The organism is Streptomyces xanthochromogenes, assembly GCF_014650455.1.
In the GTDB taxonomy this organism is placed as follows: Bacteria; Actinomycetota; Actinomycetes; order Streptomycetales; family Streptomycetaceae; genus Streptomyces; species Streptomyces xanthochromogenes.
The window spans coordinates 171,013-283,694 of sequence record NZ_BMUZ01000010.1 but is presented as its reverse complement, the minus strand read 5'-3'; the positions used below and the strand labels follow the sequence as shown (position 1 = coordinate 283,694).

At 70.9% G+C, this 112,682-nt stretch carries 105 protein-coding genes, 5 tRNA genes and 1 pseudogene (1 of these 111 running past the window's edge); 65 read left to right on the top strand and 46 right to left on the bottom strand.

Annotated elements, in window-relative coordinates; genetic code table 11:
* Window positions 1-1,343, bottom strand: the 5' portion of a protein-coding gene (locus tag IE267_RS26150; protein ID WP_189764904.1) for a helicase HerA-like domain-containing protein. It extends 361 nt beyond the left edge of the window; the window shows 1,343 of its 1,704 coding nt (coding positions 1-1,343); the start codon lies at window positions 1,341-1,343; its stop codon lies off the left edge, out of view.
* Between the two features lie 96 nt (window positions 1,344-1,439).
* On the opposite strand from IE267_RS26150, the gene IE267_RS26145 reads away from it, so the two are divergent.
* Entirely contained in the window at window positions 1,440-1,736 is a 297-nt protein-coding gene (locus IE267_RS26145) for a type II toxin-antitoxin system VapB family antitoxin (RefSeq protein WP_053725882.1), read from the top strand.
* A 113-nt stretch (window positions 1,737-1,849) separates the two neighbouring features.
* Window positions 1,850-2,479, top strand: coding sequence for a LytR C-terminal domain-containing protein (locus IE267_RS26140; RefSeq protein WP_161244421.1), 630 nt, complete (start codon window positions 1,850-1,852; stop codon window positions 2,477-2,479).
* A gap of 17 nt (window positions 2,480-2,496) precedes the next feature.
* On the opposite strand, the gene upp is transcribed toward IE267_RS26140, so the two are convergent.
* On the bottom strand, window positions 2,497-3,132 hold the full coding sequence (gene upp, locus IE267_RS26135; RefSeq protein ID WP_100575818.1) for a uracil phosphoribosyltransferase: 636 nt from the start codon (window positions 3,130-3,132) through the stop codon (window positions 2,497-2,499).
* A gap of 123 nt (window positions 3,133-3,255) precedes the next feature.
* On the opposite strand from upp, the gene IE267_RS26130 reads away from it, so the two are divergent.
* From IE267_RS26130 to IE267_RS26080, 11 genes are all read left to right on the top strand, one after another.
* The gene (locus tag IE267_RS26130) at window positions 3,256-3,435 is read left to right on the top strand and encodes a hypothetical protein (RefSeq protein WP_161244420.1); all 180 of its coding nucleotides are present in this window, start codon (window positions 3,256-3,258) and stop codon (window positions 3,433-3,435) included.
* Between the two features lie 228 nt (window positions 3,436-3,663).
* Complete coding sequence (locus IE267_RS26125) at window positions 3,664-4,212, top strand: tRNA adenosine deaminase-associated protein (RefSeq protein ID WP_161244422.1); 549 nt, start codon at window positions 3,664-3,666, stop codon at window positions 4,210-4,212.
* On the top strand, window positions 4,212-4,685 hold the full coding sequence (tadA, locus tag IE267_RS26120; RefSeq protein WP_373304591.1) for a tRNA adenosine(34) deaminase TadA: 474 nt from the start codon (window positions 4,212-4,214) through the stop codon (window positions 4,683-4,685). Before IE267_RS26125 ends, tadA begins: the two co-directional genes overlap by 1 nt.
* 58 nt (window positions 4,686-4,743) lie before the next feature.
* Window positions 4,744-4,831, top strand: a tRNA-Ser gene (locus tag IE267_RS26115).
* A 450-nt stretch (window positions 4,832-5,281) separates the two neighbouring features.
* On the top strand, window positions 5,282-6,022 hold the full coding sequence (locus IE267_RS26110; RefSeq protein WP_189764902.1) for an ANTAR domain-containing protein: 741 nt from the start codon (window positions 5,282-5,284) through the stop codon (window positions 6,020-6,022).
* Window positions 6,019-6,768: a GAF and ANTAR domain-containing protein gene (locus tag IE267_RS26105; protein WP_189764901.1), complete on the top strand. Its 750-nt coding sequence runs from the start codon at window positions 6,019-6,021 to the stop codon at window positions 6,766-6,768. The genes IE267_RS26110 and IE267_RS26105 overlap by 4 nt, the downstream gene beginning before the upstream one ends.
* Window positions 6,769-7,647: 879 nt before the next feature.
* The gene (locus tag IE267_RS26100; protein WP_167158291.1) at window positions 7,648-7,809 is read left to right on the top strand and encodes a hypothetical protein; all 162 of its coding nucleotides are present in this window, start codon (window positions 7,648-7,650) and stop codon (window positions 7,807-7,809) included.
* A gap of 98 nt (window positions 7,810-7,907) precedes the next feature.
* Complete coding sequence (locus IE267_RS26095) at window positions 7,908-8,201, top strand: Dabb family protein (protein ID WP_167158293.1); 294 nt, start codon at window positions 7,908-7,910, stop codon at window positions 8,199-8,201.
* Between the two features lie 222 nt (window positions 8,202-8,423).
* Entirely contained in the window at window positions 8,424-9,299 is an 876-nt protein-coding gene (locus IE267_RS26090; protein WP_161245380.1) for an RNA polymerase sigma factor SigF, read from the top strand.
* Window positions 9,300-9,545: 246 nt separating this feature from the next.
* Window positions 9,546-10,397, top strand: coding sequence for an RNA polymerase sigma factor SigF (locus tag IE267_RS26085; protein ID WP_100575756.1), 852 nt, complete (start codon window positions 9,546-9,548; stop codon window positions 10,395-10,397).
* Between the two features lie 68 nt (window positions 10,398-10,465).
* Complete coding sequence (locus IE267_RS26080) at window positions 10,466-11,269, top strand: hypothetical protein (protein ID WP_189764900.1); 804 nt, start codon at window positions 10,466-10,468, stop codon at window positions 11,267-11,269.
* A 206-nt stretch (window positions 11,270-11,475) separates the two neighbouring features.
* On the opposite strand, the gene IE267_RS26075 is transcribed toward IE267_RS26080, so the two are convergent.
* Window positions 11,476-11,694, bottom strand: coding sequence for a hypothetical protein (locus IE267_RS26075; RefSeq protein ID WP_189764899.1), 219 nt, complete (start codon window positions 11,692-11,694; stop codon window positions 11,476-11,478).
* Window positions 11,695-11,999: 305 nt separating this feature from the next.
* On the opposite strand from IE267_RS26075, the gene IE267_RS26070 reads away from it, so the two are divergent.
* From IE267_RS26070 to IE267_RS26060, 3 genes are all read left to right on the top strand, one after another.
* The gene (locus IE267_RS26070; protein WP_167158300.1) at window positions 12,000-12,482 is read left to right on the top strand and encodes a MarR family winged helix-turn-helix transcriptional regulator; all 483 of its coding nucleotides are present in this window, start codon (window positions 12,000-12,002) and stop codon (window positions 12,480-12,482) included.
* Window positions 12,483-12,648: 166 nt separating this feature from the next.
* On the top strand, window positions 12,649-15,033 hold the full coding sequence (locus IE267_RS26065) for an MFS transporter (protein WP_462476677.1): 2,385 nt from the start codon (window positions 12,649-12,651) through the stop codon (window positions 15,031-15,033).
* A 165-nt stretch (window positions 15,034-15,198) separates the two neighbouring features.
* A complete protein-coding gene (locus IE267_RS26060; protein WP_161248755.1) occupies window positions 15,199-16,017 on the top strand; it encodes a YceI family protein in 819 nt (272 codons plus the stop codon).
* 233 nt (window positions 16,018-16,250) lie between these two features.
* On the opposite strand, the gene IE267_RS26055 is transcribed toward IE267_RS26060, so the two are convergent.
* From IE267_RS26055 to IE267_RS26020, 8 genes are all read right to left on the bottom strand, one after another.
* The gene (locus IE267_RS26055; RefSeq protein ID WP_167158302.1) at window positions 16,251-17,027 is read right to left on the bottom strand and encodes a TetR/AcrR family transcriptional regulator; all 777 of its coding nucleotides are present in this window, start codon (window positions 17,025-17,027) and stop codon (window positions 16,251-16,253) included.
* 185 nt (window positions 17,028-17,212) lie between these two features.
* The gene (locus IE267_RS26050; protein ID WP_189764897.1) at window positions 17,213-18,724 is read right to left on the bottom strand and encodes an MFS transporter; all 1,512 of its coding nucleotides are present in this window, start codon (window positions 18,722-18,724) and stop codon (window positions 17,213-17,215) included.
* Between the two features lie 777 nt (window positions 18,725-19,501).
* Complete coding sequence (locus IE267_RS26045; protein ID WP_189764896.1) at window positions 19,502-21,736, bottom strand: glycosyltransferase family 39 protein; 2,235 nt, start codon at window positions 21,734-21,736, stop codon at window positions 19,502-19,504.
* Window positions 21,733-23,223, bottom strand: coding sequence for a bifunctional glycosyltransferase family 2/GtrA family protein (locus IE267_RS26040; protein ID WP_189764895.1), 1,491 nt, complete (start codon window positions 23,221-23,223; stop codon window positions 21,733-21,735). Before IE267_RS26040 ends, IE267_RS26045 begins: the two co-directional genes overlap by 4 nt.
* 50 nt (window positions 23,224-23,273) lie before the next feature.
* Window positions 23,274-24,881: a HAMP domain-containing sensor histidine kinase gene (locus tag IE267_RS26035; protein ID WP_229861419.1), complete on the bottom strand. Its 1,608-nt coding sequence runs from the start codon at window positions 24,879-24,881 to the stop codon at window positions 23,274-23,276.
* Between the two features lie 6 nt (window positions 24,882-24,887).
* Complete coding sequence (locus tag IE267_RS26030; RefSeq protein WP_161244914.1) at window positions 24,888-25,628, bottom strand: response regulator transcription factor; 741 nt, start codon at window positions 25,626-25,628, stop codon at window positions 24,888-24,890.
* 200 nt (window positions 25,629-25,828) lie between these two features.
* Window positions 25,829-26,869, bottom strand: coding sequence for an amidohydrolase family protein (locus IE267_RS26025; RefSeq protein ID WP_189764894.1), 1,041 nt, complete (start codon window positions 26,867-26,869; stop codon window positions 25,829-25,831).
* 175 nt (window positions 26,870-27,044) lie between these two features.
* Window positions 27,045-27,923 (bottom strand): DUF2797 domain-containing protein, encoded by an 879-nt coding sequence (locus tag IE267_RS26020; RefSeq protein ID WP_189764893.1) that lies wholly within the window; start codon window positions 27,921-27,923, stop codon window positions 27,045-27,047.
* A 310-nt stretch (window positions 27,924-28,233) separates the two neighbouring features.
* Between IE267_RS26020 and IE267_RS26015 the strand changes: the two genes are divergently transcribed.
* Window positions 28,234-28,674, top strand: a complete 441-nt coding sequence (locus IE267_RS26015; RefSeq protein ID WP_189764892.1) for a VOC family protein — start codon at window positions 28,234-28,236, stop codon at window positions 28,672-28,674.
* Between the two features lie 155 nt (window positions 28,675-28,829).
* Here IE267_RS26015 and IE267_RS26010 read toward each other — a convergent pair whose 3' ends face one another.
* The gene (locus tag IE267_RS26010; protein WP_189764891.1) at window positions 28,830-29,024 is read right to left on the bottom strand and encodes a hypothetical protein; all 195 of its coding nucleotides are present in this window, start codon (window positions 29,022-29,024) and stop codon (window positions 28,830-28,832) included.
* Window positions 29,025-29,573: 549 nt separating this feature from the next.
* Between IE267_RS26010 and IE267_RS26005 the strand changes: the two genes are divergently transcribed.
* A tRNA-Trp gene (locus IE267_RS26005) sits at window positions 29,574-29,648 on the top strand.
* A gap of 890 nt (window positions 29,649-30,538) precedes the next feature.
* The gene (locus IE267_RS39740; protein WP_229861418.1) at window positions 30,539-31,105 is read left to right on the top strand and encodes a nuclease-related domain-containing protein; all 567 of its coding nucleotides are present in this window, start codon (window positions 30,539-30,541) and stop codon (window positions 31,103-31,105) included.
* Here IE267_RS39740 and IE267_RS25995 read toward each other — a convergent pair.
* Both IE267_RS25995 and IE267_RS25990 read right to left on the bottom strand, forming a co-directional pair.
* Window positions 31,078-31,761 (bottom strand): YdcF family protein, encoded by a 684-nt coding sequence (locus IE267_RS25995; protein WP_189764889.1) that lies wholly within the window; start codon window positions 31,759-31,761, stop codon window positions 31,078-31,080. The genes IE267_RS39740 and IE267_RS25995 overlap by 28 nt on opposite strands.
* A complete protein-coding gene (locus tag IE267_RS25990; RefSeq protein ID WP_189764888.1) occupies window positions 31,761-32,552 on the bottom strand; it encodes a GntR family transcriptional regulator in 792 nt (263 codons plus the stop codon). The genes IE267_RS25995 and IE267_RS25990 overlap by 1 nt, the downstream gene beginning before the upstream one ends.
* A gap of 161 nt (window positions 32,553-32,713) precedes the next feature.
* Between IE267_RS25990 and IE267_RS25985 the strand changes: the two genes are divergently transcribed.
* The 13 genes from IE267_RS25985 (at window position 32,714) to IE267_RS25925 (ending at window position 39,647) form a co-directional block, all read left to right on the top strand.
* On the top strand, window positions 32,714-33,043 hold the full coding sequence (locus tag IE267_RS25985) for an SCO3933 family regulatory protein (protein ID WP_189764887.1): 330 nt from the start codon (window positions 32,714-32,716) through the stop codon (window positions 33,041-33,043).
* Window positions 33,044-33,045: 2 nt separating this feature from the next.
* Window positions 33,046-34,392, top strand: coding sequence for an FtsK/SpoIIIE domain-containing protein (locus IE267_RS25980; RefSeq protein WP_189764886.1), 1,347 nt, complete (start codon window positions 33,046-33,048; stop codon window positions 34,390-34,392).
* A gap of 93 nt (window positions 34,393-34,485) precedes the next feature.
* A complete protein-coding gene (locus tag IE267_RS25975; protein WP_189764885.1) occupies window positions 34,486-34,683 on the top strand; it encodes a hypothetical protein in 198 nt (65 codons plus the stop codon).
* 1 nt (window position 34,684) lies between these two features.
* Window positions 34,685-34,864 (top strand): hypothetical protein, encoded by a 180-nt coding sequence (locus IE267_RS25970; RefSeq protein WP_189764884.1) that lies wholly within the window; start codon window positions 34,685-34,687, stop codon window positions 34,862-34,864.
* Window positions 34,865-34,939: 75 nt separating this feature from the next.
* Window positions 34,940-35,590: a DUF2637 domain-containing protein gene (locus tag IE267_RS25965; RefSeq protein WP_189764883.1), complete on the top strand. Its 651-nt coding sequence runs from the start codon at window positions 34,940-34,942 to the stop codon at window positions 35,588-35,590.
* A gap of 19 nt (window positions 35,591-35,609) precedes the next feature.
* Entirely contained in the window at window positions 35,610-35,798 is a 189-nt protein-coding gene (locus IE267_RS25960) for a mobile element transfer protein (RefSeq protein ID WP_189764882.1), read from the top strand.
* 13 nt (window positions 35,799-35,811) lie between these two features.
* Window positions 35,812-35,970 carry a hypothetical protein gene (locus tag IE267_RS25955; protein WP_189764881.1) on the top strand — a complete coding sequence of 53 codons (159 nt, stop codon included), beginning with the start codon at window positions 35,812-35,814 and terminating at the stop codon, window positions 35,968-35,970.
* Window positions 35,971-35,993: 23 nt separating this feature from the next.
* Window positions 35,994-36,302: a hypothetical protein gene (locus IE267_RS25950; RefSeq protein WP_189764880.1), complete on the top strand. Its 309-nt coding sequence runs from the start codon at window positions 35,994-35,996 to the stop codon at window positions 36,300-36,302.
* Window positions 36,303-36,313: 11 nt separating this feature from the next.
* The gene (locus IE267_RS25945) at window positions 36,314-36,541 is read left to right on the top strand and encodes a hypothetical protein (protein ID WP_189764879.1); all 228 of its coding nucleotides are present in this window, start codon (window positions 36,314-36,316) and stop codon (window positions 36,539-36,541) included.
* A 92-nt stretch (window positions 36,542-36,633) separates the two neighbouring features.
* The gene (locus IE267_RS25940) at window positions 36,634-36,816 is read left to right on the top strand and encodes a hypothetical protein (protein WP_189764878.1); all 183 of its coding nucleotides are present in this window, start codon (window positions 36,634-36,636) and stop codon (window positions 36,814-36,816) included.
* Between the two features lie 7 nt (window positions 36,817-36,823).
* The gene (gene repSA, locus IE267_RS25935) at window positions 36,824-38,218 is read left to right on the top strand and encodes a replication initiator protein RepSA (protein ID WP_189764877.1); all 1,395 of its coding nucleotides are present in this window, start codon (window positions 36,824-36,826) and stop codon (window positions 38,216-38,218) included.
* Window positions 38,215-38,424, top strand: coding sequence for an excisionase family DNA-binding protein (locus tag IE267_RS25930; protein WP_189764876.1), 210 nt, complete (start codon window positions 38,215-38,217; stop codon window positions 38,422-38,424). Before repSA ends, IE267_RS25930 begins: the two co-directional genes overlap by 4 nt.
* Window positions 38,421-39,647, top strand: a complete 1,227-nt coding sequence (locus IE267_RS25925; RefSeq protein ID WP_373304590.1) for a tyrosine-type recombinase/integrase — start codon at window positions 38,421-38,423, stop codon at window positions 39,645-39,647. Before IE267_RS25930 ends, IE267_RS25925 begins: the two co-directional genes overlap by 4 nt.
* Before the next feature lie 100 nt (window positions 39,648-39,747).
* On the opposite strand, the gene IE267_RS25920 is transcribed toward IE267_RS25925, so the two are convergent.
* Window positions 39,748-39,820: transfer RNA gene (locus tag IE267_RS25920), tRNA-Arg, on the bottom strand.
* Between the two features lie 345 nt (window positions 39,821-40,165).
* Window positions 40,166-40,259: transfer RNA gene (locus IE267_RS25915), tRNA-Ser, on the bottom strand.
* 317 nt (window positions 40,260-40,576) lie between these two features.
* Here IE267_RS25915 and IE267_RS25910 point away from each other — a divergent pair.
* The 3 genes from IE267_RS25910 (at window position 40,577) to IE267_RS25900 (ending at window position 46,150) form a co-directional block, all read left to right on the top strand.
* A complete protein-coding gene (locus IE267_RS25910; protein ID WP_167158312.1) occupies window positions 40,577-41,014 on the top strand; it encodes an SSI family serine proteinase inhibitor in 438 nt (145 codons plus the stop codon).
* A gap of 151 nt (window positions 41,015-41,165) precedes the next feature.
* A complete protein-coding gene (locus tag IE267_RS25905; RefSeq protein WP_189764874.1) occupies window positions 41,166-45,434 on the top strand; it encodes a PAS domain-containing protein in 4,269 nt (1,422 codons plus the stop codon).
* A gap of 131 nt (window positions 45,435-45,565) precedes the next feature.
* Window positions 45,566-46,150, top strand: coding sequence for an antibiotic biosynthesis monooxygenase (locus IE267_RS25900; protein ID WP_189764873.1), 585 nt, complete (start codon window positions 45,566-45,568; stop codon window positions 46,148-46,150).
* On the opposite strand, the gene IE267_RS25895 is transcribed toward IE267_RS25900, so the two are convergent.
* The 9 genes and pseudogenes from IE267_RS25895 to IE267_RS25855 all read right to left on the bottom strand — a co-directional run bounded on the left by IE267_RS25895 (window position 46,147) and on the right by IE267_RS25855 (window position 55,342).
* Entirely contained in the window at window positions 46,147-47,802 is a 1,656-nt protein-coding gene (locus tag IE267_RS25895) for a long-chain fatty acid--CoA ligase (protein WP_189764872.1), read from the bottom strand. The two genes, IE267_RS25900 and IE267_RS25895, sit on opposite strands and share 4 nt — an antisense overlap.
* Before the next feature lie 175 nt (window positions 47,803-47,977).
* Entirely contained in the window at window positions 47,978-48,523 is a 546-nt protein-coding gene (locus tag IE267_RS25890; RefSeq protein WP_161248602.1) for a SigE family RNA polymerase sigma factor, read from the bottom strand.
* 273 nt (window positions 48,524-48,796) lie between these two features.
* The gene (locus IE267_RS25885; RefSeq protein ID WP_189764871.1) at window positions 48,797-49,630 is read right to left on the bottom strand and encodes a DUF1906 domain-containing protein; all 834 of its coding nucleotides are present in this window, start codon (window positions 49,628-49,630) and stop codon (window positions 48,797-48,799) included.
* A 173-nt stretch (window positions 49,631-49,803) separates the two neighbouring features.
* Window positions 49,804-50,970, bottom strand: coding sequence for a lipid-transfer protein (locus IE267_RS25880; RefSeq protein WP_161248598.1), 1,167 nt, complete (start codon window positions 50,968-50,970; stop codon window positions 49,804-49,806).
* Entirely contained in the window at window positions 50,967-51,374 is a 408-nt protein-coding gene (locus IE267_RS25875; RefSeq protein ID WP_167158320.1) for a MaoC family dehydratase, read from the bottom strand. Before IE267_RS25875 ends, IE267_RS25880 begins: the two co-directional genes overlap by 4 nt.
* 182 nt (window positions 51,375-51,556) lie before the next feature.
* Window positions 51,557-52,579: pseudogene (locus tag IE267_RS25870) on the bottom strand (acyl-CoA dehydrogenase family protein); the annotation flags it as partial.
* A complete protein-coding gene (locus IE267_RS25865; protein WP_373304589.1) occupies window positions 52,579-53,553 on the bottom strand; it encodes a bifunctional MaoC family dehydratase N-terminal/OB-fold nucleic acid binding domain-containing protein in 975 nt (324 codons plus the stop codon). The gene IE267_RS25865 and the pseudogene IE267_RS25870, both read right to left, overlap by 1 nt.
* Before the next feature lie 5 nt (window positions 53,554-53,558).
* The gene (locus IE267_RS25860) at window positions 53,559-54,722 is read right to left on the bottom strand and encodes an acyl-CoA dehydrogenase family protein (RefSeq protein ID WP_189764869.1); all 1,164 of its coding nucleotides are present in this window, start codon (window positions 54,720-54,722) and stop codon (window positions 53,559-53,561) included.
* Between the two features lie 308 nt (window positions 54,723-55,030).
* On the bottom strand, window positions 55,031-55,342 hold the full coding sequence (locus IE267_RS25855; RefSeq protein WP_161245335.1) for a hypothetical protein: 312 nt from the start codon (window positions 55,340-55,342) through the stop codon (window positions 55,031-55,033).
* Window positions 55,343-55,883: 541 nt separating this feature from the next.
* Here IE267_RS25855 and IE267_RS25850 point away from each other — a divergent pair.
* Window positions 55,884-56,747 carry a bifunctional DNA primase/polymerase gene (locus IE267_RS25850; protein ID WP_189764868.1) on the top strand — a complete coding sequence of 288 codons (864 nt, stop codon included), beginning with the start codon at window positions 55,884-55,886 and terminating at the stop codon, window positions 56,745-56,747.
* A gap of 140 nt (window positions 56,748-56,887) precedes the next feature.
* Here the strand turns inward: IE267_RS25850 and IE267_RS25845 are convergent.
* From IE267_RS25845 to IE267_RS25835, 3 genes are all read right to left on the bottom strand, one after another.
* Window positions 56,888-56,974 (bottom strand) — tRNA-Ser (locus IE267_RS25845).
* Between the two features lie 50 nt (window positions 56,975-57,024).
* Window positions 57,025-58,593 (bottom strand): S1C family serine protease, encoded by a 1,569-nt coding sequence (locus IE267_RS25840; RefSeq protein ID WP_189764867.1) that lies wholly within the window; start codon window positions 58,591-58,593, stop codon window positions 57,025-57,027.
* Window positions 58,590-58,730: a hypothetical protein gene (locus IE267_RS25835; protein WP_189764866.1), complete on the bottom strand. Its 141-nt coding sequence runs from the start codon at window positions 58,728-58,730 to the stop codon at window positions 58,590-58,592. Before IE267_RS25835 ends, IE267_RS25840 begins: the two co-directional genes overlap by 4 nt.
* 119 nt (window positions 58,731-58,849) lie before the next feature.
* Between IE267_RS25835 and IE267_RS25830 the strand changes: the two genes are divergently transcribed.
* From IE267_RS25830 to IE267_RS25820, 3 genes are all read left to right on the top strand, one after another.
* Window positions 58,850-59,677, top strand: coding sequence for a glycerophosphodiester phosphodiesterase (locus IE267_RS25830; RefSeq protein WP_167158334.1), 828 nt, complete (start codon window positions 58,850-58,852; stop codon window positions 59,675-59,677).
* A gap of 53 nt (window positions 59,678-59,730) precedes the next feature.
* Window positions 59,731-60,336 (top strand): ATP-binding protein, encoded by a 606-nt coding sequence (locus IE267_RS25825; protein ID WP_167158336.1) that lies wholly within the window; start codon window positions 59,731-59,733, stop codon window positions 60,334-60,336.
* Between the two features lie 197 nt (window positions 60,337-60,533).
* Window positions 60,534-61,499: a DUF5926 family protein gene (locus tag IE267_RS25820; protein WP_189764865.1), complete on the top strand. Its 966-nt coding sequence runs from the start codon at window positions 60,534-60,536 to the stop codon at window positions 61,497-61,499.
* Window positions 61,500-61,693: 194 nt separating this feature from the next.
* On the opposite strand, the gene IE267_RS25815 is transcribed toward IE267_RS25820, so the two are convergent.
* Together IE267_RS25815 and IE267_RS25810 are read right to left on the bottom strand one after the other, a co-directional pair.
* Window positions 61,694-62,236 carry a hypothetical protein gene (locus IE267_RS25815; RefSeq protein ID WP_161248707.1) on the bottom strand — a complete coding sequence of 181 codons (543 nt, stop codon included), beginning with the start codon at window positions 62,234-62,236 and terminating at the stop codon, window positions 61,694-61,696.
* A gap of 203 nt (window positions 62,237-62,439) precedes the next feature.
* Window positions 62,440-63,102, bottom strand: coding sequence for a bifunctional DNA primase/polymerase (locus IE267_RS25810; RefSeq protein ID WP_189764864.1), 663 nt, complete (start codon window positions 63,100-63,102; stop codon window positions 62,440-62,442).
* Between the two features lie 440 nt (window positions 63,103-63,542).
* On the opposite strand from IE267_RS25810, the gene IE267_RS25805 reads away from it, so the two are divergent.
* Both IE267_RS25805 and IE267_RS25800 read left to right on the top strand, forming a co-directional pair.
* Window positions 63,543-65,024 carry a PP2C family protein-serine/threonine phosphatase gene (locus IE267_RS25805; RefSeq protein ID WP_189764952.1) on the top strand — a complete coding sequence of 494 codons (1,482 nt, stop codon included), beginning with the start codon at window positions 63,543-63,545 and terminating at the stop codon, window positions 65,022-65,024.
* 99 nt (window positions 65,025-65,123) lie between these two features.
* Window positions 65,124-66,593, top strand: a complete 1,470-nt coding sequence (locus tag IE267_RS25800; RefSeq protein ID WP_189764863.1) for an aminopeptidase P family protein — start codon at window positions 65,124-65,126, stop codon at window positions 66,591-66,593.
* Between the two features lie 61 nt (window positions 66,594-66,654).
* Here the strand turns inward: IE267_RS25800 and IE267_RS25795 are convergent, their stop codons facing one another.
* Complete coding sequence (locus IE267_RS25795) at window positions 66,655-67,113, bottom strand: ATP-binding protein (protein ID WP_167158346.1); 459 nt, start codon at window positions 67,111-67,113, stop codon at window positions 66,655-66,657.
* A gap of 249 nt (window positions 67,114-67,362) precedes the next feature.
* On the opposite strand from IE267_RS25795, the gene IE267_RS25790 reads away from it, so the two are divergent.
* From IE267_RS25790 to IE267_RS25750, 9 genes are all read left to right on the top strand, one after another.
* On the top strand, window positions 67,363-68,205 hold the full coding sequence (locus tag IE267_RS25790) for a hypothetical protein (RefSeq protein ID WP_189764862.1): 843 nt from the start codon (window positions 67,363-67,365) through the stop codon (window positions 68,203-68,205).
* A 106-nt stretch (window positions 68,206-68,311) separates the two neighbouring features.
* Window positions 68,312-69,043, top strand: a complete 732-nt coding sequence (locus tag IE267_RS25785) for a YcnI family copper-binding membrane protein (RefSeq protein ID WP_189764861.1) — start codon at window positions 68,312-68,314, stop codon at window positions 69,041-69,043.
* A 53-nt stretch (window positions 69,044-69,096) separates the two neighbouring features.
* The gene (locus IE267_RS25780; RefSeq protein ID WP_167158352.1) at window positions 69,097-69,756 is read left to right on the top strand and encodes an SCO family protein; all 660 of its coding nucleotides are present in this window, start codon (window positions 69,097-69,099) and stop codon (window positions 69,754-69,756) included.
* Window positions 69,753-70,223: a copper chaperone PCu(A)C gene (locus IE267_RS25775; protein ID WP_167158354.1), complete on the top strand. Its 471-nt coding sequence runs from the start codon at window positions 69,753-69,755 to the stop codon at window positions 70,221-70,223. Before IE267_RS25780 ends, IE267_RS25775 begins: the two co-directional genes overlap by 4 nt.
* 28 nt (window positions 70,224-70,251) lie before the next feature.
* Window positions 70,252-72,174, top strand: a complete 1,923-nt coding sequence (locus tag IE267_RS25770; RefSeq protein WP_189764860.1) for a copper resistance CopC/CopD family protein — start codon at window positions 70,252-70,254, stop codon at window positions 72,172-72,174.
* Between the two features lie 32 nt (window positions 72,175-72,206).
* Entirely contained in the window at window positions 72,207-73,520 is a 1,314-nt protein-coding gene (efeB, locus tag IE267_RS25765) for an iron uptake transporter deferrochelatase/peroxidase subunit (protein ID WP_189764859.1), read from the top strand.
* A gap of 118 nt (window positions 73,521-73,638) precedes the next feature.
* Window positions 73,639-74,574: a prephenate dehydratase gene (pheA, locus tag IE267_RS25760; protein ID WP_161247862.1), complete on the top strand. Its 936-nt coding sequence runs from the start codon at window positions 73,639-73,641 to the stop codon at window positions 74,572-74,574.
* A 708-nt stretch (window positions 74,575-75,282) separates the two neighbouring features.
* A complete protein-coding gene (gene serS, locus IE267_RS25755) occupies window positions 75,283-76,572 on the top strand; it encodes a serine--tRNA ligase (protein ID WP_161247861.1) in 1,290 nt (429 codons plus the stop codon).
* Window positions 76,569-77,393, top strand: a complete 825-nt coding sequence (locus IE267_RS25750) for an HAD family hydrolase (RefSeq protein ID WP_229861417.1) — start codon at window positions 76,569-76,571, stop codon at window positions 77,391-77,393. The genes serS and IE267_RS25750 overlap by 4 nt, the downstream gene beginning before the upstream one ends.
* A gap of 250 nt (window positions 77,394-77,643) precedes the next feature.
* On the opposite strand, the gene IE267_RS25745 is transcribed toward IE267_RS25750, so the two are convergent.
* Window positions 77,644-78,330 (bottom strand): rhomboid-like protein, encoded by a 687-nt coding sequence (locus tag IE267_RS25745; protein ID WP_189764858.1) that lies wholly within the window; start codon window positions 78,328-78,330, stop codon window positions 77,644-77,646.
* Window positions 78,331-78,440: 110 nt separating this feature from the next.
* Between IE267_RS25745 and IE267_RS25740 the strand changes: the two genes are divergently transcribed.
* The 3 genes from IE267_RS25740 (at window position 78,441) to IE267_RS25730 (ending at window position 81,570) form a co-directional block, all read left to right on the top strand.
* Window positions 78,441-79,190 carry a FadR/GntR family transcriptional regulator gene (locus IE267_RS25740; protein WP_189764857.1) on the top strand — a complete coding sequence of 250 codons (750 nt, stop codon included), beginning with the start codon at window positions 78,441-78,443 and terminating at the stop codon, window positions 79,188-79,190.
* Between the two features lie 51 nt (window positions 79,191-79,241).
* A complete protein-coding gene (locus IE267_RS25735; protein ID WP_189764856.1) occupies window positions 79,242-80,525 on the top strand; it encodes a CynX/NimT family MFS transporter in 1,284 nt (427 codons plus the stop codon).
* 283 nt (window positions 80,526-80,808) lie between these two features.
* Window positions 80,809-81,570, top strand: coding sequence for a hypothetical protein (locus IE267_RS25730; RefSeq protein WP_189764855.1), 762 nt, complete (start codon window positions 80,809-80,811; stop codon window positions 81,568-81,570).
* A gap of 150 nt (window positions 81,571-81,720) precedes the next feature.
* Here the strand turns inward: IE267_RS25730 and IE267_RS25725 are convergent, their stop codons facing one another.
* Genes IE267_RS25725 through IE267_RS25710 form a run of 4 tightly spaced genes read right to left on the bottom strand, consistent with a single transcriptional unit; the run spans window position 81,721 to window position 85,275 of the window.
* Window positions 81,721-82,440: an ABC transporter permease gene (locus IE267_RS25725; RefSeq protein ID WP_189764854.1), complete on the bottom strand. Its 720-nt coding sequence runs from the start codon at window positions 82,438-82,440 to the stop codon at window positions 81,721-81,723.
* A gap of 30 nt (window positions 82,441-82,470) precedes the next feature.
* Complete coding sequence (locus IE267_RS25720; protein WP_161247855.1) at window positions 82,471-83,382, bottom strand: ABC transporter ATP-binding protein; 912 nt, start codon at window positions 83,380-83,382, stop codon at window positions 82,471-82,473.
* Window positions 83,379-84,266, bottom strand: coding sequence for an ABC transporter permease subunit (locus IE267_RS25715; protein ID WP_189764853.1), 888 nt, complete (start codon window positions 84,264-84,266; stop codon window positions 83,379-83,381). The genes IE267_RS25720 and IE267_RS25715 overlap by 4 nt, the downstream gene beginning before the upstream one ends.
* Window positions 84,256-85,275 carry an ABC transporter ATP-binding protein gene (locus IE267_RS25710; protein ID WP_229861430.1) on the bottom strand — a complete coding sequence of 340 codons (1,020 nt, stop codon included), beginning with the start codon at window positions 85,273-85,275 and terminating at the stop codon, window positions 84,256-84,258. The genes IE267_RS25715 and IE267_RS25710 overlap by 11 nt, the downstream gene beginning before the upstream one ends.
* A 256-nt stretch (window positions 85,276-85,531) precedes the next feature.
* On the opposite strand from IE267_RS25710, the gene IE267_RS25705 reads away from it, so the two are divergent.
* Genes IE267_RS25705 through IE267_RS25690 form a run of 4 tightly spaced genes read left to right on the top strand, consistent with a single transcriptional unit; the run spans window position 85,532 to window position 90,049 of the window.
* Complete coding sequence (locus tag IE267_RS25705; RefSeq protein WP_189764851.1) at window positions 85,532-86,380, top strand: M24 family metallopeptidase; 849 nt, start codon at window positions 85,532-85,534, stop codon at window positions 86,378-86,380.
* A gap of 11 nt (window positions 86,381-86,391) precedes the next feature.
* Window positions 86,392-88,152: an SDR family oxidoreductase gene (locus IE267_RS25700; protein WP_189764951.1), complete on the top strand. Its 1,761-nt coding sequence runs from the start codon at window positions 86,392-86,394 to the stop codon at window positions 88,150-88,152.
* Window positions 88,149-89,081, top strand: a complete 933-nt coding sequence (locus IE267_RS25695) for a metal-dependent hydrolase (RefSeq protein ID WP_189764850.1) — start codon at window positions 88,149-88,151, stop codon at window positions 89,079-89,081. Before IE267_RS25700 ends, IE267_RS25695 begins: the two co-directional genes overlap by 4 nt.
* An 11-nt stretch (window positions 89,082-89,092) precedes the next feature.
* Entirely contained in the window at window positions 89,093-90,049 is a 957-nt protein-coding gene (locus IE267_RS25690; protein ID WP_229861416.1) for a MerR family transcriptional regulator, read from the top strand.
* 170 nt (window positions 90,050-90,219) lie between these two features.
* Here IE267_RS25690 and IE267_RS25685 read toward each other — a convergent pair whose 3' ends face one another.
* Together IE267_RS25685 and IE267_RS25680 are read right to left on the bottom strand one after the other, a co-directional pair.
* The gene (locus IE267_RS25685) at window positions 90,220-91,650 is read right to left on the bottom strand and encodes a carotenoid oxygenase family protein (protein ID WP_189764849.1); all 1,431 of its coding nucleotides are present in this window, start codon (window positions 91,648-91,650) and stop codon (window positions 90,220-90,222) included.
* A 2-nt stretch (window positions 91,651-91,652) separates the two neighbouring features.
* Entirely contained in the window at window positions 91,653-92,210 is a 558-nt protein-coding gene (locus tag IE267_RS25680; protein ID WP_189764848.1) for a hypothetical protein, read from the bottom strand.
* Window positions 92,211-92,322: 112 nt separating this feature from the next.
* On the opposite strand from IE267_RS25680, the gene IE267_RS25675 reads away from it, so the two are divergent.
* The 3 genes from IE267_RS25675 to IE267_RS25665 all read left to right on the top strand — a co-directional run bounded on the left by IE267_RS25675 (window position 92,323) and on the right by IE267_RS25665 (window position 94,009).
* The gene (locus IE267_RS25675; RefSeq protein WP_189764847.1) at window positions 92,323-92,838 is read left to right on the top strand and encodes a PadR family transcriptional regulator; all 516 of its coding nucleotides are present in this window, start codon (window positions 92,323-92,325) and stop codon (window positions 92,836-92,838) included.
* Window positions 92,839-92,926: 88 nt separating this feature from the next.
* On the top strand, window positions 92,927-93,517 hold the full coding sequence (locus tag IE267_RS25670; protein WP_229861415.1) for an RNA 2'-phosphotransferase: 591 nt from the start codon (window positions 92,927-92,929) through the stop codon (window positions 93,515-93,517).
* A 27-nt stretch (window positions 93,518-93,544) separates the two neighbouring features.
* Window positions 93,545-94,009 (top strand): hypothetical protein, encoded by a 465-nt coding sequence (locus IE267_RS25665; protein ID WP_167158381.1) that lies wholly within the window; start codon window positions 93,545-93,547, stop codon window positions 94,007-94,009.
* Here IE267_RS25665 and IE267_RS25660 read toward each other — a convergent pair.
* Window positions 94,006-94,917, bottom strand: a complete 912-nt coding sequence (locus IE267_RS25660; protein WP_167158383.1) for an LLM class flavin-dependent oxidoreductase — start codon at window positions 94,915-94,917, stop codon at window positions 94,006-94,008. The genes IE267_RS25665 and IE267_RS25660 overlap by 4 nt on opposite strands.
* A gap of 9 nt (window positions 94,918-94,926) precedes the next feature.
* Window positions 94,927-95,799 carry a DUF72 domain-containing protein gene (locus IE267_RS25655; RefSeq protein ID WP_189764846.1) on the bottom strand — a complete coding sequence of 291 codons (873 nt, stop codon included), beginning with the start codon at window positions 95,797-95,799 and terminating at the stop codon, window positions 94,927-94,929.
* Between the two features lie 228 nt (window positions 95,800-96,027).
* Between IE267_RS25655 and IE267_RS25650 the strand changes: the two genes are divergently transcribed.
* Complete coding sequence (locus tag IE267_RS25650) at window positions 96,028-96,897, top strand: Cof-type HAD-IIB family hydrolase (RefSeq protein WP_229861414.1); 870 nt, start codon at window positions 96,028-96,030, stop codon at window positions 96,895-96,897.
* Window positions 96,898-97,043: 146 nt separating this feature from the next.
* Here IE267_RS25650 and IE267_RS25645 read toward each other — a convergent pair whose 3' ends face one another.
* The 4 genes from IE267_RS25645 to IE267_RS25630 form a co-directional block, all read right to left on the bottom strand.
* Window positions 97,044-98,831, bottom strand: a complete 1,788-nt coding sequence (locus IE267_RS25645) for a GAF domain-containing sensor histidine kinase (protein WP_161247836.1) — start codon at window positions 98,829-98,831, stop codon at window positions 97,044-97,046.
* 19 nt (window positions 98,832-98,850) lie between these two features.
* A complete protein-coding gene (gene cydD / locus IE267_RS25640; RefSeq protein ID WP_189764845.1) occupies window positions 98,851-102,363 on the bottom strand; it encodes a thiol reductant ABC exporter subunit CydD in 3,513 nt (1,170 codons plus the stop codon).
* A 92-nt stretch (window positions 102,364-102,455) separates the two neighbouring features.
* Window positions 102,456-103,457, bottom strand: coding sequence for a cytochrome d ubiquinol oxidase subunit II (cydB, locus tag IE267_RS25635; protein ID WP_189764844.1), 1,002 nt, complete (start codon window positions 103,455-103,457; stop codon window positions 102,456-102,458).
* A gap of 18 nt (window positions 103,458-103,475) precedes the next feature.
* The gene (locus IE267_RS25630) at window positions 103,476-104,984 is read right to left on the bottom strand and encodes a cytochrome ubiquinol oxidase subunit I (protein WP_189764843.1); all 1,509 of its coding nucleotides are present in this window, start codon (window positions 104,982-104,984) and stop codon (window positions 103,476-103,478) included.
* A 224-nt stretch (window positions 104,985-105,208) separates the two neighbouring features.
* Between IE267_RS25630 and IE267_RS25625 the strand changes: the two genes are divergently transcribed.
* Window positions 105,209-105,589 (top strand): cyclophilin-like fold protein, encoded by a 381-nt coding sequence (locus IE267_RS25625; RefSeq protein WP_189764842.1) that lies wholly within the window; start codon window positions 105,209-105,211, stop codon window positions 105,587-105,589.
* A 61-nt stretch (window positions 105,590-105,650) separates the two neighbouring features.
* Here the strand turns inward: IE267_RS25625 and hisC are convergent, their stop codons facing one another.
* Window positions 105,651-106,730, bottom strand: a complete 1,080-nt coding sequence (hisC, locus tag IE267_RS25620) for a histidinol-phosphate transaminase (protein ID WP_189764841.1) — start codon at window positions 106,728-106,730, stop codon at window positions 105,651-105,653.
* Window positions 106,731-107,140: 410 nt separating this feature from the next.
* On the opposite strand from hisC, the gene IE267_RS25615 reads away from it, so the two are divergent.
* From IE267_RS25615 to IE267_RS25605, 3 genes are all read left to right on the top strand, one after another.
* Window positions 107,141-108,274: a LacI family DNA-binding transcriptional regulator gene (locus tag IE267_RS25615; protein ID WP_161247824.1), complete on the top strand. Its 1,134-nt coding sequence runs from the start codon at window positions 107,141-107,143 to the stop codon at window positions 108,272-108,274.
* A 265-nt stretch (window positions 108,275-108,539) separates the two neighbouring features.
* Entirely contained in the window at window positions 108,540-109,691 is a 1,152-nt protein-coding gene (locus IE267_RS25610; RefSeq protein ID WP_189764840.1) for a metallophosphoesterase, read from the top strand.
* Window positions 109,692-109,864: 173 nt separating this feature from the next.
* Window positions 109,865-110,710, top strand: a complete 846-nt coding sequence (locus IE267_RS25605) for a hypothetical protein (RefSeq protein ID WP_167158400.1) — start codon at window positions 109,865-109,867, stop codon at window positions 110,708-110,710.
* Between the two features lie 66 nt (window positions 110,711-110,776).
* Here IE267_RS25605 and thiC read toward each other — a convergent pair whose 3' ends face one another.
* Window positions 110,777-112,555, bottom strand: coding sequence for a phosphomethylpyrimidine synthase ThiC (gene thiC / locus IE267_RS25600; protein ID WP_229861413.1), 1,779 nt, complete (start codon window positions 112,553-112,555; stop codon window positions 110,777-110,779).
* Between the last annotated feature and the right edge of the window lie 127 nt (window positions 112,556-112,682).

Sequence of the window (112,682 nt, the reverse complement as noted above, 5' to 3'; positions counted from 1 at the left end):
GTGGGGGCGCCGTTCTCGCTCAGCACGGTGATGACCGCCTCGCCGGTGCCGAGCGAGGTCAGGACCTCTTCGAGGTCGTAGGGGGAGTGCGGGAACGTCCGTACCGTCGCCTTCAACGCCTTCGCGTCGTCCGGCGTGAAGGCCCGCAGCGCGTGCTGGACGCGGTTGCCGAGCTGGGCCAGGACGTCGGCGGGGACGTCCTTCGGGGTCTGGGTCACGAAGAAGATGCCCACGCCCTTGGAGCGGATCAGCCGGACCGTCTGCGTGATCGACTCCAGGAACGCCTTGGACGCGCCGTTGAACAGGAGGTGCGCCTCGTCGAAGAAGAAGACGAGCTTGGGCCGGTCCACGTCCCCGACCTCGGGGAGTTTCTGGAAGAGGTCGGCGAGCAGCCACATCAGGAAGGTCGAGAAGAGGTGGGGCTTGTCCTGGACGGCGGGCAGTTCGAGCACCGACACCAGGCCGCGGCCGTCCGGTGCGAGCCGGAGCAGCTCGCTCGTGTCGAACTCCGGCTCCCCGAAGAACGCCTCGGCACCCTGCTGTTCGAACGCGGTGATCGCCCGCAGGATCACCCCGGCGGTGACGGACGACAGGCCGCCGATTCCCTTGAGTTCGGCCTTGCCGACGTCCGAGACCAGGAAGCCGACGACCGCCTTCAGGTCCTTCAGGTCGTAGAGCTCCAGGCCCTTCGTGTCCGCGTAGTGGAAGATCAGGCCGAGCGACTGCTCCTGGGTCTGGTTGAGCTGGAGCACCTTCGACAGGAGTACGGGTCCGAAGCTGGTGACCGTGGCGCGCAGCGGGATGCCGGGGCCGATGCCGCCGAGACCGTAGAACTCGCAGGGGAATCCGGCCGCCTCCCACTCCTGGCCGACCTGTGCGGCCCGTTCGGCCACCTTGTCGCCCGACTGGCCCGGGGCCGAGATGCCGGAGACGTCGCCCTTGACGTCCGCGAGGAACACCGGCACTCCGTTGGCGGAGAGCTGCTCGGCGATGAGCTGGAGGGTCTTGGTCTTGCCGGTGCCGGTGGCCCCGGCGACCAGGCCGTGCCGGTTGAGCATGGAGAGGGGGATGCGGATGGGCGCGTCCGGCAGGCACTGGCCGTCCCACAGCAGCGCGCCCAGTTCCATCGCGGGGCCCGTGAAGCCGTATCCGGCGGCGATCTCGGCGGCCGGCTGCGGCACGGCGGGGGCGGTCCCGGCAGGCTCGACGGGGGCGGCATCGGCGGGTACGGGGGGCGCGGGCGCGTCGGCGGGCGCGGGGGCGGGATTCCGCGCTCCGGTTTCGTCCGGCTCCGCGGCACTGATGGGCTCGCGCGCGGCCGCCGTCTGGTCGCTGTCGGTCATGACGAGCCCCCTGCGTCGGGTTTTTGGCGTTTTGCCCAGGATTGCACTCGGGCTCCATGGCTGCGCCCGGAGCCGCTCGCCCGGTAGGCTTTCCGTGTGATCTTCAAGCGCATCGGAAGCGGGCGGCCCTACCCCGACCACGGCCGGGAAAGCACCCGGCAGTGGGCGGATGTCGCGCCGCGCCCGGTCCGGCTCGATCAGCTCGTGACCACCAAGGGCCAGCTCGACCTCGAGACCCTCCTCGCCGAGGACTCCACGTTCTACGGCGACCTCTTCGCGCACGTCGTGAAGTGGCAGGGCGACCTCTACCTGGAGGACGGGCTCCACCGTGCGGTACGCGCCGCGCTCCAGCAGCGCCAGGTTCTGCACGCGCGCGTACTCGAAATGGACTGAACCCGACAGCCGGGTGAGCCTTTCGGACCTTTTGCGGCGCATACGGGCGCACACGCGCGCCAGCGGTTGATCATTTAGTAGGCATCGTCCCGGGTCGGCACTACCCTGCGCCTATGAGCATGCTCACTCCCCCCGGCATGGGCGGAAAGTACCGCATCAAGGGTGACGCCTACCCGCGGATGCGACGTCCCCGCAAGCGCGGCCGGCTGGTCCTCGCGCTGGTCGGCGCGGTCGTGGCCCTCGGCCTGATCGGCTGGGGGACAGTCCAGCTCATCGACGTGTTCGGCGGCGGTGGCGGCAAGGCCAAGGCCGCCGCACACGCCAAGAACTGCCCGGCGCCCGCCGCGTCCGGCTCCGGTGCGCCCCAGGCGCTGCCGAAGCCCGCGCAGATCACCGTCAACGTCTACAACGCGACCCCGCGCGGCGGCCTCGCCAAGTCGGTCGCCGACGAGCTGAAGAAGCGCGGCTTCGCGATCGGCAAGGTCGGCAACGCGCCCACCGAGTACGACAAGAAGGTCGCCAACAACGGCGTGCTGCTCGGCGCGCCGACGGCGGCCCGCGGCCCCTTCTCCGTACTCGGCACCCAGCTCGCGGGCACCACGCAGAAGACCGACACGCGCGACACGCCGGACGTCGACCTCATCCTGGGGAACACGTTCGCGAACCTGAACACGCCGAAGGACGCGGACACGGCCCTGGCCGCCCTGGCCAAGCCCGCACCCGCGCCCTCCGGGAAGTGCTGAGAAACCTTCGACAAGCCCTAGTCGACGGTGCCGTACATCCGGTCGCCCGCGTCGCCCAGGCCCGGCACGATGTAGCCGTGCTCGTTGAGGCGCTCGTCGACCGAGGCGGTCACCACGGTCACCGGCGTGCCCGCCAGCTCGCGCTCCATGACCTCGACGCCCTCGGGGGCGGCGAGCAGCACCACGGCCGTGACGTCGTCGGCGCCGCGCTTGATCAGCTCGCGGATCGCCGCGACGAGCGTGCCGCCGGTCGCCAGCATGGGGTCGAGGACGTACACCTGACGGCCCGAGAGGTCCTCGGGCATCCGCGTCGCGTAGGTGGAGGCCTCCAGGGTCTCCTCGTTGCGGATCATGCCGAGGAAGCCCACCTCGGCGGTCGGCAGCAGGCGCACCATGCCGTCGAGCATGCCGAGACCGGCCCGCAGGATCGGGACCACCAGGGGACGCGGGTACGAGAGCTTCACGCCCGTCGTCGGCGTCACCGGGGTCTCGATGTCCACCTGCTCGGTGCGCACGTCCCGGGTGGCTTCGTAGGCGAGCAGGGTGACCAGCTCGTCGGCGAGCCGCCGAAAGGTCGGGGAGTCGGTGCGCTTGTCGCGCAGCGTGGTGAGCTTGTGCGCCACGAGAGGGTGGTCGACGACATGGATCCGCATGACGTCCACAGTAACCGGGGCGTAGGGGACCCGCGTCCCACCTGCTGTTGGTTCAGGCTGGCGTCAAGCGCCCGAACGGGGGGAAGGTGGAAGACACGAACCGACCCGGGGCGGTGTGAGCCAATGCCGGACGAGCGCGACCGAGCGCAACAACCGGAGAGCGATGCGGACCGGCGGCGACGGCGCGCCCAGTTCCTGCGCGAACTGCACGAGGCGAAGGCGTTGCGCGACCGGGTCCAGCCCCGGCGCGCCCGCGCGGCCCGTATGCGCCAGGCCATGCGCATGCGAACCTTCCGCTGGTGACCCGCGAACCCGGCGCCCCGAAGCCCGTGCTCACGGCCATCGGGAGCCTCTGACGGGGTGGCCCGGAGCCCGCGATCATGACGCGTCGGAAGCCGTGATCGGGGCGACCGGAAAAACGCAACCGCGGAAGAACTCTCGCAACCGCGGTGTTTTCTGCCACGATTCCGAATGAAGCCACAGCCGGGGGGACCCCCAACCGGCACGCCTATGACCAGTGGGAGAGTCACGGTGTACTTCGCCGCACTGCTCGCGCGCACCGAAGACGGGTGGGAAGCGAGCGACACAGAGCTCGACGATGTGGAGACGCTGTCCGATCTGGCCGACCTGGCCCGTGAAGCAGCCGCCGACGGGGCCGACGACACGGTGCTCGTCTTCATCGAGCAGGAGGACGCCTGGTTCGGCGTCGTCCGCGTCGACGGCGAGGAGGACCCGCGCGTCTTCGTCTCCAACGCCGCCGTCGCAGCCCGCTCCTCGTACGGGGCCATGCTCACCGACGAACTGCTCGGCCACGACCAGGACGACGAGGAGGACGAGCTGGACACCCTTGACCTCGACGGCACGGAGGACGGCTACGAGGACGAGGCGGCGACGGCCGTGGACGGGCCGGACGGTGACGAACCGTCGGACGGCGCCGTGCCGGCCGGGCCGCTCGGCGAGAGCGCGATCCTCGCCGACCTCGGCGTGAGCGAGGGCCGGCTGCTCGCGCTCGACGGGGACGCCCTCGTGACGATCGCGGACGCGCTGGGCGCGGCCGAGGTCCTGGAGGCCGTCCGCTAGTGCCCCACCCGCACGACCCCGTACGCGAACGGTGGGCGGAGCCGATGCGCTCCGCCCTTGCCGGGGCCGCACAGGCCGAATCGGCCGGCGATGTGCCGGTCGGCGCGGTCGTGCTGGCCCCGGACGGCACGTTCCTGGCGTCCGGGCACAACGAACGCGAGGCGACCGGCGATCCGACCGCGCACGCGGAGGTCCTCGCCATCCGGCGCGCGGCCCGGGAGACCGGTGGGTGGCGGCTGACCGGCTGCACGCTCGTCGTCACCCTGGAGCCGTGCGTGATGTGCGCGGGCGCGATCGTCCAGTCCCGCATCGACCGGGTCGTGTACGGGGCCCGCGACGAGAAGGCGGGCGCCGCCGGTTCGCTGTGGGACCTGGTCCGCGACCAGCGCCTCAACCACCGCCCCGAAGTGGTCGCGGGCGTGCTGGAAGAGGAGTGTTCGGCGCAGCTCACGGCGTTCTTCCGGCAACGGTGACCCAGCTCTCGCCGAACCGATTTCAAACCACGGCCCACCTTGGGCTAAGCTCTCTCTCGGTAGCGTGTCCGAGCGGCCGAAGGAGCTCGCCTCGAAAGCGAGTGTGGGGAAACTCACCGAGGGTTCAAATCCCTCCGCTACCGCCAGCAGTACGAAGGGCCCGGTTCATTTCGAACCGGGCCCTTCGTGCTGTTCCGCCCCGGCGCGGGCCGCGACCCCGGCGCCGAGTCGTCGCCGTGTTGCCCGGAACCACCGGATTGCGCCAAAAGAGCAGGGCCACCGGGTACGCCGGGCGGCCGGAGCGCCCGGCATTCCGACCTCCCCGAGCCCCGACCACGCCCTTGCCGGAGCCCTCCGGGGACCATCAAGGCCCCTACGCCACACGCGACTTGCCCACCGCCCCCTTCATGCCCGCACCGGCGCCCTTCCGCGGAACGTGCCCGGAGCCGGTGGGCCGGGCCCGGCACCGACGCCGGGCCGGCACGGACGGGTATCGGCCGGACCGCTCCGGCCGACGGCGGCGTCCCACGGGCGTGGATAGGCTTCCAGGCGAGAGCCGGTGGGCAGATCGCCTCGAGCCCGACAGGTGGAGCCCAGTGATCAGCGACGGCATGGCCGACGTGCTCCGGTCGCTCCGTCACGGTGACGGCGGTGTCCTGGCTGCCGCCTGCGCGCGAGCGCTGCAGGTCGACGGTGTCGCCGTATCGCTGCTCGTCGGGGCGGGCCGGGACGCGGAGCCGGAGCCGCTGTGGCACTCGCCCGGCATCGCGGCGGACTTCGAGGAGCTGCAGTTCACGCTCGGCACGGGCCCCACTCTGGACGCCGCGCACAGCGGCACGGCCGTCGTCGTACCGGACCTGGCGGCGGTACGCGCCGACCGCTGGCCCGGTCTGCCGGCCGAGGCGCTCGGACTCGGCGTGGCCGGCGCGTACTGCTTCCCCCTGGGACTCGGCGCGATCCGGCTCGGGGTGCTCACCGCCGTGACGGGCCGGGCCGACGACACCGTCCCGGAGCAGCGGTACGCCGACGCCCTGGCCTTGGCCGCGGCACTGACCGGACTGCTCCTGGAGCACGACGGGGGCGGGGACGGACCTGCCGTTTCCGGGTCGGTCACGGGAGTGCCCCGGGAGTTGCACCGGGCGGTGGTGCACCAGGCGACCGGCATGGTCAGCGTGCAGCTGGACGTCTCCTTGGCCGACGCCCTGCTGCGGCTGCGGGCGTTCGCCTACGCCCGGGACCTGCCGCTCGGCGACGTAGCCGAGGACGTGGTGGCCGGACGGCTGCGGTTCAACGACGATAGGGACGGGCCGCCCGAGCTCGGCGGCCGAAAGGGATGATCGACATGATCCGCGAACAACGTCTGGCGGAGATCTTCATGGAGGTCGCCGACTCCCTGACGGACGACTTCGACGTGCTGGACCTGCTCCAGCGCCTGTCGACCCGGTGCGTCGAGCTCCTCGACGTGTCCGCCGCGGGCATCCTGCTCGCCGACGCGGTCGGCGAACTGCAGATGGTGGCCGCCTCGGACGAGCACACCCGGCTTCTGGAGCTGTTCGCCCTCCAGCACGACCAGGGCCCGTGCGTGGAGTGCTACCGCAGCGGCACCGCCCGGACGAACATCGACCTCAACAGCCGTGGGGCGACGGCGAGTTGGCCCCGATTCGCGGCCCGGGCCCGCGAGACCGGGTACGTGGCCACGCACGCGATCCCGCTACGGCTGCGCGACCGCAACATCGGTGCGCTCAACCTCTTCCAGAAGACCCCCCACCTCCTCGGCGAGAGCGAGATCGCCCTGGCCAAGGCCCTGGCCGGCGTCGCCACGATCACCATCCTCCAGCAGCGCACCCTGGAGCAGTCCCACATCGAGAAGACCCAGCTCCAGACCGCGCTCAACAGCCGCATCCTGGTGGAACAGGTCAAGGGCATCCTCTGTGAGCGCTGGGGAACCTCACCGGACGAGGCGTTCTCCGCCTTCCGCGGCTACGCGCGCAGCCATCACCTGCGACTGGCCGACTTCGCCGCCGCGATCATCGACGGCACCTTCGACACCGCGACGATCCCCCAGCCCCTGCCCCGGAGCTGAGCGACGGCGGCCGCTTCCGACAGCCGGTCACCGGCTGAAATCCCACGCTTGCGCCGCCCTCGGCCCGGCCTAGGATGCCCAGTGAACGCAAGGGCGGACGCCCTCGAACCGTGCACGACCGGTTCGGGCGGCTGCCCCTCGGCCCCCTGCCCCCGGGTCTGCGCTCACTGTCCGCCCCGTCGACGGGGCGGCCGGAGCCGCTCTCGGCAGAGTGCGGCTCCGGCCCTTCGTCCTCGCGGCGCGCTTCGAGCCGGGGCCAGTCTCCCGCAGGCCTCCGGGCGCCGCCGAGGACGGTTGACGCGAGGAGAGTGCGGAGGGGAGCCCACCTCCTCGCGCGGACGGCCGCCGCCACGCCCGACCGTGACCGGGCGGCGGCCGTCCCACAAAAGCAGCATCGTGATCGATGTCCCCGAGTGCCCTTTGAACCTACTCCCGGGCGCTCCCCGTGGCTCCCCCGCGGCCGACATTGGCCGGAGGCGGCCCCTCCGCGCCGGGCCCTTCCGCGGGCGGTCACCTGCGGAGGGACCGAAGAAGCCCCGGTCGGGGAAGTGACCGGGGCTTCGACGATAGGACGGGGGGAGCGGCATCGGGGGGACAAGCCGCTCCCCCCGATGAGAACAGAACCTGCAAGCCCTGCGCCGCAGTCAGGGGGGAAGCTCGCGGCGCGGACCCCGCAGTGAGGTCCTGTTCCTCACCCACCGCATTCCTGCCAGATGTGGTGGGCTCAGGAACCATCCTGCTCTCCCGTCACGTCCGTACCGTCGGGCAAAGGGCCCCGATCGTCAGGTCCTAGGTCCCTAAAGGCCTGGTGAGTACGGGACCGGGGGCGGTTAGACTCACCCGACCGCACAGGGGTGGCGCCGGGGAGGGGCTGGCACAGTGGACATCAAGAAGGTCCTGCTCTACATCGCCGTGGTCTTCGTGCTGTACACGATCATCACCTCGCCGGTGCAGGCCGCAGGGATGGTCCAGACCGGCTTCGAGGGCATATCCAGCGCGGCCAAGGGCGTCGGCGAGTTCATGACCAACCTGATTCGCTGAGCCCCCGGCCGCGTCGCCGGTCGCGTCCACGGACGCGTCCGTGGACGAGTCCTCGGCCGCGCCCGGGCCGGTTCCCGTCGTATCCGTAGGAGAGATGCATGATCCGCCACCTGGTCCTGTTCAAGCTCAACGAGGGCGTGCAGCGCGACGACGAGCGCGTGGTCGCCGGTGTGAAGGCCTTCCAGGAGCTCGACGGGCTCGTTCCCGAGATCGAGTTCTGGGAGTGCGCCTGGAACATCACCGACCGGCCGATCGCGTACGACTTCGCGATCAACTCCGCCGTCGCCGACGCGGACGCGCTGAAGCGGTACGTCGAGCACCCCGCGCACCAGGCGGCGGCCGGCCAGTGGCGCGAGTTCGCCACCTGGGTGATCGCCGACTACCCGTTCTGACCCCGCACGCGTTCCGGGCTCCCTTCCGGTACGCGGCGCCCGGCCCCGCACCCGAGAGGTGCGGGGCTTTTTCGTCCCCCGGGGCGCCTCCGAACAGGGCCATCTGCCCCAACTTGCCCTCAACACGTGGTTATACGGTGCTTGCACACAGTGGACATGTCTTGTGATGCTATGACCGCTTTTGACGGATGAGTTGACCGAAGACTAAGGGGTGGCGTGACCGTGCCGGCCAGTACTACGCCTCAAGTGCCGCCCCAGAACGAGCCCCAGGACGCCCCCGAAGTGCCCGCCCAGGACTCGTCGGAGAGCCCCAGGGGCCCCGCCAGAACCTCCACCAGGGGCGCGGACACCCGCGCCCTCACCCAGGTGCTGTTCGGCCAGCTCAAGCACCTTGAGCCGGGCACACCGGAGCACGGCCGGGTGCGCGGGGCGCTGATCGAGGCCAACCTGCCGCTGGTGCGCTACGCGGCGGCCCGCTTCCGCAGCCGCAACGAACCGATGGAGGACGTCGTCCAGGTCGGCACCATCGGTCTGATCAACGCGATCGACCGCTTCGACCCGGACCGGGGCGTGCAGTTCCCCACGTTCGCGATGCCCACCGTGGTCGGCGAGATCAAGCGCTACTTCCGCGACAACGTGCGCACCGTGCACGTCCCGCGCCGCCTGCACGAACTCTGGGTCCAGGTGAACGGCGCCACCGAGGACCTGACCACGCTGCACGGCCGCTCCCCCACCACCGGCGAGATCGCCGAGCGGCTGCGGATCGGCGAGGACGAGGTGCTCGCCTGCATCGAGGCGGGCCGCTCGTACCACGCGACCTCCCTGGAGGCGGCCCAGGAGGGCGACGGGCTGCCCGGGCTGCTGGACCGGCTCGGCTACGAGGACCCCGCGCTCGCCGGCGTCGAACACCGCGATCTGGTCCGCCATCTACTCGTACAGCTGCCCGAACGCGAACAGCGGATCTTGATGCTCCGCTATTACAGCAATCTGACGCAGTCCCAGATCAGCCAGGAATTGGGAGTGTCGCAGATGCATGTGTCAAGGCTCCTGGCCAGGAGTTTCGCCCGACTTCGATCCGCAAATCGAATCGAGGCATAACCGGTTCGAGTGAGCCGGGCCCAGGCATCGGGCCGGTAAAAAATTTCCGGCCGAAAAACCGCACACCCCCTGTTTCCTGCATGTACGCGGGCCCCACTTGTCGACATGTCACTACAGCGTGTTGCCGACATGTGACATTCTGCCGAAACCGCGTTTGCCGCAGCCCCTCCTCCGGTATTCAGGTGGAGGCTGCTTCCTCCGATGGTCGTGGCCCAACGCGACCGTCCGCGACCTCAAGGGGGTGGCATGTCCGCAGAACAGGGCAGCTCGAAGGTGCTCACGCTCACCAAGAGCGCACCGGCACCGACCGTGCACCGACACGCCGCAAACACCGCAGCCATCGACACCCGCACGCTGTCCCGCTCCCTCTTCCTGCGCCTTGCCACGCTGGACACCGACAGCCCGGAGCGTACGTACGTACGCGACACCCTCATCGAGCTCAATCTGCCGCTCGTGCGGTACGCGGCGGCCAGGTTCCGCAGCCGCAACGAGCCGATGGAGGACATCGTCCAGGTCGGAACGATCGGTCTGATCAAGGCGATCGACCGCTTCGACTGCGAACGGGGCGTGGAATTCCCCACGTTCGCGATGCCCACGGTCGTCGGCGAGATCAAGCGGTTCTTCCGTGACACCTCCTGGTCGGTGCGGGTGCCGCGCCGCCTCCAGGAGCTGCGGCTCGCCCTCACCAAGGCCAGTGACGAGCTCGCCCAGAAGCTCGACCGCTCGCCGACGGTCCCCGAACTCGCCGCGGTTCTGGGCGTGTCCGAGGAGGACGTGGTCGACGGGCTCGCGGTGGGCAATGCCTACACCGCCTCCTCGCTCGACTCGCCCGCCACCGAGGACGACGGCGGCGAGGGTTCGCTCGCGGACCGGCTCGGCTACGAGGACACGGCCCTCGAAGGCGTCGAGTACCGCGAGTCGCTGAAGCCGCTGCTCGCCAAACTCCCGCCCAGGGAACGGCAGATCATCATGCTCCGGTTCTTCGCGAACATGACGCAGTCCCAGATCGGCGAGGAGGTCGGCATCTCGCAGATGCACGTCTCGCGGCTGCTGACCCGCACGCTGGCCCAGCTCCGCGAGGGCCTGATCTCCGACTGAGCGCCATCGCGGTCGCGAACTCTCTTCGCACTCTGGTTAATTGACGCTCCGTCAGACACACTGGCGCGATGCGACGACGTGCTGCGCTGATCGGCGTATCGGCGGCGATGGTCCTGGGCCTCGGCGGCACCCTCGCCGCCGGAGACGGCGGCCGGGACGGCTACCTGGCGGTCGGCGCCGCGGGCACCGGGCCCTCGGCGCCGGACCACGCGGTGCCGCCGAGCGGCAAGGTGGAGCTGGTCCCCCTTGACGGCTCGGGCCCGGCCGCACCGCCCGGGAGCCCCGGCACCTCCGGGACGTCCGCCACGCCTTCCGTGTCCGGCACCCCTGGAACACCCGGCACTTCGCCCGGACCCGGCGGCGGTTCGGGGAGCGCGGGATCACCCAACACCCCTGCGGGGCAGGAGAGTTCGGCCTCGGGCGGCTCCGCGGGGAACCGGGACGATCCCGGCGCTCCGGGCGGGCCGGGCCCGTCCGGCGGTTCCACCGGCCCTTCGCACCCGTCCGACCCCTCCGGCACGCCCTCGGCTCCCGGTACGCCGGGCAGGCCGAGCCCGCCCGCGGGACCCGCGGTGCTGAGTGTCGGGGCGCCAAGCCGTGCGGCCGGGGACCATCGCTGGTGCGAGAACGTCACCGTGCAATTCCGGAACACGGGCGGGACGGCGGTGAAATCGGGCAGCGCCGTGTTCGCGACGCACATCATCGGGCTGCTCGGGGTGGACTGGGCGACCATGACGTCGAGCCGGCCGTTGCCGGTGCCGATCGCCGCGGGAGCGGCGGTCTCGCGGACGTACGGGGTGTGTGTGGACGCGTGGCGGGTGCCGCTTGGCATGCATGTGGAAACCCGGACGGTGACGGCCAGTTGGGGGTAGCACCCCCCTCACGGTCCGGCCGGGCGGCCAAGTGCCGGTCGACGGCAGGGCGCCCGGCGTCCGGCCGGGCGGCCGGGTGCCGGGCGAAAGCAGGGCCCCCAAGACCCGGCCGGGCGGCCGGGGGCGGGGCCGCTACGGCCCGGCCGGGCGGGTCGGTTCCGGGGGCGCCGCCCCCGGCTCCTCGCCGCTCACCGCCGGCCGGCGTCTCAGCCCAGGGCCAGCCAGGCCACTGCCGCCAGGACCACGATCACGGCGACGACACCGACGATCAGGCCTACCCGCGGACCCGCGGCGGTCGCCGCCGGGGCGGCCGGCCGGCGACCCTGGGGCGCGCCCTCGTCGACGAAGGCGCGGAACATCTGCGTGGAGCCCGCCGGGTCGTGGTTGCCCTCGGGACCCTGGGGTGCGTGGGGGTTGTGTGCCATGGGGCAGGACCCTAGCGAAGATGGGGGTCCGGCCCAACCCCCGCCCCCGCGCGAACGCGCCCGCGAGGCGGCTCCGGCGTCGCCCGGCGCACTTCCGCTCAGGACGCCCGCGCCGCCGTCACCACCCCCTCACCACCCCTTCCCGATCACTCCGCACGGGCGTCCGCAAGCCCCCGACCTGCACCTTGGGTTTTCATATGCGAATCCTTTGCTTTTCCTTTGCCGCGGAGACCCCCATTTAGTTTGCCTTCGGCAACCAACAATCTTATGGTTGCCCGAAGCAACAAGATTTCGGGAGGTGTCCAGTGGCCGCACAGAGTCTCTACGAGGAGCTGGCCCGGCAGCTCAGTGCGATCGGCGCGGTCAAGCGCGGGCTCGCGCGCATCCTGCCGCCCGAGTGCCCCGCCGGCTCGGCCGCCGTGCTGACCCTCCTGGAGCGCCACGGCGAGATGCGGATCAGCAGGCTCGCCGAACTCCTCGCGGTGGACATGTCGGTGACGAGCCGTCATGTCGCGCACGTCGCCCAGCGCGGCTGGATCGAGCGGTCCGCCGACCCCGCCGACAAGCGCTCGCGCATCCTGCGGCTCACCCCCGAGGGCCAGACCATGATCGACGATCTCGGCCTGCGCACCACGGAGATGTTCGCGCACACCCTCAAGGACTGGACCGACGACGAGGTCGGGCAGCTCAACACGATGCTGGCGCGCCTGCGCGACTCCTTCGGAGACTGCCGGGCACCCCACGTCAGGGGCCCCGAGACCCGTCCACCGACCCGTACACCCGCTTAGCACCACTCAGCACCACGCGATGCGCGCATCGCTTCGCGCACCGACCCGTACACCCGCCCAACAGACAGACAAGACAAGGAACTTCATGGCTACGACCACACCAGCCGGTGTGCGGGGCGGCCACGCCAAGCACGGAGGGCACACGCCGTCCGAGAGTGGCGCGCCGATGACTCACCGGCAGATCATGGAGGCGCTGTCCGGGCTGTTGCTCGGCATGTTCGTCGCCATCCTGTCCTCGACGATCGTCTCCAACGCCCTGCCGCACATCATCAGCGACCTGGGCGGCGGCCAGTCCGCGTACACCTGGGTCGTCACGGCCTCGCTGCTCGCGATGACCGCCACCACCCCGCTGTGGGGCAAGCTCTCCGACCTGTTCAGCAAGAAGCTGCTGGTCCAGATAGCCCTGGTCATCTACGTGTCCGGCTCGATCGTGGCCGGTCTGTCCCAGAGCTCGGGCATGCTCATCGCCTGCCGCGTGTTCCAGGGCATCGGCGTCGGCGGTCTCTCCGCGCTCGCCCAGATCATCATGGCCGCCATGATCTCGCCGCGTGAGCGTGGCCGTTACAGCGGCTACCTGGGCGCCACGTTCGCGGTCGCGACGGTCGGCGGACCGCTCCTCGGCGGTCTGATCACGGACACAAGCTGGCTCGGCTGGCGCTGGTGCTTCTACGTCGGCGTGCCGTTCGCGGTCATCGCGCTGATCGTGCTCCAGAAGACCCTGAAGCTCCCCGTCGTGAAGCGGGACGTCAAGGTCGACTGGACCGGCGCCTTCCTGATCAGCGCCGCGGTCTCGCTGCTCCTGGTCTGGGTGACCTTCGCGGGCGACAAGTACGACTGGATCTCGTGGCAGACCTACGCGATGGTCGGCGGCTCGATCCTGCTGGGCGCGCTGTTCGTACTCGTCGAGTCGAAGGCCAGCGAGCCGATCATCCCGCTGCGCCTCTTCCGCAACCGCACCATCACCCTGGCCTCGCTCGCCTCGCTCTTCGTGGGTGTCGCGATGTTCGCCGGCACGGTCTTCTTCTCCCAGTACTTCCAGCTGGCGCGCGGCAAGACGCCGACGATGTCCGGTGTCATGACGATCCCGATGATCGGCGGACTCTTCATCGCGTCCACCGTCTCCGGCCAGGTCATCACCAAGACGGGCAAGTGGAAGGCGTGGCTGGTCAGCGGCGGCGTCCTGGTGACGGCGGGCCTCGGTCTGCTCGGCACGATGCGCTACGACACCCCGTACTGGCACCTCGCCATCTACATGGCGCTGATGGGCCTCGGCATCGGCATGATGATGCAGAACCTGGTCCTGTGCACGCAGAACCAGGTCTCCCCCGCCGACCTCGGCTCGGCCTCCTCCGTCGTCGTCTTCTTCCGCTCCCTCGGTGGTGCGGTGGGCGTCTCGGCGCTCGGCGCGGTCATGGCCAACCGGGTCAGCCACTACGTCACCGACGGCCTCACCGCACTCGGCCCGCAGGGTGCCGCGGCAGCCAAGGCCAGCAGCGGCTCCGGCACCATCCCGGACCTCAGCGTGCTGCCCGCCCCGATCCGTACCGTCATCGAGAGCGCGTACGGACACGGTGTCGGCGATGTGTTCCTGTACGCGGCGCCGTGCGCGCTGCTCGCCTTCCTGATCACCCTCTTCATCAAGGAGATCCCGCTGCGCACCCGTGCGGTAGGCGCCGCCGAGTCCGAGCAGGCGCCCGCCGCCGCCCCGGCTCCCGCCCAGGTTCCCGCCCAGGCGGCGGCAGTCGAGGCCCCCGTGGCCCAGACGCTCACCGCCCCCGTCCTCGACGGCATCCCGGTCCGCGGCACGGTCCGTGCGGCCGAGGGGGCGCCCGTCGCCTCCGCCGCCGTCACGCTGATCTCGCTCGGCGGCAGCCAGCTCGGCCGCGCGGTGGCGGGCCCCGACGGCGGGTACCTGCTCGCCGCTCCGGGCGCCGGCAGCTACGTCCTGATCGCGGCCGCCGACGGCTTCCAGCCGCAGGCCTCCACCATCGTGGTGGGCGTCGAGGCACTCGCCTACGACATCCTCCTGTCCGGCACCAGCGGCCTCGCGGGTGCGGTGAAGGCCGCCGAGACCGGGGCTCCGGTCGAGGGCGCGATGGTGATCGTGACCGATGTGCGCGGCGATCTGCTGGCCACCGGGAAGTCCGGCGCGGCCGGCGAGTTCACCTTCGGTGAGCTGGTCCCGGGCCAGGTGACCGTGGCGGTCAACGCGGACGGCTTCCGCCCGCTGGCGCTGCCGGTGGAGATCTCCGGCTACGGCGTGACCCGTGTCGAGGCCGCCCTCCAGGCCGGCGCGCTGGTCCAGGGCACGATCCGCGGCGGCGGCGACCGCCGTCCGCTGGCCGACGCCCGCGTCACGCTGCTCGACGCGGCGGGCAACGTGGTCGCCAACGCCACCACGGGCGACGACGGCGCGTACGCCTTCGCCGACCTGAACTCCGGCGAGTACACGGTCATCGCGACCGGCTACCCGCCGGTGGCCGGCTCGCTGACCGTGGCCGGCCGCGGTGTCGACGGCCACGACATCGAACTCGCCCACCCGGGCGAGTAGTTGACCCCCGGGTGCGCCCTCGCTTCGAGCGGAGGCGGGGCGCGCCCGGCGTGGAAATGGGCCCCGGGAACGGGGCGGCGGGCAGGGGACGGCCGGCCGTCCCGCCCCGGGGCCCGGCCTTTTGACCTTGAGAGGCTTCTGCACTTGAAGAGGAGAGAAAACGGGATGGGACTGCGGGCACAGGTACGGACACGCGACGGCTGGGCCGTTTCGCACGCCGTGGTGACGATGACCGACATGACCGGCACGCAGGTGCTGCGCGCCTCGGCGTCGGAGGACGGCTCGGTGTCGGCGGACGTGGCTCTCGCGCCCGGCCCGTACACGGTGATCGTGACGGCCGTGGGATACGCCCCGGCCGCCTCCACGGCGCTGGTGACGGCGAGCGGGCGGGCCTCGGTCGGCACGGTGGTGCTGGCCCGGCAGGGCGGGGTCGAGCTGCCGCCGCCGGGCCCCTGGACGATCGACCCGGCGCACTCGTCGGTCGGCGCGGTCGCCCAGCACCTGGGCATCTCCAGTGTGCACGGGCGGTTCGGGGAGTTCGGCGGGCGCATCGAGATCGCGGAGGACTTGGAGAAGTCGCGGGTCGAGGCGGTCATCGGGGCGGCGTCCATCGACACGGGGAACGCCATGCGGGACGGTCACCTGAAGTCCGCGGACTTCCTCGACGTCGAGCGCTTCCCGGAGATCACCTACCGCAGCACGGACCTGGTCCCGGCCGGGCCCGACCGCTGGACGGTACGGGGAGAGCTGGCGCTGCACGGGGTGGTCCGCGAGGTCGACCTCGACCTGTCGTACCTCGGTACGGGACCCGACCCGTGGGGCGGGGTGCGGGCCGCCTACCGGGCGACGGCGGAGCTGCGCCGCGAGGACTTCGCGATGAACTACAACCAGGTGGTGCAGGCGGGGATTTCGGCGATCGGCACGACGCTGAAGGTCGAGCTGGACATCCAGACAGTCCAGGGCGAAGCCCTGCCGACCGCCTGACCGGGGGCCCGGCCCAGGGGTCCGGGGGCTCTGTGCGGCCCGTCCGCGCAGTTCCCCGCGGACCCGGGGGGCTCCGTGCGGCCCGTCCGCGCAGTTCCCCGCGCCCCCAACTCCCCACTCTCCACACGCTGTTCGGCCCCACACCGTGCGTGGCTGCTCACGCAGTGCCGCGCGCTCCGGGCCCCGGCGCCTGAACGCCCGCCCTGGTAACGGGACTCGGCCCGTCATGGGGGTCAGGGGGTGCTCAGGGCCTCGATGCCCGCGATCAGCAGGGTCAGCGCGAAGTCGAAGTCCCGCTGGCGCATGTCCTGCACCGTCTCCCCGCCCCGCGCCGCCATCAGCTCCGACGCATCGGCGAACTGCGCCCGGTACTCCGGCTGGGAGGCCAATGCTCCCATCGCCTCCGCGAAGAACTCGTCCTGCGTACGCCCCGCATCCGCACACCGCTGCACGAACGTGCCCTCGATCGTGCCGAAGCCGTAGACGAACTGGAACACCGCCGCGAGCCCGCCCATCTGCCCGTGCGCGGGCAGCCCCGTGCGGGCCAGGATGCGCTGGGCCGTGCGCGAGAAGGCCATCGAGTGCGGCCCGATGTTGAGGTAGCGGCCGATCAGCGCCGAAGCCCAGGAGTGCCGGACGAAGATCGCCCGGTACCCCACCACGACCGTGCGGAGCTGATCACGCCAATCCGCCGACTCGTCGCCCATGTCGGGCAGTTCGATCTCCGCGAACACCGCGTCGAGGGCGAGTTCGAGGAGGTCGTCCTTGTTGTCGACGTACCAGTACAGGGACATCGCGGTCACGCCGAGCTCGGCCGCCAGGCGCCGCATGGAGAACCTGACGGCGCCCTCGGCGTCGAGGAGGCGTACGGCCTCGGCGGTGATCCGGTCCCGGTCGAGCACGGGCGCGCCCTCGGGCGCCTCCGCACGGCGCACCCGGCGACTCGCCTTGCTCCCGAGCCACACGCTGGTACGCGCCGCGTCCTTCGTACGGTCCGCCGCCGACACCATCGCTGCCCTCCTCGGTCCTTGATTCCACGATTCCACCGGCCCGATGGCCGGCCCGTCGGCTCATGTGCACCAGGTCATGCCCACCGGACCATGTCGATCAGGTCATGTCCATCAGGCAGGTCGTGTCCATCAGGTCATGTCCATCAGGTCATGTCCGGAATCGGGGGCTCCCACCCCCGACGATGCTATGCCGCCGGTTCCGCCCCGGCGGGCTCGGGCACCGATCGTTCCGCGCGGTGCAGCAGGACCGCCGCGAGCAGCCCGCCCGCGAGCACCGCGACCGCGCCGACCAGCTGGCTGGTTTCGAGGCCCGAGGCGAACGCGTCGGCGATCCGGCCCCGTTCGGCGTCGTCGCGGGCGGCGGCGAGGGCCGCGGGCAGCGAGGCCGCGGCGACCGGCACGAGCGCGGCGAACCGGGAGTTGAGCACCGCACCGAGGACCGCGACGCCGAGCCCGTTGCCGAACTCGCCAAGCGTGCCGTTCACTCCCGCGCCCACGCCCGCCTTCTCCGGCGGGATCGCGCTCATGATGGCGTTGGCCATGGCCGGCATGGAGAGCGCGATCCCGGCTCCCATCACGACCAGGCCGAGCAGCGTGCCGCCGTAGCTGTGCCCGCCGAGCAGCGCGATCGAGGCGAGCCCGGCGGCGTTCGCGGTCATGCCGATGGCGATGGCGCGCGGGGTGCCGACCTTGGCGACCAGCTTGGCGCCGACGCCCGTCATGTTCAGCACGATCACGCTGAGCGCGAGCGGAGCGGTACGCAGACCCGCGTTCAACGGCCCGTACCCGAGCACGAATTGGAGGTGCTGGGTCAGCAGGAACAGTGATCCGCCCATGCCGAAGGCGACCAGGACCGCCCCCGCGACCGCGCCGACGAACCGCTGGTCGCGGAAGAAGTGCATGTCCAGCATGGGGTGTTCGATGGACAGTTCCCAGCGGACGAAGGCCGCGAGGAACACGATGCCGACGGCCGCCGAGGTCAGCACATGGCCGGAGAGCCAGCCGTGGCCGGGCCCGGAGATGATCGCGTACACGACACCGGTCATACCGACCGTGGAGAGCAGCGCCCCGAGCAGGTCGGGCCGGTCGCCCTGGGGGTTCTTCGACTCCGGTACGAGGGCGACCACGGCGACCAGGCCGAGGACCGCGACCGGGATGTTCACCAGGAAGATCGCGCCCCACCAGAAGTGGTCGAGCATGACCCCGCCGATGAGCGGTCCGGCGGCGAAGCCGAGCGAGTTGACGGTGGCCCAGATGCCGATGGCCTTGACCCGGGACTCGGCGTCGAAGATCTGCACGACGACGGCGAGCGTCGTGGTCATCAGGAGCGCTCCGCCGATGCCCATGCCCGCGCGGGCGGCGATGAGCTGGCCCGCGTTCTGCGCGAGCCCCGCCGCCAGCGAACCGAGGCCGAAGAGCGCGAGTCCCGCCACGAGCATCTTCTTGCGGCCGTAGCGGTCGGACGCGCTGCCCGCGGTGAGCAGCAGCCCGGACTGGACGAGCGAGTACGCGTTGATCATCCACTGGATGTCGGCGGTGGAGGCGCCGAGCGAGGTGGTGAGGGAGGGGATGGCGACGTTCAGGACGGTGTTGTCGAGCAGCACCGTGAGCTGGGCCACGCAGATGACGCCGAGGATCAGCCAGCGCTGCGGATGCCCGGTGGGTGCGGTGGGTTTCTCGGCTGTGGTTGCGGTCATGGTGGCCCCCCGGGTCTCTGAACAGCGCTTCTTATACGGTGTATGTCGTTAGTGCTGTTGTACACCGTAGGGCTGTTCTTCTACGCCGTAAAGTCCATTACGGGGTCGGACGCGGGGCGAGTGCCGGACGGGGACCTCGCCTGACGAGGTTTTCCAGACTCCACGGCCGGACGGCCCAACTGGCTCCGGCAACAGGATTGTTGGCAACCAAGCCGAACGATGCCCCCGGGACCGCCTTCAGCCCCCGCCCGCGCGGGCCACCGACCGCGCGCCGCCACCCCCAGCCCGCGTGGGCCACCGACCGCGCGTGGTCACCCCCAACCGGCTTTCGGCCTCGCACCGTGCGTGGCTGGTCGCGCAGTTCCCCGCGCCCCCAACCCCCGTCTTCGGCCTCGCACCGTGGTCGCTTCTCGCGCAGTTCCTCGCGCCCCTGGAAGGCTCGGTGCTGGGGCACCTTCAGCCTGTCCGGCGTTTGAGGACGAGCGCCCTTTAGGCGCGAACGGGGGTGCAGGGGGCGGAGCCCCTTGCGGGGGTTCGAGGGGCGCAGCCCCTCAGGGGGTCTGGGGCGCAGCCCCAGGGCTCAGCTCATCCAACCCGCCGCACGGGCGGGAGGGCGGGCAAACCCCCCGGGGTCTGGGGCGCAGCCCCAGGGAGCCGGGACCAACCAACCCCGGGCAACGGGATGGGGGTCCCCCCTGCTCATTAAGAGCTTGGGGGAGGGTGGGCAAACCCCCCGGGGCCGGGGAGGGTGGGCAAACCCCCCGGGCCCGGGGCGGGTCAGCTCGCGGGGGAGGTCAGGTCGTAGAAGGTGGCGGTGCCGACCGCCACCTTCTTGAAGGAGCCCTCCACCCAACTACTGATCGCACTGCCGCCGGACTTCCCACCCCCACCCACCATCCCGCCCCCACCGGAGACGAAGTAGTGGATCTTCCCCTCGGCCACGTACTTCTTGAACTGGGCCAGGGTCGGCGACGGGTCGCTGCCGTTGAACCCCCCGATCGCCATCACGGGCTTCTGCGTGGCGAGTTGGTAGCTCGCGGCGTTCTGCGAACCGATGGCGGCCGCGGCCCAGGTGTACCGGCCCGCGTCGTCCTTCAGGAGCGCCTGCGCTTCGGCACTCACCTTGGCGCCGTCCAGGAGGCCGCCCATGCCACCCCCCGTACCGCCGCGCCCACCGGCCCCGGCGCCCGCACCGGGTGAGCCCTGGCCCTGCCCGACACCCTGACCCGTACCCTGACCGGCGCCCTGACCCTGGCCCGCCCCACGGCCCGGCCATCCACCGTTCTGGCCACCGGCTTGGCCACCGGTCTGGCCACCGGCCTGACCACCGGTCTGCCCGGCACCCGGCCCGGCGCCGGGACCCGCACCAGGCCCCGCACCGGGCCCCGCACCCGGCCCGCCGCCGAACCGCATGCGTCCGCCGCCACCACCGCCACCGGGCCCGCCCATGCTCGCCCCGGCGGGGCCCGCCGTGACGATCGAGCCGGTGTGCCCGGTGCCGAGGGTGCTCACCGCGTACGCGGTGGGACCGGCCAGCGCGGCCACGAGGCCAAGACCGGCGACACCCAGCGCGGCCCCGCGGTTCAGCCGGCCCGCGAGGCCGAGGCCGATGCCCGCCGCGAGGCCGCCGATCAGCACGGCCCAGCGCAGCCACGGCAGATAGTCGGGGGTGCGCCCGAGCAGGACGTACGACCAGATCGCGGTGGCCGCCACCGTCGCCCCGAGCGCGAGCGCCGCGCCGATGCGCGAGCGCTCCTCCCACAGGACCGTGACGCCCATGCCGACGAGGGCGGCGATGTAGGGGGCCAGGGCCACCGTGTAGTACTGGTGGAAGATCCCCGCCATGAAGCTGAAGATCACGGCGGTCATGAGGAGCGCCCCGCCCCAGGCGAGGAACGCGCCGCGCGCGGTGTCGGTGCGCTTGGCCCGCCAGGTGACGACGAGGCCCGCGACCAGCAGGAGCAGGGCCGCCGGGAGCAGCCAGGAGATCTGGCTGCCGACCTCGGAGTTGAACATGCGCCCGATGCCGGTCGCACCCCAGCCACCGCCTCCGCCACCACCGCCGCCCCCGGCACGCATGCCCGCCGGAAGTTCCATGCCGCCGGGCCGCGCGCCCCCGCCGCCGACGCTGCCGGTCTCGTCGCCGCTGAGCCGGCCGAGCCCGTTGTAGCCGAAGGTGAGTTCGAGGAAGGAGTTGTGCTGCGAGCCGCCGATGTACGGGCGCGACGGCTTGGGCCACAGCTCCACGGCCGCCACCCACCAGCCGCCGGAAACGATCAACACGCCAGTGGCCAGGGCGAGTTGGCCGAGCCGTCGGCGGATCGAAGTGGGCGCGCACACCGCGTACAGGAGCGCCAGCGGCGGCAGGATCAGGAAGGCCTGCAGGGTCTTGGTCAGGAAGGCGAAGCCGATCGCGACCCCGGCCCACACCAGCCACTTGGTGCGGGCGTCCTCCAGGGCGCGCAGCACGCAGTACACGGTGACCGTCATCAGGAGCGCGAGCAGCGCGTCCGGGTTGTTGAAGCGGAACATCAGCGCCGCGACCGGCGTCAGGGCCAGCACCGCCCCGGAGATCAGCCCCGCGGCCGGACTGAACCGGCGCCGCACGGCCGCGTACAGGACGGCGACCGTGCCCGCGCCCATCAGGACCTGGGGCAGCAGGATCTGCCAGGAGCCGAGGCCGAAGAGGCGTACCGACAGGGCCATCGGCCACAGCGCGGCGGGGGGCTTGTCGACGGTGATCGCGTTGGCCGCGTCGAGCGAGCCGAAGAAGAACGCCTTCCAGCTCCGACTGCCCGCCTGGACGGCCGCCGAATAGAAGGAGTTCGCATACCCGGAGGCGCTGAGGTTCCACAGGTAGGCGGCGCAGGTGACGGCGAGCAGTGCGAGGAGCGCGGGCCGCGCCCAGGCCGGGTCGTCGGGGCGGCCGCGCCACAGCCGGTTCCGGGCGGTCCGGGGGCCGGAAGCCGCGACCCCCTCGCGCGGATCGGCCAGGGGTGAGGTCGTGGTCATCGTGCGTCGCCCTTCGGGTCGGCGTGGTGCGGGGTTTCGGCGTGGTGCGGGGTTTCGGCCTGGTACGGAGTGTCGGCCTGGTACGGAGTGTCGACGTGGTGCGGGGCGTCGTCGCTCACGGGTACGGGGCCCGCGCGGTCGGGGAAGACCCAGGCGCGGAACAGCAGGAAGCGCAGCACCGTGGCCGCGAGGTTCGCCGCGAGCAGGACGGCGACCTCGGTGGAGTGCGCGGCGTCGGCGTTGGCGGCGTCGAGCGCCGCGAGCGAGCCGCTGGTCAGGGCAAGCCCGATGGCGAACACCACCAGGCCCTGCGCCTGGTGGCGCACCGCCCGGTCGCGGCCGCGCACGCCGAACGTGAGCCGCCGGTTGGCCGACGTGTTGGCGACGGCCGACACCAACAGGGCGACACCGTTGGCTGGTTGGGGCCCCATGACGGTCCGTGAGAGCGAGTACAGGGCGAGGTAGAAGAGGGTGGAGAGCGCACCGATTACACAGAACCCGACGAGCTGCCGGGCGAGCCCGCCGGGCACCCCGCTCAGCTGCCGGTCCCGGGGGTCGTCGCCGAACGGCCGGGCAAGCCGGTCGAGCGGCAGCGCCCCGACGGCAAGGGCCCGCCCGATCCGCCACACGCCCTTCAGGTCGTCCATCGCCGTGCTGACGATGTGCACGGTGCTGGCCGGGTCGTCGACCCAGTCCACCGGCACCTCGTGGATGCGCAGCCCGGCCCGCTCGGCGAGCACCAGCAGCTCGGTGTCGAAGAACCACCCGGTGTCCTCGACCATCGGCAGCAGCCGCTGCGCCACATCGCGCCGGATCGCCTTGAACCCGCACTGGGCGTCGGAGAACCGTGCCGCGAGCGAACCGCGCAGGATCAGGTTGTACGTGCGCGAGATGAACTCCCGCTTGGCGCCGCGCACCACCCGCGAGGACCGCGCCAGGCGGGAGCCGATGGCGAGGTCGGAGTGGCCGGAGATGAGCGGCGCGACCAGCGGGAGCAGCGCGTTGAGGTCGGTGGACAGGTCCACGTCCATGTACGCGAGCACCGGCGCCTCCGACGCCGACCACACCGTCCGCAGCGCCCGCCCGCGCCCCTTCTCCTCCAGGCGGAAGGCCCGCACCTCCGGTATCTCCCGCTCAAGTCTCTTGGAAATGACGGGGGTTGCGTCGGTGCTGGCGTTGTCCGCGACCGTGATCCGGAAGCCGTACGGGAAGGTCCGCGTGAGGTGCTCGTGCAGCCGCCGCACACACCGCTCCAGGTCCTGCTCCTCGTTGTGGACGGGGATGGTCACGTCGAGGACGGGGGTGCCGGCCGGCTGGACCGGCAGGTGCCGGCGGGCCGGGAGGGCCACGGGGTGTGCCGGGTGCGCCGGGACCGTCGCGCGCGACGCGGCGTGGGACGCGGCGTGGGACGCGGCGTGGGACGCGGCGTGGGACGCGGCGTGCGGCGCGGTGTGGGACGCGGTCGCGGCAGAGGGTTCGGTTGGCATGCGCCGACCCTCGCGAGCCGCGCTGTCACGGCTGTGTGGTCGGCCTGTGCTCAGCCTGTGAGGTGCGGGGCGGTGGTGCGGGGCGGATTCGAGGGGTCCCCGTCGCAGGCCCGGGCCGGGAGGGCGCCGCGTGTGGAGCCGGGTCGCGGGTGCTGCGCCGGGAGGGCGCCGTACGAGGGGCCGACTCGCGGGTGCTGTACCGGGAGGCGGACCTCGAACACCGTGTGCCCGGGCGCACTTCGCACCCCGACCCGCCCGCCGTGCGCGGTGACGACGGCCTGCACGATGGCGAGGCCGAGCCCGGTGGAGCCGGCGTTGCGGGAGCGGGACGCGTCCCCGCGCGCGAACCGTTCGAAGACGTGCGGCAGCAGGTCGGGTGGGATGCCGGGGCCGCTGTCCTCGATCTCGACGGCGACCTCGGGCCCGCGCGGCTCGACCCGGGCCGTGACGACGGTCCCCGGCGGGGTGTGCGTACGGGCGTTGGCGAGCAGATTGACCAGGACCTGCTGGAGCCGCTCCCGGTCCGCGCGCACCGCCACCGGCTCCGGGGGGAGTTCGAGCCGCCAGGTGTGGCCCTGCCCGGCGGCGTGCGCGTCGCCGACGACGTCCACCACCAGCGCCGAGAGATCGGTGCTCTCGTACGAGAGCGGGCGTCCGGCATCGAGGCGCGCGAGCAGCAGCAGGTCCTCGACCAGACCGGTCATGCGGGTCGCCTCCGACTCGATGCGGCCGAGCGAGTGCCGGGTGTCGGGCCCGATGTCCTCGCGGCCGCGCCGGGTCAGCTCGGCGTAGCCCCGGATGGAGGCGAGCGGCGTCCTCAGCTCGTGGCTGGCGTCGGCGACGAACTGCCGCACCCGCGTCTCGCTCTCCTGCCGCGCGCTGAGCGCCTCGTGGACGTGGTCCAGCATCCGGTTGAGCGCGGCGCCCACCTGCCCGACCTCGGTCCTGGCGTCCGCCTCGGTCCCCGGTACGCGCTCGTGCAGGGCCACCTCACCGCTGTGCAGAGGGAGTTCGGAGACGCGGGTGGCGGTGGCCGCGACCCGGCGCAGCGGGCGCAGGGCCACCCCGACGATGGCCGCGCCCGCGATGCCGGCGGCGACGAGGCCCGCCCCTGTCACGCAAATGACCACCACCACAAGGGTGTTGACGGTGGCGTCGAGCCTGTCGGTGGGGAAGCCGAGCACGACGGCCCGGTCCGGGTCCCACAGGGCCCGGTAGTCCCCGAGACCGGGGAGCGTGACGGAGTGCACCCGGCCGTCCTTGGCGACGGCGGCCAGCGCCTCGGCCTGTTCCCCGGACAACGTCACGGTACGGCTCTCGCCCTCGCGTTCCGGCTGGGTGCTGCGCAGCCCGGTGAGCGAGCCGTCGGCCGCGACGGCCGCGCCGACCGTGGACAGCGGCTGTCCGGGCCGGGACACGATGAAGTCGAGCCGGTCGCCGTCCGGCGGCCGCTGGCCCTGTGCCTGCCCCTGGCCCGCGTGCCCCATCGCGCGCAGGGGCAGCCCGGCGCGCAGCTGGTTGTCCAGCTGGCCCTGGAGGTTCGCGCCCATCGCGAGGACGGTCACCGTACCGATGACGGCGCCCACCACGGCGAGCAGCACGACCGCCGACACCACGAGCCGGGTGCGCAGCGACCAGGGCCGCCGGAACCTGCCCACGCGGTCCTACTCCCCGGGCTTGATCAGGTACCCCGCGCCACGCCGGGTGTGGATCATCGGGGAGCGCCCGGCGTCGATCTTCCGCCGCAGGTAGGAGATGTAGAGCTCGACGACGTTGGCCTGGCCGCCGAAGTCGTACGACCAGACCCGGTCGAGGATCTGCGCCTTGCTGAGCACCCGGCGCGGGTTGCGCATCAGGAAGCGGAGCAGCTCGAACTCGGTCGCGGTGAGGTGGATGTTGACCCCGCCCCGGGTCACGTCGTGGCTGTCCTCGTCGAGCGTGAGGTCGCCGACGGCCAGGACGGACTCGCTGCGCAGGGCGGCCGTGCCCGAGCGGCGGATGAGGCCGCGCAGCCGGGCCACGACCTCCTCCAGGCTGAACGGCTTGGTGACGTAGTCGTCGCCGCCCGCCGTGAGCCCGGCGATCCGGTCCTCCACGGAGTCCTTGGCGGTGAGGAACAGCACCGGCACGTCGGGCAGTTCGCGGCGCAGCCGCCCGAGGACGGCGAGGCCGTCCATGTCCGGCAGCATGATGTCGAGGATCACGGCGTCCGGCCGGAAGTCCCGGGCGTCGCGCACCGCCCCGGCCCCGTCGCCGGCACTGCGCACTTCCCAGCCTTCGTAGCGCAGTGCCATGGAGAGCAGCTCGCTGAGCGGCGCCTCGTCGTCCACGACGAGCACGCGCACGGGGCTGCCGTCCGGCCGCAGCATTTCGGTCCGCCCCTGGGGCGAGGAGGTAACGGTCATGGCCCCACCCTGTGAGGGGGCCGTGAGAACCTCCTTGCCCGTTCCTGTGATTTGCCTGAGAAAGTGGGCGGCTCGGCCCGCTGCCCGGCCGGTCGGCGGGCGTCCGGTCGGTCGGCGGGCGTCCGGTCGGTCGGCATCCGGTCGGTTGGCATCCGGTCGGTCGGCATCCGGTAGGTCGGCGTCCGGTCGGTCGGCGGGCTTCAGCCGGGCAGCGGGCCCGGGTCCGGCAGCGGGCGCCGGACCGGCAGCCCGAAGAGGCGGGCGGCGTTGTCGTGGCAGACGGCCCGCAGCCACTCGTCGCCGAGACCGAGCCGCTCCAGCGCCTCCAGCTGATGGAGATAGGGGTACGGAATGTTGGGGAAGTCGGAGCCGAAGAGCACCCGGTCCCCCAGATCCCGCAGCCGGCCCAGCCCACCCGCGGGAAACGGCGCGGAGCGCTCGCTGAAGTCGGTGAACGCCATCGTCGTGTCGAGCCTGACCTCCCCGTACGTCTCGGCGAGGCCGAGGAAGTCGGCGTACTCCGGCATCCCCATGTGCGCGACGACCAGCCGCAGCCGGGGATGGCGCGCGAGCACCCGGCCGACCGGCCCCGGCCCGGTGAACTTCCCGGGCGCGGGCCCGGATCCGCAATGGATGACGACCGGCACCTCCGCCTCCGCGAGCAACCCCCAGACGGGGTCGAGCAACGGATCCCCCGGGTCGTAACCGCCCACCTGGACATGGGACTTGAAGATGCGGGCGCCCGCGTCGAGAGCGTCCCGTACATATCCGGCGGCCCCGGGTTCGGGAAAGAACGTGGAGGTGTGCAGACAGCCGGGCGTCCGGGCGGCGAACCCGACGCTCCACCCGTTGAGCCACTCGGCCATCCTGGCCTTGTGCGGATAGATCATCGAGGTGAACGCGAGCACCCCGAACTCCTCCCGGAGCAGCCGCACCCGCTCGGCCTCGTCCTCCCGGTAGGTGATGGGCCACTCGACCCCGCCCACCAGCTCCCCGGCGGAGTCGAAGTACTCCCACACCTTGTTCAGCACCCGCTCGGGCATGAAGTGCGTATGCACGTCGACGAGCCCGGGAACCCCGAGCCGCCCCCAGAACGCCCGAACCGCGAACCCGCCGTCGCCGCTGCCGCCCTCGCTTTCGCCATCGCCGCCATCGCCGCCGCTGCCGCAGCCGTCGCTGCCGTTCACCCGTGCCGCCTCTGCGGTCCTTGCAGCCGCTTGCCGCCCCACGTGATCGCTCATGTCCTTCACCCTCGGCGGCACGCCCCGCCCTGTCCACCCCCTTCCGCCCCTTCGACCCCTCGCCGCCCGGCCGCCGGCTCCCGGCCACCGGGCCTCAAGCCCCCGCCCCCGGCCCATCCCCGGCCCTCGGCCCTCGGCCCTCGGCCGTCAGCCGTCAGCCGTCAGCCGTCAGCCGTCAGAAGAGGGAACCCTGCTCGCCGCCTTCCTTGGGAACCTCCCGCACGGGAACGGTGAACCCACCGGGGTCGCCCGGCCCCAGGGCGGTGAGCCCCCACCCGCTCATGAGCCGCGTGTCCAGCACGAGGACGCCCCGCCCGTCCCCCGCGTCCAGATGGAGATCGGGCCCGGCAGCCGCGAGCAGCCGACCACTGACCACCCCCTCGTCCACGAGCTCGGCGACCACGCCGTCGGCATCCGGCAGCCCGTCGAGGCCGAACTCGGCCTGATGATCTACGACTTGGCCCTCGACCCGCTCCAACGACTCGGGCCAGTCCGGCAGGGCGACGGCCCGCGCGTACAGCCCAGCCACCTCGGCCGTCCGCTCCTCGACCCCGGGAAGCCGGGCCCGTACCGCCCGCTTCTCGGCGTACGGAATCCGGTCCGGCACCCCGAGGGCCGCCCTGAGCAGCTCCTCGCAGCGCCGGGCCGCCATCAGGGGCCCGCGCCCGAGCCAGCAGAACGCCACGGCCCCCTGTTCGAGCAGCCGGGCCGGCCCCCGCTCCTCCGCGGTGATCCCGACCTTGAGCAGACCGCTCCCGAACCAGGCGAGGTAGACCCGGTAGGTGCGGGGATCGTCGAGATACGTATCGGCGGCGACGGAATGCGCCCGATCGAGCCGGGCGCACTCGGCGCAGCGCGCCTGCGTACTGCGCCCCGGCACCGGCGCCCCCATCGGGCACGGGTTGCCCCGGGCCCCGACACAGCTGCGTGCCCCCACGACCCGGAACGCCACGACCCGCCCGTACTCCAGCCCACTGCTGCGCCCCTCCTCCCACCGAAGCCGCGCCCCGCCCTGGCCCCAGCGAACCCCCACACACCGCCACAACCCAGCCACGCTTCGAAGTTACCCCCCACCACTGACAACGCAGGGCCCCGGGCAACCTCCCCCACCCCGAGCGAGCCCGCATCAGCGCTTCCGCCGGCGCCCCCAGTACCGTCTCCCGTCCATCCCCCACTTCCGCGCCCCGCCACCCGTTTGCCGCCCCTGCGTCATGCCCGGCCGGGTACCGCCACCGGGCACATTGAGGCCGCGAGGACGATCGTCGGAGCCCGGCGGCCGCCGGATGTCGAGAAGGCGCGACCGGCTCCGTCCCAGGGACATCGACGGCCACCACCGGCCGCCCGAACGAGAAGGAGAAACCAGCATGGCGATTCAGCGGATGGACAACGTCGGCATCGTCGTCGAGGACATGGACGCCGCCATCGCGTTCTTCGCCGAGCTCGGCATGGAGCTGGAGGGCCGGACGGAGGTCGAGGGCCTCGTCGCCGACCGGTGCACCGGACTCGACGGCGTCCACTGCGACATCGCGATGCTCCGAACCCCGGACGGCCACAGCCGCCTCGAACTGTCGAGGTACCGCACCCCCGCGGTGATCAGCACCGGGCCGCGCAACCAGCCGCACAACGTGCTGGGCACACACCGCGTGATGTTCGCCGTCGACGACCTGGAGGACACGCTGGCCCGGCTGCGCCCCCACGGCGCCGAACTCGTCGGCGAACTCGCCCGCTTCGAGGACAGCTACCTGCTCTGCTACCTCCGCGGCCCGGCCGGCATCATCGTCGGCCTGGCCGAACAACTGCACTGAGCACCACCACGGCCGGACCCCAACGCAAGAGGCCCCGGACGCGATGTCCGGGGCCTCTCACCTGTGTGCACTCGGCAGGATTCGAACCTGCAACCTTCTGATCCGTAGCTCTATGTGGATCAGGTGTTCTCGGTCATACGGGTCGCTTCAAAGCCCTAGCTGGACGCGATGGTCCGCCAATGGTTGGTGCGGTTGCGGTACTTCGCTGCTGTACCGCTTGCGGCGCCGACCAGCGCAAGGACCGCCGCTGCGTCCGCGTATGCCCCGACCACCTTGGCCCAGGAAGGTGAGACCAGAACGATCACGACGATGACAGTGATCACGGTGAGCTGTTGGCGCGGGTTTGACACGCACCGCTCACCTGGGGACAAATTCATATCTGAGCCTCCGGGTTCAGTCGCCCACCTGCCGCTCGGCCTGCCAGCATGCGCGGTCAGGTGGGCTTCGCTATGACAGGCGGGACGCTAGCCGAGATCGGCCATCTGGCATGGACTGCCCGATCACTCTCGGATACTCGCCGAAGCTGATACTTACTCTGTGCAACCGAGGGTTGCCATCATGGATTGCACTACGGGTCTCTGGGTAACTGCTAAGGCTACATACCCGACAGTAACAACACGCAGGGTATTGGCTGGAATTGCATGCATAAAGACAAGTCGGCGACGAGCTGTCGTGCGGGATCAATCTTGAAAACCGTCGTGGCAGCGATGTCACCGTGGGTTCAAATCCCACACCCACCGCGGATGAACGGCCCCTGACCTGGTGAATCGGTCGGGGGCCGCTCTCGTGCGCGTTGTCCGCCGAACTCCGTGGTTCCCCGTCAGTTCCCGGTCGATCGGGCACGGGAGGGGCACGGGCCCTGTGGCAGCAGTAGAAGTCCGTAGGATGGCAGACGGGGCGGAGCTGTAGCGCAGAGGTAGTCGCGCGCGGTCTCCAAAATCGCGAGGACGCCGGTTCGAATCCGGCCGGTTCTGCCTTCCCACCTATCCCAGCCCACCACCCTCCCCAGCTCCCATCCCGTCTGCCGTCGACCCACACGTTCCTAAAGCGGGCGTGGTTCAGGGCGTCAAGGTGGAGCGCCCTACTGGACGAACGACCTTGACGCCCTGGGCCGCGTCTGCTCGGCTTTGCCGGGGTCGATGGCAGACGGGATGGGAGCTCCCTACGCCAGCCACGTACGGCCCGCGCTCGGCAACGGCGCCCCCTCCATCCCGGAGTCGGCCGATCCCCCGCCGGAGGCACGTCTGTGGCCCTAGCGCATCGTGCGGTGATCGACTCATGGCCTCGGCCCTTTCCACATGTGGGCGCGCGTCGGCGCAGCAGGGCGCGGAGCGGGCCGCAGGCAGGAGCGTCGCGCCCAAGCGGAGCCGGAAAGCGCGCCCGGCGGAGCGGAGCGCAGCCGGGTGCCTTGATGAGGTAGAGAAACCTGTAACAGCTCGCTCGTCCTCTGCGGTCTTGTCGACGCGGCCATCGCCTGCTGGCATATGTGAAAGCGGCACGCATTGGGGGGCGAGTGGTGAGCAATTTGACGGTGAACGTGTGGAAGAGGCATGGCAAAGATCGGCTCTACGTCAATCTTCCTGACGGGACCGCAGTTGCCTGGGCCGACCGGGCTACGAAGTCGGTAACGATCAAGGTTCAGGGATATCGGACTGAAGCGTTAGCCGTGCTTCGGCAGCACCTCGGCTCAGACATAACGATCAGCTCCGCGTCTGACGGCCCATCTGCTGCTCGCCTTACCACCCCGCAGCAGCAGGTCCACCGGCAGAGTCCACATATCCCAGCAGGGCGACCAGGAGCCCTCCCCCAGCTCACGCCAAGCGAAGACTTGGCAAGGAATCGCCCCGGTGCCCGGCTTCTTGGGATGATCGCCGAGCGTGGTCCCTCATCCGCCCAGCGGCTCCGCGCGAAGTTGCTGCGTCAGCCCTCCGAATGGGACTCCTGGTACACCGGGCTGGATGGGGAGCGCCGGGTCGGCCGAGAGCTGGAACGGCTGTCCGCGCTTGGCTGGCGTGTTCTCCACGGGGTTGAGAAGAGCAACGGTGGTGACATCGATCATCTACTGATCGGCCCTGGTGGCGTATTCAGCATCAACACGAAGACCCATCCTGCTGCTTCGGTCTGGGTGGGAGACACCATGGCCAAGGTCAACAACGGGCGACCGCACCCCTATGCCGCTGCAAGCAAGGCAGAGGCGGCCTATGTGCGTGGGGTGCTGGAGCGGTACTGCGACTTCGCCGTGGTAGTCGAACCAGCCCTCGTCTTCGTCGGTATCGAGGCACTCCAGCGTGCGGCCACGCAATACGACGTGCGGATCTACCAGGAACGAGAGGTCGCCTCGCTAGGCCCGGTCTCCGGGGCCTTCACTCCCGAGCAAGTGGAGCGGGTCTATACCGTGGCTCGTCACCGGCGGGTCTGGCTGAGAACGTGACCATGGTCGTCCAGCAGGAGCCGACTCGTGAACCCGCTTAGGCACAGCCGCTCATAAGCCGTGATCACGTTGCTCGGAACGTCCTGGCTGATCATGAACCCCTGCTCCGGATAGACCAGCAACCGCTGAAGTGCGCCCACCAGCATGTCGATCACCAACCTGGCATCGCCAACGGAGTCGACGTACTGCTCAAGCGTCATGGAGCTGGAAGCGCTGACGAACTCCACTTCAGGCCACACCTTGCGCGCCGTGGCATACACCCGTCGTTCCTCGTACGGCTTGCTGACGAGGAAGACGGAGGAGACATCCACGTGCGCTCCCTCCAGGAGTTCGCGAGAGAAGCGGATGTTCTCGCCGGTGTTCCGCGCCCGGGACTCGATGAGCACGGCCGATGCAGGAACGCCCAGTTCGAGAGCCCGCTCACGGTAGTGAACTGCTTCGCCCCGCGGCATGCGCTCACGCGTCGTAGGGCTGGTTGCTCCCGTGAAGACGAGCAACGGCACCAAGCCCTGCGCATACAGATCAACGGCGGCGTCTGCCACGCCTAGGTCATGGCTACCCAGTGCGATCGCAACAGAGCACGGGCGCGGGGTGTGGCCCATCTGGTGGTACGCCCAAACGCAGCGGGTGTCTTCCCAGTCTTGCGCAGAGATCACTAGGGCTTCCCTCCATCCCCCGCGGAGTCCGGGACTTTGAAGTCGTACTCCCATGCGAACCGTGAAGCCGCGTGTACCCCGATGGCAAATTCGATCACGGTGCCGTCTTCTGTGTAGGTCGTGCGATGAAGCTCGACCACCGCTTCGCCTGCGGGAAGTTGAAGCAACCGCGCCTCATCCGCACTCGGAGTGCGCGCGAAAATCTGCTCCTTCATATGGTCGATCTCGTAGCCAGCGTCGTACAGCACACGGAAGCCGCCGCCCCGACCGGCAGGCCCCGGGGTCGGGTCCACAAGACGAGTGCCTTCGACGTGCTCGGGACGGTAGTAGCTGGTCAGCGTGTGCGTCGGCTGCTCGCCCTCCTTCACGAGGCGGGCTCGGGCGTAGACAGGGGCCCCCACGGGCAGTCCGTGCGCTGCGGCGACTTCGGCCGGCGCCTCGACAAGACTGACTGTCTGAGTCTGCTCGTTACGGCGATAGGACCGGCCTGAGGCCACCCGGTCCGCGATGAACGCGACCTCGTCTCCGTCCCGCCACTTGGCCTTGTCGTACCGGGCGATACCGAGCCGCTTCAGGGGGACCTGCTGTCGTACGACGGTGCCGTGGCCGCGAGAAGAAGTGACCAGCCCTTCTGCTTCCAGCGCCTTGTAAGCCGCGTGGACGGTGGCCTTGGACCCCTCGCCCGCATCGACCAGTTCTCGGATGTGAGGCAGCCGTTTACCCGGCGGGTAGTCGCCCCGCTTGATCTGCTCGGCCAGCTTGTCCGCCAGCTCCCGCCACTTGGCTGCCATTCCTAAAACCCCTCTCACTAGGGCCTAGTCAAACATAGTCCTAGGACTGTTGACAGTCCTAGGACTGCGATGCACTATCTCTCTTAGTTGCTCGCAGTCCTAGGACAGCGGGCGGTGAGGGCCCTCTTTGGGGTGCCTCCACGCCGAGTGAGGGAGTATCCATGCCGTCGTTCAAGATCGACCTTTCGACCGCTGTGGTGTTCGTGGCGACTGCCCCGACGCCGAAGCTCGCCAACGTGAAGACGGGTGAGCGTGCGATGGACCGGGAGACCGGGGCGCCGCTGTCGACGGTGGGCCTGCTGGTCTCGGACGAGGGGGAGGGAAATCTCTACCAGGTGACCATCCCGGAGACCGGATACCAGGAGGGACTCGCCCCGGGTATCCCGGTGAAGGTGACCGGTCTCAAGGCGCGGGACTGGGAGAACGAGTTCAACGGGCAGAAGCGTCACGGGATTTCGTTCCGTGCGATCGCGATCACGGCCGGAGTCTGACGATGTCGGATCTGTCGCTGTGGCTGGAGGGTGTGGGCGCCTTAGCCGGTGTCGGCGGTCTCGGTGTCGTGAAGGTTCGGGCGCCTCGCCTGTACTGGGCGACGGTGGGCCTGCCGGTGACGTGGGGGCGGTTCTCGCTCTCGTACCGCACGACGATGGATGTGTGTGGTCTGACGGTGCAGCCGTCGGGTCTGCGGGCGTTCATGTCGCGCCGGATCGCCCGTAGTGAGGTGCAGCCGGTTCCGCCGAAGATCCGCCGAGTGCGTGGCACGTCAACGGGTCTTCGGGTGACACTGCGGCTTCCGGCCGGTCTGGAGCCTGCCGACGTGGCTGCGGCTTCGGAGCGTCTCCGGCACGCCTGGGGCGTCCACGCGGTGCACGTGATCCCGTCGAAGCCCGGCTATGTCGAGCTGCGGATGACCGGCTACGACGTACTGCGCCGGGTGCGGATGCCGAAGAAAGCCGCCCCGCATGACTTGGTGGTTCCGGTCGCGCTGCGGGACGACGGTACGGCTTACGTGCGGAACTACCGCGAGATCCCGCACGCCCTGACCCTGGGGGCGAACCAGTCGGGCAAGTCGATGTATCAGCGCAACCTGATCAAGGGTCTGGCCCAACTGCCGGTCGCACTGGTGGGGATCGACTGCAAGCGCGGTGTCGAACAGTCCCGATATGCCCCGCGCTTGTCGGCCCTGGCCACGAACCCCGACGATGCGGCCTCGCTGATCGATGTCCTGGTGGCGGAGATGGAAGACCGCTTCGATCTGCTCGCCAAGTACGGCGTCTCGGATCTGTGGGAGCTTCCCGGGCATCTGCGCCCGGCGCCAGTGGTGGTGCTGGTCGACGAGATTGCGGAACTGTTCCTGATCTCCTCGAAGAAGGATGAGGACCGCCGTGAGCGGATCGTCACCGGTCTGATCCGCCTGGCCCAACTGTCCCGCGCGGTCGGCATCTACCTGGAGATCTGCGGTCAGCGCTTCGGCTCCGAGTTGGGCAAGGGTGCCACGATGCTCCGTGCCCAGCTCACCGGCCGTGTGGTGCACCGCGTGAACGACAAGCAGACCGCTGAAATGGGCTTGAGTGACGTGGCCCCGGAGTCCGTTCCGGCCGCGTGCACGATCCCCGCCGACCGCCCCGGACAGGCCGTGGCTGCGGATGCTTCCGGCGGCTGGGGCCGCATCCGAACCCCGCACACGTCGGTGGAGGAAACCGCCGCCGTGTGCCGGGAGTTCGCTCACCTGATCCCGAATCTTCAGGCCCTGGAACCGTTCAGCCCGGTAGTCCGGCCCGTTCCCGTCCCGGCGTCGAGTATTCCGCCGATGCCGACCAGGGCGCCGGCCATTCCCTGATCCACCCCGCACCACGGTCGGCGTGACCGCTTCGCGCCAGGTCCTTACCCGCTCCATGCCCGAAACCGGGGCTGACCTCCAAGGAGAACCCTCATGTTCCGTCGATTCACTTCCGCCCAGGATGCGCTCAAAGCTCAGGCGGATGACCTCAAGTGCAGCGAACGCGCCCGCAAGTGGGGCATGAGCGATAGCGCCAAGAAGTGGCAGGACAGCGCCGACCACGCGATGGGCGAGTTCTTGCGGATCACCGAGGAAGAGCACAACGCAGAGCGCAACGGCCAGGGCCGCTGACATGGCTGCCCAGAAGAGCACCGTCAAGGCCCAGCCCCAGCCCTTCCCGTGCCCGGACTGCCGGGGCGGCCAGGTCCTGGAGCCCTTCCAGGTCGGCGGCCGCAAGAAGCACGTCAGCAACGCCCGGCAGGAGGCCCTGTGCCTGACCTGCCTCGGTACCGGCGAAGCCCCGACCGACTGAACTCCTCCGGGACCGGGCGGCCGCAGATCGCTTCCCCGCCTGGCCCCGGTCGCTACCCCGAAGGAGGTGGAGACCGTGAGTCGTTTGATCCGCCCGGACGCTGTCCTCGTACAGGCCGTAATCGCCGGGGCACTGTCCTTCGCCCACCTGCACGATCTCGCCGAAGCGGCCGGACAGGACGGCTGGAAAGCCTGGGCCTACCCGGTCTCCGTGGATCTGCTGCTCGTCGCAGCCTGGCGACGCCTGCGCACCGGGCACACCCCGCGCCTGGCGTGGTGCTGGTTCCTGGTCGCCCTGGTGGCCTCACTCGGCGCGAACGTAGCGACCGCCGGATTCCTCAACCTCGCCGACGCCCCGGCCTGGCTGCGGTTCCTGGTCGCAGGATGGCCCGCACTCGCGTTCCTCGGCGGCACCCTGCTCGCCCACAACCCCGCCGACCCCGGCCCTGAGCCCGTACCGCGCGTAGTCGAACCGAAGTCGCCAGAAGTCGAGTTGCAGCGCGACGACGAACCGGCCACGGCTCCTGCCCCCGAGCTTCCTCCCGCTCCGGTGGTCACCGCGCCCGCCCCGTCAGTTCCGCCCGCTCTGCTCGCGCACGCCCAGAAGATCGCCGACACGCACCAGGCCACGACCGGTGACCCGATCGACCGCGATGCCTTGCGCGCCCGGCTGGGACTGCCCGCTCCGATGGCCGATGCGATCGCCACGCAACTCCAACTCGCCTGATCAGAAAGGACGACCTGTCATGCCCGCTTACCGGCGCTTCCGCAACGTCCAGCGCATCGGCCCGGTCACCGTCGCCACCTTCTACGACACCCGGGGCCGCGAACGCCACACGGCCGCCTGCACCGCCCCGCGCTGCGACTTCTCGGCGGAGTACGCCAACCGCTCGGCCGCCGAACTCGCCGCCCGCACCCACCACTGCACGGCCTAGAAGGGGTTCCGTCATGAACGTTCCGCTCTGGCTCGCCCTGATCGTCGTCGGCTGGCTCGGCATCAAGCTCGTCCGCCCGCCGTGGTGGCTCGTGGCCGTGGTCCTGCTCGGCGGCTACCTCCTCGCCGACAGCTTCCTGTCCCCCGTGATCAACACCGCCCTCCACAAGTAGACCCAAACCGAAGGGAGTTCCCGATGTTCACGCCCAAGTACCCGGTGTCCGACACCATCACCGCACTGCGCAACGCCACCCGCCCGGCCCCGACCGACCCGGTCTCGGTCCAGCACCACGCCCCGGTGCCCGACCCGGCCCCCGTCCCCCCGCCGCGTCCGGCAATCCACCTGACGCCCGGCAGCACCCTCGCCCTGATCGGCGGCGGCACGGCCGTCGTGCTGGTCGTCGGGACGGTCCTGGTCTCCATGCTCCTGGCGGTCGCGATCACCGGGGCCTCTGTCGCCGTGTGCGCGGTCGTCGTCCGTTCCCTCATGAACAACAACCGCTGAAAGGACTCGTCATGGGCCTGTTCAACCGCAAGCAGAACGACAGCACCCCCGCCGACCCGGCCGCCGCTGAACTCGGCCGCGAATACGCCATCGCCAAGCGCCACGGTGACCGCAAGACGGTCCGCCGCATCACCCGCGAACTCAGCAACGGCACCACGAACATCGACTCGTTCGAGGCCGGACAGCGTGGATACGACGACATCCCGCCCGCCTACCCGCGCCGCAACCGCCGCCGCTAGCGGCCCCCGGAGCGGCCTCGGTCGCCAAACTTCCGCCGCTCCGGGCGCCCAACCCCATCCAGATCCAACGGACCCGAAAGGGAAGTCTCATCATGCCCGCGTACGCCCTGAACCTGCGAGTCTGCCGCCACTGCGACGGCTTCCCCGCTGTCACCATCACCACCGGCACCCGCAACCCGGACGGCACCCGCACGACGCTCCCCGTCACCTGCCCGGCCTGCAAGGGCACCGGCCACACCACCCCCGCCGCCTCGCTTCTCCGCGCCGGTCGGTGATCCGCCCATGACCGACACCGCCACGATGGCGGGCCTGGACCCGGCCACCCTCGCCGACGTGCTGAGGGTGGCCGGGGCCCCCGGCTTCGATCGCCTCCAAGACCAGCTCCGCCGTACCGGCGGCTGCTCCGATCCCATCCACCTGCGCGGCGCCACCGTCACCCGCGACCGCGCCTCCGGGCAGGTCCTGTACTCCTACTCGACCGACACCGAGCCGGGCGGGCATCTCCGCATCGCCTGCGGCAACCGCCGCGCCTCCCGCTGCCCCGCCTGCGCCTGGACCTACGCGGGCGACACCTACCACCTGATCCGCGCCGGACTCGTCGGCGACCCCGCCAAGGGCACCCCGCACACCATCCGCGAACACCCCCGCGTCTTCGCCACCCTCACCGCCCCCAGCTTCGGCCCCGTCCACAACCGGCCCGGCACCCGCCCCTGCCGCTGCGGCACCCACCATCCGGACGACGCACCCGAGTTGGGCACCCCCCTCGACCCGGAGACGTACGACTACGCCGGGGCCGTGCTGTGGAACAACCACGCCTCCGACCTGTGGCGCTACTTCACGATCTACCTGCGCCGTGAGATCGCCGCTCGCGCCGGCCGAACTCAGAAGGAAGCCCGGGAACAGTCCCGGCTGTCCTTCGGCAAGGTCGCCGAATATCAGAAGCGCGGTGCCATCCACTTTCACGCCGTGATCCGCTTCGACGGACCCGAAGGACCCGACACCCCGCCCCCGCACTGGGCCACCGTCGCCCTGCTCACGGACGCCATCAATGCCGCCGCCGCACGCGTCCGCGTCGACCTGCCCGCCTCTGGCGACCACCCCGCACGGGCTTTGGGATGGGGCGACCGGATCGATGTCCAGCCGATCAAAGCGTTCGGCGACGGCTCCGAGATCACCGAACAGGCCGTGGCCTCCTACGTCGCCAAGTACGCCACCAAAGCCGCCGAGACCACCGGAACCGTCGACCGCCGCATCGGCAACCGCGAAGCCCTCCTGCTGCTCGGCGTGCCCGACCACCCCCGGCGCCTCATCGAAGCCTGCCTCGACCTTCACGACGCCTACCCGGACCGCAAGCTCCGCGACTGGGCCCACATGCTCGGCTTCCGGGGCCACTTCTCCACAAAGTCGCGCCGCTACTCCACCACCCTCGGCGCCCTCCGCCAGGTCCGCGCCGACTACCGCGCAGCCCAACAACGCGCCTCCCTCGGCCTGCCCGACCCAGACGACCACCCGGAGACCACCACGCTCACCCTCGCCCACTGGACATACGCCGGACACGGCCACACACCCGGCGAATCCTGGCTCGCCGCCAACATCCACCGCGACATCCAGGTAAATCGCGACACCGCACGCGAAGCCCTGCAAGACCAACTGGCCCTGGAAGGAGCCGAAGCATGACCACGGCAGTCATTCAGCGGAAGTGGCACACGACCAAGGAAGTCGCCGAAATGCTCGGCTACGGCCTCTCCAAGACCAAGATGCTCGTGCTCACCGGCGAGATCCGCTCCATCAAGGACGGACGCAACCGCCGCATCCTGCCGCGCTACGTGGACGAGTACATCGAGCGTCTGGCTCACGAAGCCGAACAGGGGTGGTCTGCATGAGCGGCAAGCGCGGCAACGGCGAAGGCTCCATCTACCCGTACAAGAACGGGTACGCGGCCTACGTCTGGGTCACCAAGCCGGACGGGAAGCGGGCCCGGAAGTACGCGTACGGCAAGACCCGCGATGAGGTCCACGGCAAGTGGCTCGCCCTGCACGCTGAGGCGAAGCGCGGTCCGGTCGCGACCCGGCACCGCACGGTGGCCCAGTTCCTCGCCTACTGGCTCGACTCGATCGTGAGGCCGAATCTGGCGCCGTTGACGTACATCTCGTACGAGGGTTCCGTCCGGCTCTACATCGCCCCGCACCTCGGCCCGAAGCGGCTCGACAAGCTCACCGTCCGGGACGTCCGCGAGTGGCTCACGAAGCTGGCTGATCTCTGCCAGTGCTGCGCCCAGGGCAAGGACGCCAAGCGCCGTGCAGATCATCGCCGTTGCTGTGCGGTTGGCGAGTGCTGCGAGGCGTACGCCTCCAAGAGGGTCGTCCAGGCCGCCCGGGACGCGCTGAGGGCCGCGCTCACGCACGCCGTGACCGAAGAGGAGATCGGCAAGAACGTAGCTGCCCTGGTCCGTGTTCCGAAGCCTCGGCGCCGCCGGATCAAGCCGTGGTCCGTGGTCGAAGCGAGCCGGTTCCTTGCTGACGCTGCCACTCGCGATGATCACCTCTTCGCGGCCTGGGTCCTGGTGCTCTGCTTCGGTCTCCGACGCGGGGAGGTGCTGGGGCTCACGTGGCAGTCCGTCGACTTCGCGAACGAGGTGCTTTACGTCGATCACCAGATCCAGCGGGCCGGCCGCGAGATCCTGCACCGCGAGACCAAGACGGAGGACTCGGACAACTTCTTGCCGCTGCCTGACCTGTGCCTCGTCGCCCTGCGGATGCGCCGCGCTCAGCAGGATGGCGACCGGAAGGCGGCCGGTGATCTCTGGCAGGACGATCGCGGGCTCGTCTTCACGACGAAGTACGGCACCCCGATCGAGCCGGGCAACCTCACGCGCATGTTCCAGCTTCGGGCCCGCCGTGCTCTCATCCGCGTGATCCCGCTGCGGAACACCCGGCACACGGTCAGCGCGCTGCTGGTCGCCCTGGGGGTCCACCCGAAGGTCGCCCAGCGCATCCTGCGGCACTCGCAGATCTCGATGACGTTGGACGTGTACGCCGAAGCCTCGGACGAAGACGTGCGGGCGGCGATTGATCAGCTGTCCGCCTTGATGCGGGGCGGCACCTGATCTCGTCGGCCGCCGACGATCGAGGGCGTTGCTGTACTTCGCTGCTGTACGCCCAGGAAACGCAAGAGGCCCGGACTCTCGTCCGGGCCTCTTACCTGTGTGCACTCGGCAGGATTCGAACCTGCAACCTTCTGATCCGTAGTCAGATGCTCTATCCGTTAAGCTACGAGTGCTTGTGCTTCCGGGGTTTTTTCTGCCCCGTCGGCGTTGCGAGAACAACATTACATGACCTGCGCCGTGACGCGAAATCCATTAGCCGTACTGGCTCTGACCTGCGGAAATGCCTCTGCGTGAGCGAACCGGGGGCGGCAGGGCCCGCACGCGGGTGGGCCGAATGAGGGCCCGAACAAGACCCGAACAGGGGCCGGGCGCGACCCTGGCGAGGGCACGGCGGTCGGCGGACGAGGCCGGAACGGGCACGGCAGTCGGCGAACAGAGCCGGAACGGGCACGGCGATCGGCCAACGGGGCCGGGAACGGGCGAAGCCCCGGCCGTGGGGCCGGGGCTTCGGGTGGTGCTGGCGGAGGCGGAGGGATTTGAACCCTCGATGGGCTTTAAGACCCAAACCGCATTAGCAGTGCGGCGCCATAGACCGGACTAGGCGACGCCTCCAGCACACCATCGCGTGTGCGAGTGGTGCGTGCAGATGATGACACAGCCTTGCGGGCTGTCACCAATCGCCCCCCACGGTACTAGGCGGGTGGGCGCCAGAGCAAAGCCGTTCGTGCGGCGCAACGCCGGGCGTTGACGCGCGTTAGACCTCGGAAGCCTCCGGACGCTCCCGGAGGCCCTCGGGACCCTCCCGCGAGACCCCGCAGGACTCCACAGGACTCCGGGAGACCGAACGCCCGCCGAACGGTCCGCCGAACACAGCCCGTCCGAACAGCTCGTCCGAACAGCCCGTCCGAACGCCTGGAGACACGAGACCCATGCTGCGCCGCTTCGCCGTCACCGCCGCCGCCTCCCTCGCCGCGCTCGCCGCCGCACCCACCGCCCTGGCCGGCCCCCTGCCCGTCCCGCTGCCGCTGCTCGGCGGCGGGCAGACCGAGGACCGGCTCACCGTCACCGTCGACGACGTCCCCGGCGTCGAGGGGACGTACACCCTGGAATGCCACCCGGCGGGCGGCAGCCACCCGCGCGCGCAGCAGGCCTGCGACAAGCTGGACTCCGTGACGACCTGGGGCAAGGACCCCTTCGCGCCGGTGCCCAAGGACCGGGCGTGCACGTTCATCTACGGCGGTGCCGCCACCGCGCACGTCACCGGCAGCTGGGCCGGGCGCCCCGTCGACGCGACCTACAGCCGTACCAATGGGTGCGAGATCTCGCGGTGGGACAACCTCGTCCCGGTGCTGCCCAGCGGCAGGTAGGACACCCTGTACGCCCTTCACTCGTACGGCGTAGTCACACAACCTTGGTGAGAGCTCCCCCTCATCCGCCGTCGCTCGCACATCGCCAGCCTTTAGACTCCCTCCCAGTGACAGGCCGCAAGGTGCAGTGGTTCAGGGAGGAAGCGTCGTCGTGAGCAGCAGGCCATCCCGAGGCGCTGCTCGCCTCGCAGCCATACTTGACGCCCTCCCGGACGGGCTCCTGCTCGTCAATTGCAACGGCACGGTGGTCAACGCCAACACCGTCGCGCTGGGGATGCTGGAGGCGCCCGGTACGGGTCTTGTGGGGCGGGGAGTTCTCGATCTGCTGCCCACCTTCGACTCCAAGCTCATCCCCGGCTCCATGCGCCGGCCCGAGAGCGAGGACGAGCAGGGCCGCACCAAGCCGACCCGGATGATCGCGCGCCGCACCGACGGCACCGAGTTCCCGGTCGAGGTGACCAGCGCCAACCTGGAGGACGGGCGGGACGCGTACGCCTCCTACGGGAGCGGCGGCGGACCCGGCTCGTACTCGGGCGACGAACTCCTCATGCTGGTCGTGCGGGACCTCTCCGGCACCGTCGACACCGAGGCGGAGCTGGCCCGTTCGCAGCGCCAGACCGAGATGATCCTGCGCGCCGCGGCCGAGGGCGTGGTCGGCACCGACACCGACGGCCGGGTCGTCCTGGTCAACCCGGCGGCCGCGCAGATCCTCGGCTACCGGGCCAGCGACCTCGGCGGGCGTGAGCTGCACCCGCTGGTGCTGCACTCCCGCGAGGACGGCGAGCCGTTCCCGTACGAGGGCAGCCCGCTCGCCGACACCCTCAAGTCCGGGCGCAAGCACCGGGTGCGCGGGCAGGTCATCTGGACGAAGTCCGGCGCCAAGGTGCCGGTCGACCTGACCACCGCACCGGTGCGCGACGGCGACCTGCTCGTCGGCGCCGTGATGACGTTCACCGACCGGCGCCCCTACGAAGAGCAGGCCGCCAAGCACGCCGAGGTCCTGGAGCGCGAGACCCGGCGCTACGACGCGCTCGCCGCCCGGCACCAGCAGCTGCTCTCGGTGCTCGCCGGTTCGCTGCGCGGGCCGATCGACGAGCTGCGCCAAGAGCTGTCCGCGCTGGCCGCCGACGACGCGGGCCAGCTGTGGCCCGAGGCCAACCAGGTCCTGCACCACCTCGCCGCCGGGTACTCCCGCATCACCACGCTCGTCGACAACGTCCTCGGCTACCAGCGGCTCGACGCGGGCAGCGAGGAGCTCAAGAAGGCCAACGTCCTCGTCGATTCGGTCGTCGGCGCCGGTGTCGACGGGGCCGTCGAGCTGATCGGGCCCGGGCGGGCCCAGTTCGCCGTGCACACCCCGCCCATCGAGGCCGAGGTCGACGCCCCGCGCCTGGCCACCGCCCTCGCCCACCTCATCGCGGACGTCGCCGGGGTGGACGCCACGGGCAAGGCGCCGGTGGGTGCCGGCGGCTACATGGACTCCACCGTCGTCGTCGCGGCCGCGGTGCGCGGCGATGTCGTCCGCATCGAGGTGCGCGGGCCCTACTCGGGTGGCGACCCCGTCCACACGCCCATCGTGCGCGGCATCGTGAAGGCGCACGGCGGTGTGCTGCAGACCGTCGCCGTGCCGGGCATGAGCGGCTCGGCGTACGTACTCGAGGTGCCGCTCGGCGCGGGCGCCGGAACGGTCGAGGCCCCCGCGGCCCCGCAGCCCGACGAGGCGCTGCTGCCCGCCCAGCAGGACGGCGGCGGACGCAGGCGCGGGCGGCGGGCGTCCATGGACGCGTTCCTGGAGAGCCCGGTCAGCGAGGAGAAGTCCCCGACGGGGCGGCGGCGGGCGCGCGTTGACACGTCGTCCGGGGCGGGGGCCGCTTCGGGTTCCGCCTCCGACTCCGGGTCCGGGGCCGGGGCGGCTGCGGGGGGCGGTGCTGATGCGGGTTCCGGTTCGGGTTCCGGTGCCGGTGACGGGGAGGGCGACAGCGGGCCCGAAGGTGACCGAGCCCGGATTCCGGCCCAGCAGAGTTCCGCGGGGCCCGAGGCCGCCGCGGGTGGGATCGCCGGGGCCGGATCTTCCGGGTCCGGGCGGCGCCGCGGCCGCCCCAGCCCTGCCGAGCAGGCCGCGGAGGCGTCCGGGGGAGCCGCGGGACCGGGTGGACCCGGCGGGTCCGTGGGGTCCGTCGTCACCGGCGCGGAAAGTGCCCGCGAGTCGTCCGGCATGGGCCGGGCCGCGCTGGGCGAGACAGTGCCGCCGCAAGGCGTGCCCACCGAGGCGACCGGCCGCCGCGCCCGTCGGGCGCTGCCCGCACCGGCGGGCGCCGATGCGCCCCACGCCTCCGCTCCGGCCGAGAACGCCGCCGCACACCTGGCCGCGAACGCCGCCGAGCCGACCGGGCGCCGAGCCCGGCGTGCCCTGGGTTCCGCCCCGGGCGCGAGCAACGCCGGGAGCGGCGCTGCGAATAGTGCCGCGAGCGGCGCTGCGAGCGGCCAGGAAGGCTCGGTGCGGACCGCGTTCGCGCTGCCGCCCGCCGATGCCGACCGCGCACCGCATCCGGTGCCGCCGGTTCCGGGCGCCGTCGAGGCCGCCGCACCGGGCCGCCCCGACTCCCTGCGCGCCGCCCCCGCCGGGTCTTCGGCGGATGCGGCGGGTTCCGCAGCCGCGGCGGCATCGACGAACACGGGCTCAACTGATCCTGGAACCAGGGGAGTTGAGCCCACGGGTGGCGCCCGGCCGATGAGTGCGGGACACATGAGCGCGGTGCCCACGGGTGCTGGACACGTGGGCATGGGACACGTGGGTATCGGACACATGGGCGTTGGGCACATGGGCGCCGGCGACACCGGTACGGGCGCCACGGGTGCCGCGCACATGGGCGCGGGCAACATGGGCGCGGGCAACACGGCCGCGGGCACCACAGGTACCGGCGCCACGGGCGTCACCTCCGGCCCCGACGCCATGGGTGCCGAGCCCGCCCCGACCGGTCCGCCGAGCGGTACGCCCGCAGGCCCCAACGCCCCTGCCGCAGGCGGCGCTACGGGTGACGACACCGTCGGCCCGGCCCTGCCCGCCGGCCCCGGCCCGCAGCCCGCGAACCCGATCCCGAGCGGCCCGGGGAACGGCCCGGCGAAGGGTCCGGCTCGGGGCAACCCCGCGCCCAGCGACCCGCCGGCCGACCACACCCCGCCCAAGGCGCATCCCGCCGAGCGGCCCGAGTGGGCCGCCCGCGCGGTTCCGGCGCCGGGTGCTCCCGGCCCCGTACCGCCGCCCCAGCAGAACCAGAACCCGCCGCAGCCCGCCCCCAAGCCCGCCCGGCAGCCGCTGCCCGCCGAGACGCCGCCCGGCGGAATCCCGGCGGCCGGTGACACCCAGGGCCGGGCGTTCAGCGTGCGGGCGCTCGGGCAGGGCGTGCCGCTCAGCCAGACGCAGGCCCAGATGGCTCAGGCCCAGGCCACCGGCGGCGCGCTCGGTTCCGGGCGGCGGCGCAAGCTCGGCACGCCTCCGGAAGGTGTGGAGCGGCCCGCCGAACCGGCCGCCCGGCCACATCCCGTGCTCCCCTCGCCCCCCTCGGAGGGCCAGGGCCGCGCCTATGCGATCGGCGCGCCCGACGAGGGTGCCGAGGGTCCCGAGCCGCTGGACGGGCCCGGCGGCGCCGTGGAGGTGGCCAACCGGCCGCAGCCGCAGCCCGTCGACGACGAGCTGCCCCCCGAGCCGCTCGACAATCCGCGCCGGCTCCTCGTGTGGCCCGCACCCGACGTCTCCACCCAGCAGGCGCTGAGCGAGCGCGGCTACCGGCCCGTGGTGGTGCACTCCCGCGAGGAGGTCGACGCGCAGATCGCCGCGTTCCCCGCCGCGCTGTTCGTCGACCCGCTGACCGGCCCGATCACCCGTACCGCGCTGCAGTCGTTGCGGCAGGCGGCGGTCGCGGCCGAGGTTCCCGTCCTGGTGACGGCGGGGCTCGGGCAGGCCACCCGGGAGGCGGCGTACGGCGCCGACCCGGCCGTCCTGCTCAAGGCCCTCGCGCCGCGCGACAGCGAGCAGCACCCGTCCCGCGTGCTCCTGATCGAGGAGCACGAGGAGATCGCGCTCGCGCTCACCGCGACCCTGGAGCGGCGCGGCATGCAGGTGGCCCGCGCCGCCACCGATTCCGAGGCGGTCACCCTGGCCGCCCAGATGCGGCCGAACCTCGTCGTGATGGACCTCATGCAGGTACGCCGCCGTCGCGCCGGAATCATCGACTGGCTGCGTGCCAACGGGCAGTTGAACCACACCCCGCTGGTCGTCTACACCTCGGCCGGCATCAACCAGGCGGAGCTCCCGAAGCTGACGTCCGGCGAGACGGTCCTGTTCCTGGCGGAACGGTCCACCAGTGGCGAGGTACAGGGCCGCATTGTGGACCTTCTGGCGAAAATCGGCACCAACTAGGCAGTTCCTGCGGGTGGTTGGGGGTAGGCCGAGGCCCCCTCGGCGGACCGTGCGACCGGGTGACGCGGCGCGCTGCGGCGTGCGTAGGCTGACGCGGCGCGCGACACCGTACGAACCGCAAGGAGAGGCCCGTGGCCCCCACGAGCTCCGCCACCCGTCAGGAACACGCCACCGTCCCCGCCGACAACGGGGAGGTCACCCTGTTGATCGCCCGGCAGGTCGAGGAGGGGTACGAGGAGTCGTTCGAGGAGTGGGCGCGCGACATCCTGGCCGCCGCGGCCGGGTTCCCCGGGCACCTCGGGCACGGCCTCTTCCGGCCGGCGGCGCCCGGGGCACCCTGGTTCCTGGTCCATCGCTTCCGGGACTCGGCCGCCCTCGATCGCTGGCAGGGCTCCACCGAGCGCGCCCTGTTCTTCGCGAACTGCACGGGCCATCACCACACCGAGATCGCCCGGCGCGAACTGACCGGCATGGAGACCTGGTTCGCCAAGCCCGGCGAGACCTGGCCCGCGCCGCCCCGCTGGAAGATGGCGATCAGTTCGGGCCTCGCCATCTTCCCCGTCTCACTGCTGGGCAACGCGGTGCTCGGCCCCTATGTGGCCGGCTTTCCGCTGGTGCCGCGGACGGCCGTGTTCACGGTGCTGTTCAGCGTGCTCATGACGTATGTGGCCATGCCGAACATGAGCCGCCTGCTGCGCCGCTGGCTGCACGGCTAGCGCAGTTCCGTCACCTCCAGCTCGCCGTCCGCGTACTGCCTGCGGATGACCTTCTTGTCGAACTTGCCGACGCTGGTCTTCGGCACCGACTCGATCAGCGCCCAGCGCTCCGGGAGCTGCCACTTGGCGATCTTCTCGGCGAGGAAGGACTTCAGGGCGGCGTAGTCGGCGGTGGCTCCGGGCTTCAACACCACCGTGGCGAGCGGGCGTTCGCCCCACTTGTCGTCGGGGACGGCGACGACGGCCGCCTCGACGACCTCGGGGTGCGCCATCAACGCGTTCTCCAGCTCCTGGCTGGAGATCCATTCGCCGCCGGACTTGATGACGTCCTTGGCACGGTCGGTCAGCGTCAGATAGCCGTCCGGGCTGATGACGCCGACGTCGCCGGTGCGCAGCCAGCCGTCCGGGCTGAACTTGTCGGCCGGGCGGAAGTCGTCGCCGCCCGCGCCACCGAAGTAGGCGCCCGCGATCCACGGGCCCCGCACCTCCAGCTCGCCCGCCGACTCCCCGTCCCAGGGCAGGAACGCGCCGCCGGGGCCCGCGAGCCGCGCCTCGACCCCGGCGGGGAAACGGCCCTGGGTGATGCGGTAGGGCCACTCCTCCTCGGCGCTGAGCCCGGCGGGCGGGTTGGACATGGTGCCGAGCGGCGAGGTCTCCGTCATGCCCCAGGCGTGGCAGAGCCGCACACCGAGCTTGTCGTACGCCTCCATCAGCGAGGGCGGACAGGCCGCGCCGCCGATCGTGACCCGTCGCATCGAGGTGAGGTCGCGGGGACGGGCGGTGACCTCGGCGAGCAGGCCCTGCCAGATCGTGGGGACGGCGGCCGCGTGCGTCGGCTTCTCGCGCTCGATCATGTCGGCGAGCGGCGCGGGCTGAAGGAACCGGTCGGGCATGAGCATGCTGACGCCGGCCATGAACGTGGCGTGCGGCAGGCCCCAGGCGTTCACATGGAACTGCGGCACCACCACCAGCGTCGTGTCCTGGTCCGTGAGCCCCATGGACTCGGCCATGTTGACCTGCATGGAGTGCAGGTAGATCGAACGGTGGGAGTAGACGACGCCCTTCGGGTCGCCCGTGGTGCCGGAGGTGTAACACATCGCGGCGGCCTGGCGTTCGTCGAGCTGCGGCCAGTCGTAGGCGGTCGGCCGCCCGGCGAGCAGCTCCTCGTACTCGTGCACCTGCGGGCCCGCCCCGTCGATGTCGTCGAGCACGCTCCGGTCGCCGGGGCCGGACACCACGAGGTGCTCCAGCGTCGGCAGGTGGGGGAGCAGCGGGGCGAGCAGCGGCAGCAGCGAACCGTTGACGATCACCACGCGGTCGGCCGCGTGGTTGACGATCCAGATCAACTGCTCGGCCGGCAGGCGGAGGTTGAGCGTGTGCAGCACCGCGCCCATGGACGGGATCGCGAGGTACGCCTCGACGTGCTCCGCGTTGTTCCACATCAAGGTGCCGGCCGCCTGGCCGTCCTCGACGCCGAGCTCGCGCAGGGCGTGGGCCAGCTGGGCGGCCCGGGCACCGATCTCGGCGAAGCTGCGGCGCTGCGGCTCGGCCTCGCCGGTCCAGGTCGTGACCTGGGACTTGCCGTGGATCGTCGACCCGTGGGTCAGAATCCGCGAGATCAGCAGCGGTACGTCCTGCATGGTGCTCAGCACGGCGTCCTCCCGGTGAGCGCTGCGGTGCGCTCTCTGGCGATAAGGGTCTGCCGATTCTGCTCACGTACCGCGCGGTATGTCACTACCCGGGAGTAGTTTCAGCCGCGCATCCGCGAAGTTACCTGCAGATACCCGGTCCGGGGACGCTGTCCGTGGCCCCGGCGGTCACCGGCCGTCACCGTATGGGCTCCAGCTCCGGGTCCTCGCGGAGCTTGCCGAGCGCACGGGAGACCGCACTCTTGACCGTGCCGACCGAGACACCGAGCACCTCGGCGGTCTGGGCCTCGCTCAGGTCCTCGTAATACCTGAGGACGACCATGGCCCGCTGGCGGTCGGGGAGCTTCATGACCGCCCGCCACATCGCGTCGTGCAGCACCTGCTGATCCGCCGGGTCGGGACCCGGCACGACCTCCGGCTCGGGCAGCTCGTCGCAGGCGAACTCGTCCACCTTGCGCTTGCGCCACTGCGAGGTGCGGGTGTTGAGCAGCGCGCGGCGCACATAGCCGTCCAGTGCCCGGTGGTCCTCGATCCGGTCCCAGGCGACGTACGTCTTGGTCAGGGCCGTCTGCAGCAGGTCCTCCGCATCGCTCGCGTTCGCGGTCAGGGAGCGCGCGGTGCGCAGCAGCACGGGGCCCCTGGCGCGGACGTACGACGAGAACGACGCGTACGCGTGGTAGGGCGTCGCCACTCGGGAGGCGCTGGTGCAGACGGGCGTTGTCATGTCTCCACGCTATGAGCGCGCGGGGCCCCGGGGATCGGCCCCAGGTCCCGAAGCGATGTCCGCCTCAGGTTGTAGGGGTGGGGGTGGCCACACCTCCTGAAGGTGGAGACGCATCCCCGGCCCTCAGGGTTCAGCCCCCACCCGGCCGACCCGCGCGAGCGCCGCGGACCCGGCTCGGCCCCTGCTGACAGGCGGTGTCGGCTCGGCCAGGTCGATGCACACGAGCAGCGCGGACCCGGCTCGGCCAGGGCGGGCGGCCGGCGCGGACTCCGCTCAGCCAATGCGGGCGACCGGCGCGTCGACCTGGTTGCGGTCCACCGTCAGACGGTAACCGCCGTGCGTCTCGGTGACGTCCCCCGCGTACTGGTGGATGCGCCGGTGCTGCCAGGCGTCCTTGTGCAGCGCGGCCTCCTGGTACAGCGCGGGTGACGTGTGCCAGCGGGCGAACCAGATCGCCGCCGGCAGGTCGCCCTTCCCCGCCAGCCGGGCCTGCTCGATCTGCCGCACCCCGGACTCGGCACTGCTGTAGAACCCGGGCACGTAACCGCGCGCCCGCACCTCCTTGTTCCAGGCGCGCACGAACTCCAGGGTGGTCCTGGCGCACGAGGCGTTGCCCACGTTGTACGCCTCCAGGTCGAGGTAGAGCGCGCTGCCGTCCAGCATGCCGAGGGCCTGCGCGTGCTGCACCGCCTCCCCCGCCTCGGACCTGCCCTGCTTCGCGGGCTGACCGCCGATCCGCACGCCCTTCTTGTTCGCGGCGTACACGCACGGCGACTGCGAGCCCACGAACACGGGCAGCACCTGCCAGCCCATCCGGTTCACCTGGCTCACCCAGCTCTTGTTCAGGTTCTTCTGGTCCAGGCAGTGCCGGCCGCGTCCCGCGTAGTAGACGCCGACGCCGCGGTACGACGACGAGCTCCGCCAGGCCCGCATCGCGGCCAGCGAGGGCGTGTTGCAGGTGTCGAACGCGGTGCCCTGGAAGTTCCCCTCGGACACCGCCTCCCGCTCGTCCCACCCCTCGTCCGCGGCCGCGGCCGGGGCGAGCAGGGTCGTGAGGGCGAGCAGCGCGGTGGCGGCGGAGGCGAGGACGATCTTGAGGCGGCGCATGGCCCGAGTGAACGGCTCCGCGCCCCGGCCGGCCACCGCTCGGCCGGGCCCCTCGGCCGTACGTGTGGAAGATCAGCCGTCCGCCCCAGTGCCGCCCCGCAGGGAACGGTCACGCGGTGAGTCTCCCTGACGGGCGTTCAGGGCCGCTCGGTCCCGGCCGTGCTGACTTGCCCTCAGTCGTCCCTTCCCAGAACGAGCCCCGACGTGGGCACGCCCGTACCGGCCGTCACCAGGACGTGGGCGACGTCCGGCTGCTGGTTCACCGAGGTGCCCCGCACCTGGCGGACCGCCTCCGCCACGCCGTTCATCCCGTGCAGATACGCCTCCCCCAGCTGGCCTCCGTGCGTGTTCAGCGGCACCCCGTCCGCCGCCACGAAGTCGGCCGCCTCACCCGGCGCGCAGAAGCCGAACTCCTCCAACTGCATCAGCACGAATGGCGTGAAGTGGTCGTACAGGATCGCCACGTCGATCTCGGCGGGCGTCAGGCCGGAGGTGCGCCACAGCTGCCGCGCGACGACGCCCATCTCGGGCAGGGAGTCCAGCGCGTCCCGGTAGAAACTGGTCATCGCCTCCTGTCTGCGTCCCGCACCCTGCGCGGCCGCCGTGATCACCGCGGGGCGCTGCCGCAGGTCCCTGGCCCGCTCGGCGGTGGTGACCACGAGCGCCTGGCCGCCGTCGGTCTCCTGGCAGCAGTCCAGGAGCCGCAGCGGCTCGACGATCCACCGCGATGCCGCGTGGTCGGCCAGGGTGATCGGCTTGCCGTGGAAGTAGGCCGCCGGATTGTTCGCGGCATGGCGCCGGCCGGTGACGGCGACATGGCCGAAGGCCTCGGGCGTCAGGTGGTAGGTGTGCAGATAGCGCTGGGCGGCCATGGCGACCCAGGACGCGGGTGTGAGCAGCCCGAACGGAAGCGACCACCCCAGCGCCGCCCCTTCCGCCGAGGGCTCGCGGTGCTGCACCCCCGAGCCGAAGCGACGGCCCGACCGTTCGTTGAACGCCCGGTAGCAGACGACCACTTCCGCCACCCCGGTGGCGACCGCGAGGGCGGCCTGCTGCACGGTGGCACAGGCCGCGCCGCCCCCGTAGTGGACGCGCGAGAAGAAGGACAGCTCGCCCATACCGGTCGCCTGCGCGACCGTGATCTCGGGGTTGGTGTCCATGGTGAACGTGACCAGGCCGTCCACGTCCGAGGGCGCGAGCCCCGCGTCGTCGAGCGCCGCGTGCACCGCCTCGACGGCCAGCTTCAGCTCGCTGCGCCCCGAGTCCTTGGAGAACTCGGTCGCCCCGATCCCGACGATCGCCGCCCGTCCACCGAGCGAGTCCGCCCCGCGCACGCTCATGACGCCTCCGAAGAGTCCGACCGGGCGGGCACAGCCACCCTTACCGTGCCCGTGACGTGGTGGCCGAGCCCGTTGGCCCCGGTCACCCGGACCTCGGCGACCTCCCCCTCCACGGCGGTCACCGTGCCGGTCAACGTCATGGTGTCTCCCGGGTAGTTGGGGGCGCCCAGCCGTATCTTCACCGAGCGCAGCCGGGCCGAAGGACCGAAGTGGTCGGTGATGTACCGCCCCACCAGGCCGTTGGTGGTCAGGATGTTCATGAAGACGTCCGGCGAACCCTTCTCCCGCGCGAGCACCGCGTCGTGGTGCACGTCCTGGTAGTCGCGGGATGCCACCGCGCCGGCCACGATCAGCGTCCGTGTGATCGGGATCTCCAACGGCGCGAGTTCGTCTCCGGCCTTCATGCCCCCACCCCCTCTTTCCCCGTCATCGCGACGCCCTCGACTCCCGTGACTTGCTCTGCTCGCCCGGCAACGTCGACGCCCTCGGCCCCTGCGTCTTGCTGGGCTCGCCCGACAACCTCGCCCCCCTCGGCCCCCGCGGACCGCTCGGCAGCCTCACCACCCGCTGCACCCCCGATCGACGTACGCTCCGCGACGATCAACTCGCCCAGTTCGGCAAGGAGTTCGGACCCGCAGCCCAGATACGCGTCCAGCTGGCGCCCCCAGAGGAAGTGCCGGTGGACGGGGTGCTCGACGTCCGCGCCAAGGCCGCCGTGCAGGTGCTGGCCCGCGTGCACGACCCGGGTGCCCGCCTCGGATGCCCACCAGGCCGCCGTCAGCGCGTGCGTCCCGCACCGCAGCCCCTCGTCCCGGCGCCAGGCCGCCTCGTAGGCGGTGACCCGTATCGCCTCGGTGTCCATGTACGCGTCGGCCGCCCGCAGCAGCACGCCCTGGTTGGTGGACAGGGGCCTGCCGAACTGCTCCCGCGTCGTCGTGTGGTGCACCGCTCTCGCCAGCGAGCCCGCGCACACCCCGGCCTGCAGCCCCGCGAACGCCGTACGGGCGGTGGCCAGCACGTCCTCGTACGCCGCCGCGCCGCCCACCCGCTCGGCCGGGGCACGGTCGAGGGCGAGCCGCCCGGCCGACCAAGGCGCGGTGGTCTCCAACGGCTCGGCCCCGGCATCGGCGACCCGCACCAGCCACAGGGCGTGTTCCGTGTCCGGGACCAGGACGTGCGTCGCGTCCCGCAGCCATGGCACGAGCGGCACGACGCCGCTCAACTCGCCGTCCCCCGTGGCCCGTACGCGGCCCGCGCGGGCCGGGAAGGCGCCGGTCACCACCGCGGTGCCGTCGCGCAGGGCCGGAAGGAGCCGCCCCCGCTGCTCGGCCGTGCCGTGCGTGGTGAGCGCCAGGACTCCGTACACACAGCTCGCCGCGAAGGGGACCTGGGCGGTGGTCCTGCCCTGCTCCTCCAGGGCGAGGACCAGACCGAGGAGCCCGACCTCCTCGACGGCCGCCACCAGACCGGCCCCGCACAGCGCCTTCCACAGCTCCGCGTCCGTCCCCGTGCCGGCCGCGGCGAGCCGTTCGTGCGTCGAGAGGTCGCCGAAGATCCGCGCGGCGAGCTCCTGGACGGCCGACTGCTCCTCGGTGGGCGTGAAATCCATCAGGATGCCTCCGCCCGGAACACGGGGAGCTCCAACTCGTCGTCCGCACGCAGGAATTCGAGACGCACGGCCATCCCAATGCGCACCTCGTCCGGCGCCACCCCGACCACGTTGCTGACGATCCGGACACCCTCCGCGAGCTCGATCAGGCCCACCGCGTAGGGCGGGTCGAAGGCGGGGAAGGGCGGGTGGTGCATCACGACGTACGAATAGACGGTGCCCCGGCCGCTCGCCTCGACCGTGTCCCAGCGCGCCGAGCCGCAGGCGTGGCACCCCGGCAGCCAGGGGAATCGCAGCTCCGCGCAGTCGGTGCAGCGCTGGACGAGGAGCCGGTGCTCGGCGACCCCGGCCCAGAATCCGGCGTTGTCCCGGTTGACGACGGGCCGGGGGCGCAGCGCACGGGCGGGCGCCCGGTCCGGGCCGGCCGCCGCACCCTCCCCGGCCGGGGCCGGTGCCGGTCCGCGCGAACGGCTCGCTGCCGGGGCGTACTTGAGGATGCGGAAGCGGTGTGTGCCGGCGGGCTCGCCGTTCGCCCGGACGTCCATGCGCGTGGTGACGAAGTGCCCCGTCCCCAGCTTGGTGGTCTTGCGCCCCGAGACCGTCTCGATCACCGCGTCATAGGTCACGCGATCGCCCGGCCGCAGGTCAAGGACGTACTCCTGCTCGCAGTCCGTCGCCACCACCGAGGTGAACCCGGCGCCGTCGAGCAGCTCGAAGAGCTCGTCGTATCCGGAGGTGCGGCCCGTGCCGTCGCCGTGTCCGGACAGGCCGCCCATCGTCCACGCCTGGAGCATCGTCGGCGGCGCGATCGCGTCCGGCCCCGTGTACGCGGGGTGGGTGTCGCCCATCGCCTCGCACCAGTGCCTGATCATCGGCTCGTTGACGAGGTCCTTGCCGACCCCTGCCGTCGCCGCCGGCTGCCCCTCGAACTTCTTCAACCGGTCCAGGAAATCGAGCTCGTCGGCCCCGCCCACCCCACTCACCTCTTCCCCCGCTTCATCCCGAGCCGCATCGTCGCGACGATCTCCCGCTGCACCTCGCTCACCCCGCCCCCGAACGTGTTGATCTGCGCCGCCCGGTTCATCCGCTCCAGCTCCCCGTCCCCGAAGGCGCCGGGCGAACCGCCCCGGATCAGGCCCGCGTCCCCCACGATCTCCTGACACATTCGATACGTTTCGACCGCGGACTCCGTTCCCGCGAACTTCACGCCGCTGGCGTCTCCCGGCGCCAGATTTCCCGCCCCCACATCACCCACCAAACGCCAGCTGAGCAGGCGGTTCGCCGCCAGCCGGGCATGTGTGGCCGCCAGCTTGGCCTTCACCCATTCGTGGTCAACGGGGCGTGCGGAAGTCACCGGATCGGGCGTACACGCACAGGAGAGCGCCGCCTCGTAGAAGTCCTCGGCCTGCATGCCGATCGCGGCGAGTGCGACCCGCTCGTGGTTGAGCTGGTTGGTGATCAGACCCCAGCCCGCGTTCTCGGCGCCGACCAGGTTCCCCCGGGGCACCCGGATGCCGTCGTAGTACGTCGCCGTGGTGGTCAGACCGCCGACCGTTTCGATCGGGGTCCAGGAGAAGCCGGGCGCATCGGTGGGCACCAGAATGATCGAGATTCCCTTGTGCTTGGGCGCATCGGGGTCGGTGCGGCAGGCGAGCCAGATCCAGTCGGCGTTCTGGGCGTTGGAGGTGAAGACCTTCTGCCCGTCGATCGCCCAGGAGCCGCCCTCCCGTACCGCCTTGGTGCGCAGCGAGGCGAGGTCGGTGCCGGCCTCCGGTTCGCTGTAGCCGATGGCGAAGACGAGGTCGCCGCGCAGAATCCTGGGCAGGAAGTAGGCCTTCTGCTCGGCACTGCCGAACTTCATCAGGGTGGGGCCGACCGTGTTCAGGGTGACCATCGAGACGGGTGCGCCCGCGCGGTAGGCCTCGTCGAAGAAGACGAACTGCTCGTCGGGGCCGCGGCCCTGGCCGCCGTACTCGACGGGCCAGCCGAGTCCGAGCATCCCGTCGGCGCCGATCCGGCGCAGCAGCGCTCGCTGCGCGTCCGCGTCCGCGGCGGGCGGGGGTCCGTCGGGCATCAAGTCGGCGAAGTACGCGCGCAGTTCGGCGCGGAGCCGCTGTTGGCGCTCGGTCGGGGCGAGGTGCACGACGGCGGCCTTCCGTGCGGAGGGGTCCGCACGCACTCGGGCGTACGGGCACACGCTTACCGGCACATGCGCGGGAACACATGCGTGGAGACCCGTCGGCGGGCCCGGGCGCGTCCCACGTCCCCGGCCCGCCGATCAGGTTTCTGACTGTCCGTCAGATATGCCCTCGCTGTCAATGCCCCGGGCGCCAGGGGAGCCCCGCCCCGCCTGCCGTCGGGCACGCCAACGGCCCGGGCGACCGCGCCGAAGCGCTGTCACCCGGGCCGCCGATCACCCTAAGAACGGACCCCTTCCACAGGGGCGCCGGATCACCACAGGCGGGAGAAGTTCACGGCGACGTTCCCGTTGCCCTGGTTGATCGACGTGAAGGCGGACCCGTTCACCTGGGCGGTGTTGCTCTGGTTGGTGGCGCCGGACCCGACGGCCTGCTGCTGGGTGGTCGACGAGTTCCCACGGTTGTCGTGGCCGACCCCACTGCCGCTGACGGTCGCCACCGCGGCGTTCGATCCGTGGCCCGCGATGGAGCCGTTGTCGGCGGTGGCCACACCCGAGAAGAGGGCGGCGGCCAGGGGCAGCGCGGCAACGGTGGCCAGGACGCGGGCGGTACGGATGTTTGCCATGTGAATTCCTCCAGGAACCAGAAGTGCGGGTAGTTCGGCTCGTTCCAGTCCGCGCTTGCGGGAAGCAAGTACGGCCTGGTCCAAGGCAGTTGGCCGACCGCCTCGGACGCTGTGACGACGTCGCGAGATCAGAGTTGCCCACCGAATCCCCGGCGAACCAGTCATTGGGGAACCTTTCGCCCGCAAGCGTGAGGACATGTCGATAAACCCTCAATGCGCCCCCAAACCGCCGCCCGGGGTCGGATTTCGGCGCCGGACCCGCGCCCCCGCATGGGCAGAACCGTTTCGGCTCGGTTTCGGCCAACCTTGGCAGCCACCCGCTGCCCACATGGGGGACACCAAGACGGCATCGGGGCGTCACCCGGCCGTCATCCGCCTGTCGCCCGGCGCAGATGGGGTCGACGAGGGGGGCGGGCGCGAACCCGAACGGCACGGGCCGGGCCGCGCGCTGCGGCGGGAACCGGCCCCGGCCCGCGCCGGGGCGCAACGGTCACCCCTGAAAGGGATTCCCTTTCTCGAACATTCGTACGAACATGGAGCCATGGCCACCATCGACCGGCAGGCCGCCACCCTGGCCCTCGCCCACGCCCTGTCCGCCGCCGAGCGCGGCCTGCCCGTCATCCCGCTGTCCCGCACCAAGCTCCCCGCGCTGCCCTCGCCGCACCGGGACGACCCCCAGCCCGCGCTGTGCCGCGGCGAGTGCGGCCTGGTGGGCCACGGGGTGCACGACGCCACCACCGACCCGGCCGCGGTACGGGCCCTGTTCGCGGCCGCGCCCTGGGCCACCGGCTACGGCATCGCCTGCGGCCGGCCGCCGCACCACCTCATAGGGATCGACCTCGACACCAAGCCGCCGGGGGCCGACGCCACGGCGGCGCTCCAACACCTGGCGCTGCGCCACCTGTTCACGATCCCCGAGACCGTGGTCGTGATCACTCCGAGCGGCGGCCGCCACATCTGGCTGACCGGACCGCCCGGCACGCCCGTGCCGAACTCCGTGAGCCGGCTGGCCCCCGGGATCGACATCCGGGGCGCCGGCGGCTACCTGGTCGGCCCCGGTTCACTGAGCAACCGGGGCGTCTACCGGCTCGCGCCCGGCACCGCCCATCTGGGCCCCGCCCCCTGCCCACGCACCCTGCTCGACCTGCTCACGCCTCCGGCACGCGCCAAGGACCCCCAGCGGCACGGGGACCACCAGGGGCAGGGCCTGGTCCAGTTCGTGCTGGCAGCCCACGAGGGCCAGCGCAACACCCGGCTGTTCTGGGCGGCGTGCCGGGCCTACGAGAACGGCATCGGCGAGGAGCTGAGCGGAGCGCTCACCTCCGCCGCGATCACCACCGGCCTCACCGAACGCGAGGCCCTCGCAACGATCGCCTCCGCGGCCCGGATGAGCACGGCCCGCTGAGCCCTCCGCCGCCCGGATGAGCACGGCCCGCTGAGCGGGCGGGCACGGCACGCAGGGCACTCGGGGCACGTCGGGCACGCAGAAGGGGCGCCGCTCCGGAGAGCCGCGCCCCTTCTGACCTGCAAGCCTGTGACCTGCTGCGGTGGGTGTGGGATTTGAACCCACGGTGACATCGCTGCCACGACGGTTTTCAAGACCGTTCCCTTAGGCCGCTCGGGCAACCCACCCACGCCCCGCCGACCAGCGGCGGAAGCGGCTACAGCCTACCGGCTGCTGGTCAGTTGCTGTCGCCCTTGCGTTCGCCCAAGGTGATCGTGACCGTGGTCTCCTTGCCGTCGCGCTTGTAAGTGAGGGGCACCTGGTCGCCCGGCTTGTGCGTCCAGATCTCGCTGATCAGGGTCGGGCCGCTGTCGATGGGCATGTCGCCGAACTTGGTGATCACGTCGCCCGGCTTCAGGCCGGCCTTGTCCGCGGGGCCGCCCGCGGTGATCGGCTGCTGGCTCCCGCTGCCCTGCGGCGAGATCTGGGCGCCGTCCGCGCCGCCGCCCGGGGCCGCGCCGCTGCCCTGCTGGATGCCGACCGAGGCGCCGATCACCGGGTAGACCGGCTGGCCGGTCTTGATGAGCTGCTCCGCGACGTTCTTGGCCTGGTTGATCGGGATGGCGAAGCCGAGCCCGATCGAGCCCGCCTGGGACTGGCCCATGCCGCCGCCGCCCGTACCCGCCGACTGGATCGCCGAGTTGATGCCGATCACCGCGCCGGCCGAATTGATCAGCGGGCCACCGGAGTTGCCCGGGTTGATGGAGGCGTCGGTCTGCAGGGCGCTCATGTACGAGGCCTTGGAGTTCTGGCCGTCGCTGGAAGCCACCGGCCGGTTCTTGGCGCTGATGATGCCGGTGGTGACGGTGTTGGACAGGCCGAACGGGGCGCCGATCGCGATGGTCGAGTCGCCGACCGCCACCTTGTCGGAGTTGCCGAGGGACAGCGGCTTCAGGTTGGCCGGTGCGTTCTTCAGCTTCACGACCGCCACGTCGTAGCCCTGGGCGCGGCCCACCACTTCGGCGTCGTACTTCTTGCCGTTGGAGAACGTCGCGGTCAGCTTGCCGCCGCTCGCCGCGGAGGCCACCACGTGGTTGTTCGTGAGGATGTGGCCTTCCTTGTCGTAGATGAAGCCGGTGCCCGTGCCGCCCTCGCCATCGTTGCCCTGGGCGTCGATGGTCACCACGCTGGGCAGCGCGCCGGCGGCGACACCCGCCACCGTGCCCGGGTCGCGCTTGAAGTCCTTGGGGGTGTCGGAGGAGGCGACCGTGGTGGAGCCCGAGCCGTGGTCGTCCCGGTCCGCCGCGAAGTAGCCGATGGCGCCGCCGATGCCGCCCGCCACCAGGGCGGCCGCGACCACCGCGGCGATCAGACCGCCGCCGCGCCTGCGCGGGGCCGGCTGCTGCGGGGCTCCCCAGGGCTCGCCGCCGTGCCCCGCGCCACCGCCTCCGTAGGAGGGGAGCGTGGGCGGAGGAGGCGGCCAGCCCGCGCCACCGCTCTGCGGGGGCGCCGACTCGTGCGCCGCGTACGCCGGCTGAGCCGGGGCTCCCGGCGTCGCGGGCATCGGCTCGGTGGCCGGGTCGGGGCTGGGCCCGGCGTACGGGGTCGCCCCTTCCTGTCGCGCGGGCTCGTGCGGTACGGCCTCGTGGACCAGGGTCCTGTCCGCCTCGGCGGGACCGGCCGGCGGCGCGGCGTCCGAAGCGGCGGGGGCGGCGGGGGCCGCGGCGGGCGCGGGAGGTGCAGCAGGTGCAGACGACGGGGCAGGCGGGACGGCCGGGACCGCGGTGCCCTCGTTCTCGGTGCTCACAGCTTGCTCTCCTCGGTATCCACTGGGTCTTGGGGACGGTAGGCGGTCGTGGCGTGCTCGGTGCGGACGGTGCTCGGCTCGCCGCCGGGCACCGGTGCGGGCTCGGCGACGTCCATGGTGCGCCTGGGGTCGGACATCCGGCCCCGCACTGTGCGGATGCCTCCGCTCAGCTTTTCCCACCGCACGTCAGGCCACTGTAAGCAGGAGCTGTGTATTCGTGCGCCAACCTGTGGCCCAGCGGTGGCACGATGACGCGGTGACCCATGCACGACAGCACAGCCCGCACCGTCCCGAGCCCGCCCCCGTCCAGGTGGTGGCCCACAGAGGAGCCTCCGAGGACGCCCCCGAGCACACGCTCGCCGCGTACGTGAAGGCGATCGAGGACGGGGCCGACGCCCTGGAATGCGATGTCCGCCTGACCGCCGACGGACAGCTCGTCTGCGTCCACGACCGGCGTGTCAACCGCACCTCCAACGGACGCGGCGCCGTGTCCGCCCTGGAGCTCTCCGAGCTCGCCGCGCTCGACTTCGGCTCCTGGAAGGACAGCGAGGAGAGCCCGGACTGGGGAGACCGCGAGTTCACCTCCGTACTGACCCTGGAGCGGCTGCTCGAACTCGTCGCGGACTCCGGGCGCCGGGTCGAGCTCGCCATCGAGACCAAGCACCCCACCCGTTGGGCCGGACAGGTCGAAGAACGCCTGCTGCACCTCCTCAAGAGGTTCGGCCTCACCGATCCGCCACCTGCCGGTGAGACCTCCCCGGTGCGCATCATGAGCTTCTCCGCGCGCTCCCTGCACCGGGTGGCGGCGGCCGCGCCCGACATCCCGACCGTCTATCTGATGCAGTTCCTGTCGCCGCGGCTGCGCGACGGGCGGCTTCCCGCGGGCGCGCGGATCGCCGGTCCCGGCATGCGGATCGTGCGGAACCACCCCGCCTACATCGAGCGGCTGCACCGCGCGGGGCACCGCGTGCACGTCTGGACGGTGAACGAACCCGAGGACGTGGATCTGTGCGTAAGCCTCGGCGTGGAGGCAATCATCACCAACCGCCCGAAACAGGTTCTGTCCCAACTGGGCCGCCCATAAAGACCCTTACAGGGAGTGCACCGGCGCGTTCGCTCCGTGTTCGACCGTGACGAATGCGTCTCCCGTCGCCGGTTGGCCGGTTTCCGGTCCAGTCCATTGGGGCATCCACACCGTGGCGTGGGGCGAAGGAGGTCTCGGGGGTGGCGTTGGTGGTGGCACAGGAGGTGCCCACGTCGTCAAGCATGGCCGTACCCCATGGCCCTGCGGGCGTGGGCAAGGCACGACACACGATGCGCGAGCAGCTGCTCGGCAGCGGGGTGTCCGATTCGGTCGTGGACGATGCCGTACTGATCCTTTCCGAACTGCTCAGCAATGCCTGCCGGCACGGCAGGCCGCTGGGGCGGGCGGACATAGGCGACGGTGACGTCAGGGCGGCCTGGCGGATCGACAAGGCAGGACGGCTGACCGTCGAGGTGACGGACGGGGGCGGACCGACCAGACCGGTCCCCGCGACCCCGTCGGTGACCGCGCGCGGCGGCCGGGGGCTGAACATCATCAGCGCCCTGGCCCAGGACTGGGGTGTCCGGGACAGTTCCTCCGGCGAGGTGACCGTGTGGGTGATCCTGCCGGCGGGGCACCGCCGCGACGATTTCGCTACGCGCGTTGCGGGCCCGGGAGCGGCGCTGGAGTACGCGGACGCCTTCGACGACCTGGACTGACCGGGCACGCCGACCGGCCGCGGACCGGGACCGGCCGCGGTCCTGGGCCGTGGCCGCGCGGGGCGGTCCGCGGGCACGCCGACCGCCTCCGGGGCAGGGCCGGGAAACCGGCTCGGCCGCCCGGGGCCGGTCCGTGCGGCTAGGCTCGCGCCCGACACAGCGCCACCGCACCACCGCAGTCGGGAGAGAGCCCCACCATGGCCAAGAAGCGTCCCCAGGCGAAGGCCGGCAAGCCGCAGATCAGCGACGGGGAAATCCCGGTCGTCGGGGCTCGTGAGCCCTGCCCCTGCGGCTCCGGCCGCCGTTACAAGGCCTGTCACGGGCGGGCCGCCTCGCACGCCGTGACCGAGCTGGTCCAGCGTCCGTTCGAAGGCCTGCCCGGCGAGTGCGACTGGGTCGCGCTGCGCGAGCTGGTCCCGGCCGCGACCGTCCCGCTGACCCTGAAGGACGGCCTGCCCGAGGGCGTGCCCGCGGTGACCCTCGCGACCGTGCTGCCGATGGCGTGGCCCGCGCTGCGCCGCGAGGACGGCTCGGTGCTGCTCGGCCTGCAGAACGACACCCCCTCCGGCGACCTCAGCCGCGACCTCGCCGACACCCTCAAGCGCGCCCTGGTCGCCGAGCCCGGCTCGCCGGTCGCCGCCCGGCGCGCCGAGCCCGACGGCGTACGGCTGCAGGACCTGCTCGACCCGGCCGCGGCCTTCGAGCCCGAGGTGCACACCGGCTTCGAGTTCTGGGTGCCGGACGCGGAGGGTGCCGCGACCGAGGTGGCGGCCTCCCTGGAGCGCGCCAACGCCGCCGCGATCCCGACCGTGCGGCTGAAGTCGGTCGACTCCTCGTACTGGTGCGAGACGCCGGACAAGAACCACCTGCGGTGGGTCATGCCGCACGCCGAGGAGAAGCTGCTCGACGCGCTCGCGCGGCTGCACGCGGCCGGTACGTCCTCGCTCGGCGAGGGCACCCGCCTCGTCGGCTCCTTCCGGGCGCACGGTCTGACCGTGCCGGTGTGGGACCTGCCGAGCGACATGGGCGCCGAGGAGTGCGAGAAGCCGGCCGCCGCGTTCGCCGAGCGACTCGCCGGGGCGCTGGCGAGCGAGGAGCCCCTCACCGCCGAGGAGCGCCGGGCGCGCGGCGGGCTCACCAACCGCCAAGTGACCCTCAGCTGAGAGTGACGGCAGGGGCGGTTCGGACCCCGGGACGGGTGACTCCTGTCACAACTCCCCGTACTTACAGGTAAATCGGTGTCCGAATTACCGAGATCGAATTTGCGAACGACCGATCTCTTGTTACCGTTCTAAGAGCCCGGTCGCTGGTGCATCCCCCGTCGCCAGCGACCGGGCCCTTCCATGTGCGGGTTCGGTCAACGAGCCGCAGGTTCCGCGGAGTTGCTCCCGGAACGCAGCAGCAGCGGTGAGTCCTCTCCCGCCCCCGAAAACTCCGCGATCGCCGAATACGCCCCCTCGTCGACGGATCCGCCGGCCCCGCCCTGCCGCGGGCTCTCGCAGGAACCCGGCTGGTCGTCGGCCGCGACCTGGCAGTTCGTCTCGACGGTCCGCCCGCCCGGGCCCATCAGGGTCAGCACCGCACGCAGGTCCTGGCCGGTGGCGTTGCGGTAGTAGGTACGCGCCCAGGTGTCGTGCCCCAGCACCAGGACGCAGGTCTGGGCCTCGACCCCTTCGGGGGAGACCAGTTCGGGCCCGCAGCGGGCGGTGGCGTCCGGTGCGGCCCGGCCCAGTGGCTTGTTCACCCGTACGAGGGCTTGCGCGAGGGGACTTTTTGCGTCATCCACCGCGCTCTTGCGCTCGGGCCCTCCCGCGGGTCCCGCGGAGGCGACGAGCGGCAGCAGCACGGTGCCCACCACGACGGCGGTGAGCCCGGCGACGCGGAGGTGCTGGAGATTCATGGAGGGGACCCGTCTGCCCTGGACTTCCTGATGGTGGGCCGAAGATATCCACGGAAACCGGGCGCTCCGTGATGCGCACGCCCAATTCCCGTACAACCAGGGCCCGCTCACACCCGAAAGAGTGAAGGCGGCCCGGGAACCGGACCGCCTCCTCGCTCATTGGGCGTCCCGGCTCCCGCCTGCCTTCCGGGCCCGCCCCGCTCTCAGTACGCCAGCCGGCTCCCGCCGTCCGGGGCGCTGGTGCTCGCCTCGACCAGCGCGTCCACCACCGCCTCCACGTCCGGCAGCCAGGGTCCGGCGGACCCCAGCGGGGGACGCTCCCAGCGGATCTGCCCCTTGCCGGTCTGCGACGGGGGCAGCACCAAGTAGCCGCCCTCGCTGTGGAAGCGCAGCGAACTGGGCACCCAGTCCTTGGAGTAGAGCAGTTCGCCCAGGCGCTCCATCGAGTACGGAGCCACCAGGAGCGACCACCGGGTGGGGGTCGCCACGACCGGGCCGAGCCGTACGCCCATCGCGTCCAGGGCGGCGATCGCCCGGGCCCCCGCGAGGGCCGGGAGGCTGATCGCGCAGGGCGCGCCGGCGCCGGTGGCGAGCAGGACCGGCGCGTCCGGCCGGCTCGTCCACCACCAGCGGATCATGCGCTCGTCGGTGGTCGCCGCGAGCAGTACGGGGTCGAAGGGGTGCGCCCCGGGCACCACACATTCAGGGTCGGGGCAGGCACAGCCGCGCCCGCCCGCGGCCAGTCCCACACCGGGGAGCACGGGCCATTTCCATTGGGTCGCACAGGTCAGCGCGGCGCCGAGCTGAGCAGCCCTTTCACTGCGCCGGAACCGGAACCTGCGTCGCCTTCCGAGGATCTCGCGCATGGGCGCTCGTTCCTTTCCGTTGAACGCCGAGTTCACATCACACCATGTGTGCATCTCTTCACTGCGCGTACTCGCTCTGTGAGCCTGCGTACGGGGCACCCGCCAGGATCGAACACGGGCGGTCACCACTGGTTGCGACGGCCACTGCCCGTAACCATTTAAAGCATGGCGAAGGGTGGCGCGTACGTGGCGCTTGCCGTCCTGCGTACAAAAACCCCGCCGCTCGGGGATGGGGCGCGGCCGGACGGCTCTTAAGACGCTCGGGCCGGCCACAAGGTTCCGGGGCGCTCTCAACTGCCCAGGACCACACCGATTACGTACCCAACGCGATTGAAACGACGCACAGTTGAACGGCCTCAGTCGACCCCAGTGCTGGGCCACCAGGATCATTTTTTGGCCAAGTTCCACGTCCCACGGACACCAATAGTCCCGCTATGACAATGCTGGACATCCCCTCACTTGTGCGTGTACATGTGGATGCATTGATAGCGGCGCAGAATGACATGGGGGTTTGCGATGCTATTGCGCAGAATCGACCAGTCGGAAAGCCGGCTGCCATGAGCATCCCTCACCTGCCGAAAGTGGCTGGAATCGATCCAGCCGTTCCGCCCCCCGCGCACACTCATGCGCCTCTGCCCTCACCCGCCACCCCGCCCGGGGCGGTGCTCCAGGACCGCCTCGCCGGCTGGGTCTCCGACCTCACCACGCTGCACGAACTCACCGAGCGCCTCGCGCGCACCACCGTCCTCGACGAGGCCCTGGACGAACTCCTGAAGGCGGGCGCCGCCCTGGTCGGCGCGCGCCGCGGCCTGGTCGTCCTGGAGCCCTCCGACGGGCTCGGCCCGACCGTGACCAACGGTCTCGGGCTCGCCCACGCCGACCTCGGCCACATCGAGACCGTGCCGCGCAGCGCCACCGCGTACGGCCGCATCCTCGACGGCCTCCCCGACGCCGACGGCGGCTGCGACCTCATGGCCGACCCGGACGGGCTCGACCCGCGCCACCGCGAGGTCGCCGCCCGCCTGGGCTACGCCGCCAGCTACGCGCTCCCCCTCGCCGCCGAGACGGGGGGCCGGCTCGGCGCCGCCGTCTGGCTCTACGACGAGAGCGCGGAGCCCGTCGAGCGCCAGCGCCACTTGGCCGGGCTCTACATCCGGTACGCGGCCGAACACCTGGCCCGGCTCATCGAGCTGGAGCGGGCCCGCACCCATGTGGCGACCGTCGCCGAGGAGCTGCTGCCCAGCCGGCTGCCCCGGGTCGCCCGCGTCCAGCTGGCCGCCCGGCACCGCACCGGGCCGCGCGGCGGCGGCGACTGGTACGACGCGCTGCCGCTGCCCGAGGGCGCGCTCGGCCTCGCGGTGGGGTCCGTCACCGGCGCGGGGCCCAGCGCCGTGGCCGCGATGGGCCGGCTGCGCGCGAGCCTGCGGGCGTACGCCGTCATGGAGGGCGAGGACCCGGTCGCCGTGCTCTCCGACCTCGAACTGCTGCTGCGCCTGACCGAGCCGGCCCGCTCGGCGACCGCCCTGTTCGCCTACTGCGAGCCCGCCCGGCGCAAGATCGTCCTGGCCGGCGCGGGACACGCCCCGCCGTTGGTCGTCGGGGACCGGCGCACCGAGTTCGTGGAGACCTCGCTCTCGGCGCCGCTCGGCATGCTGGCCTGCTGGGAGGCGCCGAGCGTGGAGCTCTCGCCCGGCCCCGGAGAAACGGTGCTGCTCTACACCGACGGGCTGCTGCACCGCACCGGCGAGCCCATGGACCGCGCCTTCGCCCGGCTGCACGCCGCCGCGGCGAGCGTCCCCAAGGCCGTCCGCGACGATCCGGACGCCGTGCTCGACCACGTGCTGCGCACCGTCCTTCCGGACGGCCTCGACGAGGCGGACAGCGCCGAGGACGTGGTGATGCTCGCGGCCCGCTTCGCCTAGCGCCCGGCCCCGGCCGCGGTAAGAGGCACTACGACCCTGGACCCCCTTCCGCACGCCCGTACGATGGAAGGCGGCCCAGTGTCGTACCAAGGAGCAGACGTGTCAGAGGAGCTCACCCCGGAGATCCCGGAAGAGACCACCGACGAGAAGCCGATCCAGCAGCGGAAGAACGGCCTGTACCCGGGCGTCTCCGACGAGCTGGCCGAGAACATGAAGTCCGGCTGGGCCGACACCGAGCTGCGCGGCCTGGAGCCGATCGCGCAGGCCGGCCACACCGCCGACCGCCGCGCCGCGCTCTCCCGGCGCTTCCCCGGCGAGCGTCTGGTGATCCCCGCGGGCAACCTGAAGACCCGCTCGAACGACACCGAGTACAGCTTCCGCGCCTCCACCGAGTACGCGTACCTCACCGGTGACCAGACCGAGGACGGCGTCCTCGTCCTGGAGCCCACCGACGACGGGCACGCGGCGACGCTCTACCTGCTGCCCCGCTCCAACCGCGAGAACGGCGAGTTCTGGCTGTCGGGCACCGGCGAGCTGTGGGTCGGCCGCCGCCACTCCCTGGCCGAGGCCGAGCAGCTGCTCGGGCTGCCCGCCCAAGACGTGCGCGAGCTGGCCGGCGCCCTCGCGGAGGCGACCGGTCCGGTCCGCAACGTCCGGGGTCACGACGCCGCCATCGAGGCCGCGCTCACCGACAAGGTCACCGCCGAGCGCGACGAAGAGCTGCGCGTGTACCTGTCCGAGGCGCGCCTGGTGAAGGACGCGTTCGAGATCGCGGAGCTGCAGAAGGCCTGCGACTCGACCGCCCGCGGCTTCGAGGACGTCGTCAAGGTCCTCGACAAGGCCGAGGCGACCAGCGAGCGCTACATCGAGGGAACGTTCTTCCTGCGCGCCCGCGTCGAGGGCAACGACATCGGCTACGGCTCGATCTGCGCCGCGGGACCGCACGCCACCACCCTGCACTGGGTGCGCAACAACGGCGAGGTCCGCTCCGGCGACCTGCTGCTCCTGGACGCCGGCGTGGAGACCAACGAGCTCTACACCGCCGACATCACCCGCACCCTGCCGATCAACGGCACCTTCTCGCCGCTCCAGCGCAAGATCTACGACGCGGTGTACGAGGCCCAGGAGGCCGGCATCGCCGCGGTCAAGCCGGGCGCCGCCTACCGCGACTTCCACGACGCCGCCCAGCGCGTCCTCGCCGAGAAGCTCGTCTCGTGGGGCCTGCTCGGCGACCTGGACGTCGACAAGGTCCTGGAGCTCGGCCTGCAGCGCCGCTGGACCCTGCACGGCACCGGTCACATGCTCGGCATGGACGTCCACGACTGCGCGGCCGCGCGCACCGAGACGTACGTCGGAGGCGACCTGGAGCCCGGCATGTGCCTGACCGTCGAGCCCGGTCTCTACTTCCAGGCCGACGACCTGACCGTGCCCGAGGAGTACCGCGGCATCGGCGTCCGGATCGAGGACGACATCCTGGTCACCGAGGACGGCAACAAGAACCTCTCCGCCGCGCTGCCGCGCCGCTCGGACGAGGTCGAGGCGTGGATGGCCCAGGTCAAGCAGGCCTGATCCACCTCTTGTTGGCCGGCTTGATCGGTCAGCTTGATCGTCGGCGCCGGGGGCGCGCGGCTCAGGACACCTTGAGCAGCGCGCCCTCGCGCCATTTGAGGATCTTGTCGAAGCTGACCACCGCGCCCCGGCCCGGCCGGTTCCTGAAGTGCACGTGGTCGGCGAGCTGTTCGATCAGGCCGAGCCCCCTGCCGTGTTCGGCCAGACTGCCCGTCCGGGCCGGGAGCGCGGGGCGCCGGCCGCGCCGCGCCGGAAAGCCCGGCCCCGAGTCGGCGACCTCGATGCGGCACTTCTCGCCGTCGAGGTAGGCGGTGACGCGGTAGGCCGTCGACGCGCTCCCCGACACCGGGTCCCCGCCGTGCTCGACCGCGTTGGCGCACGCCTCGCTGAGGGCGACCGACAGATCGTAGGAGATGTCGGGATCGACCCCCGCGGTCTCCATGGTGCCGAGCAGAAGGCGACGGGCGAGCGGAACGCTCGCGGCCTCGCGCCGCAAGTGGAGAGACCACCAGATGCTCATGCTCCAGCCTCCTGGCTGCGGCTCGACAAGCCCTTCTCTCTACGGGCGCAGTATTGCCGCAACTCCCCCCTGGTAAGCCACCTCTTGACGTGATGGCGCCCATTCGGCGGATGTACGCGCCCCTCACGCCGGTGTAAAGCACCCCGGACGCCTCCCCTCCGCTTCGCCGGAACCCCCGCCCGGTATCAAAGACGACCTTCCGGACCTGCCGTATGGAGCGGGTAAGCGCAGTGCGATGATGGCCCCGCCATGTCTACCCCCCACGCCCCAGCAGGCGCCGGTCTCCGGCTGCTCCGGGCCGCGGTGTTCGCCGCGGTCTGCGTCGTGCTGTCCGCGATGGGACACGTCATGGCGGCCTGTGCGAGCGTCCCGTGGTGGACGCTGCTCGCCGGGTTCCTCGGGGTCTTCGCGGTCGTGGCGCCGCTCGCCGGACGCGAGCGCTCGCTCGCGCCCATCGCGGGCGCCCTCGCGGCCGGACAGCTCGGCCTCCACACGCTCTTCGGCGTCGGCCAGCACACGGCACCCGCCGCCGGCACCGGCTCCACCGGGGACCTCCCAGTGGTCCGGTTCGCCGCGAAGCTGATCTGCGGGAACGGCGCGGCCCCGCTCAGCGCGGCGGACGCGCAGCGCATCGTCACGGACGCGGGCATCGACCCGACCCGGGTCGCGGGCCACGCCGCGATGCCCGGCATGTCCCACATGGCCGGGATGATGCCGGTCCCGACCGGCTCCGGCACCGGCTCCGCGTCGCTCGCCGCCTCGCTGCTGCCGACCCTGCCCATGCTGCTCTGCCACCTGCTCGCGGCGCTCGCCACCGGATGGCTGCTGCGGCGCGGCGAGGTCGCCCTGTTCGGGGCGGTACGGCTGGCCGCCGAGTCCGTCACGGCCGCGGCCGAGACCGCCTCCGTACGCACCCTGCGCCGGGCCCTGTCCTTCGCGACGGCCCTGTGCGCCGGGCTCCTCGCGGACGCGGGCCGGCGCCCGCGCGCCGCCGTCGTTGAGACCCGCGCGGCGCTTCCGCTGCCCGGGGCGGCACTTCAGCACTCGGTGATCAGGCGCGGGCCGCCCCCGGCGTACGCCCTCGCAGCCTGAACGCGGCCCACTCCCCTCACGTACCGCAGGAGTGGTGTCGCGGGTCCCCGTGCACCCGTGCGCGGTGGACGTCCCCACCCTTCCTGCTCACTGGAGTGTCTCTGCCATGAACGCTGCCCGTTCGCGCACCCGTATCGCCGTCGTCGGTTCCGTCGCCGCCGGGTCCGTCCTGCTGCTCTCGGGAACGGCCTTCGCCCACGTCACCGTGCAGCCCGAGGGAGCGGCCGCCAAGGGCGGTTACGCCGTCGTCGACTTCAAGGTGCCCAACGAGCGCGACAACGCCAAGACGGTCAAGGTCGAGGTCAACTTCCCGACCGACCACCCGCTGGCGTCCGTCATGCCGCAGCCGGTGCCGGGCTGGAACGTCGAGGTCACCAAGTCCAAGCTGGACAAGCCGCTGACCGTGCACGGCAAGCAGATCAACGAGGCCGTGACCAAGGTGACCTGGAGCGGCGGGACGATCGAGTCCGGTCAGTTCCAGAAGTTCCCGCTGTCCATCGGCTCGCTGCCCACGGACACCGACCAGCTCGTCTTCAAGGCGCTGCAGACGTACGACAACAACGAGGTCGTGCGCTGGATCGAGGAGACCAAGAAGGGCGCGGCGGAGCCCGCCAACCCGGCCCCCACCCTGCAGCTGACGGCCGCCGCGGCCGGCGGTGACGACGACGCGGCTCCCGCCGCCGACAACAAGAGCGCGGCCGGCCAGAAGGCTCAGGCCTCGTCCTCGTCCTCCTCGGACACCGACACCACCGCCCGGGTCCTGGCCGTCGTGGGCATCGTCGTCGGCGTCGCCGGAGTGGCCTTCGGCGTGTTCGCCGGACGCCGCCGCTCCGCGTAACGCGCGCCCCGCACCTGCACCCCATCCACCGGAAAAGACCGGAAAATCACCCCATGCGCACCAAGACCGCGCTGACCGCCGCAGCTCTGGCTGCGGCGGCGGCGCTCACCCTGACCGCGTGCGGCGGCAGCGGCGACAGCGGCTCCGACCGCCCTGTCGCCGACGTCTCCGCCTCGGCGAAGACCCAGGCCGCGACGCTGCTCGACCGGCCGTTCACCAAGCCCGACTTCGTCCTCACCGACACAGGCGGCAAGAAGTTCGACTTCCGCGCCGAGACCAAGGGCAAGCCGACGCTCATCTACTTCGGCTACACCAACTGCCCCGACGTCTGCCCGCTCACCATGGGCAACATCGCCGTCGCCAAGAAGTCGCTGCCCAAGGCCGACCAGGACAAGCTCCAGGTCGTCTTCGTGACGACCGACCCCGACCGGGACACCCCCGCCTCGCTCGGCAAGTGGCTCAAGGGCCAGGACCCGTCCTTCATCGGCCTGACCGGCGACTTCGCCACCATCCAGAAGGGCGCCCGCTCGATCGGCATCGGCATCGACCCGGCCACCAAGGACAAGGACGGCAAGGTCGTCTCGATGCACGGGGCCCAGGTCATCGCCTTCTCCCCCAAGACCGACCAGGGCTACGTCCTGTACGGCGAGGACGCCACCGTCGCCGACTACACCAAGGACCTGCCGAAGATCATCAAGGGGGAGAACCCGTGAACCGCCGCACCACCCGCACCGTCCGTCCCGCCGTCGCAGCCGTCATAGCCCTGTCCGCCGGGCTGGCCCTCGCGGGCTGCTCCGACAGCGCGGATGCCAAGCCGAAGCTCCAGGTGAGCGACGCGTTCATGCCGCAGCCGACCAGCGACATGGCCGGCGGCTTCCTCGTCGTCAAGAACGACAGCAAGACCGCCGACAAGCTCACCAAGGTCACCAGCGACCTGTCGGACGACATCACCATCCACGAGACGAAGAACCAGAAGATGCAGGAGGTGAAGTCCTTCGACATCCCCGCAGGCGGCGAGCTGGACCTGGAGCGCGGCGGCAGCCACATCATGTTCATGGGTCTCAAGACGAAGCCGAAGCCGGGCGAGAAGGTCACCGTCGAGCTGCACTTCGAGAAGGCCGACCCGGTCAAGGTCGACCTGCCGGTCAAGGAAGCGACCTACAACCCGAAGCACCACTGAGGCATCCAGAGGGACTTGAGGGACTGACATGACGGCCACCGCCCCACCCCTTCGCACCCCGACGCGCCGCAGCCTGACCCGGCTGCTCCTCGTCACGGTGGCGCTGCTCGGCGCGCTCCTCGCGGGCGCCGTGCCCGCGTCCGCGCACGCCGCACTGACCGGCAGCGACCCGAAGGACGGGGCGGTGGTCGCGACCGCCCCCGCCCAGGTCGCCCTCACCTTCTCCGAGGGCGTCGCCCTGGACGCCAACTCCATCCGCGTCCTCGACCCCACCGGCAAGCGCTCCGACACCGCCGAACTCGTCAACCTGTGCAGCGGGGACATCGTCAAGTACGGCGTCCGGCTGCGCACCGGCATCCCCAACGGCACCTACACCGTGGCCTGGCAGGCGATCTCCGCCGACAGCCACCCCGTCTCCGGCGCCTTCACCTTCTCCATCGGCGCCCCCTCCGCGACCGCCGCGGTCGTCCCCAGCCAGGAGGTGGGCGGCGGCCTCGTCGGCGTCCTGTACGGCATCGCGCGGTACGCGGCCTACGCCGGCTTCGTGCTGCTCACCGGCGGCGCGGCCTTCGTGCTCGCCTGCTGGCGGCGCGGCGCCACGGTCGGCCCGGTACAGCGCGTCGTCGTCGGCGGCTGGCTCACCATGACCGCGGCCACCCTCGCGATGCTGCTGCTCCGCACCCCCTACACGGGCTCCGGGAAACTCTCCGACGCCTTCGACCTGAACGGGCTGCGGGCCGTCCTGGAGACCAAGCCGGGCGCCGCGCTCATCTCCCGGCTGCTGCTGCTCGGCGCCGCCGCGCTGTTCGTCTCCGTCCTGTTCGGCGCGTACGCCAAGCGCGAGGATGAGGCCGAGAAGAAGGACCTCACCTTCGGCCTGGCCATCGGCGGCACCGTCGTCGCCGCCGGACTCGCGGCCACCTGGGCGCTCGCCGAGCACGCCTCGACGGGTCTGCAGCCCGGCATCGCCATGCCCGTCGACGTCCTGCACCTGCTGGCCGTGGCGACCTGGCTCGGGGGACTCACCACCCTGCTCGTCGTCCTCTTCCGCGCCCCCGGCATCGAACGCGCGGCCGTCCTCCGCTTCTCGCGCATCGCGTTCTGGAGCGTGGCCGTCCTCGCCGCGACCGGCGTCTACCAGTCCTGGCGCCAGGTCGGCACCTGGTCGGCCCTGGTCGACACCGCCTACGGGCAGCTGCTGCTCGTCAAGGTCGCCCTGGTCGCCGTCCTCGTCGCCACCGCCTCGGTATCGCGCCGCTGGACCGCGCGCCTGTCCGAGCACACGGCCCCGGAGGCCGAGGCCGCCTCCATCGTCGAGCAGCGCGCCGGCGAACCCGAGCCGGAGCCGGTCACCGTGCCGGACGACGGAAACGACACCAAGCGGGCGGCCCAACTCGCGCGCCAGCGGGCCGCGATGAGCACCGCCCGCGAGAAGCGCATCCGCGATGCCGACCCCGAGCGCACGGGGCTGCGCCGCACCGTGCTCGCCGAGGCCGGCATCGCCGTGGTGCTGCTCGCCGTCACCACCGTGCTGACCCAGACCGAACCCGCCCGCACCCAGCAGGCCGTGGACCGGGCGAAGGCCGGGTCGCAGGTCGCCGTCGCCGACCGGCCCGTCGACATCCGGCTGCCGTTCGACACCGGCGGCCAGAACGGCAAGGGCACCGTCGAGCTCACCCTCGACCCCGGCCGCACCGGCGCCAACGACCTGCACGTCTACCTGCAGGACCCGGCGGGCAAGCCCAAGGACGCCCCCGAGGTGAAGGTCGCCTTCACCCTCGCCGCGAAGTCGGTCGGCCCGCTGCCCGTCGTGCCCGACCACGTCACCACCGGACACTGGAGCGCGAGCGGTGTCCAGATCCCCATGGCGGGCGACTGGCAGATCTCGGTGACCGTACGCACCTCCGAGATCGACGAGACCACCGTGGACAAGAACGTCAAGATCGGCTGAGTCGACTGACATGAGCGAGACGTTGAACTGATATGAGCGAGACCAAGAACGCCGCGAACGGCAACACCGGGAACACCGGGAACACCGTGCGGACCGGGACCCCCTCCGCCGGGCCCGGCCTCGATATCTCCCGGCGCAAGCTGCTCGGCACCGTGGGCGCGGTCGGCGTGGGCGGTCTGGCACTCGGCGCGGCAGGCGGGGCCGCCGCCTACGCGGCCGTCGAAGGCCCGGACGACACCAGCCCGTTGGCATCGGTCGGTTCCACGGAGGTGATGTTTCACGGGAAACATCAAGCGGGGATCAGCACTCCGCTTCAGTCCACCGGCCATCTGATCGCCTTCGACCTGGCCCCGGGTGCCGGGCGCAAGGAGGCCGCCGCCCTGATGCGGCGCTGGTCGACCACGGCCCGAGCGCTGATGGCGGGCGAACCCTCGGGCAGCGCCGACACGGGCGTCGCCCTGGATGCCGGTCCCTCCTCGCTCACCGTCACCTTCGGCTTCGGCCACAGCTTCTTCGACCGTACGCAGCTGACCGACCGGCGCCCCGCCCAGCTGGACCCGCTGCCCGACTTCTCCTCCGACCAGCTCGACGCGAGGCGCTCGAACGGCGACCTGTGGGTGCAGATCGGCGCCGATGACGCTCTGGTCGCCTTCCACGCACTGCGCGCGATCCAGCACGACGCCGGGGCGGCGGCCACGGTGCGCTGGCAGATGAACGGCTTCAACCGCACCCCGGGCGCCACCGCGAAGCCCATGACCGCCCGCAATCTGATGGGCCAGATCGACGGCACCAACAACCCCAAGCCCGCCGACCCCGACTTCGACGAACGCATCTTCGTCCCCGACACCGCGCAGCCGGCCTGGATGGCGGGCGGCTCGTACGCGGTCGTGCGACGCATCCGGATGCTGCTCGACACCTGGGAGAAGCTGCCGCTGACCGAACAGGAACAGGCCGTCGGCCGCAGGAAGTCGAATGGCGCACCTCTTTCGGGCGGTACCGAAACGACGAAGTTGCAGCTCGACAAGTTCGGCCCGGACGGCAAGCCGGTCATCGCGCTCAACGCCCACGCCCGCATCGCCGCCCCCGAACAGAACGGCGGCGCGGCCATGCTGCGGCGCGCGTTCTCCTTCCACGACGGCATCGCGGCGGACGGCACCCCGGACGCGGGCCTGCTCTTCGTCGCCTGGCAGGCCGACCCGCTCAAGGGCTTCGTACCGGTGCAGCGCAAGCTCGACCGGGGGGACGCGCTCTCCGCGTTCCTGCGGCACGAGGCGAGCGGCCTGTTCGCGGTGCCGGGGGGCCCGCGGGCCGGCGAGTACGTGGGCCAGCGGCTCCTGGAGTCATGACGCGGGGGCGTGACCCCAGGGGCGCCGCCGGGCGTTACACGGGCCGGGCGGTCCCGCCCGGTGGGACGTTCGCGGGAGCGGTGGGTGCCGGTGACTTCGGGCCATTAGTGTGACGTGCATGTCCGCCACGCGATACACCTATCTGGGTCCCGAGGGCACGTTCACCGAGGCCGCCCTGCGCACGCTCCCCGAGGCCGCGACCCGCGAACTGGTCCCGATGGTGTCCGTACCGGCCGCCCTGGACGCGGTCCGCAGCGGCGAGGCGGCCGCGGCTCTGGTCCCGATCGAGAACTCGGTGGAGGGCGGCATCACCGCGACCCTGGACGCACTGGTCTCGGGCGAGCCGCTGATGATCTACCGCGAGGTTCTGCTCTCCATCAAGTTCGCGCTGCTCGTGCGCCCGGGTACGACGCTCGCCGACATCAAGACCGTCACCGCGCACCCGGCCGCCCAGCCCCAGGTCCGCAACTGGCTGAAGGCCAACCTGCCCGAAGCGCTGTGGGAGTCCTCCGCCTCCAACGCGGACGGCGCACGCCTGGTCCAGGAGGGCCGCTACGACGCGGCGTTCGCGGGCGAGTTCGCGGCTGCCACGTACGGTCTGGAGCCGCTGATCACCGAGATCCACGACGCGGTGAACGCGCAGACCCGCTTCGTGCTCGTCGGCCGGCCGGCCCGCCCGGCGGCGCCGACCGGCGCGGACAAGACCTCGGTCGTCCTGTGGCAGCGCGACGACCACCCCGGCGCCCTGCTCGAACTGCTCCAGGAGTTCTCGGTGCGCGGGGTCAACCTGATGCTGCTCCAGTCCCGGCCGACCGGACAGGGCATCGGCAACTACTGCTTCGCCATCGACGCCGAGGGCCACATCTCCGAACGCCGGGTGGGCGAGGCCTTGATGGGGCTGCGGCGGATCTGCCCCGAGGTGCGCTTCCTCGGCTCGTACCCCAGGGCCGAGGTGATGCCCGGCGAGGTACGTGCGCTGCGGGCGGGCACCTCGGACGCGGAGTTCGTCGAGGCGGCGGAGTGGCTGGCCCGCTGCCAGGACGGGCGCGCGTAGGCGGTTCGGCTGGGGGGCCGAACCGTTCGGCTGAGGGAAGTCCGAACCGTTCGCCCAGGCGCGTCCGAGCCCGTTGGCCGGGCGCGTCCGAGCCCGTTCCTGGGGCCTCGCGGGGCCTCGCGGGGCGCTTCTTCCCCAGCCCTCCCGCGTCCCGGCGACCGGTCCTACCTGCTGATTTTCGTTGTCCACAAAGTTATCCACAGGGCTGCTTCTCGACCTGTGGGTAAGTCGACAACACAACCGGACACAGTCGACAAATCCCTCTAGTGACGACACATCAGTCCACAGGCCGCCAGGACATCCTCTGTCACCTCAATTACATTGATCAACTCTTTAGAGCGAGCAATTCCCACCCGAATGAGTGTGTGGAACGGGTTTGGGAGGGGAATCCTCGGTCCCGCACGCAGCTTTCGGAATGATCTCTTCCGCAATCCACAGACGCTCCACACAGCCTGTGGATAAGTCTCCGGCGTCGTGCACTTCTGTGGACAAGTCCGGTGCGCGGCAAGGGAGTCGGTCAACGACGGTCCGGCAAGCGCCCCTTTCCGGGCAATAACGCCGATTTCCTTGACGCCCACCGACCGGCGCTCCGCGAATTCCACCGCCAGGTTCCCTAATTCGGTCAATTCGGACAAAGGGACACGCGCGTCATCGGCGCACCGGATATACCGGTGGGGCGCCGGGAGTGCACACCGGTAGCCTGGAGGGGTGATTGACCTTCGCCTGCTCCGTGAGGACCCCGACCGTGTTCGCGCCTCCCAGCGCGCCCGTGGAGAGGACGTCGCCCTCGTCGACGCCCTGCTCTCCGCCGACGAGCTGCGCAGGTCCTCGGGCCTCCGCTTCGACGAGCTGCGCTCCGAGCAGAAGTCGCTCGGCAAGCTCATCCCCAAGGCCACGCCGGACGAGCGCGCCGAGCTCCTGAAGAAGGCCGAACAGCTCAAGAGCGACGTCAAGGCCGCCGAGGCCGCGCAGAACGACGCCGACGAGCGCGCCAAGCACCTGCTCCTCCAGCTCGGCAACATCGTCCACACGGACGTGCCGGTCGGCGGCGAGGAGGACTTCGTCGTCCTGGAGACGCACGGCACCATCCGCGACTTCGGTGCCGAGGGCTTCGAGCCCAAGGACCACCTGGAGCTCGGCGAGGCGCTCGGCGCCATCGACGTCGAGCGCGGCGCCAAGGTGTCCGGCTCGCGCTTCTACTACCTGACCGGCGTCGGCGCCCTCCTGGAGCTCGCCCTGGTCAACGCCGCGATCGCCCAGGCCACCGAGGCCGGCTTCATCCCGATGCTGACGCCGGCACTGGTCCGCCCGCGCGCCATGGAAGGCACCGGCTTCCTCGGCCAGGCCGCCGAGAACGTGTACCACCTGGAGAAGGACGACTACTACCTGGTCGGCACCTCCGAGGTCCCGCTCGCGGCCTACCACATGGACGAGATCATCGACGCGGACAAGCTGCCGCTGCGCTACGCCGGCTTCTCGCCCTGCTTCCGCCGCGAGGCCGGAACGTACGGCAAGGACACCCGGGGCATCTTCCGGGTCCACCAGTTCGACAAGGTCGAGATGTTCTCCTACGTCCACCCGGACGAAGCCGAGAACGAGCACAAGCGGCTCCTGGACTGGGAGAAGCAGTGGCTGACCGCCCTCGAACTGCCCTTCCAGGTCATCGACGTCGCCACCGGTGACCTCGGCTCCTCGGCCTCGCGCAAGTTCGACTGCGAGGCCTGGATCCCCACCCAGGGCAAGTACCGCGAGCTGACCTCGGCCTCCAACTGCGACGGCTTCCAGGCCCGCCGCCTGTCGGTCCGCATGCGCGACAACAGTGACGGCAAGAGCAAGGTCACCCCGCTCTCCACCCTGAACGGCACGCTGTGCGCGGTCCCGCGCACCATCGTGGCGATCCTCGAGAACCACCAGCAGCCCGACGGCTCGGTGCGCGTCCCCGCCGTGCTCCGCCCCTACCTGGGCGGCCGAGAGGTTCTGGAGCCGATCGCCAAGTGAGCACCGCCGTGGGCCGCCCGTTCCCGTACAAGCTGATCGCGACCGACCTGGACGGGACGCTGCTGCGCACCGACGGATCGGTCTCGCAACGCACCCGTGACGCGCTGGCCGCCGCCACGGCGGCCGGCGCCGCGCACATCGTGGTGACCGGCCGGGCGGTCCCCTGGACCCGCCACATCCTCGACGACCTCGGCTACGACGGGCTCGCCGTCTGCGGCCAGGGCGCGCAGGTCTACCACGCCGGCGAACACCGGCTCCTGACCTCGGTCACCCTCGACCGCCAGCTCGCCGGGCTCGCCCTGTCCAAGATCGAGGCAGAGATCGGCCCGCTCGCGCTCGCCGCGAGCCGCGACGGCATCGACGGCGACGTCCTGGTCGGCCCCGGCTACCAGGTCCAGGAGGGCCCGCTTCCGGTCCGCTCCTTCGAGGACCTCACCGAACTGTGGTCGGCCCCCCTCAACAAGGTCTACATCCAGCATCCCGGGTACGACGACGACGCACTGGCGAGGATCACGCGCCAGGTCGTCGGCAGCCTCGTGGACGTGGTCATGGCGGGCGCCGGCGTCGTGGAACTGCTCCCGCTCGGCCTGAGCAAGGCGACCGGTCTCTCGCTGGCCGCACGCCGCCTCGGCTGCAAGGCGGCCGACACGATCGCGTTCGGGGACATGCCCAACGACATCCCGATGTTCGGCTGGGCCCAGCACGGGGTGGCGATGGCCAACGCCCACGACGAACTGAAGGCCGTGGCCCACGAGATCACCGCGTCCAACGACGACGACGGCATCGCCGTGGTTCTGGAAGAGCTGCTCGCCCGGAACTGATCGGTCCGGCCGGACACGGGCCGCCTACTGGGCACGCTGAGCATGGGTAAGGGGCGTCCGCCATTGCGGGCGCCCCTTACCCATGTCAGAGGGGCGGCCTCGCGCTGACGCGCGCTCGAAGCGGCCGCCCCGGCAACCGCTCACGGGCGGCCCGTCGGAGTCGTCGGTGCTGCTCCGATGCCTGCCCCGCGCGGCCCCGCCGTGTGCCGTCCCCCGTGCGGCGGGCCCGCTTCCCTCTTGCGCGGTTGCCTCAACCACTGTGCCCCGCGGGGTCGTTGGGCGCCATCGATTTACGCGGGGGCACCCCCCGGGTCAGCGGCCGGCAGGCGAAGCCGATGGCCAGTGCGGTCACATGGCCGAGGTCGGTGAACGTACCGCCGGTGGCGAGCGGGATGCCGAAGAACGCGAGGACGCCCACGAGGTAGAGCCAGCGCCAGGGGTAGGGCAGCCGGTAGACGAGGATGCCCGCCGACGCGGCGAGCCCGTAACTGACCCCGATGTCCACGACATGGGACATGGCGTGCGCGAGCCGCTTGGGCAGATGCTGGTTCTGGATCGACCACAGGACGTACTCCTGGCTGATCAGGGTCGCCACCACGTGCCCGACGGTGACCGTGCAGAGCCAGCGCAGTGTGCCGAGCCAGCGTTCCACCGTGCCGTGGACGACCTCGAACATCACCAGGTACAGCAGCAGCGAGGACGGGTTCTCGATCCAGAACGCGCTGGTGAACAGGGACTGCACGGGGTGCCGCGTCAGCTCGTGGATGTTGCTGCTGTTGCGGTGCAGCAGAAAGCGTTCCAGGCCCTGTGTGGAGAGCTGGATGACGAGGCTGGTGATCGCGATGATCAGCAGCCAGATGTGGGTCCCGGGCGTGGAACGCACCCAGGACCGGACTGGCCGCGAGCGCTCGGTGCCACGGTGGAGCAGGGTCGCCATCCCTAGATGATGGCGCGGAACCCTGTGCACCACAGGGAAAGCCATTCCGGAGAAGTTGTAGGATGACTGAAGTTGTAGGATGACTGGGCAACCGGGTGAATGGGGACGGCGTGGCTCTGCGAACGGCGGGACGGCAGTCCCTGGTGGACACCGTGGTCGATCAGCTGAAGGCCCAGCTGGCCAACGGGGAGTGGGCGGTCGACGACCGCATTCCGACCGAGCACGAGCTCGCCGAGCAGCTGGCCGTCGGCCGCAACACGGTCCGCGAGGCGGTACGCGTCCTCGTGCACGCCGGGCTGCTCGAATCCCGCCAGGGCAACGGCACCTTCGTACGCTCGACGGCCGATCCCTCCGCCGTCCTCCAGGGAATCCGCGCCGCCGACACCCTTGACGTACTCGAACTCCGGGTCGCCTTGGAGGCCGAGGCCGCCCGGCTCGCCGCCGAACGCCGGGACACCGCCGACATGGTGGCTCTGCGGGGCGCCCTGCAGACGCTGCGCGAACACGGCGACCGCGCCGCGGACGCCGACATGGCGTTCCACCTGGGCGTGGTGCGGGCCACCCACAACCCGGCGTTCATCGAGGTCTATCGGTTCTTCTCGGTCCAGGTGCACGAAAGCCTCGTCACCTCGCTGCGCGACGAGGAGATGCCCCCGATCGACCTCGACACCCACGAGGGCCTGGTCGACGCGATCGAGAGCGGCGACCCGGCAGCCGCGGAGCGCGCGGTACGCGAACTGCTGCGCGCGCCACTGGAAGCGGTACGGGCGGTGGCGACGCGGCGGGATGGGTCGTCGGGGCGGGGCGGGGCGTCGGGGCGGGGCGGGGCGTCGGGGCCCGATCGCGCGGACGAAATCTGAAATCTGAAATCTGAAGTTGGTCAAGCTCTGACGTCGAGAAAGGTGCCTGTTTTGTCACGCCCGGATACCGATCACCTGCTGTTGCCCGATGCCGAGGCCGATGTACGGCCCTCGCCAGCAGCGCGCGCCGCGCGGCGCGCGCTGCTGGCACATCCGGTGGTGCTCCTGGTCGGGATCGTGCTGGCGTCGCTGAACATGCGAGCCGCCCTGGCCAGCGTGTCGCCGCTGGTGAGCGACATCAGCCAGTCGTTCGGCCTGTCCTCGACGGCGAGCAGCCTGGTGACCTCGGTACCCGTGCTCTTCCTCGGCCTCGGCGCCCTGGTGGCGCCCTGGCTCGCCCGCCGCTTCGGGAGCGAACCCGTCCTGCTGTTCGCCCTGCTGCTCCTGGCCGTCGGCATCCTGGTGCGGGTGGCGCCCTCGCCGGTGGCGCTGTACGGCGGCGGCGTGCTCGTCGGCACGGCGATAGCCCTGCTCAACGTGCTGATGCCGGGCCTGATCAAGCGGGACTTCCCGGACAGGGCGGCGTCGATGACGTCGGTCTACACCGGCGCGATGATCGCGGGCGCGACCCTGGTGGCCGCGTCCTCGGTGCCGCTGGAAAAGGCGTTCGGCGGCAGCTGGGAGGCCTCCCTCGCGGTGTGGTCCCTGCTCGCGGTCCTCGCGGCGGTTACCTGGCTGCCGCAGGTACTGATCGCTCGCGGGCGCACGGGGCACGAAGTACGGATGGCGAGCGCCCGGCCCGGTTCCGGTACCGGAACCGCCGGGAAGAGCGTGTGGCGCTCGGCCCTCGCCTGGCAGGTCACCCTCTTCATGGGCCTCCAGTCGCTCTGGTCGTACGTGCTGATCGCCTGGATGCCGACGATCTTCACCGACCACGGGATGAGCCGCTCCACGGCGGGCGTGATCTTCGCCTTCAACAACCTGATCCAGGTGGCGGGCGCCTTCGCCGTACCGCTCCTGGCCGGCCGGATGCGCAGCCAGCGCCCCCTGATCGTCCTGGTCACCTCGTTGGTGGCGGCCGGATACGCGGGCCTGATGATCGCCCCGGTGAGCGGGGCCTGGCTGTGGGCCGGGATCCTCGGCATCGGACAGGGCGGCGCGGTCGGCCTGGCCCTCACCATGATCGTGCTGCGCTCGGGCGATGCCCAGACGGCGGCCCGCCTCTCCGGCATGGCCCAGACGGTCGGCTACCTCCTGGCCGCGGTCGGCCCCTTGGCCGCCGGCGCGGTCCACCAGGCAACGGGCGGCTGGACGATTCCGATCGCCCTCGTCCTCGGCGTGTGCGCGGCGGCACTGGCGGTGGGGCTCTTCGCGGCGCGGGACCGGACGGTCTAGCGGGCGGGGCCGACGGCAGCACGCCGGACGGCTCCGGCGAAACGTTTGTTCCCAACACACGTTCCCCGGATGCGTGACTTGTACGAAAGTCCGCTCGTTGTCCATGCGCGTGGAGGCAACTGGGGTTAGTGGCGTCGTACCTTTCGTGAATTCGAGGATTGCCGGTCGCAGGACAAGGGACCGGCCATTGAGTCAGTGGCGTAGATGAGCGGACCTCCACCCCTGCGGCCCGGGGACAGGGCGTCCAAGTCATGCACCACCGACCACGAACGGAAGGCCGACCATGCCATCCGAAGTCGCTCTACTGGAATCGCGCACCCTGCGCGCCGACCACGCGGGACGCGTCGACGTCCTGGAGAAGGTCAGGGCGTTGCGGTTGCTACCTGATGGACTGCATGTGACCACCGAGGGGGTCGCCGAGTACTTCGCTGTCCACAAGGACGCTGTGCACAGCGTCGTCAGGAGGCATCGCGAAGAGCTGATCGCCAACGGAATGACTACTCTCACCGGCGATGAGCTGCGCATCGATGACGTGGTCAAAACGACCACGTCATCCGGTAGCCCTGCGGAAAGTTATCCACAGGGCCGCTCGCACCTCCGGGTCTTCACGCGCCGAGCGGTCCTCAACATAGCCATGCTCCTTCGCGACAGCGAAGTGGCCCGCTGTGTCCGCACCTACCTCCTCGACACCGAGGAGGCGCCCCGGACCGTCATCGCGAGCGACCCCCGTTACGACGGCCTTGAGCACAGGGTCACCGATCTGGAGGGCTCCATGGCTCGGATCGGGCCCGCGCTCCAGGAGCTGGGACCTGTGCTGCGGCGGATGTCGATGCGGCTGGAGTCGCTGGACCTTCGCATGGAGACGATGGACCGGCGGCTCGAAGCCGTCGATGTCCGCCTGGACGGGGTGGACCGGCGGCTCGACGCGACCAACCGCGTGGTGGGCGCGATGAGCGTCCGGCTCACCGATCTCTCCGAGGATGTCGCGGACATTCAACGCCGGCTCCCCCGTCCGCCGGACCCGCGCCGACGCCGCCGGAGGTAGCCGCACGCGGCCGCTGGTGATCCCAGACGGTCGGAGGCAGCCGGGCCCCACCGGCCTCCACTCCTCGACTCCTCAACTCTTCCACTCCTCAACGGGCGGTGCCCGACGGCCAGTTGGCGTCGGGCACCGTCCTCGGCAGGCAGGGCCCCGTCATTCCTCCCCGGCGAGCTTGAGGGTGCGCAGCTTCTGGCCCGCGTACCAGGTGGCCGCGGCGGTCACGCCGACCAGCAGGATCACCGCGAGCGGCAGGCCCACGTCGGAGGAGATCACGCCGTTCTCGCCGATGCGCTGGGCGAGGGCGAGCGACCACTGCTGCACGCTCAGCGTGCGCGCGCCGGGCACCAGGCTGCCGAACAGCGACTCCCAGACCAGTGCGTACACCAGGCCGAAGACCACGGCGTGCCGGGTGACGGTGCCGAGGAGCAGGAAGACCGCGGCGTACGCGATGGAGGCGACGAGGGCGGCCACGGTGTAGGCGATCGCGATCTGCTGGCCGTTTCCGTTGAGGATGAACCCGGCGATCAGCGTCGGAATCGCGGAGAAGGCCATGGTGACGGCGATCGCGACGATCAGCTTGGTGCAGATGATCGTCGACCGCTTCACCGGCTTGGCGAGCAGATAGACGATGGAGCCGTCGTCGATCTCCGGGCCGATCGCGCCGGCGCCGGCGATGACACCGATCAGCGGCACCATCGTGGCCAGCGCGAAGCTGCCGAGCAGATCGGCGGTGACCTGGTCGTCGGCGCCGCTGAACGAGCGGACGGCCACCGAGATCACGATGAGCAGGGCGGGCAGGACGAAGAGAATGGCGGCCCGGCGGCGGCCGAGCAGGGCCCGGTAGGTGAGCCGGGCGACGGTCGGGTTGTACATGGGAACGTCACCGCTCCTTTCTGGAGGCGCTCAGGCCGCTACGAGGTAGGAGAAGACGGATTCGAGGGACTCGTCGGAGGGCGAGACCGTCAGCAGGCGGATGCCGTTCGCCTTGGCCACCCGCGGGAGCAGCGTGGTGAAGCGGCCGAAGTCGACTGCCTGGATGCGCAGCGCGCCCTCCTTGAGGTCCACCTCGATACCGGCGGTCGAGGGGTCGGCGATCAGGGCTGCGGCCAGCGCGCGGTCGTCGCTGGAGCGGATCAGATAGCGGTGCGGGCGGTCCGTCATGAGGCGGCGGATCTTGCGGAAGTCGCCGCTGGCCGCGTGCCGTCCGGCGACGATGACCTCGATGTGCGAGGCGAGCTGCTCGACCTCTTCGAGGATGTGGGAGGAGAACAGGACCGTACGGCCCTCGGCTCCCATCCGCCGCAGCAGGTCCATCAGTTGCATGCGCTGCCGCGGGTCCATGCCGTTGAACGGCTCGTCGAGCAGCAGTACCGACGGGTTGTGGACGAGGGCGGACGCCATCTTGACGCGCTGGCGCATGCCCTTGCTATAAGTCTGGATCTTGCGGTCCTGGGCGTACTCCATCTCGACCGTGGCCAGGGCCTGGCCGGCCTCGCGGGCGCCGAGTCCGTGCAACTCGGCGTTGGCGACGACGAATTCGCGGCCCGTCAGGAAGTCGTACATGGCTTCGCGCTCGGGGACGATGCCGATGTTCTTGTAGACGGACTCGTTGCGCCAGATCTGCTCGCCGTCGAGCTTCACGGTCCCCGTGGAGGGGGCGAGGAAGCCGCCCATCATGTTGATGAGGGTGGACTTCCCGGCACCGTTGGGGCCGAGCAGTCCGGTCACGCCGGGGCCGACCGTCATGGTGACGTCGTTGACCGCCACCACGTTGCCGAACCAGCGCGAGGTGTGGTCGATGTGGATGGTGGTCACAGCCCGACCTTCCGGTAGCGGCGCATCAGCACGGCGTACGAGCCGCAGATGAGCGCGAGGACGACGAGCAGGTAGACCGCTCCTGTTCCGGACCCCGGGCCGTGGCCGCCGGGGAAGCTGGAGCTCGCTCCGAGGAACGCGGTCTGTACGCCGTCGATGAGCGTGATGGGGGAGAACAGGCCGAGCCATTGGACCGCGCCGGGGGAGCCCTGGTTGAAGGCGATGGCCTGGACCGCGGAGACGGCACCGTAGGAGACGGTGAGGACGGCGATCACGGCGGCCACTCCGAAGCCGCGGCGCGGCGTCAGTGCGGCGATGACCAGGCCGAGGCCCGCGAAGAGGAGCGAGAGCAGTGCCACCGAGACCAGCCCCTCGGCGAACCCCTTGGTCTGGTCCGCGAAGTCGAGTTTGGCGAGCAGGGAGCCGATGTAGAGGACCACCAGGGGCGCGCCCGTGATGATGAACAGGGCCGATGCCATCGCGGCGAACTTGGCCAGGACGTAGTCGACGCGCTCGATCGGCCGCGAGAAGTACAGCGGCACCGTCTTGAACCGCAGGTCGCGCGACACGGTCTGGGGCGCCTGGGCCGCGATGAACAGGCCGATGACGGCCTGGAGGTAGATCGCGTACCGCGTGTACGGCACCGGCAGTTGGCCGGTCTTCATGGTGACGGCGACCGCGACCATGATGGCCGCCGGCACGCACATCACCGCGAACAGGAGCATCGGCAGGACCTTGGACTTGGCGCTGCGGCCGAGCCCGTACGCGCCGCGCAGTGACTGCGAGAAGAGTGAGCGGCGGGCGTAGGCACGGCCGAGCCGCGGCCCGTCGTAGTTGCGGTAGCCGATGTTGTGGATCTGGGTCTGGGCGCTGTCAGTTGCCATCGCGACCGGCTCCCTTCTGCTCGGCGCCGGCCGCGGTGGCTGCCCATGCGGCGGCGCGTTCGGAGACCGGCTCCCGCGCCGGGGTCTGGAAGACCTCGGAGATGTGGTGACGGCGCTGTTCCATCCGGACGAGACCGAGGCCGAGGCCGGCCACGGTGTCGCGGACCGTGTCGTAGGTTTCCTCGCCGGTGGCCTCGATGAGGAGGATGTGGCCGGCGCCCGGCAGTCCGTCCTCCACCCCGGCATGCAGGGTGAGCCCGGCCGCGGTGAGCGCCTTGCGCACCGCCTCCGTGCCGTCGGTGTGGGTGTCGGAGTCGGTGACCTCGACGGCCAGGGTGGTGGTGGTCTGGGTGAAGTCGCTGGTGGAGCTGGACCGCAGCAACTGGCCGCCGTCGATGACCACGACGTGATCACAGGTGCGTTCCAGCTCGCCCAGCAGGTGCGAGGTGACCAGGACCGAGATGCCGAAGTCGGTGTGGATGCGGCGGATCAGGCCGAGCATCTCGTCGCGGCCGACCGGGTCGAGACCGTTGGTCGGCTCGTCGAGCAGGACCAGTCGAGGATCGTGGACCAGCGCCTGGGCGAGCTTGACCCGCTGCTTCATGCCGGTCGAATAGCCGCCGATGGGCCGGTAGCGCTCCTCGTAGAGCCCCACGTGGCGCAGGGTGTCGGAGGTGCGCTCGCGGGCGGCGGTGGCCGGCAGGCCCGACATGCGCGCCATGTGCACGACGAACTCGGTGGCCGAGACGTCGGGTGGCAGGCAGTCGTGCTCCGGCATGTAGCCCACCCGCTCGCGGATGGCGCTGCCGCTGGTGGCCACGTCGAGGCCGAGCACGGCGGCGGTGCCCTCCGTGGCGGGCGAGAGACCAAGAAGGATCTTGATCAACGTGGACTTGCCGGCTCCGTTGGCGCCCACCAGCCCGGTCACACCGGGGCCGATGTCCAACGAGAGCCGGTCAAGCGCGGTCACCCTGGGGAACCGCTTGCTCAGGCTTTCGGTCGCGATCACAGTCACGTCATCGACGGTAGCGGCGCAGGACACATGGATCGTCAGCCCAGACGGCTGGATCCGTCTCCGACTCCAGAGGTACGGCCCCGTAGGGGAACCCGTACGTGAGGCTGACGGGTCGCCGGTGCGGGGGACGGAGTTGTCCACAACCGGCCCGTTGTCCACAGCCCGGCGCAGGACCCTTGACGCAGCCGCCGAGCATTGTCACATTCATCAGTGTCAAGTTACGCACGCGTAGGGCGACAGGGGTGGACGGATGCCATCGGCAGTGAAGGCTCGACCCGACACGCGGCTGCGCGGGTTCAGAGAGGTGCAGAGCCTGGCGTACGAGTGCGCGGAAGCGGTGGCCGCCCAGCTCAAGCCGGGGGTGACCGAGCGGGAGGCCGCACGGATGCAGCGGGACTGGCTGCGCGAGCGGGGCGTGCGGGACTGGTTCCACCTGCCGTTCGCCTGGTTCGGCGACCGCACCGCGTTCGCGAACTTCCGCATACCGCTGCAGTTCTTCCCCACCAACCGGCGCCTGGAGGCGGGGATGCCCTTCATCCTCGACATGGCCCCGGTCTACAAGGGCTACACCGCCGACATCGGCTATTCGGGCTGCCTCGGCCTCAATCCGGTGCACGACCGACTGCTCGCCGACCTGGAGGCGCACCGTTCGCTCCTCCTGCGTGAGGTGCGCGAGCAGCGGCCGCTGCGCGAGATCTACGAGAACGTGGACCGGCTGATGGTCCGCCAGGGCTACGCCAACCGGCACCGCGCGTATCCGTTCGGCGTGATCGCCCACAAGATCGACGAGGTGAAGGAGCGCCGCTGGTCGCCGAACGTCTTCGGCTTCGGCACCCAGGCGCTGAAGGGCTTGGCCGGCGACGCGCTGCACGGCCACCGGGACGGCTGGTCGCCGCTCTGGTCGCCGTACAAGTTCTCCGACCACCCTCCCCAGCCGGGGCTGTGGGCGGTCGAGCCGCACCTCGGATTCCGGGGTACGGGCGCGAAGTTCGAGGAGATCCTGGTCGTCACCGACTCGAAGGACCCCGAGCAGAGCGCGTTCTGGCTGGACGACGACCTGCCGCATGTGCGGCGCTGGGCCGAGGAGAAGGCGGCGTGAGCGTGACGAGCGTGAACATCGAGGGAGCCCGCGAACGCTGGGTGCGCACCGGCGGCGTGGAGCTGTGCGTGGCGGAGCTGGGCGACGCGTCCCAGCCCACCGTGCTGCTGGTGCACGGTTATCCGGACAGCAAGGAGGTGTGGTCCGAGGTCGCCGAGCGCCTTGCCGACCGCTTCCACGTGGTCCTCTACGACGTCCGTGGGCACGGACGCTCCACGGCGCCGGCCCCGCTGCGCGGCGGCTTCACGCTGGAGAAGCTGACGGACGACTTCCTGGCGGTCGCCGACGCGGTCAGCCCCGACCGGCCGGTGCATCTGGTCGGCCACGACTGGGGCTCGGTCCAGGGCTGGGAGTTCGCGACGGTGGAGCGCACGGAGGGCCGCATAGCCTCCTTCACCTCCATGTCGGGCCCCTCGCTCGACCACTTCGGCCATTGGATCAAGAACCGGATGAGCCGCCCCACCCCGCGCAGGGCGGCCCAGCTCATCGGTCAGGGCGCCAAGTCCTGGTACGTGTACATGCTGCACACGCCGGTCCTGCCGGAGCTGGCCTGGCGAGGACCGCTCGGCAAGCGGTGGCCCAAGATGCTCCAGCGCCTGGAGAACGTGCCCGCCGACGGCTATCCCACGGCCTCCCTGCCGCAGGACGCCGCGCACGGTGCCTGGCTGTACCGCGACAACGTGCGCGCCCGGCTGCGCCGCCCCCGCTCCGATGCCTACGCCCATGTGCCCGTCCAGCTGATCACGCCGCTCGACGACGCGTTCCTCTCGCCGAAGCTGTACGCCGAACTGGACCACTGGGTACCGCAGTTGATCCGGCGCACGCTCCCTGCCAAGCACTGGATTCCGCGCACCCGGCCGGACCAACTGGCCGCCTGGATCAGCGAGTTCGTCCGCACGAACGAGGACGGCATTCCGGCCAGGGACACCGTCGCCACGGGCCCGTACGCCGACCGCTTCGGCGGCCGGCTGGTCCTGGTGACGGGCGCGGCGAGCGGCATCGGCCGGGCCACGGCCTTCGCCTTCGCCGAGGCGGGGGCGCGCATCGTCGCCGTGGACCGGGACGCCGAGGGCGCGACCAGGACCGCGGAGATGGCCCGCCTCATCGGCGCACCCGAGGCCTGGGGCGAGGTGGTCGACGTCAGTGACGAGCAGGCGATGGAGAAGCTCGCCGAGAAGGTGGCCACCGAGTACGGCATCGTGGACGTCCTGGTCAACAACGCCGGCATCGGGCTGTCCGGCTCCTTCTTCGACACCACCGCCGAGGACTGGAAGAAGGTGCTCGACGTCAATCTGTGGGGCGTCATCCACGGCTGCCGCATCTTCGGCAAGCAGATGGCCGACCGCGGCCAGGGCGGCCACATCGTCAACACCGCGTCGGCCGCCGCCTACCAGCCCTCACGGGCGCTGCCCGCCTACAGCACGTCGAAGGCCGCGGTGCTGATGCTCAGCGAGTGCCTGCGCGCCGAGCTGGCCGGCCAGGGGATCGGGGTCTCCGCGATCTGCCCCGGCCTCGTCAACACCAACATCACCTCGACCACGCGCTTCGCCGGGGCCGACGCCACGGAGGAGAAGCGTCTCCAGAAGAAGACCTCGCGGCTGTACGGGCTGCGCAACTTCCCGCCGGAGAAGGTCGCTTCGGCGATCCTGCGGGCCGTGGCCAAGAATCAGGCGGTGGTGCCGGTGACACCCGAGGCCCGCGGCGCCCACCTCATGTCCCGCTTCGCGCCGAGGACGCTGCGCGCGATCGCCCGATTGGAGCCGCCGCTGTGAGCACGGAGCGCCGGGAAGGCACCACGAGCGAGGAGCACTATCGGATAACCCCGCGGCGCGTCTCGTTCGACTGGGACGAGACGCCGCTGCACTGGATTCCGGACGAGCCGACCGCCACGCATGTCATCAATGTGCTGCACCTGCTGCTTCCGGCGGGCGAGCGCTGGTTCGTGAAAGTGTTCAAGGAGGCCCTGCCGCTGGTCGACGATCCGGTGCTGCTCAAGGACGTCAAGGGGTTCATGGGGCAGGAGGCCACCCACAGCGTCCAACACGCCCATGTACTGGACCACTTGGCGCACCAGCGCCTGGACACCGAGCCCTACACCCGGCACGTCGACTTCCTCTTCGAGAAGCTCCTGGGCGAAACGCCACCGTTCGGGGCGCCGATACCGACCCAGGAGTGGCTGCGCTTCCGGCTTTCGCTGATCGCCGCGATCGAACAGTTCACGGCGGTCCTGGGCAACTGGGTGCTGCACGCCGAGGGCCTCGACCGGGCCGAGTCCGACGCGATCATGCTGGACCTGCTGCGCTGGCACGGCGCGGAGGAGGTCGAGCACCGGGCGGTCGCCTTCGACATGTACCAGCACTGCGGCGGCTCGGGTCTGCCCCGCTACGCCCGTCGGGTCGAGGGCATGGCCGTCGTCGCTCCGGTCCTGCTGTGGCTGTGGGCGTGGGGCGCCTCCTATCTGATCCGGCACGATCCCCAGCTCGCCGGCCGGATGCGCTACTCACTGCGCGAGCACAACCGGGCCGTACGTCGCGGCCTGCTGCCCACGTGGAAGGAGCTGGGCTCGGCCATACCCCGCTACTTCCGCCGGTCGTACCATCCCTCGCAGGAGGGCTCCCTGCGCAAGGCCGTCGACTATCTCGCGACCTCGCCGGCGGCCCGTGCGGCGGCGGGTGCGGTGGGCCGCGCCGCCCTGGGTTAGAGGGAGTGGGTTTGTCCGGGCAGTCAGCAGTTCAGCCGGTGACGCCGCCGACGGCGGCACCGGCCGAGTACCGCATCGAGGACCTGGCGCACGCCAGCGGTGCCACGGTCCGCACCATCCGCGCCTACCAGGACCGGGGCCTGCTGCCCCGGCCCGAGCGGCGCGGCCGCTCCAATGTGTACGGCGACACCCACCTGGCCCGGCTGCACCAGATCGCCGACCTCCTGGACCGCGGCTACACCCTGGCCTCCATCAAGGAACTCCTGGAGGCCTGGGACGCGGGCCGTGGACTTGGCGGAGTCCTCGGTCTGGTCGCCGAGGTCAACGGGCCCTGGACGGACGAGGAGGCCGCCCGGATCTCCCGCGCCGACCTCGACGAGACCTTCGGCGGCATCCCCGACGACGGGGCCGTCGCCGAGGCCGTGGAGCTCGGCATCCTGGAACGCATTCCGGACAACGACCACGAGTTCCTCGTCCCCAGCCCCCAAGAGCTGGCGGTGGCAGCCGAGTTGTACGCCGCGGGGGTGCCGCTGGACGCCATCTCCGGGCACCTGCGCGAGCTGCGCGGCCAGGTGGAACACATCGCGGCCCGCTTCCTCGACTTCACTACGGAGCATGTCTTCGCCCGCTACCTCGGCCACCGCCCTCCGACCGACACGGAGGCGGCCGAGGCAGCCGATCTGGTGCGTCGACTGCGTCCCCTGGCCCAGCAGACGGTCGATGCCGAACTGGCCCGCGCGATGCGCCTGTTCGCCACCCGTCATCTACAGCAGCACCTGGGTGCCTCGACCGAGATCCCCGCCGCCCCGGGCCCCGGTCCCGTGGCCCTGCCCTCGGACACCGTCCGCGCCGTTCAGGCCCTGGTGGGCCCTGACAACGTCGCGGCGTTCATCGCGGCCGCCACCGAACGCGAGCTGCATGCGCGGACCTTGGATGCCCTCGCACGGCCAACTCGTGACAGCGATTAGCCACCAAGGCCCCAAAACGCCTATAGTTGGCCAAAATTCAGCAAGTCACCTTTAACGGGCGCCACTTGTCCACAGCGCTGTCAATTTGCCTGTGGATAACGCGACTTCACTGTGGATCAAACCCAACTACCTTCCTCATTAAGGTGATTGGCGTCACGTGACCCACTGATTCACTCATCGGCCAGCCAATTGCCGTGGAAGCCGAACGGCACGCGCTGCGGGAGATGAACCGTCGCCACCGGTGGGGCCGCAAGGTTGTCCGCGTCCAGGATGACAAGATCGCTGGCGTCCCTGGCCGCGTCGTACACATAGCTGAGGAGCCATCCCGGGCCGCCGGGCCGACCGTCCGCCGGAGCGAAGGCAGCCTCCGCCGGGACCCGGCCCGCCCCGAACTTATGGCGCACCACTGCCCCCGTCCGCAGGTCGTACCGGAGCAGCGCCCCCGATATCGGACCCGAGGACGGTGTCTGACTCACCGTGACATGACCGAACCGGGACTCAAGCCCGGCAAGGCGGTCGTCGACCCGGGGGAACTCGCATGCCTGGTCGTCCAGCTGCTCCTCCCGCACCGTGCCCGTTGCCAGATCGAGCGTCCACTTCCACAAGGTGGGTCCGTTCGCGCCCAGCCGCTCGTACCGCACGACGTGCAGCACGATCCGCTCCCCAAGCCCGGTTCCGTCCCCGGGACCGCCGTCCCCTGGACCGCCGGCCCCGGGTCCGCCGTTCGGCTTCAGGTCGTACGCGTTCAGAGCGTGGAAGACGTAGCAGGGGTCGATCGTCAGCCAGCGCACCTCGCCGTACGGGTCGTCCCTGCGCAGCACGCCGAGCCGTGCCCCGTACTCCGCGTCCCAGCGGTAGGGGAGCCCGCCGCCGGGCCGCATCGCCGTCTCCAGGTCGAAGACGGCCGGGAGGTCCATGAACACCACGTGGGAGGCGGTGAGATGGAAGTCGTGCATCATCGTGGCCGCCGGCACCTCGACCGGCCGGCTCACCACCAACTCGCCCCGCGCATCGGCGCGGTGATAGGTAAGGAACGGCCGGTCGAGCGCCCCGTAGCCGAAGAAGTGCAGCTCTCCGGTGACCGGGCAGGTCTTGGGGTGCGCGGTCATGGCGGTGGTGAGCCGGCCGTCGAAGTCGTAGGACCCCAGCGTCTCCAGCTCGCGCCCCGGACGGCAGTCCAGCGCGTAGGGGAAGGACGACTCGACCAGGGCCAGGGTGCGCCCAGCGTGCCGCACGACGTGGGTGTTGGCGGCCCCGGCCGTCAGGTCGGTGCGGCCCTGCCGGTCGTGGACCCGGGCCCCGTCGGTGAAGGTCGAGGTGCGTACCCAGCGGTTGCGGTAGGAGCGGGCCCTGCCTCCTTCGAGGCGGACGCCATGGACCATGCCGTCCCCGAAGAACCAGTGGGCGGAGGCCGCGTCCTGCGGGTTGGGCCCGTTGCGGACGTACCAGCCGGTCAGATCGGGCGGTATGGCACCGGTCACCGTCAGCTCGTGAGTGGTCAGCTCTTCGGCGACGGGGGCGAAGTTCCCCGCGAGGTGCGGGGCGGACGGCTGCGACGCGGCGGTGCCGGGCGTAGTGGCGGCATTGGGGGTGGCGGTCATCGTCAGGCACCCTTCTGGACTGCGGCCCGGCGCGCGCGCTCGGGGTACTGGGCGGTGACGATCACGGGGATGGCGAAACCCGCGACCTGGACGGCTATCGAGGCGGTGCTGCCCAGCGACTCGGCGTCGATGACGGCGAGGGCGGTCGCGGTCAGGGTGAAGGCCAGGGCCCAGACGGAGGTCAGCACTACGTTGATCCGGAGGAACACCGGGTTGGTCCACACCTCGCGCGGCGCCTGCCGCTTGGCGATCCCGGTGGTGAAGGGCTTGCGGACGGCCAGCGTGGCCCAGGCGGTCAGCGCCAGCCAGCCGGTGGCCAGCGCGCCGCCGTATCCGCGGAGCGCACTGTCCGGAGCGGCGAAGGCTATGACGCTCAGCACGGCGAAGAAGGCGATCGTGGACTGCTCCAGGATGAGAGCGTCGGCGCTCAGCCCGCGCTTGCGGTCCATGGCGAAGAGGTAGCCACCCGCGACCAGGGCGGCGAGCGCGCCCCACTGCCAGTGCGCGCTGCCGACGGCGGCGAAGACGATCCACGGGATGAATCCGCGCAGGTAGTTCATGGGAGTCCCCCTCATTTCCGAGCTGCCGCTCAGCTCCACATTCCAACTTCGACATGTCGAATGTAGAGGTTCCTCCTTTGACGTGTCAAGAGTGGAATGTAGAGTGGTCGGCATGAGCCTTCGCCACGCAGTCCTGGGGCTGCTCGCCGACCGTCCGGCCAGCGGCTACGACCTGATGAAACGGTTCGAGACGTCGCTGGCCCACGTCTGGTCGGCGACCCAGAGCCAGGTATACGGAGAACTGGGGAAACTCGCCGACGGCGGCCTGGTCGAGGTGTCCGCCGAAGGGCCACGCGGGCGCAAGGAGTACGCGATCACGTCCGCGGGCAGAGCGGAGCTGCACCACTGGCTCACCGAGGTCGAGCCGGTCCGCACCCGCCGCAGCGACTCCCTGCTCCGGGTCTTCTTCCTCGGCGAGCTCACGCGGCTCGAGGCGCGTACCTATCTGCTCGGTGAAGCCGAGCGCCAGGCCCGGCAGCTCGCCGGGCTCAAGGAGGCGGAGGCCGCCATCGACTGGGGCGACGACGCGCTGTCAGTGCACGGCCGCCTCGCCATGGAGTACGGCAAGCGGCTCAGCGAGATGCACGGGGAGTGGGCCCGCTGGGCGGCGGAGCAGCTCACGCCCTGACCGACCGCGCACCGCACCACCGCGCCGCGCCGCGCCGCGAGGGAAAATTCAGGTGCCACGGCTCCTTCCGGCCCGGCACCCTGACGGCATGGCAGACATCCCGATGCAGTGGCCGGGCGAGCCCGGCCGGCCGCTCCCGGACGACAGACGCACCGTCAAGGTGTCCAAGTACCTCGCGAAACACCTACGGCACCAGCCCGAGCGGATCGGCCTCGCCCTCGACCCGAACGGCTGGGTGGACATCGACGTGCTGATGCGGGCAGCGGCCGCACATCGCTTCCCCATCACCCGCGCCGAACTGGACCATGTGGTGGCCACCAACGACAAGCGGCGGTTCGCCGTGGAGGGCGGCCGCATCCGCGCCAGCCAGGGCCACACGGTGGCCGTCGACCTCGGCCTGCCGCCCGCCGAGCCACCCGCGTACCTCTACCACGGCACCGTGGCCCGCGCCCTGGACGCGATCCGCACCGAGGGGCTGCGTGCCATGGCCCGCCACCATGTGCACCTCTCGTCCGACCGGGAGACCGCCGCCAGGGTCGGTGCCCGCCGCGGCCGCCCCGTGATTCTCAGTGTGGATGCCGGAGCGATGCACCGGGCCGGCCACGTCTTCCACGTCAGCGCCAACGGGGTCTGGCTCACGGAAGCGGTACCGCCGGATTACCTGCGGCTGTCCGCCTGAAGCGGTTCCCTTGGCATGATCGATCCCATGCGCCGACCCCACCTGCCCAGCACCGAATCCGTAGTCACCGCGATCCGCGGGATCGCCGACGAGTACGGCCTGGAGATAGAGGTCACCGACGACATCGGCGCCGACCGGACCTCTCGCCGCACCTCGGCCGGGGTGTTCACGGTGGTCGACCCGGACGGCTCGCTGCCGCACGAGGCGTATGTCGAACTCGGCGGCACGCCGTCCGTGTCCGTGCGCGTCTATCCGGAGGACGACGCCCAGATCACCGTCGACGGCGTGGGATTCGACGACGTCCCGCGCGACGACGTGCCCGCCTTCCTGCGTTCCGTCTACGGCGGGATCGCCCACGTCAGGGGCCGGCTCTTCCCTCCGGGCTGGTGGCTGGTCGTGCCACTGCCCGGAGACGAGACCTACAAGGAACTGGTCCTGCTCGGCGCGCTCACCCCCTGGATGAGCGCGCATGTGCGCAGCCGGAAGGGCTAGGGCCTGTCCCGGCCGCCGAGCTGCGCGAGCCCCTCGGTCGCGATCTGCTCGAAGACCTTCGGATCGGCGGCGAAGTCGGAGTCCGGGATCGGCGCGTGCAGCACGATCTCGGTGAAGCCGAGCTCGAAGTGCCGGCCCGCGAAGTCCACGAAGGCGTCGAGGGACTCCAAGGGGCGACCCGGCTGCGGAGTGAAGCCGGTGAGCAGGATCTTGTCCAGCTCGCCCACGTCGCGCCCCGTTTCCTCGCAGGCCGCACCCAGCTTCGTGATCTGACCCCGGATTGCCTCGATGGACTCCTCGGGGGTCCCTGACTCGAACAGCTTCGGGTCGCCCGTCGTCACCCAGCCCTGACCGTGCTTCGCCGCAAGGCGCAGCCCGCGCGGGCCGGTCGCGGCCACCGCGAACGGGATCCTGGGCCGCTGGACGCAGCCGGGCAGGTTGCGTGCCTCGACCGCCGAATAGAAGGTGCCGTCGTATGTCACCGAGTCCTCGGTGAGCAGCCGGTCGAGCAGCGGCACGAACTCCCCGAAGCGGTCGGCGCGTTCACGCGGCGTCCACGCCTCCTGGCCCAGCGCGGTGGCGTCGAACCCATTGCCGCCGGCGCCGATCCCCAGGGTGATCCGGCCGTTCGACACGTCGTCGAGAGTGATCAGGTCCTTGGCGAGGGTCACCGGGTGGCGGAAGTTCGGCGAGGTGACCAGGGTGCCCAGGCGCAGCCGGGTGGTGGCGGCAGCGGCGGCCGTGAGCGTGGGGACCGCTCCGAACCACGGGCCGTCGCGGAACGTCCGCCAGGACAGATGGTCGTAGGTGTACGCGGTGTGGAACCCCAGTTCCTCGGCGCGCAGCCACTCGTCGCGACCGCCGTCGTGCCAGCGGCGTACCGGGAGAATCACAGTGCTCAATCGCATGACACGACCCTACGAGAGGCCGAGCAGTTGCCGCATCGCCTGCGCGGCGTGGACGGCGGCGTCACCGCAGCAGTTGTTGAACAGCACATGGACCTGCTCCGCCCGCTCGGACATCTCACGGACGCGGGGCACCCACTCGGAGAGCTCCTCCGGCGTGTACGCGTGGCGAAATCGCTCCTCCTTGGTGCCCGTCCCCCACGCCCCGTTGCGACCGTGGAAGCGCACCAGTGCGAGTTCCGGTGTGGTGACCCGCACGACCGGCGGGATGGAGGCAGACAGCGTCTGCACCATGTCCACGGCCACGGCCGCCGCGCCCAGCTCGGTCAGCAGGGCCGTCGTCTCGTCGACATGACCCTCCCGCCACCAGTCGGGGTGTCGGAACTCCACGGCCATCGGCCACCCCGCGGCGCGTTCACGGCACCGGCGCAGGAACTCCGCCGCAGGTCTGCCCGGCACCAGGGAGCGAGGGAACTGGAAGATCAGCGTTCCCAGACGGCCGGAGGCGCGCAGGGGGTCGAGGGCCGCGCTGTACCGGTGCCACACCTCGTCGAGCAGCCCCGCGTCGGCGTCTGTCCGCTCTCGCCGCGACGGGAGGGCCGGCCGCAGATCGGCGGGCAGCGCTTCCGGCCGTGTCGGGTGTCCGGTGAGCAGGGAGAACGCCTTCACGTCGAACCGAAAGCCCTCGGGAGTTCGGTCGGCCCACAGTTGGCTGTTGCGGGCACTGGGAAGTCCGTAATAGGTCGAGTCCACCTCCACCACCGGGAACTGTGCGGCATAGTGCCGGATCCTGCCCTCCGGATCGCGATGGCCCTTGGGATACCAACCGCTGGCCACCAGCGCCTTGTCCGTCCACGAGCAGGTACCGACCCGGATCTCTCCCATCCCGCCCGTGTTCCCCGGACGTCCCGACGGATTCGTCCGGTGGGCGCGGGCAGCCGCGCCGCGGGTCTCGGGCGGGCGAGGTGATCCGCGGCCCGGATCCACGGATGTACGTCGACCACCCGGCGCGTGGCGTGCGTACGCCCCCTCGTGCCCCGGGCGCACCGCCAAGCGCTCTCATCTGTGCGGCTCCTCGCACGCCCGTGCGCTCGCGTACGGAACAATGGCCCGGTGACCTCTGCTACGGACCCCGCCCCGGCCATCCGCCCCGTGCCCACCGCACCGCGGCTCATCGCGACCGACCTGGACGGCACCTTGCTGCGCGACGACAAGTCCGTGTCGGACCGTACGGTCGCCGCCCTGGCAGCCGCCGAGCGGGCGGGCATCGAGGTCTTCTTCGTCACCGGCCGTCCGGCGCGGTGGATGGATGTCGTCAGGGCACATGTCCACGGCCACGGCCTCGCCATCTGCGGTAATGGTGCGGCCGTCGTGGATCTGCACGGCGACGACGGCGGCCCTCGTTTCGTGAAGGTGCGGCCGCTGGAGCGGGCTGCCGCCCTCGATGTCGTGACCGTGCTGCGTGCGGCGGTACCGGGCACGTCCTTCGCGGTCGAGCGCACCGGCGGCTTCCACCACGAACTCGCCTATCCCCCCATGCACATGGACGCAGCGGCGAGCATCGCGCCCGCAGAGAAGCTGCTCGCCGAGGACGCCGCCCCGGCGAACCAGCCGGTGCTCAAGGTGCTGGCTTTCCACCCCGAACTGGCCCCCGACGACTTCCTCACGCTGGCCCGCACGGCGGTCGGGGCACGTGCCGAGATCACCCGGTCCAGTCCGACCGCGCTTCTGGAGATCAGCGGTGCCGGTGTCTCGAAGGCATCCACGCTCGCGCTGTGCTGTGCCGAGCGCGGCATCTCGCCCACCGAGGTGGTGGCCTTCGGCGACATGCCGAACGACATGGAGATGCTGAGCTGGGCCGGCACGTCGTATGCGATGGGCAACGCCCACCCGGATGTCCTGGCCACCGCGTCCGGACGCACGGCCGCCAACAACGAGGACGGCGTGGCCGTCGTGATCGAGCAGATCCTCAAGGCCCTCTGAGGTCCGGAGCATGCGCTCCATCGCCCCACCCGAGTGCTTCGGCCGGAGCGTTTCACGTGAAACGCTCCGGCTGTTTCACGTGAAACAGCCCGCCCACGACGGCGCGGCACCCCCCAACTGGCGTACCGCCCCGGCGGAACAGTGCGTCACAGCGGCGCCTCCCACACGACGGTAGTGCCGCCCCCTCCGTCCCCGAGCCCGGGCCCGTACGAACTCGATCCGCCGAGTGCCTCGGCGCGCCGCTGAAGGTTGCGCAGTCCGCTGCGACGGCCGCCCGGCGGAATTCCCACCCCGTTGTCGGCGACCGTCAGGCGCACCCCCGCACTGCCGTCCGGCAGTTGGGCCGTGGCGTCGATGACGACCTCGATCCGGGACGCCTCCGCGTGCCGGAAGGCGTTCGAGAGGGCCTCGCGCAGTGCGGCGATCAGGTTCTTGCCGGTCAGCTCGCCGACCAGGGTGTCCACGGCGCCCAGGAAGCGGTGGGCGGGCTTGAAGCCGAGGGGCACCGCCGCCATGTTGATCTCCCGCAGTACGCGGGTGCGCAGGCCCGAAGGTGCCTCGGCCGGGCCCTGCTGGAGGGCGAAGATCGCGGTGCGGATCTCCTGAATGGTGACGTCGAGTTCATCGACCGCCTTGCCGATGCCGCCCTGCACCTCGGGCACGATCGATTTGCGCTGGGCGCCCTCCAGCATCATCCCGGTGGCGAAGAGGCGCTGGATGACGAGGTCGTGCAGGTCGCGGGCGATCCGGTCACGGTCCTCGTACACCGCGAGCCGCTCCCGGTCCCGCTGAGCCTCCGCCATCATGAGGGCGAGCGCCGCCTGGGAGGCGAACTGGCTGGCCAGGGTCCGCTCGGCCTCGGTGAAGGGGCGCCCGCCTCGCACTCTGGGCGTGGCGAGAGCGCCGAGAACCCGCCCGCCGCTCTGCAGGGGGAGCAGCATGCTCGGTCCGTAGCGCTCGGACAGTTTGGTGATCATGCGTGGGTCGGTGGCGGCGTCGTCGACGAAAACCGCCTCGCCCTCCAACAGGGTCGAGACGACCGGGCTCTCCGGCGGGATCACCATGCCGAGCGAGACGCGCGGGTTGTCGGCGGAGACCGCGACGATCTCCAGGCCGCCCTCCTCCGCGGGCAGCAGCACTATGCCGGCGTCGGCGACGGCGAGGTGGCGAGCCTGTTCGGCGACGACCTCCAGGGCGTCGTCCGCGTCGCCGCCCGACAGCAGGGCGGTGGTGACGGCGACCGAGCCGTCGATCCACCGCTCGCGCTGACGCGCCGCCTCGTAGAGCCGTGCGTTGCCGATGGCGATCCCGGCCTCGGTGGCGAGGACCCGCACCATGTGCAGGTCGTAGTCGTTGAACTCGGCACCGCGATGCTTCTCGGTCAGATAGAGGTTGCCGAAGATCTCGCCCTGAACGCGGATGGGGACGCCGAGGAAGGTCCGCATCGGCGGATGGTTCGGGGGGAGCCCCGCCGAGCGCGGATCGGCGGAGATCTCGGCGAGCCGGAGCGGCTCGGGGTGGTGGATGAGCCAGCCGAGCAGCCCTCGGTGCCCGTCCGGACGGCGCCCGATCGCACGGGCCGCGTCGTCGTCGACCCCGTACGTCACGAAGTCGGACAGCCCCCGGCCCTCCTCGTTGACGACGCCGATCGCCGCGTACCGCGCGTCGGCGAGTTCGGCCGCCGTCTCGCAGATGCGGTCGAGCGTCGAGTGCAGCTCAAGGCCCGTACCCACCGAGCGCATCGCCTCAAGGAGCTGGGGCACCCGGGCCGTGAGCTCGGTGGAGAGTCCCTGCAGGCTGCGGGTGGCCCTGGTCGCCGCTTCGAGCGGGTCCTGGCCCTGACGGTCCAGGTCATGGCCGTCCAGATCGTGGCGGTCCGGGTCCGTGACGTCCTGGCGGCCCGTGGGCCTCTTCGGGTCTGGCGGGACTGGCATGTCTTGAGACTAGTTAGTCCTATTTGGCGAGGAAAGTCGGGTACTGCCGGGAGTCGGTCTCGCGCTCCCGTTCCAGCATGCCCCGCAGGGGCCCGTCGATGAGTGCGAGGTCGTCGTAGGCGCCGCGCTGCACGGTCCGGCCCTCGTCGAGCACGATCACCTCGTCCACGGCTTCCAGGCCGCGCAACCGGTGCGTGATCAGCACCGTCGTACGCCCTTCGGTGGCCGCAAGAAGGTCAGCGGTGAGCGCGTCGGCGGTCGCCAGGTCCAGGTGTTCGGCGGGTTCGTCCAGTACGAGTACCGGGAAGTCGGCGAGCAGGGCCCGGGCCAGCGCGAGCCGCTGGCGCTGGCCGCCGGACAGCCTGGCACCGTGTTCGCCCACCAAGGTGTCCAGGCCGTCGGGCAGCCCGTCGACCCAGTCCAGGAGCCGGGCACGTCCCAGGACGGACCGCAGGTCGTCATCGGTGGCGTCGGTGCGGGCAAGCCTCAGGTTCTCCCGCACGGAGCTGTCGAAGAGGTGCGCGTCCTGGGCACACAACCCGACGAGCCGGCGTACGTCGTCGCCGTCGTGCCGGCCCGCCTCACTCCCGCCGATCTCGTACGTTCCGGTGCGGGCATCCAGGAAGCGGAGCAGCACCTGGGCGAGGGTGGTCTTGCCGGACCCCGAAGTGCCGACGACGGCGACCCGCATGCCCTGCGTGAGGTGCAGTCCGAAGTCGTGCAGCGCGTCCCGCTCCTGCCCCGCGTACCGGGCGCCGATGCCGCGCAGCTCCAGCGGGAACGGCGATGCCGGCGCCGGGGCGGGCGCTTCCGGTTCCTGCACGGGGGCGGGCGTGTCCAGGACTTCGTAGACGCGCTCGGCGCTGCGGCGGACCCGCTGGCGGGACTGCACGGCGAGCGGCAGCCCGGTCACCGCCTCGAAGGCGGCGAGCGGCACCAGCACGAGCACCGCGAGCTGCACCCCGTCGAGGCGTCCGGCCACCACCGCCTGTACGCCGACGAGTGCGGCCGCCGCCACGGTGAGCCCACAGGCCAGCGCGGAGAGACCGCCGCCGAGCGCGGTTGCGGCGGCGCCCCGCGCAGCGATCCGGGTCAGCGTCGCGTCGGCGTCCTTCACGTCGTCGAAGCGGCGATCCAGCGCCCCCGCCACGGTCAGCTCGCCCGTTCCGGTGAGCAGATCGGCCACCCGGGTGGCGAGTGCTCCTCGGGCCGGGGCCAGTTGCCGCTCGGCCCGTCGGGCCAGAGCGCCGCTGACGCACGGGACGACGACCCCGGCAACGAGGAGACCCACGGCCAGCACCGCGCCGGCCTCGGGCAGCAGCCATGCCGTGAACCCGGCGCTGAGAACGGACACGACGACGGCGACCCCGGCCGGCAGAGCCCAGCGAAGCCAGTAGTCCTGGAGTTCGTCGACGTCGGCGACGAGACGGGACAGCAGATCGCCGCGCCGGGTCTCACGCAGTCCGGCCGGCGCGATGCGCTCCAACTGCCGGTACACCGCTACCCGCAGCTCGGCGAGCATCCGCAGCACGGCATCGTGCGAGACCAGGCGCTCGGCGTAACGGAACACCGCACGCCCGATCCCGAAGGCCCGGGTCGCGGTGACCGCCACCATCAGATAGAGCACCGGGGGCTGTTGCGCGGCCCGCGAAATGAGCCAGCCGGAGGTGGCCATGAGGCCGACGGCCGAGCCGAGCGCCAGCGCGCCGAGCAGCAGCGCCAGCGCGAGCCTGCCGCGCAGCCCGTGGGCTGCGGCGCGGACCCGGCTGAGCGGCCTGCGGACGGCAGCGGGCCGACCCGTCACTGCCCCGGCGACAGCCTCAACAGGCTTCACCGTGTGCGTAGTTGGGGCCGGGGCGGCCGGGCCCTGCACCGGTACGCGAGGCAGCGTGTCGGCGGATCGCAGCTCCACGACGCGATCTGCCACGGCGAGCAGCGCCGGGCGGTGCACCACGAGCAGGACCGTGCGGCCCACCGCGAGCCTGCGCACCGCGTCGACGATGCCGGCTTCGGTCTCACCGTCGAGCGCGGCCGTCGGCTCGTCGAGCAGCAGCACCGGCCGGTCGGCCAGGAACGCCCGGGCCAGGGCGAGACGTTGGCGCTGACCGGCGGAGAGGCCCACGCCGCCCTCACCGAGGACGGTGGCCACCCCGTTCGGGAGCGCAGCGACGAACTCGTGCGCTCCGGCGTCGCGCAGCGCGTCGAGCACAGCGTCGTCGTCCGCGTCCGGCCGCGCCAGCCGGACGTTCTCCGCGATCGTGCCGGCGAAGAGGTGCGGCCGCTGCGGCACCCAGGCGATGTGCGCGCGCCAGTCCACCAGGGACAGCGTCGCAAGGTCCGCCCCGGAGGCCAGGATCCGGCCGCCGCCCTCCGGCGCCACGAAACCCAGGACCGCGTGGAGGAGCGTCGACTTCCCGACACCACTGGCCCCGGTCAGCGCCACGGTCTCGCCCGGCTGGACCACCAGGGACGCTGCGGCGAGAGAGGGCTCCGTACGCCCGGGGTGGCGGACGGTCACGCCGTCGGCCTCGATGCGGACCGGCCCCGCGGGTACTGCGCCCGTGCCGCCCTCGGGCAGCGGGGCCTCCAGGACCTCGAAGATCTCCTCCGCGGCCGAAAGGCCTTCCGCGGCGGCGTGGTACTGGGCGCCGACCTGGCGCAGCGGCAGATAGGCCTCGGGGGCCAGGACCAGGATCACCAGGCCGGTGTACAGGTCGAGGTCCCCGTGGACGAGGCGCATGCCGATGCCGACTGCTACCAGCGCCACCGAGATCGTGGCGAGCAGTTCGAGGGCGAAGGACGAGATGAAGGCGATCCGCAAGGTCTTCAGGGTCGCCCGGCGGTAGTCCGAGGTGATCGTCCTGATCGACTCGGCCTGCGCCTTGGCCCGTCCGAACACCTTCAGCGTCGGAAGCCCGGCGACGACATCGAGGAAGTGACCCGACAACCGGGACAGCAGTCGCCACTGACGGTCCATCTGCGACTGGGTGGCCCAGCCGATGAGCACCATGAACAAGGGGATGAGCGGCAGGGTCACGACGATGGTCGCCGCGGACACCCAGTCCTCGGTGACAATGCGCGCGAGCACCGCCACCGGTACGACGACGGCGAGGCCGAGTTGGGGCAGATAGCGTGCGAAGTAGTCGTCGAGTGCGTCGACCCCGCGCGTGGCGAGTGCGACGAGCGAGCCCGTGCGCTGACCGCTCAGCCACTCGGGGCCCAGCCCGGCCGCCCGCGCCAGGAGTCGGCCCCGCAGTTCCGACTTGACCGCCGCGCTCGCCCGGTTGGCGGCGAGCTCCGTGAGCCAGGAGACCAGGCCCCGACCGGCCGCGACCGCCGCGAGGAGCAGTAGCGGCGTCCTCAGTCCGGCCGCGTCCTGGCCGTGCTGGAACGCTCCCACGACGACTTCGGCGATGAGCATCGCCTGGGCGATGATCAGCCCCGCCCCGGCCAGGCCAAGGGCCACCACGGCCGCGAGGAAGAAGCGGGTGGCGCGGGCGTACCGGAGCAGGCGTGGGTCGATCGGTTTCACGTGAAACATCCCCCAACAGAAGGGTCGGAGCGGGCCCGGAGGGGTGTGTTTCACGTGAAACACACCCCGTTGAACCGTGCGGACCTCAGAGGTCAGTGCGCCTCGGCAATGTTCTTGGTGCCGATTCGCTTGCGGAACACCCAGTAGGTCCAGCCCTGGTAGAGCAGCACGATCGGGGTCGCGACCCCGGCGCACCAGGTCATGATCTTCAGGGTGTACGGGCTGGACGAGGCATTGGAGACCGTGAGGTTCCAGGCGTCGTTCAGCGAGGACGGCATGACGTTCGGGAAGAGCGTCAGGAAGAGCATCGCCACCGCGGCCGCGATCGTGATGCCGGACAGTGCGAACGACCAGCCCTCGCGTCCGACCTTGACCGCCACGATCGCCCCGACCAGCGCGAGGACGGCGACGACCATCGCGACCAGGCTCTTCGTGTCGCCACGCGAGGCCTGGGTCCAGATCAGGAAGCCGAGCGCGAGCACGGCCGTCACCAGACCCAGCTTGAGCGCCAGCGCCCTGGCCCGCTCACGGATGTCGCCCAGCGTCTTGAGCGAGGCGAACACCGCACCGTGGAAGGTGAACAGGGTGAGCGTGACCAGTCCGCCCAGGATCGCGAACGGGTTGAGCAGGTCCCAGAAGTTGCCGACGTACTCCATGTGCGCGTCGATCTTCACCCCGCGCACGATGTTGGCGAAGGCCACTCCCCAGAGGAACGCCGGGATGAGCGAGGTCCAGAAGATGGCCTGCTCCCAGTTGCGCTGCCACTTCTCCTCGGGCCGCTTCGCCCGGTACTCGAAGGCCACACCCCGGACGATCAGGCAGACCAGGATGATCAGCAGGGGCAGATAGAAACCGGAGAAGAGCGTCGCGTACCACTCGGGGAAGGCGGCGAAGGTCGCGCCGCCGGCCGTGAGCAGCCACACCTCGTTGCCGTCCCAGACGGGCCCGATGGTGTTGATCAGGACACGCTTCTCGGTGCGGTCCCGGGCCAGCAGCTTCGTCAGGATGCCGATCCCGAAGTCGAATCCCTCCAGGAAGAAGTAGCCGATCCACAGGACGGCGATGAGTACGAACCAGACGTCGTGGAGTTCCATGCCTCGATCTCCTCAGCCTCAGTACGAGAAGGCCATCGGCCGGTCGGGGTCGCGGTGGTCCCCGCCGATCTTGGTGGGCGGGTTGAGATCGTCCTCGGTGAGTTCGGGCGGCCCGGCCTTGACGTACTTGACCAGCAGCTTTACCTCGACCACCGCGAGCACGGCGTACAGCAGGGTGAAGACGATCATCGAAGTGAGGACCTCGCCCTGCGAGACGCTGGGGGAGACCGCGTCCTTGGTACGCAGCACGCCGTACACCACCCAGGGCTGACGGCCCATCTCCGTGAAGATCCAGCCCCAGGAGTTGGCGATCAGCGGGAAGCCGAGCGTCCAGACGGCGGCGAACCAGTACCACTTGGTCAGGCGGGTGCCGAGGGCCTTGCTCTTGAAGAGCACCAGGTTCGGCACCTCGTCCTCACCGGTCCGCATCCCCGGCGCCAGCATGAACTTCTTGCGGGTGAGCCAGAGTCCGACGAGGCCGATGACGAAGGACGTCATGCCGAAGCCGATCATCCAGCGGAAGCCCCAGAAGGTGACCGGAATGTTGGGCCGGTAGTCGCCGGGTCCGAACTTCTGCTGCTCCGCCTTGTTCACGTCGTTGATGCCGGGAACGTACGAGGAGAAGTTGTTGTCGGCGAGGAAGGACAGTATTCCGGGCACCGAGATCTCGACGTCGTTGTGGCCCTTGGCCACGTCTCCGACGGCGAAGATCGAGAACGGTGCGGACTTCTGGCCGTCCCACAGGGCCTCGGCGGCAGCCATCTTCATGGGCTGCTGCTTGAACATGACCTTGCCCAGCGAGTCACCGCTGACGGCCGTGAGCAGCCCGCCGATCACCAGCGTCACCAGGCCGAGCCGCAGCGAGGTGCGCATCACCGGGATGTGCTTCTTGCGGCGCAGGTGGATGGCGGCGACGCCGACCATGAACGCGCCGCCGGTCAGGAAGGCGGCGGTCAGGGTGTGGAAGACGACGACGAGGGTGGTGTCCTGGGTCAGGACGTGCCAGAAGTCGGTGAGTTCGGCGCGTCCGGTGACCTTGTTGAGCTTGAAGCCCACCGGGTGCTGCATCCAGGAGTTGGCCGCCAGGATGAAGTAGGCGGACAGGATGGTGCCGATCGAGACCATCCAGATGCAGGCGCAGTGGATCTTCTTCGGCAGCTTGTCCCAGCCGAAGATCCACAACCCGATGAAGGTGGACTCGAAGAAGAAGGCGATGAGCGCTTCGAAAGCGAGCGGGGCGCCGAAGATGTCGCCGACGAACCGGGAGTAGTCGGACCAGTTCATACCGAACTGGAATTCCTGGACGATGCCCGTGACCACACCCATCGCGATGTTGATCAGGAAGAGCTTGCCCCAGAACTTGGTCGCCTTGAGGTACTTGTCCTTGCCCGTTCGCACCCAGGCGGTCTCCAGGCCGGCGACCAGCGCCGCCAGGGAGATCGTCAGGGGGACGAAGAGGAAGTGGTAGACGGTGGTGATGCCGAACTGCCATCGCGCCAGGGTTTCCGGCGCCAGAGCCAGGTCCACGTCGGCACTCTCCTTACATCACATCGCCGAGGTCACAGCCGCAGCTTGCCCCTTTAATCCCGCCGATCTCGGGATGAAGCGGGACACGCTTGTGAACGCGTTCACATTCACAAGCATTATGTCGTACTGGCTGTCGACATCTCCAGGGGGGTCCCCTTAGAAGTGGTGTCCGGATGTGGACACCCTCTTCCCAAGAGTTTCAACATCTTGTTGAATGCGGCGCCATGACGACCCAGCTGCGCATACGCATCTCATGGCCCGCGGGCAGCCTCACCGCGACCCTCGAAGAAACCCCCACGAGCGCGGCGCTCGCGGGGGCACTCCCGATCACTTCCACCGCCCACACCTGGGGCGAGGAGGTCTACTTCGACACTCCCGTCTCCCGGGAACAGGAGCCGAACGCCCGCCAGGTCGTGGAGCCGGGCACGGTGGCCTTCTGGACCGACGGCGACGCGCTCGCGCTGCCGTACGGCCCCACCCCGATCTCGCGCGGCGACGAATGCCGGCTCGCCAGCCCCTGCAACGTCCTCGGCCGGATCGACGGCGACCCCCGGCAGCTGGCTACCGTGCGTTCCGGGGACCCGATCCGGGTCGACGCGATCTGAGGCGGCCCCGAGACTTCAGGGCGCCGCCACGGACGCCCTCACGGACACCCTTTCGGCCGCGTCAGGCCTGCTTGCGGAAGCCCTCCGCGACCTTGAGGAACAGGTCGTTGGCCTCACCCTCGCCGATCGTGACGCGCACGCCCTCGCCCGCGAACGGCCGGACCACGACACCCGCCGCCTCGCACGCGGCGGCGAAGTCGACCGTGCGCTCCCCGAGGCGCAGCCAGACGAAGTTCGCCTGCGTCTCGGGCACGGTCCAGCCCTGCTGGACCAGGCCCGCGTACACCCGCTCCCGCTCGCCCACCAACGCGCCGACACGGCCCATCAGTTCGTCCTCGGCGCGCAGGGAGGCGACCGCCGCGTCCTGGGCCAGCTGGCTGACACCGAAGGGCACGGCCGTCTTGCGCAGCGCCGCGGCCACGGGCTCGTGCGCCACGGCGAAGCCGACCCGCAGCCCGGCGAGCCCGTACGCCTTGGAGAAGGTGCGCAGCACGGCAACGTTCGGGCGGTCGCGGTAGATCTCGATGCCGTCCGGCACCTCGGTGTCCCGGATGAACTCCCGGTAGGCCTCGTCGAGGACCACCAGGACGTCCGAGGGCACCCGGTCGAGGAAGCGCTCGAGCTCGGCCCGGCGCACCACGGTGCCGGTCGGGTTGTTCGGGTTGCAGACGAAGATCAGCCGCGTCCGGTCCGTGATCGCGTCGGCCATCGCGTCCAGGTCGTGCACATCGCCCGGGGTCAGCGGCACCCGGACCGACGTCGCTCCACTGATCTGGGTGATGATCGGGTACGCCTCGAAGGAACGCCAGGCGTACATGACCTCGTCACCGGGGCCGGAGGTGGACTGGATCAGCGACTGGGCCACACCCACCGAGCCCGTGCCGGTGGCCAGATGCGTGAGGGGCACCCCGAACCGGTCGGCCAGCTCGTTGATCAGGCCGGTGCACGCCATGTCCGGGTAACGGTTGAAGCTGCCCGCGGCCGCGACCGCGCTCTCCATCACACCCGGGAGCGGCGGGTAGGGGTTCTCGTTCGAGGACAGCTTGTAGGCGACCGGCCCGTCGGAAGCTGCGGGCCTGCCCGGCTTGTAGGTGGGGATGCCGTCCAGCTCGGCGCGCAGCTTGGGGCTCGTCTCGCTCACCGCAGGTCCTCCTCGACCGTTCCGTACGGAATGCCGTGCCCGCCACGGCGGACAGCTCCGTACACATCCAATGCTCCTCACCTTATGAGGATTCGGCTTCCCTGCGAATAGGGGACGGGGACCGGTTCCCGGCGGGCGCTCCAGGAAGGGGGGAGCGCTCCTGTTCACGGCGCACGCCGGTGGCTCGCGCCGTGGCGCGCATCACCCGTGAAGGTGAGTTGAGACCTCTTCGCAACATCGGGCAGTTGTCAGCCGCCCCTGGGTCGACAAGCGTCACCGTAACGGGATGCCGCCCAACTCCCTTGCATAATAAGGTCATTGACGCTTTATGATCATGCAGAAACGTGCCTGTCAACGCGTGCATATGCACCCGGGCCAACCATCCGTCATCCCCCTACTATCGGCTCGCCATGACAGCAGCAGGGAAGCACCAGGTGAGCCGGTCGACCGGTCGCCGGCTGGGGCGGGCAGGTATTCGGGACGTAGCCGCCGCCGCCGGTGTCTCCATCACGACCGTCTCCGACGCGCTCAACGGCAAGGGCCGGCTCCCCGACGCCACCCGCCGCCACGTCCGCGAGGTCGCAGACCGGCTGGGCTACCGCCCATCCGCAGCGGCCCGCACGCTCCGTACCGGCAAGTCGGGCCTCATCGGCCTGACCGTGACGACCTACGGGGATGAACCTTTCACCTTCACCGAATTCGCCTACTTCGCCGAGATGGCGAGAGCGGCGACCTCCGCCGCCCTCGCACGCGGCTACGCCCTCGTCATCCTGCCCGCCACCTCACGCCGCAGCCCCGCGGACGTCTGGTCGAACGTCGCCCTCGACGGCACCGTCGTCATCGACCCCTCCGACCAGGACCCCGTTGTCACCGAACTCGTACGCCAGGGACTTCCGGTCGTCTCCGACGGCCGCCCCGCGGGCAGCCTGCCCGTCACGGCGTGGGTCGACAACGACCATGAGGCCGCCGTACTCGACCTGCTCGACCATCTCGCCGCGGCCGGCGCCCGCCGGATCGGCCTGCTCACCGGAACCACCACCGACACCTACACCCGGCTCTCCACCGAGGCCTATCTGAGCTGGTGCGAACGCGTCGGCCAGGACCCGGTGTACGAGTCCTATCCGGCGCATGACCCCTGCGCGGGCGCCGTCGCGGCCGACCGGCTGCTCGCCCGCCCGGACCGGCCCGACGCCGTCTACGGACTCTTCGACCCCAACGGCACCGATCTGCTCGCGGCCGCCCGGCGCTACGGACTGCGCGTGCCCGAGGACCTGCTCCTCGTGTGCTGCAGCGAGTCCACCGTGTACGCCACCACCGAACCGCCCATCACCACGCTCTCGCTCAAACCGCGGCGCATCGGCACGGCCGTCGTCCAGTTGCTCATCGACGCGATCGAAGGGATCGACAACGGCCATCCGATCGAGCAGGTGATACCGACCGAACTGATCGTGCGCACGTCCTCCCAGCGACGGCCTCCGCGCACCACGGTCAGCCCGCCCCGATCCCCGGCCAAGGACAATCAGCCGGGCCCGGGCAAGGAGTGAACTCCGGCCGGACGGCGGCCCCAGCCGTCCGGCATCGGACACAGCCCTGTCCCAATAGCAGGGACCAAGACAGGGTTCGGCTTGGACTAGACCACCACATTGGGGACATAACCACCCGCGAACACCGCTCGCACCCGGATTGACCACCCCTGGTGCGTCACACAGCATGAGGCGCATTCCTATGATGGGCGCACGACACCACGGATCCCCGCCCGACCTGGCGGCTCCCAGGGTGTACGGCGGCGCGACGGTGGTGGAGGGGTCGATGACTCAGGGGGCCGGTCAGGGACCCGTGCGGACGGAGACGTTGCGTGACTTCCGGGTGCCGCCGTATGCGCAACAGACCCCCGTGCCACCGCCGGAGGAACCGGTCGGACGGCCGGAGCCCGCGGTGCCGCTCTTCCAGCAGCAGCCGCCCTCCGGCCACCCCGAGGCGCCCGCGCCGCTCACGCCTCCTCCGGCACCCGGCGCGGCCACCTATTCGGGTGATGAGCCGGACGGCTACACGCCGACGGAACGCGATCTCCCGGTGATCCAGCGCGGCGACACGGTCAAGCTGCCGACGGTCGAGCCCGTCGCCGCCGAGATCCCCGAGGGCCCCGGCCCGCTGTACGTCGTGGGCGACGTCCACGGCTACCTCGACGAACTCCTGGGCGCGCTGCGGGCCCAGGGCCTCATCGACGAGTCCGGCAACTGGGCCGCGGGCACCGCTCGCCTGTGGTTCCTCGGCGACTTCACCGACAGAGGCCCCGACGGCATCGGCGTCATCGACCTCGTCATGCGGCTCTCCGCCGAGGCCGCGGCCGCGGGCGGCTACTGCAAGGCCCTCATGGGCAACCACGAGCTGCTGCTCATCGGCGCCAAGCGGTTCGCCGACACCCCGGTGAACTCGGGCGCGGGCACCGCCACCTTCCAGGCCGCCTGGCTGCTCAACGGCGGCCAGAAGGCCGACATGGACCGGCTGCAGGACGTCCATCTGCAGTGGATGTCCCGGCTCGACGCGATCGAGCAGGAGGACGACCACCTCCTGATGCACTCCGACACGACCGCCTATCTGGAGTACGGCGACTCCATCGAGGCGGTCAACGACACCGTCCACGCCATCCTCAACCGGGGCGACGCCGACGAGTGCTGGGACCTGTTCCGCAAGTTCACCAAGCGCTTCGCCTTCCGCGACGAATCGGGTCCGCAGGCCGCCCGCGAGCTGCTCTCGGCGTACGGCGGGCAGCGCGTGGTGCACGGCCACAGCCCCATTCCGTATCTCCTCGGAGAGGTGGGCACCGAGGACGGCGAGGAGGACTCGCGCCCGGTGGTCGAGGGCCCCCACGTGTACGCCGACGGTCTTGCCATCGCCATGGACGGCGGCGTGACCATGGCCGGAAAGCTGCTGGTCCAGCAACTGCCTCTGCATGACTGACGGTTGACCGGGAAGGCCTTCGGCAAAGCGCCGGGTATGCCATTTCCGGAAACACCCTGTCACCCCGTGCCGTAGCGGCTCTACCATCGGGTTATCCGTAGCAGGCTCTCCTCCGTTTCCGCCCAACTGCCCGTTCCACAGGCGGGCATCCCGGCCCTACGGAGCATCGGGGGATGCACATGAACAGCGCTCCGCACCTGCTCAGCGAGGACCGCCCGGAGTTCGAGCGGATTCTCGACGAGGCACTGCGCACCGCGCATGAACGGCCCGAGCTGTCCGGTATCGGCGACCGCCTGAACCCCGTGCAGCTGCGCACCATGGTGCTCGCCGCCGGTACGTTCGTCACCGAGCGGGCGGGCGCCGAGTACGAGCACTACGTCAGAGCGCGCGAGGAGCTGCGCGCGCACTCCGGGTCCACCGCGCGGGACTCCGTCCTGACGGCTGCGGAGGCCACCGTCCTGGAGCCGGCAGGCGCGGGCGCGGGGGCCGTCGTCGCGGTCCTGGCCCCGGTGCTCGCGGGCACCGCGGCCGCGATATTCCTGCTGGTCGGCTACCTACTGAAAATGCTCAAGCCCCAACCCGCCTTCGCCGACACCATGGTGACGGCGGGCTGGTTCTTCGGCGCGCTGACGGCCGCCGCGATACTCGCCGCCGCCATCGGGCTGCTGATCACCGCGGTGCGCAACGGCGCGACCCAGGTCGTCGCCATCGACCAGGACAGCGAGGCGGACGCCCCCGACGAGCGCACGCAGGAGATCGCCCGCGCCCGTGAGGCGTGGCGCCACGCCCTGTTGGAGCGCGGTATCTACCCCTTCCTGCGCGACGCGCTCGCCGACCCGAGCGTCGACCCCGGCGCCCCCGCGCCGCGCCGCCCGATCGGCCGCATCCCCACCCTCGGCTACGACCGCCCGGGCTTCGACAGCCCCGACGAGGGCAGCTCCCCCACCCGCCACGCGGGGTTCACCAGCCCGGACTTCACCAGTCCCGACTTCGGCGGACCCGAGCACCGGCCGGACTGAACCGACGGGTGCCGCACCGCACCCGGGAGCGGTCGGCTCCCGGGGCAGCGCGAGGACCGCATCGGCTCAGTCGGCGATCGGCAGGTAGACCCGGTTGCCCGCGTCTGCGAACTCCTTGGACTTCTCCGCCATTCCGGCCTCGATCTCGTCGGACTTCAGATCGCCGCCGTGCTCGCGCCGGATGTCCTGGGAGATCTTCATCGAGCAGAACTTCGGACCGCACATCGAGCAGAAGTGCGCGGTCTTGGCCGGCTCCGCGGGCAGCGTCTCGTCGTGGAACTCCCGGGCGGTGTCCGGGTCGAGGGCCAGGTTGAACTGGTCCTCCCAGCGGAACTCGAACCGGGCGTCCGAGAGCGCGTCGTCCCACTCCTGCGCGCCCGGGTGCCCCTTGGCCAGGTCCGCCGCATGGGCGGCGATCTTGTACGTGATGACGCCGGTCTTCACGTCGTCACGGTTGGGCAGGCCGAGGTGCTCCTTGGGCGTGACGTAGCAGAGCATCGCGGTACCCCACCAGGCGATCATCGCCGCACCGATACCGGAGGTGATGTGGTCGTAGGCGGGCGCCACATCGGTGGTCAGGGGCCCCAGGGTGTAGAACGGGGCCTCTTCGCAGATCTCCTGCTGGAGGTCGATGTTTTCCTTGATCTTGTGCATCGGGACGTGTCCCGGGCCCTCGATCATCGTCTGTACGTTGTGACGCTTGGCGATCGTGTTGAGTTCCCCGAGCGTGCGCAACTCCGCGAACTGCGCCTCGTCATTGGCATCCGCGATGGAGCCGGGACGCAGACCGTCGCCGAGCGAGTACGTCACGTCGTAGGCCGCGAGGATCTCGCAGAGCTCCTCGAAGTTCTCGTACAGGAACGATTCCTTGTGGTGCGCCAGGCACCAGGCCGCCATGATCGAACCGCCGCGCGAGACGATGCCGGTCTTGCGGCGGGCGGTCAGCGGCACATAGCGCAGCAGCACGCCGGCGTGGACCGTCATGTAGTCGACGCCCTGCTCGGCCTGCTCGATGACCGTGTCCTTGTAGATGTCCCAGGTCAGTTCCTCGGCGCGGCCGTCGACCTTCTCCAGCGCCTGGTAGAGCGGAACCGTGCCGATGGGGACGGGGGAGTTGCGCAGCACCCACTCGCGGGTGGTGTGGATGTTGCGGCCCGTGGAGAGGTCCATGACCGTGTCCGCGCCCCATTGCGTGGCCCACGTCATCTTGTCGACCTCTTCCTCAATGGAGGAGGTGACGGCGGAGTTCCCGATGTTGGCATTGACCTTCACCAGGAACCGCTTGCCGATGATCATCGGCTCGATCTCGGGGTGGTTGATGTTGGCCGGCAGTACGGCACGGCCTGCCGCGATCTCCTCGCGGACGACCTCGGGGGAGACGTTCTCGCGGATCGCGACGTACTCCATCTCCGGGGTGATCTCGCCGCGGCGGGCGTACGCGAGCTGGGTGACGGCCTGGCCGCCACGGCCCCGGCGGGGCTGGCGCGGGCGGCCGGGGAAGACCGCGTCGAGGTTCTTGAGCCCGCCGCGCGGCGAGGTGTGCTTGATGCCGTCGTCCTCGGGGCGGACCGGGCGGCCCGCGTACTCCTCGGTGTCGCCGCGCCCGATGATCCAGTTCTCACGGAGCGGAGCGAGGCCCCGGCGGACGTCGGTCTCGACGCTCGGGTCGGTGTACGGGCCCGAGGTGTCGTACAGCGTCACGGCCTTGCCGTTGGTGAGGTGCACCTGACGGACCGGCACCTTGAGGTCGGGGCGCGATCCCGCCACGTACCCCTTGTGCCAGCCGATGGACTTCCCGCTCTCCTCAGTGCTGGAGGCAGGCGTGCGTGCGTCCTGAATGGTCATGAGACCTACTCCCTACGCCGGCATTACCCGGTAACAGGTTCGGCGGTCGGCGCAGCCTCTTCCGTACCGTTCGTACGGTTTTCAGCGCCCTCTCAGCCCGGTGCTCCGAGCTCCCGCGTGTGCAAAG

Excerpts from the sequence above, each read along its gene's own strand:
- IE267_RS25785 (WP_189764861.1), top strand. The coding sequence starts at position 68,312 with ATGAACGCTGCCCGTTCGCGCACCCGTATCGCCGTCGTCGGTTCCGTC.
- IE267_RS26105 (WP_189764901.1), top strand. The coding sequence starts at position 6,019 with ATGATCGACATGATCCGCGAACAACGTCTGGCGGAGATCTTCATGGAG.
- IE267_RS26015 (WP_189764892.1), top strand. The coding sequence starts at position 28,234 with ATGGCGATTCAGCGGATGGACAACGTCGGCATCGTCGTCGAGGACATG.
- IE267_RS25795 (WP_167158346.1), bottom strand. The coding sequence starts at position 67,113 with ATGAGCATCTGGTGGTCTCTCCACTTGCGGCGCGAGGCCGCGAGCGTT.
- IE267_RS25685 (WP_189764849.1), bottom strand. The coding sequence starts at position 91,650 with ATGACCGCCACCCCCAATGCCGCCACTACGCCCGGCACCGCCGCGTCG.
- thiC (WP_229861413.1), bottom strand. The coding sequence starts at position 112,555 with ATGACCATTCAGGACGCACGCACGCCTGCCTCCAGCACTGAGGAGAGC.
- IE267_RS26060 (WP_161248755.1), top strand. The coding sequence starts at position 15,199 with ATGGGACTGCGGGCACAGGTACGGACACGCGACGGCTGGGCCGTTTCG.
- IE267_RS25820 (WP_189764865.1), top strand. The coding sequence starts at position 60,534 with ATGGCCAAGAAGCGTCCCCAGGCGAAGGCCGGCAAGCCGCAGATCAGC.
- IE267_RS25660 (WP_167158383.1), bottom strand. The coding sequence starts at position 94,917 with ATGCGATTGAGCACTGTGATTCTCCCGGTACGCCGCTGGCACGACGGC.
- IE267_RS26040 (WP_189764895.1), bottom strand. The coding sequence starts at position 23,223 with ATGCCAACCGAACCCTCTGCCGCGACCGCGTCCCACACCGCGCCGCAC.
- IE267_RS25945 (WP_189764879.1), top strand. The coding sequence starts at position 36,314 with ATGGGCCTGTTCAACCGCAAGCAGAACGACAGCACCCCCGCCGACCCG.
- efeB (WP_189764859.1), top strand. The coding sequence starts at position 72,207 with ATGAGCGAGACCAAGAACGCCGCGAACGGCAACACCGGGAACACCGGG.
- IE267_RS25975 (WP_189764885.1), top strand. The coding sequence starts at position 34,486 with ATGTTCCGTCGATTCACTTCCGCCCAGGATGCGCTCAAAGCTCAGGCG.
- repSA (WP_189764877.1), top strand. The coding sequence starts at position 36,824 with ATGACCGACACCGCCACGATGGCGGGCCTGGACCCGGCCACCCTCGCC.
- IE267_RS25730 (WP_189764855.1), top strand. The coding sequence starts at position 80,809 with ATGCCATCCGAAGTCGCTCTACTGGAATCGCGCACCCTGCGCGCCGAC.
- IE267_RS25985 (WP_189764887.1), top strand. The coding sequence starts at position 32,714 with ATGCCGTCGTTCAAGATCGACCTTTCGACCGCTGTGGTGTTCGTGGCG.
- IE267_RS25790 (WP_189764862.1), top strand. The coding sequence starts at position 67,363 with ATGTCTACCCCCCACGCCCCAGCAGGCGCCGGTCTCCGGCTGCTCCGG.
- IE267_RS25940 (WP_189764878.1), top strand. The coding sequence starts at position 36,634 with ATGCCCGCGTACGCCCTGAACCTGCGAGTCTGCCGCCACTGCGACGGC.
- pheA (WP_161247862.1), top strand. The coding sequence starts at position 73,639 with ATGTCCGCCACGCGATACACCTATCTGGGTCCCGAGGGCACGTTCACC.
- IE267_RS25925 (WP_373304590.1), top strand. The coding sequence starts at position 38,421 with ATGAGCGGCAAGCGCGGCAACGGCGAAGGCTCCATCTACCCGTACAAG.
- IE267_RS25825 (WP_167158336.1), top strand. The coding sequence starts at position 59,731 with ATGCGTCTCCCGTCGCCGGTTGGCCGGTTTCCGGTCCAGTCCATTGGG.
- IE267_RS25645 (WP_161247836.1), bottom strand. The coding sequence starts at position 98,831 with ATGCCAGTCCCGCCAGACCCGAAGAGGCCCACGGGCCGCCAGGACGTC.
- IE267_RS25850 (WP_189764868.1), top strand. The coding sequence starts at position 55,884 with ATGGCCACCATCGACCGGCAGGCCGCCACCCTGGCCCTCGCCCACGCC.
- IE267_RS25805 (WP_189764952.1), top strand. The coding sequence starts at position 63,543 with ATGCTGGACATCCCCTCACTTGTGCGTGTACATGTGGATGCATTGATA.
- IE267_RS25980 (WP_189764886.1), top strand. The coding sequence starts at position 33,046 with ATGTCGGATCTGTCGCTGTGGCTGGAGGGTGTGGGCGCCTTAGCCGGT.
- IE267_RS26075 (WP_189764899.1), bottom strand. The coding sequence starts at position 11,694 with ATGGCACACAACCCCCACGCACCCCAGGGTCCCGAGGGCAACCACGAC.
- IE267_RS25705 (WP_189764851.1), top strand. The coding sequence starts at position 85,532 with ATGCCATCGGCAGTGAAGGCTCGACCCGACACGCGGCTGCGCGGGTTC.
- IE267_RS25835 (WP_189764866.1), bottom strand. The coding sequence starts at position 58,730 with ATGTCCGACCCCAGGCGCACCATGGACGTCGCCGAGCCCGCACCGGTG.
- IE267_RS26130 (WP_161244420.1), top strand. The coding sequence starts at position 3,256 with ATGCCGGACGAGCGCGACCGAGCGCAACAACCGGAGAGCGATGCGGAC.
- IE267_RS25930 (WP_189764876.1), top strand. The coding sequence starts at position 38,215 with ATGACCACGGCAGTCATTCAGCGGAAGTGGCACACGACCAAGGAAGTC.
- IE267_RS25855 (WP_161245335.1), bottom strand. The coding sequence starts at position 55,342 with ATGGCAAACATCCGTACCGCCCGCGTCCTGGCCACCGTTGCCGCGCTG.
- IE267_RS25880 (WP_161248598.1), bottom strand. The coding sequence starts at position 50,970 with ATGAGCGTGCGCGGGGCGGACTCGCTCGGTGGACGGGCGGCGATCGTC.
- IE267_RS25950 (WP_189764880.1), top strand. The coding sequence starts at position 35,994 with ATGTTCACGCCCAAGTACCCGGTGTCCGACACCATCACCGCACTGCGC.
- IE267_RS26095 (WP_167158293.1), top strand. The coding sequence starts at position 7,908 with ATGATCCGCCACCTGGTCCTGTTCAAGCTCAACGAGGGCGTGCAGCGC.
- IE267_RS25605 (WP_167158400.1), top strand. The coding sequence starts at position 109,865 with ATGCACATGAACAGCGCTCCGCACCTGCTCAGCGAGGACCGCCCGGAG.
- IE267_RS25665 (WP_167158381.1), top strand. The coding sequence starts at position 93,545 with ATGCGCCGACCCCACCTGCCCAGCACCGAATCCGTAGTCACCGCGATC.
- IE267_RS25625 (WP_189764842.1), top strand. The coding sequence starts at position 105,209 with ATGACGACCCAGCTGCGCATACGCATCTCATGGCCCGCGGGCAGCCTC.
- IE267_RS25675 (WP_189764847.1), top strand. The coding sequence starts at position 92,323 with ATGAGCCTTCGCCACGCAGTCCTGGGGCTGCTCGCCGACCGTCCGGCC.
- IE267_RS25875 (WP_167158320.1), bottom strand. The coding sequence starts at position 51,374 with ATGAAGGCCGGAGACGAACTCGCGCCGTTGGAGATCCCGATCACACGG.
- IE267_RS25815 (WP_161248707.1), bottom strand. The coding sequence starts at position 62,236 with ATGAATCTCCAGCACCTCCGCGTCGCCGGGCTCACCGCCGTCGTGGTG.
- IE267_RS26025 (WP_189764894.1), bottom strand. The coding sequence starts at position 26,869 with ATGAGCGATCACGTGGGGCGGCAAGCGGCTGCAAGGACCGCAGAGGCG.
- IE267_RS25770 (WP_189764860.1), top strand. The coding sequence starts at position 70,252 with ATGACGGCCACCGCCCCACCCCTTCGCACCCCGACGCGCCGCAGCCTG.
- IE267_RS25885 (WP_189764871.1), bottom strand. The coding sequence starts at position 49,630 with ATGCGCCGCCTCAAGATCGTCCTCGCCTCCGCCGCCACCGCGCTGCTC.
- IE267_RS26065 (WP_462476677.1), top strand. The coding sequence starts at position 12,649 with ATGACTCACCGGCAGATCATGGAGGCGCTGTCCGGGCTGTTGCTCGGC.
- IE267_RS39740 (WP_229861418.1), top strand. The coding sequence starts at position 30,539 with ATGATCGCCGAGCGTGGTCCCTCATCCGCCCAGCGGCTCCGCGCGAAG.
- IE267_RS26055 (WP_167158302.1), bottom strand. The coding sequence starts at position 17,027 with ATGGTGTCGGCGGCGGACCGTACGAAGGACGCGGCGCGTACCAGCGTG.
- IE267_RS26080 (WP_189764900.1), top strand. The coding sequence starts at position 10,466 with ATGCGACGACGTGCTGCGCTGATCGGCGTATCGGCGGCGATGGTCCTG.
- IE267_RS26030 (WP_161244914.1), bottom strand. The coding sequence starts at position 25,628 with ATGACCGTTACCTCCTCGCCCCAGGGGCGGACCGAAATGCTGCGGCCG.
- IE267_RS25780 (WP_167158352.1), top strand. The coding sequence starts at position 69,097 with ATGCGCACCAAGACCGCGCTGACCGCCGCAGCTCTGGCTGCGGCGGCG.
- IE267_RS25655 (WP_189764846.1), bottom strand. The coding sequence starts at position 95,799 with ATGGGAGAGATCCGGGTCGGTACCTGCTCGTGGACGGACAAGGCGCTG.
- IE267_RS26045 (WP_189764896.1), bottom strand. The coding sequence starts at position 21,736 with ATGACCACGACCTCACCCCTGGCCGATCCGCGCGAGGGGGTCGCGGCT.
- IE267_RS25670 (WP_229861415.1), top strand. The coding sequence starts at position 92,927 with ATGGCAGACATCCCGATGCAGTGGCCGGGCGAGCCCGGCCGGCCGCTC.
- IE267_RS25890 (WP_161248602.1), bottom strand. The coding sequence starts at position 48,523 with ATGACAACGCCCGTCTGCACCAGCGCCTCCCGAGTGGCGACGCCCTAC.
- IE267_RS26085 (WP_100575756.1), top strand. The coding sequence starts at position 9,546 with ATGTCCGCAGAACAGGGCAGCTCGAAGGTGCTCACGCTCACCAAGAGC.
- IE267_RS25680 (WP_189764848.1), bottom strand. The coding sequence starts at position 92,210 with ATGAACTACCTGCGCGGATTCATCCCGTGGATCGTCTTCGCCGCCGTC.
- IE267_RS26050 (WP_189764897.1), bottom strand. The coding sequence starts at position 18,724 with ATGACCGCAACCACAGCCGAGAAACCCACCGCACCCACCGGGCATCCG.
- IE267_RS25910 (WP_167158312.1), top strand. The coding sequence starts at position 40,577 with ATGCTGCGCCGCTTCGCCGTCACCGCCGCCGCCTCCCTCGCCGCGCTC.
- IE267_RS25745 (WP_189764858.1), bottom strand. The coding sequence starts at position 78,330 with ATGGCGACCCTGCTCCACCGTGGCACCGAGCGCTCGCGGCCAGTCCGG.
- IE267_RS25960 (WP_189764882.1), top strand. The coding sequence starts at position 35,610 with ATGCCCGCTTACCGGCGCTTCCGCAACGTCCAGCGCATCGGCCCGGTC.
- cydB (WP_189764844.1), bottom strand. The coding sequence starts at position 103,457 with ATGGAACTCCACGACGTCTGGTTCGTACTCATCGCCGTCCTGTGGATC.
- IE267_RS25715 (WP_189764853.1), bottom strand. The coding sequence starts at position 84,266 with ATGGCAACTGACAGCGCCCAGACCCAGATCCACAACATCGGCTACCGC.
- IE267_RS25810 (WP_189764864.1), bottom strand. The coding sequence starts at position 63,102 with ATGCGCGAGATCCTCGGAAGGCGACGCAGGTTCCGGTTCCGGCGCAGT.
- IE267_RS26140 (WP_161244421.1), top strand. The coding sequence starts at position 1,850 with ATGAGCATGCTCACTCCCCCCGGCATGGGCGGAAAGTACCGCATCAAG.
- IE267_RS25970 (WP_189764884.1), top strand. The coding sequence starts at position 34,685 with ATGGCTGCCCAGAAGAGCACCGTCAAGGCCCAGCCCCAGCCCTTCCCG.
- IE267_RS25610 (WP_189764840.1), top strand. The coding sequence starts at position 108,540 with ATGACTCAGGGGGCCGGTCAGGGACCCGTGCGGACGGAGACGTTGCGT.
- IE267_RS25615 (WP_161247824.1), top strand. The coding sequence starts at position 107,141 with ATGACAGCAGCAGGGAAGCACCAGGTGAGCCGGTCGACCGGTCGCCGG.
- IE267_RS25725 (WP_189764854.1), bottom strand. The coding sequence starts at position 82,440 with ATGTACAACCCGACCGTCGCCCGGCTCACCTACCGGGCCCTGCTCGGC.
- IE267_RS25955 (WP_189764881.1), top strand. The coding sequence starts at position 35,812 with ATGAACGTTCCGCTCTGGCTCGCCCTGATCGTCGTCGGCTGGCTCGGC.
- upp (WP_100575818.1), bottom strand. The coding sequence starts at position 3,132 with ATGCGGATCCATGTCGTCGACCACCCTCTCGTGGCGCACAAGCTCACC.
- IE267_RS25990 (WP_189764888.1), bottom strand. The coding sequence starts at position 32,552 with ATGGCAGCCAAGTGGCGGGAGCTGGCGGACAAGCTGGCCGAGCAGATC.